Below are 97,753 nucleotides of genomic sequence, written 5' to 3'. Positions count from 1 at the left end.
GGCGCCCGTGCCGGCCGACGCCGGCCCGGGCGCGCCCCCCCCGGCCGCGGGCGCCCCAGCCCCCCGCGCCGCCCGGCCGGGGCCCCCCCCCGGCGCTAACGGGGGGGGCCCGTTCCGCCCGGGGCGCCTCCGGGCCCGCCGCCGTTTCGCGCTACTGCGCCGGGGGCGTGTCGACGGCCGGCGGCGCGGCGGGGAAGAGGATCGGGCTGAGCAGGTACGGCTCCCGGCCCGGCCCCGGCCCGTTCGCCAACCGGGGCTCCAGGACGGCACGCAACTCGCCGCCGAACTCGGCGAGTTCCGCCGGGTCGAGCCAGAACGTGCCCTGCCGGTAGGCCACCCCCTGGGCGGCCGGGTCGGCGTCCTCGCGGTCGAGGTAGGCGTTGAACTCGGCGATCAGGACGGCCATCGCGGCGGCGAAGCCCCGGCGGTGGTCCTTCCGCGTCATCGCGGCGGCCGCGGCGGCGTCCACGACCGGGCGGTCCTCGCGCAGCCGGTAGTGCCGCTCGACGGCGCCGCGCACCCGGCGCTCCTCGGCGACCTCCAGGAAGCCGGCCTCGGCGAGCAGCGCGACGTGCCGGTACACCGTCACCTTCGACACGCCGGACAGCCGCTCGCACAGCTGCGAGGTGGTGAGCACCTGCCCGCCGGCGAGGGCGTGCACCACGCGCAGGCGCACCGGATGGAGGAGGAGGTCTACCGCGTCGAGGTCCATTGCCCTACGATTTCACATCCGCTACCTTTATCAAAGATGAAAACAGTGAGCCCGGGAGACGACCCGGGCGCCGGGACCCAGGGGGGAACCACCATGCGCCGAACGAACGGGCGGGCCATCACCGTCAACGGGCGGTCAATCTACGTCGAGGAGTCCGGCCACGGCACGGACGTCGTGCTCTTCGAATCGGGCCAGGGCCTCGGCCGCGTCTCCTGGGACCCGGTCCTGCCGCTGCTCGCGACCCGCGCCCGGCTGATCGCCTACGACCGGGCCGGTTTCGGCCGCAGCGCCCGCACCGACGCCCCGCTCGACCTCGACGACCTGGCAGCCGACTTGGTCGCCCTCGTCGAGGCCGTCGTCCCCGACCGGTTCGTCCTGGTCGCCCACAGCATGGGCGGCCTGGTCGCCCGCCTCGCCTACCAGCGCCTCGCGCCCCGGCTGCGCGGCATCCTGATGGTCGACACCACACCGGAGACCGCGCCCGCCTTCGACGCCATCGGCCAGATCGCCCGGCGCGTCGACCGCACGCTCGCCATCGGCCAACCCCTGGTCCGCAGCCGCCTGGTGGCCCGCCTACTCAGCGGCACCGCCCGCCGGGTCTTCCCCACCGACACCTACGAGACCATGCTCGCCGAGGACTTCGTCCCGGCTGGCCTCGCCCAGACCCGCCGCGAGTTCCGTGCCGTCGCAGCCGCCGTCCCCCGGCTGCGCGCCGAACCCCCGGCACCCCCCGGATGCCCGACCGTCCTGCTGTCCGCCGACCGCCCCCACCGGGGCGGCGAGCGCACCCACCCCGCCCTCCAGGAACACCAGCGCCGCTGGACCGACACCCTCCCCGACGGCCGCTACGAGACCGTCGACGCCGGCCACTTCATCCAGGGCGAGCGGCCGGACGTGGTCACCGCCCGGATCATCGAACTCCTCGACCGCAGCTGAGCGGTGGGCCACCGGGCGCCGGTCGACCAGCCGCAGAACGTCCGCCCGTCCGCCTGTCCGACCCCATCGCCGACCTCGACCGGTTCAGGCCGGCGGCAGCAGTCCGGGCACCGGTCCGCCGCGCCGGGACAGCCTGCGCAGGAAGGTCAGCACTCCTGGTGTCCCGACCGCCCAGGCGCGGGACTCGGCGGTCGGGTCGCCGCCGGGGAAGACCGGGCGGCCCGCCGGCCCGCCGGCGCGGGTGAGGAGCAGGGCCGCCAGTTGCTCCGCCGCCTGCCAGTGGCGGGGGTCGCCGGTGGCCGTGGCGAGGTCCACGAGGAGGTCGCCGACTCCGGCCAGGCCGCAGCAGCGAACCACCAGGGCGGTGCGCGGGGCGAGCGTCCGGCAGGTGTCGGCCGCGTCGGCGGCCAGGGCGAGGAGAGCGTCGTCGCCGTACTGGATCCCGGCCTGGACGAGGACGGTGCCGAGGCCGGCCAGACCCCGGCACCAGGAGAGGTAGCGGCGGGTGGCCCCCGGCCGCAGGGCGTCCGCGCTGAGGCGGGGGAGGTCGGCGGCGAGTCCGTCGACGATGCGGCGGGCGGTCCGGCGGGAGGCCTCGTCGGGCCGGGCGAGGAGGAAGTGGGCGATGCCCGCGCGGCCGTGCGCGAAGCCCTCGGCGAGGGCGGCGGTACCGGGGTTGGGCTCCTCGCCGGGATCGTCGAGGGGCCGGGCGGTCAGTGCCGTGGCGCACGCGGCGGCCGCCGCGAGGTGCCGGTCGGTGTCCCGGCCGAGGGCGGCGAGCAGCAGGTGGGCGGTGCCGAGCCCGGCCGCCCCGGCGATCTGGTCGGTCCCGGCGGGCTCGTGGCGGCGGACGTACGGCGACTCAAGGCCGAACGGCTCCGTACTGGACGGCTCCGTACTGGGCGGCTCCGTGCCGAGGGTGGCGGCGGCCCGGGCGAGGAACAGGTCCGCGCCCGCCCGGCCCTGGTAGAGCGAGCCGTCGAGGCGGTCGAGCGCCGGGTGGGCGGCCGTCCAGTCGGCCAGGGCGGTGGCGGCGGCCCGGGCGTCGGGGCGGTCCGCGTGCTCCAGCAGTTCGAGGCCGAGGCCGGCGGCGCCGTCGTAGAGCGACAGCAGGGTGCGGGGTTCGCCCGCGCGCGGGTCGGTGGCGACCAGTTCGCGGGCCATCCGCACGCAGGTGCCGACGGTGTGGTCGACGGCCTCGTCGAGCGGGGCCCGGCGCGGCCCGGCCGAGCGCCGTGCCGGGGAGCGGCCGGGCGGCCTCCCCTCCCGCAGGCCGGCGGCGGCCGCCGAGCGCCGGTCCCGGTCCGGGCTCACCAGGCCCGCGACCAGGGCCACCGCTGCATCCGCCGGGTCCGAAGGGACGGGAAAGGCCGCGCGCAGACAGGCCAGGGTGCGGTCGCGGTTGATCGCCGGATCGGGGTCGATCACCACCGGGTCGAGGCCGGTGAGGGCGTGGTGGAGCGTGGTGCCCAGCGCGTAGTAGTCCTCGGTGAGGTCGGCCCCGGTGGCGCCGGGCAGCCCGTAGCCCGCCGTGGCCCCTGGCGGGCGGGCGCCGTCGAGGGCGCTGACGCCGAAGTCGACCAGCGAGCAGCGGCCGGCGGCGTCGAGCACCACGTTCGCGGGTTTCAGGTCGCAGACCACCACGCCGCGCGCGTGCACCGCGTCCAGGATCCGCAGCAGTCCGCGTGCCAGCTCCCACCAGTCGCGCCCGCCGGTGCCCGGCCGCGGGTCGTACGGGCCCGCGGCGAGGACGTCGCGGCGCAGGTCGCGCGGCCCGCACGCGCCGCTGACCAGGTAGTCGTCGGCGCCGTGCCGGAAGTAGTCGACCAGCGCCGGCACCCCGGGCACCCCGGCCAGGGCGGTGAGCACCCGGCGTTCGTGCCGTAGCCGGCCGCGCGCGTCGGTGCCCGCGCCGTCCTCGCCGACGTGGGCGCGGGCCTGTTTGACCACCACCTCGCGCCCGGTGGCGAGTTCGACCGCGCGGTAGACGTGGCCGTTCGGCGAGCGGGTGATCCCGGCGGTGATCCGGTACAGGCCCTCGCCGACCCGGGTCGACGGCCGGGCGGCGGCCGCGACGGGCGTGAACGGGTCGCTCGCCCACGGCGGTTGGCGGTAGCGGGCTTCGGCCAGGCCGGGGAAGACCGACCCGTCCGGGCCGGTCATGCCGTACTCGGCGCCGTCGTCCGTGACCCGGAACAGCCCGTAGCGGTAGTAGACCGGCGCGTCCGGCCGGAGCCGGCGGTCACTCACCACCCGGGGCCCGGCCCAGCCGGCCAGCGCCCGGGCCAACTCCGTTCCCAGCGCGACGAGGTCCGCCTCGTCCGGGTAGACCGTGACGGCCTTGCCCACGGCCGCGGGGCCGCGCAGACCGCTGTTGAGCTCCCGCAGCACGGCCGCGCCCGCCGCGAACTTCGCGTCGCAGGTGCGGCGCAGCAGGATCGGGACCACCGCGTCCAGCAGCTGCGGGAGTCGGCCCTGCCGGGCGGACAGGTGGAGCTTCCAGCCGTGGGCGCGCGCCGGCATCCGCGGGTCCTGGAGGTACCACCAGTGCCCGTCGGTGTGCAGCGGGCGGCGCGGGCCGGGGGCGGCGGCCGCCAGGTCGGCGACCCGGCGGCGCAGTGCCTCGGCGGAGCCGGGGTCGGCTGGTGTGGTCATCGGTCCGCCCTCCCCCGGGCCGCTTCCTCGGTACGGGTCAGCAGTCCACGGCGCAGTCGAAGCGCGTCGGAACGTAGGTGACCCACGGGTCGGCGAGACACGCGACCGGGGCGAGGTCCGCGTCGTGCTCGTCCTCGAAGACGATGGCGTCCTCGTCGATGTCCAGCAGGCCTGCGTCGCGGATCTCGGTCACCACTGCGCTCATGGGTGGTTCCTCCCTTGGGGGTTGGACCTGCTCTCGCGGATCACGCCGGGCGCGCGGGACACCTGGGCACGCTGATCCGACGTGACCCGCGAGAGGGGGCCTGGGCCGGTGTTCCTTGCGGTTGGCGCCTCATGCTAGCCACGCCGCCCGGTCCGCGACAGAGGTACGACACCGCCGACTCGGCCGCTCGGCACCGCGATTCCCGGCGACCGGAACGGACCGTTCAGTCGCTGACCAGGCGGCGGCCGGTGATCTCGTCCGGGCTGATCCGGATCCAGCAGGTCCGGTCGCCGCCGGCCCAGGGGATGGCGCCGGGGAGGCCGGCCAGGTGGTTCAGGGCGGCGGGGTCGTGCACGTGGTGGGCGGTGCCGAGGAGGAGGACGCTCCAGCCCCGGCCGAGGTACTCGTCGATGTGGTCGATCTGGAAGGAGAGCGAGGTGCCCTCGGGCGGGGCACCGCGCTCGGTGGTGCGGTAGGCGACGGTGCGGTCGTCGACGACGTAGTTGACGGGGACGACGACCGGGCCCGGCTGGAGCGGCAGGGCGATGCGGCCTACGCCGTGGGTGCCGATCAGCTCCCAGCACTCGGGTTCGGTGAGGCCGAGCAGCCGCGGGTGCGGGCCGGGGCCGCCCTGGCCGGGCGGGGCGTCGGCGCGGCCTTCGAGCAGTTCGCCGCGGCTGAGGCCGAGTGCGGCGGCGATCCGGACGAAACCGCCGGGGTCGAAGTCCGGTCCGGCCTTGAGCAGGTAGTGGAGGTAGCGGGGGGCCATGGCCGCCTGGTGGGCGAGGTCGTCCTCGCTGAGGCCGAGTTGTTCGCGCCGCTCGGCGATCCGGCCGGCCACGGCGGCGGGTTCGTCCTGGTCGACGGCGTCAGGGGTGTCGTTCACGGTGGTGGCTCCTCGGCTTGCCGGCGGGTGCCCTGGGTCGCGCCCGGGGGCGTGTCCCGGGTCGTGTCCGGGCGGTGACCAGGCCGGATCCATCCAAGCGCCCGGCATGCGCCAAGTCGAGGAACGGCGGGGCGCCGTGCGTGTCGGCGCGCGGCGGGCGGCGGCCGGGTCGGGCGGCGTCCTCACCCCGCGACGGCACGGTCCGGACGGCCGCCGGTCGGCCCCGTTCCCGACGTCGCCGACCGGCCGGGCCGACGGAGCGGACGGCCCGTCAGGATCCCCGGCGCACGCGGCTGTCGATCCCCACTGCCGGGGCGCATACTGTCCTGCGCGGCTCGCACCCGCGCGACAGGGCCCGTTCCGGACCCGGCCCGGGCTGCGCCGCTGCGGGGAAGGTCGGACGAACGTGGCAATAGTCGTTCTCGTCGTCGTGCTGGCGCTGTTCTGGCTGATCACCGGCGTGCGGGTGGTGCAGCAGTACGAGCGCGGTGTGGTGTTCCGCCTCGGCCGGGTGCGCGAGCAGGTCCGCCAGCCGGGCCTCACCCTGCTGGTGCCGGTGGTCGACCGGATGCGCAAGGTCAACGTCCAGGTCGTCACCATGCCGGTGCCCGCCCAGGAGGGCATCACCAAGGACAACGTCTCCGTCAGCGTCGACGCCGTGCTGTACTTCCGCGTCGTCGAGCCGGTCAAGGCCACGGTGGACGTCCAGAACTACTCCTTCGCGATGCTTCAGGTCGCCCAGACCTCGCTGCGCTCGATCATCGGCAAGAGCGAGCTGGACGACCTGCTCTCCGGCCGGGAGAACCTGCACCAGGGGCTGGAGGTCATGCTGGAGAGCCCGGCCACCGGGTGGGGCGTGCACATCGACCGGGTGGAGATCAAGGACGTCAGCCTGCCCGACTCGATGAAGCGCTCGATGGCCCGCCAGGCGGAGGCCGACCGCGAGCGCCGGGCCCGGATCATCACCGCGGACGGCGAGTTCCAGGCCGCCGCCAAGCTCGCCGAGGCCGCTGTCACGATGTCCGAGACCCCGGCGGCGATGCAGCTGCGGCTGCTGCAGACGGTGGTGGAGGTCGCGGCGGAGAAGAACTCGACGCTGGTGCTGCCGTTCCCGGTGGAGCTGCTGCGCTTCTTCGAGGCCTCCGCCGCCCGGGCCGCCGAGGCGGGCTCCGCGCCCGCGCCCGCCGTCCCGGCCCAGGCGCCGTCCGACGCCGACTGACGGCCCGCCCGCACGACCACGGCCGGTCCGGGGCCCACCCCTGACCGGCCGTCAGCCACCGGCCCGACCGCCCGTCACGGACGGACGATCGGCAGCAGCACCTCGTCGACGATCTCCGCCGGGTCGAGCTGCTCCGACGCGCCGCCGCACATCTTGATCCGGTACAGCATCAGCGCCGGGACGACGTCGGTGACCAGCGGGGTGACGGACCCGGGGCGGACCTCGCCCCGGGTGGCACCGCGGGCGAGCACCTCGGCGATCAGCGCGGCGGTGGGCTCCACCACCCGCTCCAGCACGATCGCCAGGAAGGTGTGGGCCCGCTGCCGGTCCAGCTCGCCCATGATGGCCCGCACGGCGGCCCCGGACTCGCTCAGCATCGCCGCGCGCAGCCTGGTCACCACCTCCAGCAGGTCCCCGCGCAGGCCGCCGGTGTCGGGCGGCGGGCCGGCCGGGGGCAGGCAGGCGCGCAGCGCGTCCTTGACCAGTTCCTCCTTCGAGGGCCAGCGCCGGTAGAGCGCGGCCTTGCCGGTCTGCGCGGCGGCGGCGACCCCCTCCATGGTGAGCCGGGCGTAGCCGTCGGCGGTGAGCTGCTGGAGGGCGGCCTCGAAGATGGCGTTCTCCAGCGCCTCGCCGCGCCTGCGGAGCGGGGCGCCCGTCGCCGGTCCGCGCGCGACTGCGGGTTCAGCGGGCATGGCTGCGCACCTTCTTCGGTTCCACCTCTCGACACGCCCGTTCACCGGCTGTCCGTAATGAACGGATGTGTTCCCTATATCCAGGGCCACTGTCGATGTTAGTGAACGAACCCGTCCCGTCCCAATCGTTCGCCCCCCGGCCGTCGCGGACCGCGCGGGCGCCGTCTGACCGGCCTGCCATGGTTCTCCCTCCCCTCGCCCGCGCGACGCGGCCGCCCGCCGGAGCGCGATCGCTTCCGGGCCGCAGGCCGTCGACACGCGGGGCCGCCGTCAGGACACCGTCAGTGACGACGCCCGCGCAGTCAAGGGGGCGTCAGGATCGCCCGCCCCCCGGGGGTCCGCGACCTAGGCTCGGACCCGTCCCCGCCCGGCTGACGCGGGCCCAGCGCCCCGTCACCGACCTCCGGAGCACCCCCAGTCGCCACCCGATCGATCCGCCGTGTCGGACGATACGTCAACGAAGGTGAGGTCCCCGTGGCCGTTCTCGGCGCCTTCCACCGCCGCCACCCCCTCCCCGCCGCGGCGCTCGCCGCACCGGCGCGAGGCCCGGTCGCCGCGGCCCTGTCCGCGATCGTGCGCAGGCTCGCCGACAGCCCCCTGGACAACTCCGTGCTCCAGGCCGTGGGCGCGCCGACCGCCTCCAGCGGCACCGGCGCCGCCCGCCGCACGGTGCGGATGCGGGCCAGTCGGCGGGCCGTCACCGCCCCCGACGGCGCCCGCCGGCTCGAAGCCCGCTGGGGCCCCGGCCGCTGAACCGGGTCCTCTCCGGCGGCCCCGACAGCACGGGGCCATCACGTGCGCACGCGTGCACGCATCGAGCTCACGCCGACCTACGATGGGCACATGAGCACAAGCACCGACCTGGCAGCTGCACACGGCTCGCAGGAGCAGGGGCAGGGGCAGGGGCAGGGGCAGGGACAGGACGGCGGCGAGCGGCTGGACGTCGCCGCGTCCGTCCTCGCCCTGCTCGCGGACCGCACCCGGCTCGCGCTGCTGCACCGGCTCGGCGCGGGCGAGGCCGACGTCACCTCCCTCATCGAGGCGTGCGGGGCCCCGCGCACGTCCGTCAGCCAGCACCTCGCGAAGCTCCGCCTCGCGGGCCTGGTCACCACGCGCAGGGACGGCCGCCGCGTCGTCTACTCGCTGCGCCACGGACACCTTCGGCGCCTGGTCGACGAGGCACTGAACGTCGCCGACCACCAGATCGGCTCCCTGCCGCCGCACGACTGACCCACCCGCTCCCGCCCCCGCAGACCAGGACCAGGAGGACGGCGAGGGCGGCACCATCGTAGCCAATACGTGCACACGTGTGCACGTATTGGCTACGATGGTGCCGCCGCACCACGCCGCCGACCGGGACGGGGCCGATGCTGTCCACACTGCGCAACCGCACCTACCGCCACCTGTTCGCAGCCCAGGTCATCGCCCTGGTGGGCACGGGCCTGGCCACCGTGGCGCTGAGCCTGCTCGCCTACGACATCGCCGGTGCCGACGCCCCGGCCGTCCTCGGCACCGCGCTGGCCGTCAAGATGGTCGCCTACGTGGCCGTCGCACCGGTGGTCGGCGCCCTCGCCGACCGCATTCCGCGCCGAACGCTGCTGGTGGCGATGGACCTCACCCGTGCCGCCGTCGCGCTCGCCCTGCCGTTCGTCGGCCAGGCCTGGCAGATCTACGTCCTGATCCTCCTGCTCCAGGCCGCCTCGGCCGCCTTCACCCCGGCCTTCCAGGCCACCATCCCCGAGGTCCTGCCGGCCGAACGGGACTACACCCAGGCGCTGTCGATGTCCCGCCTGGCCTACGACCTGGAGTCCCTGTTCAGCCCCGCGCTCGCTGCGGGCCTGCTCGCCCTCGTCCCGTACACCTGGCTGTTCACCGGCACCACCGCGGGCTTCCTCGCCTCCGCCACCCTGGTCGTCTCCGTCGCCCTGCCCAAGCCCGCCCCCGTCGAGCGGACCGGCGGCGCCTACGCCAAGGCCGCCTTCGGCGCCCGCCTGTTCTGGGCCACCCCGCGCCTGCGGGCCCTGCTCGCGCTCGACCTCGCGGTCGCCGCCGCCGGGGCGATCGTCTTCGTCGACACCGTCGTCGCGGTCCGCGAGCACTTCCACCGCCCGGCGGGCGCGGTCTCGCTCGCCCTGGGCGCCTACGGAGCCGGCTCCATGCTGACCGCCCTGCTCCTGCCCCGGCTCCTGCGGCGGCTCTCCGACCGCGCCGTCATGCTCCCGGCCGCCTTCGCGCTCCCCGCCGTCCTGGCCGCCGTCGCCGCCGTCACCGCCGCAGCCCCGGGCGGCTGGTCCTGGGGCGCACTGCTGGCGTCCTGGGCCGCGATCGGCGCCGCCTGTTCCGCCGTCCTCACGCCGGGCGGGCGCCTGATCCGCCGCTCCGCCGCCGACGCGGACCTGCCGGCCGCCTTCGCCGCGCAGTTCTCCCTCTCGCACAGCTGCTGGCTGCTCACCTACCCCCTCGCCGGCTGGCTCGCCGCCGGCGCCGGTCTCCCGGTGACGGCCGTCGTCCTCGGTGCCGTCGCTCTGCTCGCCGCCACCGCCGCCACCGCGATCTGGCCCGCCCGCGACCCCGCCAGGCTCGACCACGTCCACGCCGACCTGCCCCCGGGCCACCCCCACCTCACCGACGCCCACCCGGCCGCGGACGGCTGGCTCCACGGCCACGACTACGTCATCGACCAGTACCACCGCCACTGGCCGCAGGGCCTCACCGCGCGGGCCAACTAGCCAGGGCCTGCCCGGCGGGGGCGACGACTCCATCACCCGGGAGGGTCAATCCAGCGGGAATAAATGAAGAGCTGTTCATGTATTCCTGTATGGTCGACGCGTCGCCCCGTCGTGTCCGCGTGGAGGAACACCACAGCCATGTCCGCAACCCTCACCGAGCGCCCAGCCGCCGCAGCCCCGCGCGGCGGCGCCGCTCCCAAGCGCCGTACGCGCGTCTTCGCGCTGACCGAGGCCCGCTGGGCCGCCGCCGCGACCGTCGCCTTCCTGACCGCCCTGCCGCTCCAGCTGACCGGCGCCCCGGCCTGGGCCTGGGGGCCGCTGTACGCGATCGCCTACGTCACCGGCGGCTGGGAGCCCGGCTGGGCCGGCCTCCGGGCGCTGCGCGAGAAGACCCTCGACGTCGACCTGCTGATGATCGTCGCCGCGATCGGCGCGGCCTCGATCGGGCAGGTGATGGACGGCGCGCTGCTGATCGTCATCTTCGCCACCTCCGGCGCGCTGGAGGCGCTGGCCACCGCCCGCACCCAGGACTCGGTGCGCGGCCTGCTCGACCTCGCCCCCACCACCGCCACCCGCCTGCTGGACAACGGCGGCGAGGAGACCGTCGCCACCGAGGACCTGGTGGTCGGCGACACCATCCTGATCCGCCCCGGCGAGCGCGTCGGCGCCGACGGCCGCGTCCTGGACGGCGCGAGCGAGATCGACCAGGCCACCATCACCGGCGAGCCGCTGCCGGCCGCCAAGCAGCAGGGCGACGAGGTCTTCGCCGTCACCCTGAACGGCACCGGCGCCCTGCGCGTGAAGGTCGAGCGCGACGCCTCCGACTCGGTGATCGCCCGGATCGTCGCCATGGTCGAGGAGGCCTCGGAGACCAAGGCCCCCACCCAGCTGTTCATCGAGAGGGTCGAGCAGCGCTACTCCCTGGGCATGGTCTTCGCGACCCTCGCCGTCTTCCTCGTCCCGCTGGCCTTCGGGGCCGCCGTGACCGGCTCGCTGCTGCGGGCGATGACCTTCATGATCGTCGCCTCGCCCTGCGCCGTGGTGCTGGCCACCATGCCGCCGCTGCTGTCCGCGATCGCCAACGCCGGCCGTCACGGCGTCCTGGTCAAGTCCGCCGTCGTGATGGAGCGGCTCGGGCAGGTCGACGCGGTCGCGCTGGACAAGACCGGCACCCTCACCGAGGGCACCCCCCGGATCACCGGCCTGCTCCCCCTCGCCGGCAGCGGCCTGGACGAGGACGAACTGCTGACCCTGGCGGCCGCCGCCGAGCACCCCAGCGAGCACCCGCTGGCCCGCGCGGTGGTCGACGCCGCCCGCCGGCGCGGCCTCGACCTGCCGGTCGCCGAGGGCTTCGCCTCCACCCCCGGCGTCGGGGTGACCGCGACCGTCTCCGGTGCCGTCATCGCGGTCGGCGCCCCCGCCCGGCTCCTCGACGGCGCCGACCACGCGCCCTCCCCCGAGGCGCAGGCCACCGCCGTCGCCGAGGGGCTGGAGCGCGACGGGCGCACCGCCGTCCTGGTCCGGCGCGACGGCGTCCCGGTCGGCGTGCTCGGCGTCGCCGACCGCCTGCGCCCCGACGCCGCCGCCACCGTCACCGCCCTGGCGGCCCTGACCGGCGCCGCGCCGGTGCTGGTGACCGGCGACAACCCGCGCGCCGCCGCCCGCCTCGCCGCCGAGGTCGGCATCACCGACGTCCGCGCCGGGCTGCTCCCCCAGGACAAGGTCGCCGCCGTCCGGGAGCAGGAGAGGGCCGGGCGCAAGGTGCTGGTGATCGGCGACGGCGTCAACGACGCCCCCGCCCTCGCCGCCGCCCACACCGGCATCGCGATGGGCCGGGCGGGCTCCGACCTGGCGCTGGAGACCGCCGACGCGGTCGTCGTCCGCGACGAACTCGCGACCGTCCCCACGGTGATCGCGCTGTCCCGGGCGGCCCGGCGGCTGGTCGTCCAGAACCTGGTGATCGCCTCGGTGTTCATCTCCGGCCTGGTCGTGTGGGACCTGGTCGCCACCCTGCCCCTGCCGCTCGGCGTCCTCGGCCACGAGGGCTCGACCGTCATCGTCGGCCTCAACGGCCTGCGGCTGCTGCGCGAGAGCGCGTGGAAGCGCGCGGGCGCCACCGGGCCGCGGCTGGTTCAGGAGCCGGTGCGGGCCCGGCGCAGCAGGTAGGCGCCGGAGGCGGCGGCGAGCAGGGCCATGCAGGCGGTGAAGACCAGGCCGGCGCGGGCCAGGCCGATCGGCGAGGTGAGCAGGCCGATGCCGATCACCGGGATCGAGATGCCGAAGTAGGCGACCACGAAGAGCGCCGACAGGGCGCCGCCGCGGTGCTCGGCGGGAGCCGCGGCGGCGATCTCGCCGACGGCGCCGCGCAGGCCCATGCCCTGGCCGGCGCCGCCCACCAGGGCGCTGAGCACCAGCAGCGGCAGGGCCGTCCAGGCGAGGGAGCCTGCCATCAGGGCCAGCCCGGCGATGAGCACCAGGCAGCCGATCGGGATCGCCCGGGCGGTGCCCAGCCGGGGCACCACGAGCTGGCCGAGGGTGGAGGCGAAGAAGGCCGTGCAGACGATCAGGCCGACGACGGCCGGGCTGTGGACGCCCAGCCGCTGGGCGAGGAAGGCCGGGCTGACGGAGGTGAAGACGCCCAGCAGGGAGAAGCCCGCGAACGCGGCGAGGCCGGCCGGGACGAACACCCCGCGGACCTCCGGCGGCAGGGACGGCCGGCGCGGCCGGGCGGTGCGCAGCGGGCGGGCGCCGGTGACGGTCTCCGGCAGGAGCCGGGTGACGGTGAAGGAGGCGGCGAGCAGCACCAGGTGCACGGCGAACGGCAGGGTCAGGGGGTGGGGCGTGTACTCGGCGAGCAGTCCCGACAGCACCGGTCCGCAGCCCAGGCCGCCGATGTTGGCGGCGGTCGCGACGAAGCCCGCGCGGGCCTGGTGCCCGGGTGGGGCGAGCTCCAGGACGTACGCGGTGGCGGTGCCGGTGAACAGGCCCGCGGACAGGCCGGACAGCAGGCGGCCCAGGGCCAGCAGCGGGAGGCCGCCTTCGGCCAGGAAGGCGACGGCGCTGCACGCCGCGAGTGCCAGTCCGCAGAGCAGGACGGGCCGGCGTCCGACGGAGTCGGAGACGTTGCCGACGAGCAGCAGGACGCCGATGACGCCGAAGGCGTAGATGGCGAAGACGACCGTCACCATCAGTTCGGAGAAGCCGATCTGCTCCTGGTACAGCCCGTACAGCGGGGTGGGCAGGGTGGTGCCCGCCATGCAGACGGCGAAGCCGGCGGCCGCCCCGAGGTAGCCCGCCCGGCCCATGAAGGACCGCGCAGTCTGATGATCGGTCATTCGTCCACAGTAGGGCGGCCGTCGCCGTCGCAGCCACGGCTCGCGGGGCCGAATAGGCCGATCCGCCCAGGAACCGACGCCCGGCCCCGGCCGCACCCACCCCCGGCGCGGTCGGCCATCGGCTACCGGATCGCGCCGCGGTCCGCGGACAGGCCGTGGGTGGTGCCGCCCCCGGCCCGCACCTGCGTCGGGAGCGCTCCCCAGTAGCGCCGGAACGCGGTGCTGAAGTGCCGGGTGTCCGCATAGCCGCAGGAGCGGGCGACGGCCGCGACGGACAGCGGGCGCAGCGCGGGATCGGCCAGGCGCTGCGCGGCGACGTCCAGCCGTCGGCGGGTCAGGTAGGCGATGATCGTGCACCCCGTCTCCTGCTGGAAGAGCCGTGCTGCGTGGCGCTCGCTCAGGTGGACCTGGGTGGCGACGTCCCGTACCCGTACCGGGCGGTCGAAGTTGTCGTCGAGGTAGCGGGTCATCCGCGCGGCGGCCGCCGCCGCGCGCCCGCCCGGCACGGGCGTCGGGCGCGCGGCGGCCGGCAGGTCGGCGACGACGCGGGCGCAGGTGAGGACCAGCGCGGGGCCGAGGGCGGCCAGCAGGTCGGGGCTGGCCGGCCCCGGAGCCGCAGCCTCTTCGGCGAGTGTCGCCAACAGCCGGGGAAGCGGGGTTCCGGCGGCCGGGGCGACCTGGCGCGGACCGGCCGCGAGGGCGTCGAGCAGGGCGGCGGTCTCCGGGGAGCCGGGCCCGGCGGCCCCGCGCGGACCGCGTTCGGGGACCATCGTCCAGGACCAGAAGACGATGCCGAGCGGGTCGCGGGCGTCGGTGGTGATCTCGTGGACATCTCCGGGGCGGGCCAGGAACAGCTCGCCGGCTCCGACCGGGTGCTCCAGCGCGCCGATCCGGAACGTCCCGCGCCCGGAGTAGGCGTAGCAGAACTCGAAGTAGGAGTGGCTGTGCCAGTAGTTGCGCCATGGCTCGGGCGGGTAGAACCCCCAGTCCACGAACTCGACCCGTCGTCCGGCGAGGGTGGTGCCCAGCCGCACGGAGTTGAGCAGGGGCAGGGCGGCGCCCGCCCGGGCCAGTTCGGTCATCTCGGCTCGCCCGCCCCGTCCGTCCTGCGCGCGGTGGGGTCGACGCCCCGCAGCATCATGCCCTGACCGAGGGACCAGGTGTGATCGTCCGTGGTGGGCCGGTCCGCAGGGTCCCGGAACTGTACCAGCCAGGTGGTGCGGGCCTGGTCGGAGGTGTTCAGCCCCGAGCCGTGCACGGTGAGGTAGCCGAAGAACAGGACGTCGCCGGCCTCCGCGGGGCACGGCCGGGCGTCCTGGAGCCGCCAGGTGTCGGGCGACAGGTGCCAGCTGCCGTCCTCGACGTGCGGCAGCGGGCCCTGCCGGTGGCTGCCGGGGACGGCCCTGATGCAGCCCTTCTCCTCCGGGGCGTCGTCGAAGTGGAAGACCGCGGCCGCGACGGTGTGCCGGGCGTGCGGGAAGAACGGGTGGTCCTGGTGCAGGGGGAAGGGGGAGCCGGTCTCCGGTGGCTTGATGAACATCTTCGTGTGGTGCAACTGGAGGTTGGGCCCGCCGAGCAGTGCGGCCGCGACGTCCGTGAACCTGGGGTCGACCAGCAGCCGGGCGAAGGCCGCCGAGTGGAACTGCGCGTCGTGGGCGTGCTTGAGGGCCGTGCGTCCGGCGGACGCACCCGCGACGGTGCGCGCGCTGGCCCAGGTCGGGTCGGCGTCGGAGTCGAGGCGGGCGGCCAGGGCGTGGCACTCCTCCCGCATCTCCGCCGCCTCCTGTCGGCTGATCAGGTTCTTGACGAGGAGGAAGCCGTTCTCGTGGTAGGCGGCGAGGTCGTCGGGGCCGAGGGGTTCGTTCATGGCCTCGACCGTAGGCGTGGGGACCGGGCCGGGCCGAGGGGCGATACGGACGGCCCGGTGGGTAATCCGGACATCGGCCCGCGCGTTCAGGTCCCTTTCGCCGGGCTGCGGCCGAGCAGGCGGGGGTGCTCCCGAGGCGGGGAGCGCCCCGCCTCGATGTCCGGGCAGCGTCACCTCGATGCCCTGGCACCCCAACTGGCTTGTGGCGCAGACGAATCCGTGCGCGTCCGTCCTCTTGTCAAAGGTTAGTGATGTTTCCTAACTTGATGTCATGTCCGATACCTCACTGCACTCCCGGCGCGACCTCCTGCGCGTGAGCGCGGCGGGCGGTGCCGCCTTCGCCGCGGGCGGCCTCCTGCTGCCCGGCGCCGCCCAGGCCGCCCCCCGCCCGACCGCCCTCGACACCCCGACCGTCCCCGCACCCCGCAGCGACCGGACCGCCGGGTCCGCGCTGCGCCCCTTCGGCCGGCACCTGGCCTTCGGGGCCGACCCCTCCCAACAGGTCGTCGTCTCCTGGCAGGTGCCGGGCGCGGTGACCGCCCCCTTCGTCCGGATCGGCCTCCAGCCCGGCGACTTCGGCTCCCCGATCGCCGCCGAGGTCCGCACCCTGGTCAGCAAGCTGTCCTGGCAGCACCCGGTCGAGGACCAGCCCCTGGTCAAGCCCACCACCGTCACCCAGTACTACCTGCACGCGCAGGTGGACCAGCTGATCCCGGACACCACGTACTACTACGTCGTCGGCCACCAGGGCTACGACCCCGCGGGGCAGCGCGCCCGGCTCGGCGACGTGGCGAGCTTCCGCACCGCGCCCGCCCCCGGGCGCGGCACCGGGTTCACCTTCACGGCCTTCGGCGACCAGGGCGTCGGGTACAACGCGGCCGCCACCGCCAACCTGATCGCCGGCCTCGACCCCGCCTTCCACCTCCACATGGGCGACCTCTCGTACGCCAACAGCGGCGGCAGCGGCAAGACCAGCGACCCCTACGACGCCCGCCTGTGGGACTCCTTCTTCGTGCAGAACGAACCCGTCGCCGCCCGGACCCCGTGGATGATGGCGATCGGCAACCACGAGATGGAGGCCTGGTACGGAGCCGACGGCTACGGGGGCGTCCGCGCCCGGTTCACGATGCCCGACAACGCCTGGGCGCAGTCCACCGGCATCTACTCGTGGCGCTGCCAGAACGTCGGCCTGATCAGCCTCGACGGCAACGACATCTGCTACAACACCGCGGCCAACCTGAACTACACCAAGGGCAAGCAGAAGAAGTGGCTGGAGAGCCGGCTCGCCGCGCTCCGCGCCGACACCACCATCGACTTCGTCGTCGTCTACCTGCACCAGTGCACGTACTCCACCTGCCACGACAACGGGGCCGAACTCGGCGCGCAGCAGGACTGGGCCCCGCTGTTCGACAAGTACCAGGTGGACCTGGTGCTCAGCGGCCACAACCACGTCTACGAGCGGACCGACCCCATCCGCTCCGGCAAGCCCACCCGCAAGGTCGCCTCCGGAGACACCGTCAATCCGCTGAAGGACGGCACGACGTACGTCGTCGCGGGCGGCGGTGGCGGTGGGGTCTACTCCTTCCCCGTCGCCGACACCTACCTCGGGCACGAGACGAAGAACGACTCCCCCGTGCCGATGGTGGTCGCCGATCCGACGGGCCACAACCAGACCGTCAAGGTCACCTGGTCCAGGGTCCGTTACACCGGTTACTGCCTGGTGGCGGTCGACGTGACGCCCGCCGCCGCCGGCAAGCCGGCCCGCATGGCGGTGCGCTCGATCACCGAGGACGGCACCGCTGTGGACCAGTTCACCGTGCAACGCGGCTGACCCGGCCCGCGCCCGCGCCCGGACGGTCTGCTCCCCGCCGACCGGGCCGGGCGCGGCGGCGGGCCGGCGGGGTGCGCGTCAGCGGTCCGTGGTGACGGTGAAGCCCTCCGGGGCGCGCAGGTCGACGGCCCCGGTGTGGTCGGTGGACACCTCGATCGGCAGGCCCGCCACCGTCAGGCCGGTGAACGTCAGCGACTCGTAGCCGGCCGGGAGTTGGGCCCGCACCCGGAGCCGCCGGTTGGGGGCGTCGGCCTCCAGGCCGAGCAGTGCCTGCACCACCTGGACGGAGGCCGCGGCGGCCCAGGCCTGCGGGCGGCAGGAAGCCGGGTAGGGGACGGGGCGGGCGACCTCGGCGCGCGGGTAGCCGCCGAAGAGTTCGGGCAGGCGGTGGTCGAAGGCCGCCGCCGCGCGGACCAGGCCGGCGGCCAGCGGCGCGGCGGCGTCGTGCAGCCCGGCGCGGGCGAGGCCGTGGACGGCGATGGCGCTGTCGTGCGGCCAGACCGAACCGGTGTGGTAGCCGAGCGGGTTGAACCCGGCCGCGGCGGCGTCCAGGGTGCGCAGCCCGAAGCCGCTGTCCATGCCGGGGGCGGTGAGCCGGCCGGCGACCAGGGCGCTCTCCTGCGGGTCGAGCAGGCCGGTGCCGAGCAGGTGGCCCATGTTGGAGGCGACCGAGTCGACCTTGTGCTTGCCGCCGTCGAGGGCGACCACCGGGTACGGGCCGTGCGCGTCCTCGGTCCAGAACCGGTCGCGGAAGCGCAGCCGCAGCTCCTCCGCCCACTGCCGCCAGCGGTCGGCGCCGGGCCGGCCGAAGGCCTCCAGCAGGGCGGCGGAGGCGACGGCGGCCTCGTAGGCGTAGGCCTGGACCTCGCTGAGCGCGATGGGGGCGTCGGCGATCCGGCCGTCGCGGAAGCGGATGCTGTCGGAGGAGTCCTTCCAGCCCTGGTTGGAGAGCCCCTTGCCGGAGCTGTCGACGTACTCCAGGAAGCCGTCGCCGTCCGCGTCGGCGTGGTCGGCCAGCCAGGCGAGGGCGGCCTCGGCGTGCGGCAGCAGGTCCTCGACCTGGTCCTCGGGCATGCCCCAGCGCCAGGCGTCGTGCAGCAGGGTGAGCCACAGCGGGGTGGCGTCGGCCGTGCCGAAGTAGCAGGGCGGCAGGTGGGAGCCGTTGTCGAGGTGCTGCTCGTCGCGGCGGACCTCGTGGAGGATCTTGCCGGGCTGCTCCTCGGTGGCCGGGTCGAGGGCGCGGCCCTGGCGGCGGGCCAGGGTGCGCAGTGTGCCGGCGGCGAGTTCGGTGCCGAGCGGGAGCATCATCCGGGCCGCCCAGAGGGAGTCGCGGCCGAACAGGGTGAGGAACCAGGGGGCCCCGGCGCCGAGGAAGTGGTCGGCGGGCTCCAGCGGGTCGGTGAGCAGGAGGCCGCGCAGGTCGTGGTGGGAGCGGGCGATCCAGTGCGCGAGGTGGTGGTCGCGGCCGGTGATCGCGGGGGTGCGCCACGGGGCGGCGCCGGCGGCCGGGGCGGGGAAGAGGTCACCGTCGCGGTGCTCGGCGGTGCACTCCAGGACAGCCTGCCAGCTCTGGCCGGGGGCGAGTTCGAGGTCGAAGCCCAGGGTGCCGGTGTCGGCGGCGAGGTGGTCGGGCGCCGGCTCGACGGTGAGGGCGGCGCTGAGCGCGCCCTCGCTCCAGCGCAGGCCGTTCGGGCCGGCGGTGGGCGTGAGGGCCCGGGTCGCGCGGCCGGCCTTGACGGAGTCCATCGCGGCGAAGTCGCTCTCCGCGCGCAGGTCCAGGCGCAGGCGGGCGGTGAGGTCGCCCGCGTTGCGGACGGTGTAGCGCTCGACGAGGCGGCCGGGGTGCAGCTCCCGGCGGCGTTCCAGCGTGACGGCCGGGTCGGGGGTGAGCTCGGCGATGCCGCGCAGCACGGTGACGAAGGTGGTGCGCCCGTCCTCGCCGAGCGCGGTGGCGACGGGGGCGTTGGGGACCGCGGCGACGCCGGCCTCCAGGCGGGAGAGGATCCGGCGGTCCCCGTGGTAGAAGCCGTCCGCGCCTTCGCCGATCCGCCCGTCCGGGCGCGAGGCGCAGAAGCTCGGGGCGGCCACGGAGAGCTGGGCGTCGTGCAGGAACGGCTGCAGGGCGATCGCTGACATGGTCTCTTCATCCTCGTTTTGGGGCTTGACAGTTGCTTCCACTCGGGCGCAACCTTTCTGCCATTGGAGCGTTCCAAGACATTAACCCCACTGGTGGGGATGATGGAACCCCGTATTGGAACGCTCCAAGATCTTGTCAATGAAGACAGAACCTAGGATCGCCGTCATGCATGCACACTCATCGCCCCGGCCCAGGACAGGGTCCGCCGCGACCCTCGAAATGGTCGCCGCCCGGGCCGGCGTGGGCCGTCAGACGGTGTCCAACGCGATCAACTCGCCCGAGCTGCTGCGCCCGCAGACGCTGGAGCGGGTCCAGCGCGCGATCGACGAGCTCGGCTACCGCCCGCACCGGGCCGCGCAGGCGCTCAAGACCAGGGCCAGCCGGCTGATCGGCTACGGCATCCGCTCCAGCAGCACCGGCGTCCCGACCCCGGTCCTGGACCAGTTCCTGCACTCGCTCTCCGAGGCCGCCGACCAGGCCGGCTACCGGGTGGTGCTGTTCGCCGTCGCCCCCGGGGACGACGAACTCACCAGCTACCAGCAGCTGCTCGACGAGCACGGCGCGGACGGCTTCGTCCTCAGCGGCACCGACCGCGGCGACCGCCGCCAGGGCTGGCTGCACGAACGCGGCGTCCCGTACGTCGCCTTCGGTCGCACCTGGTCCGGCCGGGACGTCGGCGACTGGGTCGACGTCGACGGCTCCGCCGGGACTTCGGCCGCCGTCCGGCACCTGGCCGGGCTCGGCCACCGCAAGATCGGCTTCCTCGGCTGGCCGAAGGGCTCCGGCGTCGGCGACGACCGCGCCCGCGGCTGGCAGAGCGCGATGCGCGAACTGGGCCTGCCCGCCCGGGGCCGCCGGGCCGAGAGCCCGGACGACCAGGCGAGCGCCACCGAGGCCGCCGAACGGCTGCTCGCGACCGGCGCGACCGCGGTGGTGACCGCCAGCGACACCCTGGCGCTCGGCTGGTACCAGGCGCTGCGCCGCGACGGCCGCACCCCCGGCCCGGACGCGGCCGTCATCGGCTTCGACGACTCGCCGATCGCCCCCCTGCTGTTCCCGTCGCTGTCCAGCCTCGCCCAACCGCTCGACGCGGTCGGCCGCGAGTGCATGCGGCTGCTGCTGGAACGCCTCGGCGACCACCACCGGCCGACCGAACACGTGCTCCTGGAACCGGAGCTGGTCCTGCGCGAAAGCGTCTGACCGCCGCTCCCCCCGAACCATCTCCTCCCACTCCCCCCACCCACCCTCGCAAGGAGATCCCGCATGGCCACCTCCCGCACCCTCGCCGCGGCAGCCGTCTGCGCGGCCGTCACCCTCGGCGCCGTCACCGGCTGCTCCTCCTCCGGCGGCTTCGGCGACTCACCGGCCAAGCAGTCCTCCGGCGGCAACCAGAGCCTGACGGTACTGATCGCCACCTCCGGCGAGTCCGAGACGGCCGCGGTCAAGGCCGCCACGGCCGACTGGGCCAAGAAGACCGGCAACACCGTCACCGTGCAGATCGCCAGCGACATCAACCAGCAGCTCGGCCAGGCCTTCGCCGGCGGCAACCCGCCGGACCTCTTCTACGTCAACTCCGACCAGTTCGCGAACTACGCCAAGGGCGGCTCGCTGTACGCCTACGGCGACCAGATCCCGGACGCCGCCGACTTCTCCGAGCCGCTGCGCAAGGCCTTCAGCTACGACGGCAAGCTCACCTGCCTGCCCAAGGACACCTCCACCCTGGGCCTGGCGATCAACACCACGCTGTGGCAGCAGGCCGGCCTGACCGAGGCCGACTACCCGACCAGCTGGCAGCAGCTCTCCGACGACGCCGCCAAGCTCACCAAGGACGGCGTGACCGGCCTGGTGACCGCCCCCGACTACCAGCGGCTCGGCGCCCTGCTGAAGGAGGCCGGCGGCTGGATCACCAACCCCGAGCAGACCGCGATGACCGCCGACAGCCCGGCCAACAAGCAGGCGCTGGAGTACGTGCAGTCGATGATGAAGGCCGGCTCGGCCAAGTACGTCGCCGAGGTGGACGCCGGCTGGGGCGGCGAGGCGCTCGGCAAGGGCAAGGCCGCGATGACCATCGAGGGCAACTGGCTCAAGGGCGCGATGGCCAAGGACTACCCGAACGTCCAGTACAAGGTGCTCCCGCTGCCCGCCGGCCCGGCCGGCCCCGGCACCCTCGCCTTCAGCAACTGCTGGGGCATCGCCGCCAAGAGCCAGCACCAGGCCGCCGGGGTCGACCTGGTCAAGCACCTCGCCTCCGCCGACCAGCAGCTGGAGTTCGCCCAGGCCTTCGGCGTGATGCCCTCGCGCACCAGCGCGCTGAGCGCCTACGCCCAGAAGTACCCCGAGTCCAAGGCCTGGGTCGACGGCGTCGCCGACGCCCAGGCGCCGGTCACCATCGCCGGGTTCACCAAGGTGCTCACCCAGTTCAACACCGACCTCCAGTCGCTGAAGACGGGCGACCCGGCGGCCATCCTGGCCACCCTCCAGCGCAACGGCGAGCAGGCCATCAAGAATGCCAAGTAACAGCTCCACCGGCACGACACGCCGGCGCAGCCTGCGCGAGGGAGCATGGGGCTGGCTGTTCGCCGGCCCCATGGTCCTGGTCCTCGGCCTCTTCATGGTCCTGCCGATCGGGATGGCCCTGTGGGTCAGCCTGCTGCACTGGGACGGCCAGTCCAACCCGTTCAGCGGCAGCGCGGACTTCATCGGCCTGGACAACTACCGCCGGCTGTTCGCCGAGGACGGGCTGGACCGCACGCTGTTCGCCACCTCCATGCGCAACACGCTGTACTACGTCCTGCTGACGGTGCCGCTGCAGACGGTGCTGGCGCTGCTGCTCGCCATCCTCGTCAACCAGCGGATGCTGCGCGGCCGCGGCGCCCTGCGCACGGTGTTCTACTTCCCGTCCGTCACCAGCTCGATCGCGATCTCGACGGTCTTCCTGTTCCTCTTCCAGGGCAGCGGCGCCGTCAACCGGATGCTGGGCTGGCTCGGGGTCAAGGGGCCGAACTGGTTCGCCGACCCGCGCGGGGTGATCTGGCTGGTGCTCGGCTGGTTCGGCCTGGACCAGCCCGCCCCGGGCACCGGCGGCCCGCTCGGGCTGTCCTGGTCGGAGTGGTTCGCCGGGCCCTCGGTCGCGATGTGCACGCTGATCCTGATGGCGGTGTGGACCACCTCCGGCACCTTCATGCTGATCTTCCTCGCCGCCCTCCAGGACATCCCGCGCGAACTGGAGGAGGCCGCCGCGCTCGACGGCGTCAACCGCCGCCAGCTGCTGCGCCACGTCACCCTGCCCGCGCTGCGGCCCGTCCTGTTCCTGGTGCTGACCCTCGGCCTGATCTCCACCTGGCAGGTCTTCGACCAGGTGTACGTGATGGGCAAGGGCGCGCCCGGCAACACCACCCTCACGCCCGCCTACCTGTCCTACTCGGCCGGCTTCGACAACGCCGACTTCGGGCAGGGCGCCGCCATCGCGTTCGTCCTGCTCGGCCTGATCCTGCTGCTCACCGCCGTCCAGCGGTGGGTCCTGCGGGAGCGGGACGGCAAGCCCCGCCGCAGCCCGAAGGGAGCCCGCCGTGCCGCACGCTGACCGCAAGGCCACCGTGGACAAGCCGATCCTCGGCCGCTTCCCCCGGCCGCTGCGGATCCTCGGGTACGCCGTCCTGCTCGGCTTCGCACTGCTCTACCTGCTGCCGTTCCTGCTGCAACTGGTGAACAGCTTCAAGACCGACCCGGACGCGGCCGCCAACCCGATGTCGGTACTGCCCGACGGCGGCACCCTGGCCTCCTACCGGCGGCTGTTCGGCCTGGCGGAGGGCGTCGAGAACATCCCGTTCCTGCGCTGGCTGGGCAACAGCGTGCTGGTGACCGTCCTGGTGACGGCCGGCCGGGTGCTGTTCGACTCGATGGCGGGCTACGCGCTGGCCCGGATCAGGTTCCCGGGCCGCCGGCTGCTGTTCGCCTTCGTGCTGGCCGTGATGGCGGTGCCGGGCGTGGTGCTGCTGATCCCGAAGTTCCTGGTGCTGAAGAGCTTCGGCATGTTCGACAGCTACAGCGGCATGATCCTGCCGCTGCTGGTCGACGCCGCCGGGATCTTCATCATGAAGCAGTTCTTCGAGTCGGTGCCGCGCGAGATCGAGGAGGCGGCGCGGATCGACGGCGCCGGGACGTTCCGGATCTTCTGGTCCGTCGTCCTGCCGATGTCCCGGCCCTCGCTGATCACGCTCACCGTGCTCTCCTTCCAGGGCTCCTGGAACGAGTTCACGCACTTCCTGGTCTCCACCCAGTCCAGCGAGCACGACACCCTCACCACCGGTCTGGCGCACTTCGTCTCCGGCGGCCTCGGCTCCGGGACGCAGTACCCGCTCAAGCTGGCGGCGGCGCTGGTCTCCACCCTCCCGGTGGCGATCCTGTTCTTCTGCTTCCAGCGCCACTTCGTGCGCGGCGCCAACTCGGGCTCGCTCAAGGAGTGAGCCCGGCCCGGCCCGGCCAGTACACCCCCTCTGCCGAACCTTCCTGTGAACCCTTCTTGGAGAACCACGTGCCCGCCCGTATCGAGGACTACGCGCTGATCGGCGACATGCAGACCGCCGCCCTGGTCGGCAGGGACGGCGCCGTCGACTGGCTGTGCCTGCCCCGCTTCGACTCCCCGGCCGTCTTCGCCGGCCTGCTGGGCACGGACGAGCACGGCTTCTGGCGGATCGCCCCCGGTGACGCCCCGCCCGCCCACCGGCGGCGCTACCGGGGCGACTCGCTCATCCTGGAACAGGAGTGGGACACCGCCGGGGGCACCGTCCGGGTGATCGACTTCATGCCGCCGCGCGGCACGGCGGCCCCGCAGCTGATCCGGATCGTCGAGGGCGTCTCCGGCACCGTCCGGATGCGCTCGGCCCTGCGGATGCGCTTCTCGTACGGGCGCATCGTGCCCTGGGTGCACAAGGTCACGGACGGCACGGGCACCCGCACCGTCGCCGTGGCCGGGCCCGACTCGGTGTGGCTGGACGGCGAGTCCGAGACCTACGGACGCGACCTGACCACCTACGCCGACTTCACCGTCACCGCCGGCGAACGGATCGCCTTCGCCCTGACCTGGCAGGCCTCCCACCTCGGCGCGCCCGACCGGCCGGACGCCGAGCAGGCACTCGCCGCCACCGAGGAGTTCTGGCGCGACTGGGCCGCCCAGTGCACCTACCAGGGCCCCTACCGCGAGGCCGTGATCCGCTCCCTGATCACCCTCAAGGGCCTCACCTACGCCCCCACCGGCGGCATCGTCGCCGCCCCCACCACCTCGCTGCCCGAGGACATCGGCGGCGTCCGCAACTGGGACTACCGCTACACCTGGCTGCGCGACGCCACCATCACGCTCTCCTCGCTGCTGCGCACCGGCTACCGCGACGAGGCCAAGGCCTGGCGCGAGTGGCTGCTGCGCGCCGTCGCCGGCGACCCGGAGAACCTCCAGATCATGTACGGCATCGCCGGCGAACGGGAGCTGGTGGAGACCGAACTCGACTGGCTGCCCGGCTACGAGGGCTCCCGCCCCGTCCGAATCGGCAACGGCGCCGCCGGGCAGCTCCAGCTCGACGTCTACGGCGAGGTCGTCGAGGCCCTGCACCTCGCCCAGCACACCGGCCTGGCCCGCAACGACCACGCCCACCTGCTGCAACTGCGGCTGATCTCCTGGCTGGAGGAGCACTGGCAGGAGCCGGACGAGGGCATCTGGGAGGTCCGCGGCCCGCGCCGGCACTTCGTCCACTCCAAGGTGATGGCCTGGGTCGCCGTCGACCGGACGGTCCAGCTGCTGGAGCAGACCGACTGCGAGGGGCCGCTGGAGCGCTGGCGCGCCCTGCGCGACACCATCCACGAGGACGTCTGCACCCACGGCTACGACCCGGAGCGCAACACCTTCACCCAGTCCTACGGCTCCCAGGAACTCGACGCCTCGCTGCTGCTCATCCCCCAGGTCGGCTTCCTGCCGCCGGACGACAAGCGCGTGATCGGCACCGTCGAGGCGATCCAGCGCGAACTGTCCACCGAGGACGGCTTCGTGCTGCGCTACCCCACGAGCGGCGGGGTGGACGGCCTGCCGGGCGACGAAGGCGCCTTCCTGGCCTGCTCGTTCTGGCTGGCCGACGCCCTCGCGATGATCGGCCGGACGGACGAGGCGCACCAGCTGTTCGACAAGCTGCTGTCCATCCGCAACGACCTCGGGCTCCTGGCGGAGGAGTGGGACCCGCGGCTCAAGCGCCAGGTCGGCAACTTCCCGCAGGCCTTCAGCCACGTCCCGCTGATCGACACCGCGTTGCGCCTCGGCCGGGGCTGAGTACCGGGGCCCGTCCGTGGTGGCGGTCAGCCCGGCTGTCCGGCCCGGCCGCCACCACCGTTCCCGTCCTGCTCCTGCTCCTTTGCCCAGGCGACCGCCCACTCGTCGAGCGGGCGCAGGGCGTGGCCGAGGGCTTCTCCCAGCCGGGTGAGCTGATAGCCGTCGGCCGACGGGGCGACGAGGCCGCCCGACGTGAGGTCACGGAGCCGCTGGTAGAGGACGCTCGACGACAGGCCCTCGCACCGTGCGAGCAGGGCGCGGGCCCCGAGCGGGCCGGCGCGCAGCTCCCAGAGGAGGCGCAGGGCCCAGCGGCGTCCGAACAGGTCCATCGCGGCCATGATCGGCCGGCCGGTCGTCGAGCCGCGGACCGGCTCCCCCGGGCGTGGTGTCGGCATAACTCCCCTTGCGTTTCGTTATTCGAAACATTAACATCCCCCTTGCTGTTTCTGATTCCGAAACATCCGGAACGAGCGCAACGGGAGAGCCCATGCCGCGGATAGCCCCGCTGGAGCCGCCGTACACCGACCAGGCCGCCGCGCGACTCGCGCGCATGACGCCCGAGGGGGCCGCGCCGATCGGCCTGTTCCGCCTGTTCGCCAGGAACCCGCCGATGGCCGACGCCATGCACGGGTGGGGCCGCTACGAGCTGGGCCGGCAGCTGAGCCTGACCATGCGCGAGCGCGAGATCGTCATCGACCGGACGTGCGCGCTGTGCGGCTGCGAGTACGAATGGGGGGTCCACGTGATGACGTTCGCCGAGCGGGTCGACCTCACCCCCGCGCAGACGGCGTCACTGGTCCACGGCGGAGCCGCCGACGCGTGCTGGACGTCCGAACGGGAACGGCTGCTCATCCTCGCCGTCGACGCGCTGCACGCGGACTCCGACATCGACGACGCACTGTGGGCGCGACTCACGCCGGTCTTCGACGACCGCCAGTTGCTCGACCTGCTCCTGCTGTGCGGCTGGTACCACGCCGTCAGCTTCGCCGCGCGGGCCGCGCGGGTGCCGTACGAGCCCGGCGCACCCCGTTTCGCCGACGTCGCCCCGGTGCCCGCCGAGCCCCGCCTCCCCCGAAAATAATCGGCCACCCCCTTGCTGATGATGTGATCAAATGTGTAAGCACTGTGGCGCTTGACGCCACCGGGGAGGGACTGGTCCGACCATGCGGTCAGGCCCCGTTACACAGGAGACGTACCATCAACACCGCCATTCGCCGGGCCGCACGCGGAACCGTTCCCGTCGCCGTCACCGCATCCGTGCTCGCCGCCGGCCTGGCCGCCTGCGGCACCGTCGAGCAGCTGTCCGCCGCGCAGAAGGTATCCAAGGCCTTCACCAAGGTCGGCGAGGGCAAGGCCGCCGGCCTCACGTTCTCCGTGGACGCCACCCCCGAACAGATCACCGCCTTCGGCGCGGCCACCGGCGACAAGGTCGACCCGAAGACCGCCGACGCCGTGTCCGGGCTGAGCTTCTCCGTCGCGATATCCGCCGACAAGCCGCTGAAGGACCTCGACACCTTCAAGAACGCGCAAAGCAACGGTGCCGACAAGGACCTGACGCTCGACAAGTCGGTGCGCCTGTCCTACGTGCTCTCCGACCGGAAGGGCACCGCGCTGCTGGAGTACCGCCAGGTCGACGCCAAGGCGTTCCTGCGGGCCGACGCCAAGGCCCTGGTGAAGCTGCTCGGCGAGGATCCGTCGGAGGTCGACGCCATCAGCAGCGGCATGCCCGCCGAACTGAAGCCGATCAAGGACGTGCTGGCCGGCAAGTGGGTCTCCTTCGACCTGCAGAAGCTCGCCGACGACGCCAAGAAGTTCGACGGCGCCAAGGCCACCCCGAGCGCACAGCCCTCGCTGGACCCGGAGTCCGCCAAGCAGCTGACCAACTCCCTCAAGGACGTGCTGTCTCGCACCGTCACCTTCGAGGACAAGGGCAAGAAGGACGGCGCCGAGCACATCTGGATGAGCGCCCCGGGCCGCCAGCTGGCCGACGAGCTGCTGAAGGCCCTCAAGCCGCTGGCCACCAAGCTCCCCGAGCAGTTCGGGAAGCTCCCCACCTCCGTCCCGAGCACCGTGCGCGAGGACAAGGTCGGCGTCGACCTCTACCTGAAGGACGGCAAGCCCTCCGCCGCCACCTTCGACCTCGCCCAGCTGGAGGCGAAGGCCGGACCGGGCGTCAACTTCCCGGTGAAGCTCGCCTTCAACCAGAACGCCCCGACCGTCGAGGCCCCCGCCGGCGCCACCGCGCTGACCAGCGACGACATCCAGAGCGCGATGATCACCCTCATCGCCTCCGGCGCCACCAGCGGGAACAAGGGCGGCCCCGCCCCGACCACCCCGGCGCTCACCCCCGGCAAGCCCCTGACCCCCGCCCAGTCCGAGGAGTTGAAGGCCCTCGGCCTGCCGCCGGCGCAGCAGGAGGTGTTCAGCAAGCTCGGCATGGGCTACGAGGACATGAAGAGCCTCGCCCAGGAGGGCTGATCCCCGCCCCTCCCCCACGGCGCCCGGCCGGCCGCGACAGCGGCGGGCCGGGCGCCGCTGTTCGACGCCGCAGTCGGCGTCCCGACCGCCCGGATCACCGGCGCGCGAGATGGACGGTCAGGTCGGCCGCGACCTCGACCGTCTCGGGCAGCACCCGCGTGATCGCCTCGAAGGCCTGCCGCCGCTCCGGCGGCGGCAGTTGGAGGTACGCCGAGACGGTCGACAGGTGACCGAGGTAGTACGGGGCGCTCACGCGCAAGCGCCGCCGGATGACGGACTGCCGGACGTCACGGAACAGCCGGGACCGCTCCAACTCCGTGCCCGGCCACTGCAGTTCCTCCTCGGGAGCGGTCCCGTCCGGAGACGGGACGTCGTCGCTCTCCAGGAACGGCGCCCGGGCCGCCCGCACGGCTTCCTCGACGGCCGGGTCGGCCGGCCGGAACGGCCCGCCGAAGTTGGCGAACACGCCGCCCGGCTCCAGCAGCGCGGCCACCCGCGACCACCGGCCCTCCGGGCGCGTCCAGTGCAGGGCCGCCGCCGCGTAGACCAGCCCGTACGTCCCGCCCGGCCGCAGGTCCTCGAACGCGGCCCGGACGGTCCGCACGTTCGGGGGCGCCGCCTTGCGCAGTTCGGCGAGCATGGCCGCGTCGGGCTCCGTCGCCGTGACGTCGACCCCGTGCCCGGCGAACAGCCGGGTCGCCTTGCCGGTGCCCGCACCGATCTCCAGGGCCGTCCGCACCGGCCGGCCCGCGTACGCCGCCACCGTGCCGAAGAGTTCGTCGGGGTACCCCGGCCGGAAACGTTCGTAGGCTTCGGCGATCGCGCCGAAGCTCAGTGCGCGAGCAGACATGCCGAGCATCCTGACACGCCGCGGCGGGCCGCGCCCGGGTTCTCCCCCGCCGCACCGCGCCCGGAGGAGTGGTACGGGTCCGGAATCAGCCGGTTGTCGGTAATGAACGATTGTGTTCCCTACACCTCGGGGATACTGCCGGTGTCAGTGGACGGACCCGCCCCTCACCGTCGTTCGCTCCCGAGCCATTGGGGGACCTGCCATGGTCACCTCGCGCGCCCTGGCCCCGGCGCCGCCCGCACCCGCACGCCGCGGCCAGCACCCGGGGACAGCCCTCACCGTCATCGCGGCCACGCAGCTCATGGTGGTCCTCGACGTCACGATCGTGAACATCGCCCTGCCGCACATCCAGCAGGCGCTGAGGTTCAACACCACCGACCTGTCCTGGGTCGTCAACGCCTACACCCTCACCTTCGGCGGACTCCTGCTGCTGGGCGGGCGGATGGGCGACATCCTCGGGCGCCGACGCGTGTTCGTCGCCGGGGTCCTGATCTTCAGCCTCGCCTCACTGCTCGGCGGCGTCGCGCAGTCCTCCGGCTGGCTGCTGGCCGCGCGCGCACTCCAGGGCCTGGGCGCGGCGATCGCCTCGCCGACCGCGCTCGCCCTGATCGCGACCAACTTCCCGGAGGGCCCGGCCCGCAACCGCGCCTTCGGCGTGTACTCGGCCGTCGCCGGGGCGGGCGGCGCCGTCGGCCTGCTCGCCGGCGGGATCCTGACCTCCTGGCTGTCCTGGCGGTGGGTGCTGTTCGTCAACGTGCCGATCGGCATCGCGATCGCGCTGCTGGCGCCGCTCTACATCAACGAGTCCGAGCGGCACCCCGGACGCTTCGACCTGACCGGCGCGTTCGCCGCCACCGCGGGCATGGTCTCGCTGGTCTTCGGCTTCATCCGGGCCTCCGACCACGGCTGGACCGACTCCGTGACGCTCACCTCGTTCGGCCTCGCCGCGCTGCTGCTGGCGGCCTTCCTGTTCCACGAGCGGCGGGCGCCGCAGCCGATCACCCCGCTGCACCTGTTCCGCGACCGCAACCGCTCCGGCGCCTACGGGCTGCTGCTCTGCGTGGCCGCGACCATGTTCAGCATCTTCTTCTTCATGACCCTGTTCGTGCAGGACGTCCTCGGGCTCAGCCCGCTGCGGGCCGGCTTCGCCTTCCTGCCGATCAGCGCCGCGAGCGTCGTCGCCGCCCAGTTCGCCGCCCGCAACCAGCTGCGGTACGGGCGCAGGCCGTTCCTGGTGGTGGGCTCGCTGCTGGTGGCGGGCGGGGCGTTCTGGGCCACCCGGCTCGACGCCCACAGCGGCTACCTGACCGGGGTCCTCGGCCCGACCCTGCTGTTCGGCCTCGGGATGGGCTCGATCTTCGTCCCGGCCACGCTGACGGTGGTCTCCCGGGTCGCCCCGCACGAGACCGGTGCGGCCACCGGCATGCTCAACACCACCCAGCAGGTGGGCGGCTCGCTGGGGCTGTCGATCCTGGTCACGGTCTACGGCACGGCCAGTCGCAACGAGGCCGGCCGGCAGGTCGGCGCGTTCCTGCGGCAGGCCACCCCGCAGCAGGCGGCCCAGTTCCGGGCCACCGGGAAGCTGCCGGCGCCGTACTCCTCCGAGGTGCTGGTGCACGGCATCTCCAGGGCGTTCGACATGGGCCTGGCCTTCGCCGTGCTCGCGGCGCTGATCGCCCTGTTCGTCATCAGGGCCGACCGGGAGGCGCCGCCCGTCAGCCCTTCGGGGGACGTCACTTGACAGGGCGTCCGGGCATCGCCGACAGTCCATCTTGCAATGGTTTTCATCTTCGATAACCAGACTCCGCGAAAGAGGACACCCATGTCGCTCGACGTCTCCCCCGCCCTCCTCGCCCAGGCCGAGCACGGCCGGGTCAACCAGGCCGACTTCCTCGACACCGTCCGCGCCTCCCTCCCCTACGCCTACCAGGTCGTCGCCGGGCTCAGCACCGAACTCAGCGCCACCGAGGACGAGTTCACCACCGACAACACCACGCCCACCGACGAGGAGCGCGCCCAGCTGCTGCGCGCGCTCGCCAGCAACGCCATCCGCGGCAGCCTGGAGGACCACTTCGGCGTCAAGCTCGCCTTCGTCAACTGCCACCGCGTCGGCGCCTTCCGCCCCGGCACCGAGGACGGCGACGCCTACCGCGAGTTCACCTCGCTGCACAACCAGATCCGCAACCAGAGCCCGGAGCTGCGCAGCTGCTGACCCTCCCGGACGCGCGGCGGGCCCCCGTCGGGGGAGGGGGGCCCGCCGCGCCCCGTACCGGGTCGGTGTTGAGGCGGGATTGCGCCGTGTTGCGCGCGGATGTCCGATCCCGCGCCGATCTTGTGGGGACGCGAGCCGCCTGCGTACGTTCGACGGGCACCGCCCGCCCGGCCCTCCCGGGGCCGCCTCACACCACCCGGAGCCACCCACCATGTCGCCGACCCCACGACCGCTGCGGAAACTCGGCTTCCTGACCATCGGACTGTTCGACGAGGCCGACCCGCGCCGGGGCCACGAGTCCACCCTCGACCTCATCACCCTCGGCGAGCAGCTCGGCTTCGACAGCGCCTGGCTGCGCCACCGCCACCTCCAGTACGGGATCTCCTCCCCCGTCGCCGTCCTCGCCGCCGCCTCCCAGCGCACCAGCCGCATCCACCTCGGCACCGCCGTCACCCCGCTCGGCTGGGAGAACCCGCTGCGCCTCGCCGAGGACCTCGCCACCGTCGACGTCCTGTCCGGCGGCCGCCTCAACCCGGGCTTCAGCGTCGGCCCGCCCACCCACTACGACCGGGTCCGCGGCGCGCTCCACCCCGACACCGGCGAGCACGAGGACTTCGGGACCGGCCGCGCCGAGCGCCTCCTCCGCCTCGTCCGCGGCGAACCCGCCTCCGACTTCGCCGGCACCGAGGGCATCGAGGTGTACTCCCGCCGGGTCCAGCCGCACTCCCCCGGCCTCGCCTCCCGGCTCTGGTACGGCGCCGGCAGCCTGCGCTCCGCCCGCTGGGCCGGCGAGCACGGGCTCAACCTGCTCACCAGCAGCATCGTCAAGACCGAGGGGGAGTCCGAGGACTTCGCCGAGATCCAGCGCACCCAGATCCGCGCCTTCCGCGCCCAGCACCCCGACGGCGAGCGCGCCCGCGTCTCCCAGGGCCTCGTCGTCATCCCCACCGACAGCGCCGGCCCCGAACAGCGCGCCAAGTACCAGGCGTACGCCCTCGCCCGCACCCCCCGCACCCTCGCCCCGCAGGGCCCGGCCCGGATGGTGTTCGCGCCCGACCTGGTCGGCCCGTCCGAGGAGATCGCCGAGCGGCTGCGCGCCCACGCCGGCTACCAGGAGGTCGACGAGGTCGCCTTCGCCCTGCCCTTCACCTTCGACCACCAGGACTACGTGCAGATCCTCACCGACCTCGCCACCCGCCTCGGCCCCGCCCTCGGCTGGCGGCCCTCGACCGGGCGCGGCTGACCCGGCGACCGGTCGGACGGCCGACGTCGGCGCGCCGGGCGGGCACTGGCCAGATGACTAAGCGCTTGCTTAGACTCGGGCGTCCAGTGCAGGCCCGCACGCCCCCAGGAGACGTCATGACCGCGACCAACCGTCAGATCCGCCTCGCCCGTCGGCCGGTCGGGGAGGTGCGGGCGGAGGACTGGGCACACGGGTCGGAGCCGGTGGGGGCGCCCGGGCCGGGGCAGTTCGTGGGGCGGACGCGGTACGTGTCGCTGGACCCGGCGATGCGCGGGTGGCTGGACGACCGGCCGTCCTACCTGCCGCCGGTCGGGCTGGGCGAGGTGATGCGGGCCGGCTCCGTGGTCGAGGTCGTCGAGTCCGACCACCCGAAGTTCCGTGTCGGCGACCACCTGGTCGGCAGCTTCGGCGTCCAGGAGTACGTGGTCTCGGACGGCAAGGGCGCGCTGAAGGTCGACCCCGCGCTCGCGCCGCTGTCGACGTACCTCGGCGCGCTCGGCATGCCCGGGATGACCGCCTACTTCGGGCTGCTGGACGTCGGGGCGCTCAAGGAGGGCGAGACCGTGGTGGTCTCCGGCGCCGCCGGGGCCGTCGGCAGCCTGGTCGGGCAGATCGCCAGGATCAAGGGCTGCCGGGTGGTCGGCATCGCGGGCGGCCCCGAGAAGTGCGCGCTGCTCACCGGGGAACTGGGTTTCGACGCGGCGATCGACTACCGCTCCGAGGACGTCCGCAAGGCGCTGCGCGACCACGCGCCCGACGGCATCGACGTGTACTTCGACAACGTCGGCGGGGACGTCCTGGACGCCGCGCTCACCCGGCTCGCGATGCACGCCCGGGTGGTGCTCTGCGGGGCGATCAGCCAGTACAACAACGAGACCGCCGTGCAGGGCCCGTCCAACTACCTGTCACTGCTGGTGCGGCGGGCCCGGATGGAGGGCTTCGTGGTGTTCGACTACGCGCGCCGCTACCCGGAGGCGGCCCGGGAGCTCGCGGGCTGGATCGCGGACGGCCGGATCAAGGTCAAGGAGCACGTGGTGGAGGGGACGGTGGACGACTTCCCGGCGGTCCTCGGGATGCTCTTCCGCGGGGAGAACACCGGCAAGCTGGTGCTGCGGCTGAGCTGATCCCGGCCCGGTGCGGCGGCGACGGGACGTCCGCCGCCGCACCGGGAGCGCTCAGAGCAGGCGCTTGATCTCGCCGCGTGCCCGGTAGAAGCCGCCCGAGGCGGACTCCCGCACCTCGGCGACCAGGTACCGCGCCCCGGCGACCCGGATGTCCTTCGGGAACTGCACCCGCCGGCCCTGGTCGAAGCCCGCCGACACCACCCGCACCCGCAGCCGGGCGCCGTCCTGCACGCACTCGACCTCGATCCCGCCGCCGGGCAGGCCGCCGGTGCCGACGACCACCGTCTCCAGGGCCGTGCCCGGCCGCACCGCCTCCCAGCCGGCGTCGCGCACCTCGGCGGTGGCCGGCAGGGTGCCGCCCTCGGCCGCCCGGACGGCCTGCTCGCTCGCGTCCAGGCAGGCGAGGGAGCCGTCGGTGGTCACCAGGTAGAGCCGGCCGTCCCGGTACTGCATGCTGTACGCCGAGCCGCAGCCGGTGGCGAGCTTCCACAGCCGGGTGCCGTCGGCGGCGAAGCAGTACACCGAGGAGTGGTTGTCCCCGGCGAAGACGTACTCGCCGTCCGGGGAGGCCGCGCAGGAGAACACGGCGGCGTCGCAGCGGTACGCGGCGACCTCGGAGCCGTCGGACTTGCGCAGCCGGTGCACCCAGCCGCGCCCGGTACCGGCGAACACCTCGTCGGCCTCCTGCCAGCCGAACAGCACCTCGCCCTTCGTCGCGGTGTGCCACAGCTGGTCGCCGCCGCGCGCCGCGTAGCGGGCGACGCCGCGCGAGTGGCCGTGGTAGACGCCGTCCGCGTCGCAGCGCACCATCCAGCCGGAGCGGCCCTCGGCCTTGCGGCGCCACTGGAACTCGTCCTCGTGGTCGACGGTGGTCAGCCCGCCGCGTTCGTCGGCGACGCCGAGGACGCCGTCGTGGATGTCGAGCCAGAAGATGTCCACGTCCTCGGCTATCTCGTACGCCACCCGGGGGACCTTGCCGCCCAGGTCGTACACCTTGCCGTCGTCGCAGCCCGCGTAGATCCACCAGTCGTCGGCGACGATGCACTTGACGCCGTCCGGCAGGCCGAACCGGGCGGTGACCTCGCCGTCGTGGGTGAGGGTGTAGACGTCGCCGCGCTCGTTGCCGACCCAGGCGTGCTCCTCGCCGACGAAGACGCCGAAGGCCGGCGAGCCGGAGCGGAACCGCCACAGCAGCGGCGCCTGGTTCGCCGTCGAACGGGTGCTGACGAGCTGCCGCCTGGTCACCGCCCGGCGCTGGCGCACGCCCTGGACGGCCGGCGCGTAGCCCTTGCGGACCTTCTCGCCGATCTTCTTGGCCGCCGACGCGGCGGCCTTCTCGGCGCTCGGGAAGCTGGTCGACTTGGCCTGCCCCTCCTCGCCGATCCGCCCGTAGCGGACCGTCACCGTACTGCCGGCGAGCCGCACCTCGTAGAACTTGTGCGCGCTCCCCTCCTCCTCGGACAGTTCGAGGTAGGTGACCTGCTCTTCCACGGCGACGGACACGACGAAGTCCCCTTTCGGGTTTTCGGGCAACGGAGACGGGTGGCGAGGCGGGGCCTGTTCGCGGCCCCGCTCACCGACAACACCCAACCTAAGGCGCGGCACTGACAGCACGCCCCACGGGGCCCTCCCGGAACCTCGCCTCCCACTTGTCGCCTCACGAACCATTCTTCCGCCGTACATCTGGTCGTCGCCCGCCGCGCACGGTAGGGATCGGGTGGCGTTGCTAGAACCGCAGCGCCCGAACTTTCTTGTCCGTGTTCAGACCGCCGGGCCACCAGCCCGAGCGGCCGTCAGGAGGAAGCTCATGCGGAGTACCCAGCGAGTCCGGCGCAGAGCGATAGCGGGGGCGTCCACCGCAGCCGTGGTGGGGGCGCTGCTGGCGCTGCCCGGCGGCGTCGCCCAGGCGGCGTCACCCGACGTGGTGATCAGCCAGGTGTACGGCGGGGGCGGCAACTCCGGTGCCCCGTACGCCAACGACTTCATCGAGCTGTACAACCGCGGCACCGCGCCGGTGTCCGTCACCGGCTGGACGGTGCAGTACGCCTCGGCGGGCGGCACGTCCTGGGGCCGGACCACGCTGTCCGGCACCATCGCGCCCGGGCGTTTCCTCCTGGTGCAGGAGGCCACCGGGGCCGGAACGGGCGCGGCGCTGCCGACGCCGGACGCCACCGGGACCCTCAACCTGGCCGCGACCTCCGGCAAGGTCGCGCTGGTCACCAACGGCACCGCGCTGACCTGCGGTTCGGGCTGCGCGACGCAGCCCGGGGTGAAGGACCTGGTCGGCTACGGATCGAGCGCCAGCTCCGCCGAGGGCTCGCCGACCGGCAACCTGTCCAACTCCACCGCCGCCCTGCGCGTCGGCGGCGGCGCCACCGACACCGACAACAACGCGGCGGACTTCACCATCGGCGCCCCGACGCCGCGCAACTCCGCGTCCACCGGCGGCGGCACCACCACCGGCGCCCGGATCCACGACATCCAGGGCGCGGCCCGCACCTCCCCGCTGGCCGGCAGCGCCGTGAGCGCGGTGCCCGGCGTGGTCACCGCCGTCGGGCCCAACGGCTTCTGGTACCAGGACCCGCAGCCCGACAACGACCCCGGCACCAGCGAGGGCGTCTACGTCTACACCGCCGGCGCCCCCACCGTCGCGGTCGGCGACTCCGTCACGGTGAGCGCCACCGTCAGCCAGTACCGCCCCGGCGGCAGCGGCGGCACCACCAACCTGTCGATCACCGAACTCACCGCGCCCAGCGTCACGGTGCTCGCCCACAACGCGCCGCTGCCCGCGCCCACCCTGGTCGGCCCCGGCGGGCGGGTGCCCCCCGCGGCGGTGATCTCCAGCGTCGCCGGCGGGGACGTCGAGACCGCCGGAAACTACCAACCCGCCACCGACGGCCTGGACTTCTGGGCCTCGCTGGAGGGCATGCGGGTCGAGATCGACGACGCGGCCGTGGTCGGCCCCAGCAACAAGTACGGCGACCTCCCCGTCGTGCCCCAGGGCAGCACCACCCGCACCAACCGGGGCGGCATCCTGCTCCAGGCGAACGACGGCAACCCGGAGCGGGTGACCCTGGCGAACACGCTCGCGCCGACCCCGACCGCCAACGTCGGCGACACCCTGACCGGCGCGACCGTCGGCGTGCTCGACTACTCCTTCGGCAACTTCAAGCTCCAGGTCACCGCGACCCCGGCGGTCACCTCCGGCAACCTCGCCGCCGAGGTCACCGCCGCCCCGACGGCCGGCCAGCTCGCCGCCGCCACCTTCAACGTGGAGAACCTCTCCCCCGCCGACCCGCAGAGCAAGTTCGACGGCCTCGCGGCGGGCATCGTCACCAACCTGCGCTCGCCCGACCTCGTCGCCCTGGAGGAGATCCAGGACAACAGCGGCCCCACCGACGACGGCACCACCGCCCCCGACCAGACCCTCGCCAAGCTCACCGCCGCCATCTCGGCGGCCGGCGGCCCGGCCTACTCCTACCGCCAGATCAACCCGGTGGACGGCCAGGACGGCGGCCAGCCCGGCGGCAACATCCGCCAGGTGTTCCTGTTCCGCACCGACCGCGGCCTGAGCTTCACCGACCGCCCCGGCGCCGGCTCCACCACCGCCGACTCGGTCGTCAACAACGGCGGCACGCCCCAACTCGCTTACTCCCCCGGCCGGATCGACCCGACCAACACGGCGTTCAACTCCAGCCGCAAGCCGCTCGCCGGTGAGTTCCGCTGGAACGGCAAGCCGGTCTTCGTGATCGCCAACCACTTCAACTCCAAGGGCGGCGACCAGCCCCTGTTCGGCCGCTACCAGCCGCCCGCGCACCCGTCCGAGACCCAGCGCCACAACCAGGCGACGGTGGTGAAGAACTTCACCGACCAGATCCTGGCGGTGGACCCGAACGCGGCGGTCATCGTGCTCGGCGACCTCAACGACTTCGAGTTCTCGCAGACCGCCGACATCCTCACCGCCGGCGGCTCGCTGACCGACCTGCCGCGCACCCTGCCGCTGCCCGAGCGCTACACCTACGTGTACGAGGGCAACTCCCAGGTGCTGGACCACATCCTCATCTCCGGCGCGCTGGCGGCGAAGCCGTACAGCTACGACATCGTGCACATCAACAGCGAGTTCAGCACCCAGCTGAGCGACCACGACCCGCAGATCGTGCGGATCCCGCTGCCCTGACGCACGACACCGGCGCGGTGCCGTCCTCCCCCGGACGGGGAGGCCGGCACCGCGTTCGCCGTCCAGCCTCCGGCCACGGCGGCCAGCAGGGCGCGCAGGGCCTCGTCGAATCCTGACGGCCGCCCGCCCCAGGAGCCCTGGGGCGGACCGTGGACGGGACCGCGCCTCAGACCGGCCTCAGACCGGCCTCAGGGTCAGCGCGAACTGGGGCAGTGCGAGGAGCAGCACCGCGGTTCCGACCTCGATCCAGCGGTACTTCGCCCGGATGATCGCGCTGGTCCCGGCCAGCGAGGACAACAGCGCCCCCACCGGATCACGGCCCCCGCATTCGAAGGCGCGGCGCAGCCGCTCCACCCCCGCACCCGGCGCGATGTGCCCGAAGTAGGCCGGGCTGGTCGGGGCCTGCCGCTCGCCCTTCCGGTACCGGGGGACGAGGGCGGCCACGAAGCAGGCGACGGCCAGCAGCGCGCTCGCCACCGCGCTCCACCACAGGAACGGCACCGCCCAGGCCCGGGGCCCGGATCCGCCGCCGCCGCCCCCGCCCCCGCCCCCGCCCAGCGGGATGAACACCCCGAGGACCGCGCCGGTGAACGCCAGGAACACGGCGGCCTTGGCGTCGGCCCGGGTGAGCTCCATGCTGTTGGCGGTCACCAGGCGCTCGATCGCCGCCACCGCCGACGGGCTCGGGGCGGCGTCCGGTGCGGCGGTAGAAGCGGCGTCCGGTGCGGTCGGCGCCCGGCCGCCGGGTATGCCGGCGGCGGTCACACCGGGCTCCCGTTCGCCACGCCGCCCGCCCAGCCGTTGGCCTGCGAGCGGATCTTGACGAACTCCGGCCCGGCGCCCTGCGGCCCGGGGCCGGGCACCCGCCGTCCGAGCGCGATGAGGCGGTCGCGCAGCATCCGGGACAGCTCCTGCCGCTCCTGCTCGCTCAACTTGCCCAGCATCAGCGCCAGTTGGTCCTGCCAGGTGGTCTCACCCCGGAGCAGTTCGGCATGGCCGACCGCCCAGTCCAGGACCTCCCGGACCTGGTCCGGATGTCTGGCCAGCCAGAGCGCCGCGAGCGACACCGGGCCCTCCTGAACGGCCCGGCGGCAGAACGCGTACTCGTCCTCGCTCTTGTCCATCCAGTTGTAGGGCACATCGGCCCCGTCCGGTTCCCCGAGCCGCAGTTCGGCGTCGTGCTCCCGGGCGGACACGTCCGTGACGCGGTAGCCGAGGCCGCAGTGCGGCAGGAGGTGGGGCGTCGCGAGGTAGTGCATCAGCTCGGCCTCGGTCAGCCCGTGCCCGGTGGTGGCGAACTGCTCCTTGAGCTGGCGCAGACGCTGTTCGAGGTCCTTGCGGACCGGCAGCCAGCCCCGCACGGTCCGCGCCCGCACGGCGTTCACGGCGTCGTGCACCCACCACAGGACGTGGACGTCCACCGACTTCGTGCCGTACGGGGTCGACAGGCCGACCGCCCTGGTCCCGGACCGCTCGTCCAGCTCGACCAGGTACGCGTCGTCGAATCCGCGCAGGCCCGCCCGGACGGCCACCGGGCCCTCCAGGTCCGGGTCCTCGTCGGCGCGGGCGCGGCGGCGGTGCCCCACCTGGTGGTAGAGCCCGTCCCGGTCCAGCAGGACGAGCGCGCGGTCGCGCCGCCCGGACCAGCGGTGGCGCAGGATCTCCCGCCACGGCGCCTGGGTGGCGCGGGCGTAGACGGGCGGGTCGCTGTCGGCGGTCATCGGGCTCCTCCATCGGCGGGGGCGGGACGGTACGGCCGCGGTTCGCCCCGGCGCCAGGCGTCCAGGGCGTGCTGGGCGATGTGCCGTCCGGCCAGGTCGGGGTTGTCGTCAGCGTCGATCTCGACGAACAGGCGCATTTCACCGAGGCTCATCTCCTGGGCGAGCGCGGTCAGCAGCGTTTCCACGGCGGCGCGCAGCGGTTCGTTCCAGACCGCCGAGGCGCACCAGGAGAGCAGTGCGCTGCGGGTCTCGCCGAAGAGGTCGTCGTCGTTGAGCGAGAGCCGGATGAAGGTGATCACGGTGTCGGTGAACTCGCCGACGGTGATCAACTGGGCCTGGAACCAGGCGCGGTCCCACAGCAGCCGGGGGAAGGTCCGGAGCGCGAGTTCGGCCCCGCGCCCCGGGCGGTCCGTCCAGTCCATCAATTCGCGCAGGACGACCGGCTGGTTACCTGAGGCGAAGAGCTCCCACAACGCCGCGTCGACGGCTGTGGCGACCGCCCTCTCGTCCTCCTCCCGCCCCCGGTAGCACCCCCGCAGCAACGACAGCGCGAGCTCCGGGCGCGACGTCCCGAACTCCTCGCCGCAGGCGTAGGCGACCGTGGACCGCACCTGCCAGCCGACCTCGTGGCTCCAGTTCCTCAGGCGGTACTTGACCTCTCCGGCCAGCACCGGGTCCTGCGCCGCGATGCCCAGCGCGAACGCGGCGGTGCGGCGGCTGCGTTGACGGTCGGACCGGGCCAGCTTGACGATGTCGCGCAGGGCGCGCCGGCCGCCGCCCCAGCCTGCGGCCAGTCCCATCACCCGGCCCAGGGGCGCGGCCAGTTCGGGGTCCGTACCCGGGACGGCGTCCATCCACTCGGTCAGCAGCCCGGACAGCTCGCCGTACTGCCGCCAGACGTGCCGCAGCACCGTCTCGGCCTGGCGGTGCCGGGTGAAGCGCACCGGTTCCACCGTGTAGGTGTAGCGGGAGGTCGCGCGGATCTCGCCGGGCGCGCACTCGGCCCGGACGGTCGCCAGGAGTTCGTCCAGCGACCGCCGGAAGACGAAGCGCGGGTTCGGGCGAGGGGCCTCCCGGCTCACCGCACCGCTCCGGCCGTCGTCACCGCCCGTCGGCAGGACGGCATCGAGACGGCCGTCGGCCAGCTTGAGCAGCCGGTCGGCCTCGTCCCGGACGATCCGGTGGTCGAGTCCTTCGAAGACGCTGGTCGCCAGCAGGAACGCGAGTCCGTCCGGGTCGTCGTGCAGCTTCTTCAACAGGTCGGGAACCTCCTTCTCGGCGAGGAAGCTGAGCCGTCTGCGGAGATCGGAGAGGTCGGGGCCCTCGTCGCCGGCCCTGGCCACCTCGGCGACCAGTTCGGCGACCTGGGCGGGGACCAGTTCCGACGCCAGGAGGTCGTCCAGCCCCGGCCGCAGCCGCTCCAGCAGGTGCCGGCGCCGGTCGGGGTCGGGGACCGCGGCCTTCAGACGGGTTTCGAAGACCGCGCCGGGCGGCGGGGGCACGCAGCGCACCGGGGTGAGGTCCAGGTCGCGGGCGAGGCTGCGGAGCAGGTCCGGGTCGTGCGGCAGCATGACCACCATGCGCGCCTTCGCGTCCGCCAGCAGGCGGCGGAGGTTGGCGACCACCGCCGGGCCGAGCCGGAGGGTGGGCAGCAGGCCGTGCACCAGGTACCCGCGGGCCTCGGTGTCGCGGGGGCGCCAGGTGGACAGGTCCTCGTCGCTGTCGAGCGCGCGCAGCCTCATGCTGTGCCCGCTGTGCCGGGACAGCAGGTTGAGGGCCGCGGTGCGGCGCCCGGTGCCGGGCTCGCCCGCCAGGAACAGCAGGCCGGTGTCCAACTCCTCCAGTGCCGACGGGAACCACTCGGGCTGGGCGAAGCCGGCCCGCGCGTCCAGGATCTCCAGTGCGGAGATCGGGCCTTCGTGCGCCTCCACGTGCGGGCCGCCCGGGGCGGACGTCGCGCCGGTGTTCTCGACGCGCTGACCCCCGTGCACCGCGCCGGTGTTGATGTTGCCGTTCGGCGCGTAGATGACCTGCGGCCCACCGGGGGCCGCCCAGCGGCCGAGCCGGCTGAGGAACTCCCGGTCGGGGTCGGCGAAGTCGTCGGGATCGGCGAAGTCGTCGGCGTCGTCCGGGTCCGGATGTCCGGACGCGGTCTCGTCCCGGTCGGGCGCCGGGTCGCCGGGGCGGTCGCCGGACGGGCCGCCGCCGGATGCGCCGTCGACGGCGGACTGGTCCTCGGCGCTCACCGGCGCCGGTCCTTCTTGTCGCCGTGGAAGGTGTCGCCCTGGTTGCCGTGGACCGTACCGGCCTTGTGGCCCGCCACGTAGTCGCCCCCGAAGGAGTCGCCGCGCACGACGTCGCGCCCGGCGTAGTCGCCGCGCACCTTGGTGACCTGCTGGTCACCCTCCACGTTGGTGACGTGCTGGCTACCGTGCACCGTACCGTTGTTGATGTTTCCGCGGTCGGCCTGGTAGCTCACAGGCCCGCCTCCCGTCCGGCCGCCGTCCGCCTGCCCGGCCGCCGGCTCCGCCGCCGCGGCCTGCGCCCGCTCGTGCTCCGCGACCACGGCGTCGCCCAGGATGCGGCGGTCGTAGAGGTTCCCCGAGGGCGCGGGCACGTACAGCCAGGCCCGCTGGTCGAACCGCTTGCCCTCGACGGTGGCCGGCACCTCGATGAAGTGGTCGGGGTGGCGGCCGGTGAATCCACCCGCCACCGCGTCGTCGTAGCAGCGGTCGGACAGGATGGCGGCGACCTGGGTGATGCTCTCGTTGGAGGCGGCCAGCATGGCCTTCACCGGGCGGGAGTCGAGCAGGCGGTGGGTGTCGTTGCGGGGCGTGCCGTTGCCGTCGAACTCACCGCCGGAGTCGGGCAGCGGACCGATGTGGAGGCTGACCCGCAGCCGGATCCGTACCGTCCCGACCGAGTGCACGTTGAACTCGGTCAGCACCTCCTGGAGGGTGTGCAGCCACGGGTGGATCAGGAACGGCATCCAGGCCGGGTCGAAGCCGAAGACGTAGCCGTCGCCGGTGGAGGCGGGGAACCGGCGTCCGTGCCAGACCTCGGCGAGTCCGGCGCGCTCGAAGGACCACTGGAGGACCTTCGGGACGGCCTGGCTGATCATGCCGTGCTCGATGGCCGGGTAGCCGGTGAAGTCCTTGGCGTCGACGGCCACGATGCCCCGGTACGGCGGCAGTCGGCGGCTCCGGCTGTAGGGCAGGGCGCTGGCCTCGGGCATCGGCTGGTCGGACTGCGACATCTGTGCTCCTTGTGGTTCCCGTGCGGACCGTGTGCCCCAAGCTTCGCGAGCGCGCGCCGTGCGGTGTGCTCGCTCAGTGCGGAAACCCGGTGACGCCCGTCACACGAACTGACGTGTCATCAGTCGCGCGGGCCTCCCTCCGAGCGGGCCGGCGCCGCGTCAGTCACGCGCCCCGCGGGCCGCCCGCCGGAGGGCGGACAGGTCGCCGATGACGATGGACTTCCGCCCGGCGTGAACCTGGTGGGAGCCGAGTTCGGCCAGACCCGCGGTGACGGTGTTCCGGGACACCCCGAGGTGCTGGGCCAGTTCGTCGCGGGTCAGGGCGAGTTCTGTGCGCCGCCCCGGCGGCCCCGCCGGGCCTTCCGGGCCCGCGGAGACGTCGGCCAGGGCGGCCAGGGCGGCCGCCAGCCGGGCCGCGATGTCGCCGCCGCTGCGGGCGAGGTCCGACTCCCGGAGCCTGCCCATGGCGTAGCGGACCATCACCGGGAACAGGTCCCGGTCCGTGACGAACCGCAGGAAAGCGGCCTTGGTGAGGACCGCGACCGTGCAGTCCGAGATCGCCTGGACGCTCGCCGAACGGACGCCGTCGTCCAACACGGCCACCTCGCCGAGCAGTTCGCCGGGGCCGCGGAACGCCAGCAGTCTGACGTCCCCGGCGCGCTCCCGTCGGGTCACCTTCGCCACCCCGCTCAGCAGGGCGAGCACATGCGTTCCGGGCTCCGCCTGGCGCAGCAGGGTGGCGCCGATCGGATGCCGGCGCTCGAAGGCCTCCGCCAGCATGCTCTTCCAGGTCTCTTCACCCATGAGTCGGCACAGGGTCTGGCCCAGGGGGTCCGCCGTTCGGCCGTGATCGTTCATGCGCCGACCTTAGGAGGCGCGACGGCGGGTGCGCAGACGGATCCGGTCTCCCGCCGGGATTTCCCTTGGGCCGTCCGTCCGGGGCCGGCACAGGGGCGTGCCGTAGCACGAACTCGTGTTTCGGAACGGGTAATTGGCGAAGAAACCCTTCGCATGAGCGAATCCGGGGCGGGTTGGCGGCGCGCGCGGGGCGGGGCGAGAAGCCTGGTGGCGGGACGGCGGCCGGCCGGGGCTGAGACTGGTGTGCGAGATGTCCGGCATGTCCGGCACGGCAGGACAAGTCGGCTGTACAGCTGGATTCTTGAACTTCCGTCAGGATTGTCCTGAACTTGGCTATGCTGCATCACCATGCCTCCGGCGCCGGCCGTCGCCCGTCCCCGTACTGTTCCGATCGTTTGAGGATGCCGAGAATGCTTCGAGCTGGATCATCGCCCGCCAGACGGCCGTCCGCGCCCCTGCTCGGGTGGCTGCTGCCCACCGCCGTGATGGCGGCGGCCGTGGCGGCCGCAGCGGCGGTGGTGTCCGCCGGGGTCCGTGCGGAGGTGCTCTGGTGCGGGGCGACGGGCACCGTGCTGGTGGCCGTGGTGGCGGCCGAGTCGGCCCGCCGGGGGCGTGCGCTGGCCGCGTTGCGGGAGCAGCACGCCCGGCAGGTCGGCGAGTTGCAGCGGCGGCTGGCCGGCCAGGAGGCCGAGGCGGTGCGGCTGGCCAAGGAGGAACTGCCGAGGCTGGTGGCCCGGGTCCGCTACGGCGCGTCGATGGACAGCCTGGCCCGGTCGTACCAGGTGCGCGATCCGCTGGCCGCGCCGAAGTTCCGGGGCGCGCTGGAGTCGGTGGTGCGCGGGATCATCGTCGCCGTCGACGACGAGGTGAACCGGCGCGACTCCGCCGAGCGGGCCTTCGTCAACATCGCCCGCCGAGTGCAGGCGATCATCCACCGGCAGGCCAAGGACCTGCGCGAGATGGAGGACCGGCACGGCAACGACCCGGCGGTCTTCGACGACCTGCTGCGCCTGGACCACGGCAACGCGCTGACCGGCCGCCTCGCCGACAGCATCGCCGTCCTGTCCGGCGCCCGCCCCGGCCGCCAGTGGACCAGGCCGGTGGCGCTCTACAGCGTGCTGCGCGGCGGCATGTCACGCATCCTGGAGTACCAGCGGGTGGACCTGCACCCGGTGGCCCAGGTGTCGGTGATCGGACCGGCCGTCGAGCCGCTGATCCACGCCGTCTCCGAACTGCTCGACAACGCCACCCGCTACTCGCCGCCGCACACCCATGTGCACCTGAGCGCCGCCGAGGTGCAGAGCGGCATAGCGATCGAGATCGAGGACGGCGGCCTCGGCCTGACCGACGAGGCCCGGATCCGCGCCGAGCGCAGCCTGCGCGAGGCCCAGGTCTCCAAGGACCTGGACGACCTCACCGAATCGCCCCGGCTGGGCTTCGCGGTGGTCGGCCGGCTGTGCCAGGCGTACGGCTTCCAGATCTCGCTGCGCCGCTCCGCCTACGGCGGCGTCCGGGTCGTGCTGGTGGTGCCGCAGGAGTTGGTCACCACCGCGCCCCCGACCGGGCGGGCGCACGGGATCGGCGCGTTCTCCGGCCCCCGGCCGCTCCCGGCGAACCCCCCGAAGTCGGCCGCTCCGTCGCGGCCGTGGGGGGCGCGGACGGCGACGACCGGCATGACGGGGCCGTCCGTCGGATCGTCCTTCGGGGCTTCCGGTCCGTGGGCGCCGAGCGGGCCCGGCCCGGGGGACGACGAGGTGGTGGTCACCGAGCGCGCCGCGAACGGCCTGCCGCAGCGGCGGCGGCGCCCGCCCACCCCCCGGGCGGGCTACCCCGGATCGGGCCGGACCGCCGGACAGTACGGCAACCCGGCCTCGGGGCCCGCCGCGGGCCCCGCCCCGGGGACGGGAGGGCGTCACGCCAAGGAGCCGGTACAGCCCGGCCTCTGGCTGGAGGCGTTCACCGAGGGGATCAACGGCCATAGGCCGGCCGCGAGTTCGGCCGGTCAGACCAATGAAGAGACGGCAGGGAAAGGCGAGCAGTGATTCCGCACCGCAGCAACATGGACTGGATCCTCAAGGACCTCGCGGACAGCGTGCCGTACATCCGCCACATCGTCGTACTCTCCGGCGACGGCCTCCGGATCGCCCAGCACGGCACCGATCCGGACACCGCCGACCGGCTCGCCGCCGCGTGCGCCGGGCTGCAGAGCCTGGCCGCGGCGGTGGGGCAGGAGTTCCCGCACGGCGACGGCTCGATGCGGCTGGTGGTGATCGAGGTGGACGGCGGCTTCTTCTACCTGATGGCGGCCGCCTCCCGCGCGTACCTCGCGGTGCTCGCCGACGAGGGGGTCGACGCCGGACTGGTGGGCCAGCAGATGCGCGACCTGGTCGCCCGGATCGGCGAGCACCTGGCCACTCCCCCGCGCAACCCCGAGGTGGTCGCGTGAACCGGCCGGAGCGCCGGCCCGGTCCCGGACCCGGTCCCGACCGCGGCAGGGACCGCGACAGGAACCTGGACCGCGACCGCCTGACCCGGCATCGCGGAGCGGGCACATGAACGAGCACAGCGAGGCGGGCACATGACGACGGCCGACCAGGACGGGTGGGACGGCCCCGACCCCGCCCGCCTGTACGTGATCACCCGAGGCCGCAGCGGCCCGGCCGGACCGGGCGTCTTCGACCTGGTCACCCTGATCGTCTCCCGCGCGGAGCCGACGCCCACCATGCAGCCCGAGCACGCGGCCATCCTGCGGCTGTGCCGCTCGCCGCTCTCGGTGGCGGAGGTCTCCGCCTACCTCGAACTGCCCACCAGCGTCGTCACCGTGCTGCTGGCGGACCTGCTCGACGACGGGCGGATCGAGGCCCGCGCCGCCGTCCCCAAGGCGGAACTTCCCGACCGTGCCCTGTTGGAGGCGGTGATCCATGGACTTCAAAGGCTCTGACACGGTGGTCGGACCGGCCGCCTCGGACCTGCTGCCGGACTCCGTCGCGATGGCGGTCAAGGTGGTGATCGTGGGCGGCTTCGGCGTCGGCAAGACGACGCTGGTCGGCTCGGTCAGCGAGATCCGCCCGCTGACCACCGAGGAGACCATGACCCAGGCCGGGGTCGGCGTGGACGACCCCACCGGGGTCGAACGCAAGACCTCCACCACGGTGGCGATGGACTTCGGCCGGATCAGCATCAGCGACCGGCTCGTGCTGTACGTGTTCGGCACCCCCGGGCAGGAGCGGTTCTGGTTCCTCTGGAACGGCCTGTTCGAGGGCGCCCTGGGCGCGGTGGTGCTGGTGGACACCCGCCGGCTGGAGGTCAGCTTCGAGGTGATCGGGCGGCTGGAGGACCGCGGCGTGCCCTTCGTGGTGGCCGTCAACGACTTCCCGGAGGCTCCGGCGCACCCGGTCGACGAGCTGCGGGCCGCCCTCGACCTGCCGCCCGAGGTGCCGATCGTGGCCTGCGACGCGCGCAGCCGCGAGTCCAGCCGGGACACCCTGATGACCCTGATGCGGTACCTGTACGAGCTCGCGGCCCCGACCGCCCGCTGACCGACCGCCCGCTGACCGGCCACCCGTGCGCGCCCGCCCGCGCGCCCCGTCATCCGACCCCCCGAACCCCTCGTCCGCCTCGCCGACGCCACCCGACCCCGGAGAGCCCGTGAGCACCCCGTTCCCCGACGACGCCGCCCCCACCCCGCCGCCCGGCTGCCCGGCCCACGGGCACGCCCTCGAACCGTTCGGCCCCGGCGGCGTCCGGCGCCTGTACGGGCCCGAGGCCGAGGCCGACCCGGCGGGCCTGTACGAGAAGCTGCGCGCCGAACACGGCGAGGTGGCCCCGGTCCTGCTGCACGGGGACCTCCCGGCCTGGCTGATCCTCGGCCACGGCGCGAACATCACCGCGATGCGCTCGCCGTCCCTGTTCTCCCGCGACTCCCGCCTCTGGTCGGCGTTCCGCGACGGCGAAGTCCCGATGGACTCCCCGCTGATGCCGGTGATCGCCTGGCAGCCGCTGTGCGTGTTCGCGGACGGCGAGGAGCACCGGCGGCTGCGCGGCGCCGTGCTGGACGGTCTGAACCGCTTCGACCGGCGCGGCGTGCGCCGCCACGTCCGGCGGTTCACCACCGAGCTGGTCCAGGTGGTCGGGCAGACCGGCCGGGCCGAGCTGGTCACCCAGTTCGCCGAGCACCTGCCGATGCTCGTCATGACCCAGCTGCTCGGCATGCCCGACGAGTACGGACCGCAGCTGGTGAACGCCGCCCGGGATCTCATGAAGGGCACCGAGACGGCCATCGCCAGCAACGAGTACGTGGTGGCGAGCCTGCGCCGGACGATGGCCGCCAAGCGCGAGGACCCTGGCGGCGACCTGGTCACCTGGCTGATGGAGCACCCGGCCGGGCTGACCGACGACGAGGTGATGGAGCATCTGCGGGTGGTGCTGCTCGCCGCGAACGAGACCACCGTCAACCTGATCGCGGACACCCTGAAGATGGTGCTCACCGACCCCCGGTTCCGCGCCCACCTGTCCGGCGGTCAGATGACCCTGGGCGAGGCGCTGGACCAGGTGCTGTGGGACTCCCCGCCGATGTCGCTGGTGGCCGGCCGCTGGGCGACCGTCGACACCGAGCTGGGCGGGCAGCAGATCAGGGCCGGTGACCTGCTGCTGCTCGGACTCGCGGCCGGCAACGTCGACCCGGTCGTCCGACCCGATCTGGCCACCCCGCTGTACGGCAACCGCTCCCACCTCTCCTTCGGCGCCGGCCCGCACGAGTGCCCCGGCCAGGACATCGGGCGCTCCGTCGCCGAGGCCGGGATCGACATCCTGCTGACCCTCCTGCCGGACCTTCGGCTCGCCGTGCCGGAGGAGGAGCTGACCTGGACCTCCGCCTGGATCTCCCGGCACCTGGTGGAGCTGCCGGTGGAGTTCACCCCGCGCGAGATCGAGCCGCACCCCGACTCCAAGCCGGTCGACGCCCCGGACCCGGCGGCCGTCACCGTTCCCGAACCCACGCCGGCGGTAGCGGAGGCGGTGGAGGAGGCGGTGGAGAAGGAGGCGGAGGCACCGGCCGCCGTACGGATCCCGGCGCAACGGCGCGGCTGGTGGCGGACGTTGACCGTCCTGTTCCGGCGCTGACGGCCCGCCTCTGACGACGGTCGGTGCGGGGCCGCTGCAGGCTGAAGGTGTCGACCGGGGTGAGGTCCCCGTGCGGGCCGTCGAAGGTGTAGTACGTCACGCGCATCACCGGCACGGCGGCGGGCATGCGTCGGCCCCGGCGGGGGTCGGGGGCTCCGCCGGGGCCGGGCGCAGGGAGTACGGGCACAGGGCCCGGGGGGTCAGGCGGCGGGGATCAGGGGCACTGCTTCCAGGCGAGGTGGTAGACGGTGTTGATGCTGCCGTCCGTCGAGTCCATGGTCATGAAGCTGGTGGTGCTGTTCGGGTCCGAGCTGCCGGCGCCGACCCGAAGTTCGGTGTTGATGTTGAAGTTGCGCTCCTCGCCGCAGGGGGCGAAGACCAGGGCGGCGACGTCGACGGTGTCGGTCGCCTGCCAGTTGTCGTCCTTGGGGCCGCTGAAGTGGTGGCTCAACTGGGCGGTCGCCGGGTCGCCCTGGAAGTAGTAGCTGGCCTGCTGGGTGCCGGTCGCACCCTTCTCCAGGTGGGCGTAGCCGCGGTAGTCGGCGGAGGCGATCGCGTAGGTGAAGCCCTGGGGGACGTGCACCCGCAGGTTGAGCTGACAGTTCTTCCGGAAGTCGGTCGGCTTCGAGCCGACACCCACCTGGGCGAGGTAGCTGCTGTAGGTCACGGTGAAGGCGGTGTTGTCCGGGGAGACGGCCACGGCGGCCGTACCCGCCGGGCAGCCGGAGCCGTTGACGGTCGCGACGTCGATGACGATCCGATCCGGCGGCGTCGGGAGCGCGCCGGCACCGAGGGCCGGCGAGGCGAACAGGGTTGCGGCGATTCCGGTCGTGGCCAGTACACGGAGCAGCATGGGCTTCCCCTTCGATCGTCCACGGAGCCGGGGCCGGCGCGGTCACGTTCCGAGTGCGGTGACGTTCCGAGCGCCTTGACGTTCCGAGCGCCTTGACGCTTCGAGCGCGGCCCCGAAATTGACATGGCTATGTCACCACATTCGGGGTGCCCGCGTACAGGGGGTGACGCGCCTCCCGGGTGACCTGCGGGCGTGGGTCCGGCGGTCCGTCGACGGGGCCTCGCATAGTCGGATGGCCAGTCACACCTTCCGATCGTGAGACGAGCCGACGATGTTGCTGCCCCACCGCCGGACCGCCACCGCGGCCCTCGCCCTGTTCCTCGCCCTCCCGGGCTGCGGCGCCCCGGACACCGCCCCGCCGCCCGCCGCCACGGCGACCCCCACCGCGACCGGACCGCGACCGTTCACCCTGGTCGCCACCGGGGACGTCCTGCCGCACACCGAGATCATCCAGCAGGCCGAGGAGGACGCCGGCGGGAGCGGATACGACTTCAGCGCCATGCTCGCCGGCATCAGACCCCTGGTCAGCGGCGCCGACCTGGCCATCTGCCACATGGAGACGGTCTACGGCGCCGACGGCGGACCGTACACCGGCTACCCGACCTTCAAGTCCCCGCCGCAGGTCGCCCGGGCCCTCAAGGACGCGGGTTACACCTCCTGCGACACCGCCTCCAACCACACCCTCGACGACGGCCCCGCCGGAATCCGACGCACCCTCGACGCCATGGACGCCGTCGGCCTCGCCCACACCGGCTCCGCCCGGACGGCCGACGAGGCAGGCCGGCCCGCCCTGCTCCGGGCCGGCGGCGCCACCGTCGCCCACCTCGCCTACACCTACGGGACCAATGACATCGCGCTGCCCGAGGGCCGGCCCTGGGCGGTCAACCTGATCGACCGGGACCGGATCCTCGCCGACGCACGCGCCGCCCGGGCGGACGGCGCCGACCTCGTGGTGGTCAGCGTCCACTGGGGCACCGAGTGGCAGGACGCGCCGGACGAGCAGCAGCTCACCCTCGCCCGCGAGTTGGCCGTCGAACCGGCTCCCGGACAGCCCGACATCGACCTGATCCTCGGCACCCACGCCCACATCCCGCAGGCCTACGAGAAGGTCCGCGACACCTGGACGGTCTACGGCCTCGGCGACCAGCTCGCCGGGCACATGTTCACCTACGACGGCGCCGAGGACCCGCGCGGCAACTGGAGTTCCCTCGCCCGTTTCACCGTCACCCCGCCCGCCGCTCCGGGGCTGCGCTGGACGGTGAGCCGCGCCGAGTTCGTCCCGCAGATCACCGACCTCGGCCCGCCCTACCGGGTGCTCGACCTGCGAGAGGCCGTCCACCGCGCCCCCGGCCGCGCCGACTACGCCCGCGCCCTGGAGCACATCCGCTCGGCGGTGCTCAGCCGGGGCGCGGGCGCGGCGGGGCTCACCATGGCACCGTGAAGCCGTGAAGCCATGAAGCCGTAAAGCCGTAGAGCGGTTAATCCGTAGAGCAGTTGAGCGGAGAGGCCGTTACGGCTTGCGGCCCAGCCCCGCGTAGGCCGCCACCTCGTCGTCGCCGAGCACCGGGCCCTCGTCCAGCTCCGGGTGCCAGCGGTTGATCAGCACGACGCCCGGGTCGTCCAGTTCCAGCCCGGCGAAGAAGCGCTCGACGCCCGCGCGGGGGCGCAGGTGGTTCTCGATGCCGGCCTCCGAGTAGCGGCGGGAGCCGATCGCGACCAGGTCGGGAATCGAGTCGGCGGTGCCGGCGGTCAGCGCGAGGAAGCTGCCGGAGGGCAGGGCGTCGACCAGCTCGCGGACCGGCGGGTGCGCGGCCTCGTCGGAGAGGAAGTGCACGATGTTGATCAGCGTCAGCGCGATCGGCCGGTCGAGGTCCAGGGTGGCGGCCACCGCGGGATCGGCGAGGAACCTCTCCGGCTCGCGCAGGTCGCCCTCGACGTAGGCGGTGCGGCCCTCGGGGGTGCTGGTGAGCAGCGCGCGCGAGTGGGCGAGCACGATCGGGTCGTTGTCGACGTACACCACCCGGCAGGACGGGTCGACGGCCTGGACGACCTCGTGCAGGTTGGGCGTGGTGGGGATGCCGGTGCCGACGTCCAGGAACTGGCGGACGCCGTGCACCTCGACCAGCCGGCGGACCATCCGGTGCATCACCGCGCGGGCCGCGACGGTGGCGGTGCGCGAGCCGGGCCACTCCCCCAGGATGCGGTCGCCGACCTCGCGGTCCACCGGGAAGTTGGTCTTGCCGCCGAGCAGGTAGTCGTAGACCCGGGCCGGGTGCGCGCGGTCGGTGCGCAGGTCCACCTGCGGCGCCTCCTCGAACCGGACCCCGGTCAGCCAGCCGTCCGGACCGCTGTTCTCCATGTCTTGCCCTTCCGCACGTTCGTTCCCGTCCCACTCAACCACAGGACATGATCGAACGTCAGCCACTTTGGGACGGTACCCGACCGCCGCGCGCCTTGACCGCGGGAGCCCCCACGGCGGCGGCGAAGGACGGCACCCGCAGGGCGGTGACGAGGCCGAGCGCGGGGCCCAGCGTGCAGAGGGTGACGTAGCCGGGGATCAGGCCGAGGTGGTGGTGGTCGTTCAGCCACTCGGCGAGCAGCGGGAAGGAGCCGCCGAAGACGGCGATGGTGGCCGCGTTGACCACGCCCAGGCCGAGGGCGCGGACCTCCGTCGGGAACAGCAGGCCGGTGAAGACGTTGAGCGTCCCGAGCACCGTCGCCACCAGCATCCCCAGCAGCACGGCGACGAGCTGGAACGGCAGCCAGCCCTGCCGCAGCCCGATCAGCAGCACCGGGACCAGCAGCACCGGCAGCGCGAACCCGGCCCGGGCCACCGGCAGCAGGCCGAACCGGTCGGCGGCGGCGCCGCTGAGCAGCATGGTGGCCAGCACCACCGCGAGCACCACGGTCATGAAGGAGGTCGCCACCTCCCGGTCGACCACCCCGTAGGCGGCGGCGTACTGCGGCAGGTAGACCAGGGCGAAGTAGTAACCGACCGTCCCGCCCAGGGTGTTGAGGAAGACGGTGAGCACCGCCCAGCGGTGCTCGCGCAGCACCCGCAGGAACGGCGGGCGCGCGCCCGTCGACTCCGCCCGGGCGCGACGGAACTCCGCGCTCTCCGGGGCCGCCCGGCGCACCCAGACGGCGGCCAGCCCGAGCAGCGCCGCGACCACGAAGGCCCAGCGCCAACCGCCGTCGGTCACACCGGACTTGCCGAGGGTGTGCAGCAGCAGCGCGAGCACCCCGTAGGAGAGCAGCGAGCCGACGATGATCCCGCCGTAGGAGACCGAGCTGAACGCGAAGCGGTGCCGGGGCGGGGCCGTCTCGGTCACGTACGCGGCGACGCTGGGCGCCTCCCCGCCGAAGGCCAGCCCCTGCACCACCCGCGCGGCGACGGCCAGCACCGCCGCCCAGGCGCCGATCGTCCGCTGGTCCGGCAGCACGGCGATGCCGAGGCTGGCGGCGGCGATCACGGACATGCCGAGGGTCAGGGCGAAGCGCCGCCCCCGGGTGTCGCTGAGCCGCCCGATCAGGTACGAGCCGACCGGCCGGGCGACGAACCCGACCGCGAAGGTCGCGTACGCCCCGAGCAGGCCGCTGACCCCGCCCTTGCCGTGCCCGAAGAGGTCCGCCGCGAAGTACGGGGCGAGGACGGCGTAGATGTTCCAGTCGAAGGACTCGACCACCGAGCCCACCGTGGCGGCGGCCAACTCCCGTCGCCGCCGGCCGGCTTGCGGCTCCTCGCACGGCGGGGTGGTTCCGGTCCGATCTGTCATGGCCTCAGCATGGCACCGATCGGGGTGCCGCGGTATCGGACGCGGCGAGGTCCGCCGCCCCCGGCTGCCCGGCGCCACCGGCCGGGGTGGTGGACGAAGCGGTGGGCCTCGCGGTCCGGTTCGATGGCACGGCGGCGGCGCGGCACTCCCGGGCCCCCGGTTCGTGCCGGGGGCCTGGAGCGTGGACTGCCGGTCAGCAGCCGAAGTTGATGAGGCGGAAGGTCACGTAGTGGTCGCCGGTGTAGTAGTCCTCGCGGGTGCGCTGGCCGGTGACGATCCGGCGGGTGCCGCGGGTCGGCGAGCCGGGCGTCACCACGGTGTACTCGTGGTAGTAGCCGGAGGACTGGGCCGGCAGCACGCGCTCCTTGTTCTGGAACACCACGCCGTCCTGGCTGTACGGGAACGGCCCGCCGGAGGCGATCAGGTTGAGCGTGGTGCGCGCCTGCGACGGCAGGGCGGACAGGCACACCGAGCCGCTCACCGCGGCGTGCGCCTCGGTGGCGACCGCGACGGGCGCGAGGGTCATCAGGGCGACGGTGGCGACGGCGGCGGCGCGGGACTTCCACGCGCGTAGAGTTCGGGTCATGACAACCAGCATGGCGACCGGCCCGGCCCGCCGAAAGCCCTGATCCAACTCTTCATCTCGGGTCAACTCGACGTACTCACAACCGACTTGACCTGGACAGCAGTCGAGCCGAACGGAGCCGAGGCCGGACAGGGCTGCGCGCCACCGGGGCGTTCACCGCCCCGGTGGCGCGTCCGGCGTCTCTACGTCAGCCCCGGGGCAGCGCCAGGGACTGGACGGCCGGCAGCTTGCGCCAGTCGCTGGAGACGATGCTGGCGTGCGCCCGGGCCAACTGCTCGGTGCGGGCGCGGGCCTGGTCCGCCGTCGGGTCGGTGGCGCTGATGGCGGGCGCCACGTTGTGCGCGTCCGTCATGACCAGCAGGTAGTGCGAACGGTCGTACCACGCGGTGTCGACGCCGTTGAGGTACGTGGCGGCGTCGCCGTCGAAGACCACGAACCAGGGCCGGATCCCGGCGTCCGCGCCCGTGTACGCGGCGCGCGGGTCGCCGGCCTTGGCGCCGTGCACGGCGGGGAACAGCTGGGCGTCGCCGATCCGGCCGGCGGCGGCGAGGTCGCGCAGGTGGCGGCCGTACTCGACGTCGGTGTGCAGGGTGTCGAAGGGGTTGCTCTCCTCGACCGTCCCCGGGATCGCGTACAGCAGGACCTTGCCGGCCAGCGCCGCGCGGCTCGGCCAGTTGCCGGCCCGCACCGCCTCGTCGACGCCGGCGTACGAGCCGCCGCCCGGCTTGGCGAGCAGGTCGGCGGGGCGCAGCACGGCCGGGCCCAGGTGCGCGGCGATCAGCGCGTCGAGTTCCGTCGGCCCCATGCCGAGGTTGGCGGAGAAGCCCGCCTTCAGCTCCAGCTTGACCACCAGCGGGCCGGCGCCCGGGTGGGCGCCGAGCCAGACCCGGACGTCGTCGAGGCAGTTCTCCAGGTTCTTGTTGGCGCCGCCGCTGTAGAGCTGCGCCGGGGTGCTGGCGGCGGTGCAGTTGTTGGAGTTGCCGAGCGGGTTGGAGTGGCTGACCTTCCACTCCTTGGTGACGATGTCCGTCCAGATGTCCAGCTCGATCATCCCGGTGCCGGTGTCGAGACCCTGGGCGAGGTACGGGTAGGCGGCCGGGTCGTAGGTGTTGTGCAGGCCGACGGTGGTGGCCGAGCCGAACGGCAGGTCCGCCGGGCCGCTCGCGGCCGCGTCCTGCGCCGCGTCGGCGGTCGCCGGAATCAGGGCCGCGGCGGCGGCGAGCAGGCCGGCCGCCAGGACGGCGGCGGCGGTGCGGCGTACGGTCACAGGTACTGTCCCCCCAGGTGCGGATGTGCCTCCGGCCGCCCCTCCCGGACGGTCGGACGAAGCATCGCCCACCAGGGCGAGCTTCGGGTGAAGAAGACACGACAATAGCGTGACGGCTGTACCGCTTCCGCCCGGGTTAGCGTGGGCCGTCCAGCAGGCGCGGCCCGGTCCGCGTCGGAGCACCGAGCACCGAGCACCGGAGGAACTTCCGTGTCCCTGGTCCGCGTCCACAACTTCTCGATCTCGCTCGACGGCTACGGAACGGGCGAGGGGCAGAGCCTCGACTCGCCGTTCGGCCACGCCGGCGACCGGCTGCACGGCTGGTTCTTCCGGACCCGGACCTTCCGGCGGATGCACGGCCGGGCGGGTGACACCGGCGGTGACACCGGCGTCGACGACGCGATGGCCCGCACCTGGAGCGACGGCATCGGTGCGGAGATCATGGGGCGCAACAAGTTCGGCCCGCAGCGCGGCCCGTGGCAGGACCACGAGTGGAAGGGCTGGTGGGGGCCGGAGCCGGTGTTCCGCACCCCGGTCTTCGTCCTCACCCACCACCCGCGCCCCACGCTGGAGATGGCGGGCGGGACCACCTTCCACTTCCTCGACGCCGCGCCCGAGGAGGCCCTGCGCCAGGCCAAGGCGGCGGCCGACGGGAAGGACGTCCGGATCGGCGGCGGCCCGAGCACCGTCCGGGCCTTCCTGGAGGCGGACCTGATCGACCACCTGCACGTGGTGGTGGTGCCGATCGTCCTCGGCCGCGGCGAGCGGCTCTGGGACGGGCTCGAAGGCCTGGAACAGCGCTTCCGCACCGAGGCGGTGACCAGCCCGAGCGGCGTCACCCACCTCACCTTCACCCGGCGGTAGCCGGAAGACGGTGGCCTCCCCACACCCGCGGGGAGGCCACCGTCACACCCGGACCGTCAGACCTGTCAGACCCGGTCAGACCCGGTCGGCCGCGATCAGGACGTACTGGAAGGAGCCGTCCTTGTAGGAGTTGATGAACGCCTCCTCGATGCCGGTGACCAGCGAGGAGGTGGCGCGCAGCTCCCAGTAGGGCAGGGTGGCGGGAGTCAGGTCGATGACGGCCTGCGGCACCAGACGGTTGTCGGCCATGGCCCGCAGGTACTCCCGGCGGGAGTGGATGTTGCACTCGAAGTGGGCGTTGATCTGCGAGACCCACTTGGACGGCTGCCCGTAGGCGGGGTTCCAGCAGCCGGTGACGGTCACGTACCGGCCGCCGACGGCGAGGATCCGGGAGTGCTCGGCGAACAGGTCGTGCAGGTCGACGTACATGCTGGACTCGTTGTTCCACGAGCCCGCCACCTGGCCGGTCTCGAACGGCATGTCGAGCATGTTGCAGACCTGCGAGCGGACGAAGTCGCCGATGCCCAGCTCGCGGGCCCGGTTGTTGCCGAACTCGGCCTGCTTGGCGGAGAGCGTGACGCCCTGGACCCGGCAGCCGAAGCGCTGGTGGGCCATCACCATCGAGCCGCCGCGGCCGCAGCCGGCGTCCACCAGGGTGGCGTCGGCCGGAACCGCGCCCAGGTGGTCGAGGAGCAGCTCGGCCTGCGCGGACTCCAGGCGGTGCAGCTCGGTGATCACCTTCTTCTCGCGCTCGCTGTCGGCCGGGTCGCCGATGGCGGCCTGGTCGACGTCGCCGATGCCGTAGTGGTGGTGGTAGAGGCCGTCCACGTCGCCGAGGCGAAGGTTGACCGGCCGTGCCTCGTGGTCCCAGTAGCGTGCGATGTCGCCCTGGTAGGGGGTTGCCGGCCCGGGGATGGCGGCGTTGTCGGCGGGGGTGGTGATGTCGTCGGTCAGGGACATGCGTCAGCTCCTAGCGGGTGATCAACGGAAGGGGGATGGCTGCCGGAAACGGTGGTCACCAGAAGTCGGGCAGGGTGTAGCGGAAGGAGTTGGTCTGGTGCCAGAAGTGGTTGCCGTCGACCCACGCGGACACACCGCGCAGGAACCGGACGAGGGTCGGGACGGGGCAGGCCGCGGCCAGCGCGGCCGCCTCGGCCTCGAAGGCGTGCATCAGGTCGTTGTGGACCTCGACCGCCTTGAGGTAGCCGTCCCGGTGCGAGCAGTCCTCGCGTTCGGCGATCACCACGGGCAGGTTCAGGTGCAGTCCGGGGATGGACAGCTCCTTGGTGTACGAGTACAGGTCGTTGACGATGGTGGTCGCGTTGCCGGCCAGGGCGATCACGCGCTGCATGGCGGGCAGCGCGTGCAGTTCGGCGGGCAGCTCGTAGCCGCCGACGGTGTCCGTGATCGTCGGGCAGGGGCGGAAGTTGTTGAACTGGCGCATCGCCAGGTACTCCCACACCTGCGGGACGTGCTCGGTCTCGGCCCACGACGCCTCGGCGAGGTACCCGAGGTGCAGCCGGGCCATGTCGTGCCGGAACCGGTCCGCCTGGGAGGGCGTGGAGGCCCGGGTGAAGTACTCCATCGCGGAGCGGTACGCCCGGCGGGGCGCGTCCTCGTGCAGCGAGGCCTCCCACTCCGGGTGGTACTCCGGGGTGGTGTGCAGCGGGTCGAGCGCGGTGTGCGCCAGCAGCAGGCGCCCGCCGAGGCCGACCGGTGAGCCACCGTGCTCCTCGCAGTAGCAGTCGTCGACCGCGTTCTCGGCGACCATCAGGCGGGCGGCGAGCATCAGGTGGTCGACGCTGGGCGCGTCGGGGTGGCAGGCCACCATGTAGCGGCCGGTCGAGAAGCCGTCGAACTGCTTCTCCCAGTCCGGCGGGTACAGCTCGACCTCGTCCAGCGCCCAGGTCTTGATCCTGAGGCTCAGCTCCTCCACCCGCACCGGGTCGGGCTCGGCCACCGGGTGGTGGTAGAGCCCCGGGATGGCGTCGCCGGGCTTCGGCTTGGCACCGCCCGGCTTGGCACCGCCCGGCGAGGGGCTGTCGGACGCGGGGACGCCGGGCACGGAGGTGTCGAGTGCGGGCGTGCTCGGTGCGGGGAGGCTCTGCGCCAGGTTCAGGCCCGCGGTGCCCAGGCCGCTCGGCCCGCGCAGGATCCGCTCCATCGCCGAGGAGCTCACGACCCCACCGCCGCGGCGGCGGTGCGCTCGAAGGGTGTCCCCGCTCTGGTGCACAGGGGCATGGAGCCTCCTCTGACTCTGATGAAGGATCGCGAGACAGGACGGCTCGTCATCTGGCCGACGGCGCGGGCGGTCTTGGAACGCGCCCCCGTCTCGCTCGGTTCACAACCGTAGGCGCGGGGACCGGTTCGGAAACGCTCCGAACGATCTTCTACACCCGATCAGGTGAACGTGGGCCCGTATGACGTTTGAAACGCCCCCTCCTCATGCATTGGTCCGCCGTGCCCGCCGGCGTAAGGGGGAGAAGAATGGCCACGACCCCGTGACGGAACGGGGCCAGGAAGGACGTACCAGCACATGGAGACCCAGGGCCGCAGCCGCACCGCACTGGTCGAGGACCTCATGGAGCGCTTCCCCGACGTGCCCCGGGAGGCCGTGATCAAGGAGGACCTGCTGCGCGGCGGCATGGCCTTCGACGAGTCCGCCCTCAGCGGCAGCACCGGCGCCGACGGGAGCGGCGAGGTCAAGCCGAAGTCGTACTTCATCTTCTCCTTCGACCACCGCACCCTGCCCGAACTCGGCGCGGCCGCGCTCAACCGCCCGCCGGAGGAGGTCGTGCTCACCGGCGGCCCGTACGGGCTGCGCCGCACCGTGGTGTCGGTGCGCGTCAACCCGGACTCGCCGTACCGGGTCGGCGCCGGGGAGGACGGCACGCTCGGCCTCTACCTCGACGGCGCGCGGATCGCCGACGTGGGCCTGCCCCCGATGCCCGACTACTACCGGCACACCCTGGCCAACGGGAAGTCGGTGATGGAGGTCGCCCCGACCATCCAGTGGGGCTACCTGATCTACCTGACGGTCTTCCGGGTCTGCCAGTACTTCGGCGCCAAGGAGGAGTGCCAGTACTGCGACATCAACCACAACTGGCGCCAGCACAAGGCCGCCGGCCGCCCCTACACCGGGGTCAAGCCGGTCGAGGAGGTGCTGGAGGCGCTGGAGATCATCGACCGCCACGACACCGCCCGCGCCTCCCGGGCCTACACCCTCACCGGTGGCGCCATCACCTCGCAGGTCGGCGGCCGGGACGAGGCCGACTTCTACGGCCAGTACGCCAAGGCCATCGAGGAGCGCTTCCCCGGGCGCTGGATCGGCAAGGTCGTCGCCCAGGCCCTGCCCCGCGAGGACGTCCAGCGCTTCCACGACTACGGCGTGCGGATCTACCACCCCAACTTCGAGGTCTGGGACAAGCGCCTGTTCGAGCTGTACTGCCCCGGCAAGGAGCGCTACGTCGGCCGCGACGAGTGGCACCGGCGCATCCTCGACTCCACCGAGGTGTTCGGCCCGGAGAACGTGATCCCCAACTTCGTCGCCGGGGTCGAGATGGCGCAGCCCTTCGGCTTCACCACCGTCGACGAGGCCATCGCCTCCACCCGGGAGGGCCTGCGCTTCTTCATGTCCCGCGGCGTGGTGCCCCGCTTCACCACCTGGTGCCCCGAACCCACCACTCCGCTCGGCAAGGCCAACCCCCAGGGCGCCCCGCTGGAGTACCACATCCGCCTGCTCCAGGCCTACCGCGCCACCCTGGAGGAGTTCGGCCTCTCCTCCCCGCCCGGCTACGGCCCGGCCGGCCCCGGCAAGGCCGTCTTCTCGGTCAGCTCCTTCATGGACTCGCTGCCCGGCTGAGCCCCTGCGTAGCCCCCGGCCGTCTTGACTGGCCGTCAGGATGACGCCGGGGGGCCGTCGGACCACCGCGAGGAGGAGGCGGACCCCGCCGATCGGCGCGTAGGTGGGGGTACGAACAGCGTGTTAGCTTCCCGCCATGGGACTACGTGGGGCTCGTGGGGTGGCGGCGCGGTCGGCGATCGAGGGGATGCGGGAGCTCTCCGGGGAGGGGTTGACGGCGCCGGAGGTGTTCCGGCGGGCGGACGAACTGCTGCGCCCGGTGCTGGAGTTCGACGCGGTGTGCTGGCACACGGCCGATCCGGCGACCGGCCTGGTGAACTCGGTGCAGAGCGAGGACCTCAGCCTGACGGCGTACGAGCACGCCGTCAGGCTGGAGGTCTGGGAGGACGACCTGGCGACCTTCCCGAAGATCCGGCACAGCGGGGCGCAGGCCGAGACGCTGAGCCGGGCGACCAAGGGGCGCCCGCAGGAGAGCGTGCGGTTCCGGGAGCAGATAGCGCCGGCCGGGTTCGGCGACGAACTGCGGGCGGTGTTCGACGCGACGGGCGGGATGTGGGGGTGCGCGGCGTTCATGCGGGCCCCGGACCGCGGCCCCTACCTGGGGCACCAGCGCGAGCTCGCCGGCGCCGCCGCCCGCCACCTGGGCAACGCGCTGCGGGCGTGCCACATACCGGCCGGCGCGCCGGACCAGGAGGACGCGGGGCCGGCCGTCCTGATGCTCGACCGGCGCAACCGGCTGCGGGCGATGTCCGGCCCGGCCGAGGACCTGCTCGACCGGCTGGCCGACCCCACCCCCACCTCGCTCAGCATCCCGACCTCCGTGGCGATGGCCGCCGAGCACGCCCGCCGGGCGGCGCACGGGCTGGCCGCGCCGCGGACGCCGGTACGGGTCCGCACCCGGGACGACCGCTGGTACCTGCTGCACGGATCGGCGCTGCGCGGCGACGCGGCGGCGGACGAGGTGACGGTGGTGGCCGCACCCGCCTCGCCGGCCGAGGTGATGCCGCTCTACCTGGCCGCCTACGGGCTGACCGCCCGCGAGCAGGAGGTGGCGCTGCTGCTGGTGCGCGGCAGCGACACCCGGGACGTGGCCCGGCTGCTCGCGATGACGCCGTACACCGTGCAGGACCACCTGAAGTCGGTGTTCACCAAGACCGGGGTGGGCAGCCGGCAGGAGCTGATCGCGCGGATCATGCTCGGCGGGGGGCGCTGCTGACCCGGGGCCCCGCGCGCCCCCAGGAATCCGGGATGGCCGGGGGCCCGCCGCGAACGTGAAGATTTCCCCACGGGGGATTCACGTCATATCCATGACATGACGTGAATCGCAGTGCCTTCATCGTCCAGCGGAGGAGCACCCTCATGAACTCGCGCACCAGGCGCACCGCCGTCACCTCAGGAGCCGCCGCACTGGTCGCGGTGACCGGGCTCGGCCTCGGCGCCGCGCCCGCACACGCCGACACCGCACCGCCGACCGCCAGCGCCCGGCCGGGGCTGTCCGGCCCGGCACGACGGGTCCGGGGAGCCAGCCCCGTGGCACGCGTCCAAAAATACCGGGTGGGGTATCCTGACAGGACTGGCCACCCCATCCGGGGGTGCGATGTGAGGAGCAGCGCGATGTGTCGACGAACCACCTGCCGGACGTGCGGCAAGGCAGGCTACGCGGGGTGCGGCATGCACGTCGACCAGGTGCTCGCCGGGGTGCCCGAGTCCGGCCGCTGCGCCTGCGGCCGGACGAAGGGCAAGGGCGGCGGCTTCCTGGCGAGGCTGCTCGGACGCCGCTGAGGGGGCACGGCCGGCCGGACACCCTGCCGTCCCGCGCAAACGGCCCGATAAGATGATTGGCGGTGTGCCGGGAAGTCTGGTCGGCTCGGGGGACGACTGCAGCGCTCGGGCGGCGGCGACCCCGATCGTCGTGATGGGTCGTTTCCGCAGATGCACGCCGTGGGGATCGTTCTGGTTCTGGTGGTTCTGGCCACGAGCGTGGCCACCTTCGCCCGGCGGTTGCGGGTGCCCGCGCCCTCCCTGCTGGTCCTGGTAGGCCTCGCGGTCGCGATGGTCCCGGGTGTGCCCGCGCTGCACGTACCGCCGCAGGCCATCGCCCTGGTGGTGCTCCCGCCCCTGCTCTACTCCTCCGCCGAGGAACTGTCGTTGCGTGATCTGCGCACGGTGTGGCGCCCGGTGACGATCCTCTCCTTCGGCCTGGTCTTCGCCTCCGCCGCCGCCGTGGGCTTCGTCGCCGTCGCCGTCGCCGGGCTCCCGCCCGCGATGGCGTTCGTGCTGGGGGCCGTCCTGTCCAGCACCGACCCGGTGGCCGTCACCGCGCTCGGCCGCCGGCTGGCGCTGCCGGGGCGCGTCCAGGTGCTGGTGCAGGCCGAGAGCCTGTTCAACGACGCCACCTCGCTGGTGCTGTTCAAGGTCGCCGTCGGCGTCGCCGTGGCCGTGGGCGGCACGGTGGACCTGCCGGCGGCGGGCGGCGAGCTCCTGCTGCTCGGCGGGGGCGGCAGCCTGGTCGGCGCCGCCGTGGCCGGCCTGGTGTGGCTGATCCGGCGCCGCACCGCCGACCCCGTCCTGGAGACGGTGATAGCCCTGGTCACCCCGTACGCGGCGTACGTGCTCGCGGAGTCCGCGCACACCTCCGGGGTGACCTCGGTCGTGGTCGCCGGCGTCCTGCTCGGCCGCTCCGGCCACCGCCTCACCGACGCCCGCATCCGGCTCCAGCTGCACGCCGTCTCCGCGGTGATGGTGTTCCTGCTGGAGAGCGTCGTGTTCAGCATCGTCGGCCTGCAACTGCCCGCCCTGGTCCGGGACCTGCCGGCCGGCACCGGCTGGTGGCCGCTCCAGGCGCTCGCGCTGGCGGCCGTGCTGATCGCCGTCCGCGTGCTGTGGACGCTACCGCTGACCCGCGGGGTCAGGCCCGCCCGCGGCCGGCTGTCCTGGCGGGTCGCCGGGGTCGTCACCTGGGCCGGCACCCGGGGCGTCATGCCGCTGGCGGCGGCCCTGTCCATCCCGCTGCTCACCGCGGACGGCGACCGGATCCCCGGGCGCCCGCTCGTCCTGGTGCTGACCACGGCGGTGGTCGTCCTCACCCTGGTCGTGCAGGGCCTGACCCTCGCCGCCGTGGTCCACCGCTCCGGGCTCGCCCTGGAGCCCGAGCACACCGCCCGCGAGGAGGACGACGCCCGCGACGCCCTCAACCGCGCCGCCCTCGACCACGTCGACCACCTCGCCGCCCTGGAGGTCATGCCCGACACCGCGATCGACCGGGTCCGGCGCGGCCTCGCCGCCCGCCTCGACCGCACCCCCGAGACCCCCGACGGCACCACCGCCGACGCCGCCTACCGTCAACTCCGGCACGAGGTCATCACCGTGCAGAACGTCCGGCTGCACCGCCTCTACGAGGAACACCTCATCAGCGACACCACCCTGCGCCGCCTCCAGCGCGACCTCGACCTGGAGCAGGCCGGACTCGGCGGCCGTGACGGGCTCGCGACCCCCGGTCTTCCGCACCCCCGCACCGCAGGTCACACTGTCGCGAGCAGTCCGACGCGGCACCGAACGGGGGCCACGTGGCACAGGGCAGGAAGAAGCAGAAGAGACCACTGAGCGCGGCGGCCGCCGCCGCCCGCCGCAGCCTCCGGGAGTCCCGCGCCGCAGCGCCCGCCTGACGGTCGGGCACCGCTCCTGCCGTACGTCCGCCACGCCGGGCCGGGACGCCCTCTCGACTGCGGCGGGGTCGCGGCCGCATCCTCGATCCGGTGCGCCGTTCCGGCGCCTCCCGCCCGACCCGACCCGAGCGAAGGAGCCCCCATGGACCGCCCGCCGGACCGCCCCCGCCTCGTCCTGGACCCCACCGGCCGCGACCGTGACGCCGAGACCGCCGAACTGTGCGCCCGCGGCCCGGCGACGCCCGTCGACATCCTCGGCGTCGAGGCCTGGGCCGTGGCCGACCCCGTCCTGCTCGAAGAGCTCCTCAAGGACCCCCGGGTCTCCAAGGACGGCCACCAGCACTGGCCGGACTTCGCCGAGGTCGTCCCCACCTGGCCACTGGCCCTGTGGATCACCGTCCGGAACATGTTCAACGCGCACGGCGCCGACCACCGCCGGCTGCGCCGGCTCGTCGGGTCGGCCTTCACGGCCCGTCAGATCGGCGCCCTCGCCGAGCGCATCGAGCAGCTGGCCGACGCGCTGCTCGACGACCTGGCCGCGACGCCGCCCGGTGTGCCGGTCGACCTCCGCGAGCGGCTGGCCTACCCGCTGCCGATCCAGGTGATCAGCCGGCTCCTGGGCCTGCCGGAGGACATCCAGGAGGGGTTCCGGCACATCGTCGACCGGGTCTTCTCCACCACCCTCACGCCCGAGGAGTCCGAGGCCAACGCGGTGGCGTTCTTCACCATGCTCGAAGGGCTGATCGCCGCGAAGCGCCGGCACCCGGGCGACGACATGACGTCCCTGCTGATCGCCGCCCGCGACACCGAGGGCGACGGCGCCGCGCTGACCGAGGAGGAGCTCCGCGACACCCTGTTGCTGGTGGTCTCGGCCGGGTACGAGACGACGGTGAACCTGATCGACAACGGCATCGCGCTGCTGCTCACCCACCCCGAACAGCTCGCCATGGTCCGGGCGGGCCGGGCGCAGTGGAGCGACGTCGTGGAGGAGGCACTGCGCCGCGACGCCCCGCTGGCGCACCTGCCGCTGCGCTTCGCCGTCGAGGACATCCGGCTGTCGGACGAGGTGACGATCCGCCGGGGAGAGGTCATCCTCCCCTCGTACGCGGCCGCCGGGCGCCACCCCTGCCGGTACGGCACCGCCGGCGACGTCTTCGACGTCACCCGGCCCGTGAAGGACCACCTCGCCTTCGGGCACGGCCCGCACTTCTGCCTGGGCGCGCCGCTGGCCCGGATGGAGGCCGGGACGGCGCTGCGCAAGCTCTTCGAGCGCTTCCCGGACCTCTCGCTCGCCCCGGGCGCCGAGCTGGGCCCGGTCGCGTCGCTGATCTCCAACGGCCACCGGTCGCTCCCCGTCCTGCTCACCGGCAGGCGTGCCGACGGCTGAGCGGGGGCCCGCGCGGGCGGGCGGTCCGTCAGGCCGTGCCGGCCTGCGGCACGGTGTAGAGGAACTCCTCGATCCGGTCGATCAGGCCGCCCTCGAACCGGAAGTAGACGACGGTCGGGACCTCCTGGACGACCCCCTCGGCCGACAGCAGGTGGATGACGTGCTGCTGGAGCACCTCGTCCGGCTTCTCGAACTGGCGGAGGACCTCGAACCGCAGCGACTCGACAGTGGCGGCGAAGGCCCTGAAGTGCACGAGCCGCTCGTCGATCGGCTGCTCGTCGTTGCCGTCGTTCTGCCAGACCGTGGCCTTCTCGGTGCACAGCGCCCGGAAGCCGGCGAAGTCGTTCGCCTCCAGCCGCCGCAGACCCGAGATGACCGTCTCGCCGATGCTCTGTGCCATGCCGAACTCCTGTGTCCGTCGGGTCGAATGCGGGGATGGTGTCGCGGTGTCGCGGTGTCGCGGTGGTGCGGTGTCGCGGTGGTGCGGTGTCGCGGTGGTGCGGTCAGTGCGGAAGCAGGCCGAGGTGGCGCAGGTCGGTGACGTACTTGTGGACGAGGGCCGCCGACAGGTGCGGGATGTCCTGGTCGGGGCCGACCTTGGCGGCCCGTACGGCGGACCGGAACCCGGCGGCGGGGATCGCCGAGCCGGGGACGCCTTCCCCGGGCCGCGCGAAGGCGCGCAGCAGGGGCAGCAGCGAGTGCTGGCGCTGCTTCTCCGGCAGGGCGCGCAGCGCGGTGGTGATCCGGGCGAGCCAGTCGTCGTAGTCGTCGATCCGCCGGATCGGGTGGCCGGCCTCGACGAGCCAGTCGACGAAGGTGTCCAGGCAGACGCCGTCGTCGTGCGGGTTCAGCGCGTTGAAGGTCCGGTAGCCCTCGGTGGCCCGCGCGCCCAGCGCGGTGACGGCCTCGGCGGTGAAGTCGACCGGCAGGCCCTCGTAGTGGGCGCGCCCGCCGCCCCGGTAGAAGGAGCCCGGGGCGATGCCGGTGGTGAGCAGGCTGAGCAGCAGGCGGGTGAACACGTCGGGCACGTTCAGCTGCCCCCGGTAGCTGCCGTGCGCGAGGATCATGTCCGACCGCAGGGTGACGACCGGCAGTGCGCACAGGTCGTGGGCCTCGCGGAGCAGCACCTCGCCGGCCCATTTGCTGGTCGCGTACCCGTGCGCGTACCCGTCGTACCCGTGCGCGTCGTCGTGCCCGTACTCGTGACCGTACTCGTGCTCGGATCCGTGCGCGCCGTTGCCGGTGCCCCTGGCGAGGTGGCGCACCGGGCTGGTGACGCGGATGTCGCCGTCCTCGTCCAGGGCCGCGGCCGGGGCGCCGGCCACCACGGCGACGGTGGACACGTAGGTGACGGGCTTGAGCCGGGTGGTGAGCGCCAGCCGGATCAGTTCGGCCGTGCCGACGACGTTGGGCCCGAACAGTTGCTCGTAGGGCAGCACGTGGTTGACCAGGGCGGCCGGGTGGACGATCAGGTCCACGGTGTCGGCCAGCCGCTGCCAGGCGTCCTCGGCCAGGCCGAGCCGCTGCTCGCCGATGTCACCCGCCAGCACCTCCAGCGTTCCGTCGGCCAACTCCCGGTACCGCCTGAGCAGTTCGTCGTCGCCACTGTCGAAGGCGGCCTCCAGCCGCTTCGCCGCGACGGCCGCGTCGGCGCCGCGGACGACGCAGACCAGCCTGCCGCCCGCAGGAGCCAGGCGTTCCAGCCACTCCAGGCACAGGAAGCGGCCGAGGTAGCCGGTGGCCCCGGTGAGCAGGACGGTGCGGACGGCGCCGTCGGGGCGGGGCAGCGTCGGGGCGGCGGCGAGCGTCGCCGCGTCGAGGAACCTGTCCAGCGTGAGGTCGCCGGCGCGGGCCTCGGTGGCGTGCTCGCCGTGGACGGAGGCGACGGTGGGCCGCGCGGCGCCGGAGCGGCGCCGCTCCTCGATGTAACCCGCCACCCGCGCCAGGTCGTTGGCCGGGCTGATCACCACCCCGACCGGGACCTCGACCTGGAAGATCTCCGTCATGAGGGCGGCGAAGGACAGCGCGGACAGCGAGTCCCCGCCCAGATCGGTGAAGTGCGCGTCGGCGCTCGGCTCGGCGCCCGCGCAGCCCAGCAGCGCCTGGGCGGCCCGGCCGACCGTGTCCAGCACCGGCCGGTCCGGCCCGGCCCGGCGCAACTCGCGCAACCGGAGCTCCTGCCCGTCGGCGAGTTCGGCGTAGAGCCGTTCCAGGGCCTCGCCGTAGCGCTCACGGAGCCGGGGGCGCAGCGGTTTGTGGCTGTCGGCGAGCAGGCCGTTCGCGGCGCTGAAGGGTTCGGTCTCGATCAGGACGTCGCGCGGGATCTCGTAGGAGTTGAGCTCGGCCTCCCTGGCGATCCGCTGGAGCGACTCGACGAGCAGCGGTTTGAGCGACTCGGCGTCCCCGCCGGCCCTGGCCAGCGCGTCCGGGGCGGGGACGACCACGGCGAGCGGGTAGGCGCGCTCGCTGTTGCCGTACACGAAGATCTGCCGGATCAGCGGGCTGGCGACGAAGGCGGTCTCCAGGCGGGAGACGGCCACGAACTCGCCCTGGGAGAGCTTCAGGACGTCCTTGGTGCGGCCGACGTAGACCAGCCGGTCCGGTCCGGTCTCGGCCATGATGTCGCCGGTCCGGTAGTAGCCGTCCGCGTCGAAGAGCTCGGCGTTGAGTTCGGGCCGCTTGTAGTAGCCGGGGATGGCGGTGGCGGTCTTGAGCAGCAGTTCCCCGCGCGGGTGCGGCGAGTCGGTCCGGAAGTAGCCGAGTTCCGGGACGTCGACCAGCTTGTAGTCGATGACCGGCGGGCGCTGCACCACCGAGTCGAGCAGCACTCCTCCGGCCTCGGTGGAGCCGTAGCCGGTGTACAGGTGGAAGCCCAGGCAGGACTCGACGAAGGCCGCCACCTCGGCGGAGAGCGGGGCGGTGCCGCAGAAGGCCTTGGTGACGCGCCCGCCCAGGAGGTTCTCCCGCAGGTCGGTCTTGACCGCCGTGTCGACGTCGCCGGGTTCGCCGGAGCGCCGGTCCAGTTCGCTGCGGTACCGCTGGAAGAGCAGGTCGCAGATGCGCGGGACCATGGTCAGCTCGGTGGGGCGGACCAGCGCGATGTCGTCGAGCAGGGTGGACAGGTCGCTCCTGGCGGTGAAGTGGCCGACGCCGCCCCGGGAGAGCGAGCCCATCAGTGCCCAGTGGCCGGCGAGGTGGCTCTGCGGCATGTAGTGGACGCTGACCGGGGGTGTGTCCTCCGCGCCGTAGCTGAAGCCGTTCCACGCGGTGCGGACCAGCCGCTGGGGGTACACCGCCCCCTTCGGGGTCCCGGTGCTGCCGGAGGTGTAGATGAGCAGCGCCAACGGGTCGTCACCCGGGGCGGCGACGAACAGGGGCGCGGGCGGCAGACCGGCGCCGGCGTCGACCACGGCGGCCAGCGGGTCGACGGCCACCGGGCGGCCGGCCCCGGCCAGGCGCCGCCGGGCGGATTCGAAGGCGTCGCGCTGCTCGGCGATGTCGGGGCGGTAGTCGAACACGATCACGCGCCGGATCGAGGGCGCCCCGAGGACGGCTTCGACGGCGGTGTCCAGCCGCTCGATGCTCGCCGCGAGGGCGCGCGGTTCGGTCTCCGCGACGATCGGTGCCAGCTGGGACAGCGGCGCGCTGGACTGCAACGGCACGACCACCACGCCCGAGTGGAGGCACGCGAGGTCGAGCGTGGCGTAGTCGGTGCTGGTGAAGCCCAGGATGCAGAGCCGGTCGCCGGCGCTCAGCGGGTGGTCCGGGTGGTGGTGCCACTCGGTGGCGACGGCGCGTACCCGGGCCCACAGTTCGCGGTAGCTGACGGTCTCGAAGCGGGGCAGCAGGCGCCCGGTCACGGGCTCCCGCGCGCGTTCGCCGAGGGCGGGCCGGTCGCCGTAGCCCTCCATGATGACGGCCATGGCCTCGGCGAGTCCCTTGCCCGGATCACGCACGGCCGCGGTGATCGCCTCCAGTGGTTCGGCCATGCTGAGCCCTCCCGTAGCGTCCGGCTGATGTCCGGCGTGCGGCTGTTGTCCGGCGTGCGGCTGATGTCGATGTCCGGCTGATGTCGATGTCCGGCTGATGTCGACGTGCGAACCGGGGCCGGCCGGAGCGGTCGCCGGCCCGTCGGGCCCGGCGGTCGTTCCGGCCGGCGGGCGTCTCACCAGGCGACCGGCAGCGCGTCCGCTCCGCGGATGAGCCGTTCCGTCCGCCAGGTCACCTGGTCGGCCGGCACGGCGAGGTGCAGGCCGGGCAGGCGGCGCACCAGGGAGTCCAGGACGACGCGCAGTTCCATCCTGGCCAGCGCCGCGCCGAGGCAGTGGTGGATGCCGTGCCCGAAGGTGACGTGCGGGATGTTCCCCCGGTGGAAGTCGATCTCCTCGGGGCGGTCGAACACCTCCGGATCCCGGTTCGCGAGCGAGAACTCGGTGACCACCGCGTCGCCGGCGCGGACGGTCTGCCCGCCCAGTTCCACGTCCTCGGTGGCGATCCGGGTGAAGCCGGCGGTGGCGCTGATCGGGATGATCCGGGAGAGCTCCTCGACCGCGTCGGGGATCAGGCCGGGATCGGCGACGAGCTCGTGCCACAGCTCGGGCCTGGTCAGCAGCGTGTAGACGAAGTTGCCGATCTGGTTGGCGGTGGCCTCCTGGCCGGCGGACAGCAGGCTGACCCCGAGGCTGACCAGCTCCTCCTCGGTGAGCCGGTTCTCCTCGTCCTCCACGGCGACCAGTTCGCCGAGCAGGTCGCTGGTGGGCTCGACGCGGCGCTCGGCGACCAGGCCGCCGAGGTAGTCGTTGAGGTGCCCGCGGTCCCGTGCGGAGCGGGCCGGGTCGGAGAGCATCAGCAGGCCGTCCACCCAGGCGTTGAACCGGTCGCGGTCCTCGACGGGGACGCCGAGCAGTTCGCAGATCATCGTGATCGGCAGCGGCCAGGTCAGCATCTGGGTCAGGTCCGCGGGCGAGCCTTCGGCGATCATGGTGTCGAGCAGTTCGTCGACGATCTGTTGGGCGCGCGGACGCATCGCCTCGACCCGGCGCACGGTGAAGGGGTTGGCGACCCTGCGCCGCAGCCGGCTGTGCTCCGGCGGGTCCATGCTCAGCATCGAGGTGCGGGGCAGGCCGGCCGAGACGATGCGGGGCACGTCCTCGCCGGCCGCGGCGGCCCGGCTGAACCGGGGGTCCGCCAGCACCGTCCTGACGTCGGCGTGGCGGCTGACCAGCCAGGCGTCGCCGCCGTAGGGCAGGCTCACCCGCAGCACCGGCTGCTCGCCGCAGGCCTCGGCCAGCTTCGGGTCCACGTCGAGCTGCTCGGCCGGACCGAACGGATAGGCCCGCGGTCCTTCTTCTGTCGCGGTCATCGTGTCAGTCCTTCCAGTCCTGGCGGGCGGTCACAGGGACGCGCTCTTGCCGCCGTCGATGACGAGGTTGCTGCCGGTGATCCACGAGGCGCGCCGGGAGACCAGGAAGCCGACGGCCTCGGCGATGTCCTCGGTCCGGCCGATCCGCCCGAGCGGGACCTCGTCGGCCCAGTCCCCTTCCGATTCCAGGCCGAGATAGTCGACGATCTTGTCGCGCGCCTCATCCGCCCCAGGAGTCATCACGTTTCCCGGGGAGATCGCGACGACCCGGATTCCGTCCGGCGCCAACTCGACCGCGAGGCCCTTGCTGTAGACCTCCAGCGCGGATTTCGCGGCGGCGTAGTGCAGGATCATCGGGTAGGAGGAAATGGTCGCGATGGAGGAGAGGTGCACGATGGCCCCGCCGCCGGCCGCGCGCATGGTCGGCACGAGTGCGGCATTGAGCCGGACGGCGGCCAGGAAATTGATGTCGACCGTGTACTGCCAGTCGTTCTCGATTTCCAGCGCGGTCTGGAAGGCCCGGCAGCCGCCCGCGTTGTTGACCACGATGTCCACCCCGCCGAGGGAGTCCAGCGCGGCGTCGGCGAACGCCCGCACTCCGGTCTGCGAGCTGAGGTCGGCCTGGATGAACTTGGCCGCGGACGGGGTGTGTTCGGTGGGGTTGCGGGCGGAGGTGACGACGGTGGCGCCGGCGTCGAGCAGGTGCTGCACGATCGCGGCGCCGATGCCCCGGCTGCCGCCGGTGACGACGGCCCGCTTGCCGTCCAAGTCGTGGGAAATCTGCGCGGTAAGGCGACTCTCGCTCACCCTGGGTTCCGCCACCTTTCGTTCCTGGGAAATTCATTTCCGCGGCACTGGTCGGCAAGGGAATCAATTCTCCAGTTGCGACCCAGAAGGCGACGCGGAACCACCTGCACCACTATCCGTGATCTCCCGGACACGGTCAACATGATTGTGTCGATGCGGTGGATCGCCTGAGGCAATGCAGCGCGGACGAGAACACCCGCTGGACGCCGCGATCAACAGGGTCGATAATCGTGCGTTACCTATGTGCGGCCGACCACACCATTTTCCGCACGGCCCGGTGGTGATTCGCCGGAGCGGCGGAGAAGGCGCACACGGAATGTTCACACCATGAGTGCCGAGAACTCGGGAGAAAGCATGTCCAGCTTGGACGAGCCGTTCGTCGTGGGTGATCTGACGGTCCCCAACCGCATCGTGATGGCCCCGATGACCAGGATGCAGTCCCCCGGCGGCGTGCCGGGCGAGGAGGTGGCCGAGTACTACGCCCGCCGGGCGGCCCACCAGGTCGGACTGATCATCACCGAGGGCACCTACGTCGACCGCGCCGCCGCCCGCGCGTACGACCACGTGCCCCACTTCCACGGCGAACAGGCGCTGGCCGGCTGGGCCCGCGTGGTGCGGCGGGTGCACGAGGCCGGCGGCCGGATCATCCCCCAGCTGTGGCACACCGGCGTCGTGCGCACCGGGACGGAGCCGCCCGCCGAAGGGCCGTCCGGGATCGGCCTGGACGGCGCCCCGGCCGGGCGGGCGATGACCCAGCGGGACGTCGACGACACGGTCGCCGCCTTCGCCGAGGCCGCGGCGACCGCGGAGCGGCTCGGGTTCGACGGCGTCGAACTGCACGGCGCGCACGGCTACCTGATCGACGACTTCCTGTGGAGCGGCACCAACCGGCGCACCGACCGCTACGGTGGCGCCCCGGCCTCCCGCGCCCGCTTCGGCGCCGAGATCGTGCGGGCCGTCCGCGCGGCCGTCAGCCCTGGCTTCCCGGTCTTCTTCCGGTTCTCCCAGTGGAAGGTCGGCAACTACGGGGCCCGCATCGCGGAGAGCCCGGCCGAGCTGGAGCAGCTGCTGACCCCGCTGGCCGAGGCCGGGGTCGACGCGTTCCACGGCTCCACCCGGCGCTACTGGCAGCCCGAGTTCGACGGCAGCGACCTCAACCTGTCCGGCTGGGCGCGCAAGCTCACCGGCAAGGCCGCCGTGACGGTCGGCTCGGTCGGCCTGGACCAGCAGTACGGCGAGGGCGAGTTCGCCCAGGGCTACACCAGCCGGGCCGGCGTGACCGGCATCGACGAACTGCTGGCCCGCCTCAAGCGCGACGAGTTCGACCTCGTCGCCGTCGGCCGCACCCTGCTGGCCAACCCGGACTGGGCCGCCAGGGCGCTGCGCGGCGACCTCTCCCGGACCGTCCCGTACGACCCGGCGGTGCTCACCGGCCTGGCCTGACAGCGCCGTTCGGCGAACGGGCGCCCGGAAGCCGGGCCGCGACCGAGGTCGCGGCCCGGCTTCCGGGTTTCGGGGCGGTCCGTGGAACGGACTACCGCAGGCCCAGCTCCTTGCGGATGACCGCGTACCACTCCTCCGTCATGCGCCGCGCGGTGGCCTCGTCGAAGACGTTCGCGTCGTACTTGAGGAAGACCTTGAACCCCTCGCCGTCCCGGTAGGACTCGGCGGACAGGACGTACTCCCCGGCGTAGGGCAGGTCGTCGAACAGCCGCAGGTCCAACTCGCCGGGCGCGGCCGGGGCCGCGTTGGTCAGCAGGTCGGCGCCGTCGAAGTTCTGGAACAGGAAGTTGGTCAGGACCAGCGGTTCGTCGTCCGCGCCCACGGCCCGGGCGATCTCCAGCAGCGGGTAGCCGCCGTGCTCGATGCCGCCGACCACCTTGCGCTGCAGGGACTTCAGCAGCTCGGGGAAGCCGCCGACGCCTGTGCATCGGATCGGCAGGCAGTTCGCGAACTGGCCGACGACGTCCTGGAACCGCTCCTCGTAGCGGGCGGCCGCCGTCATGCCGAGGACCAGGTCGTCCTGCCCGGTCAGCCGGTGCAGGAACCGCACGTACGTCGCGAACAGCACGGTGGCGACGCTGACCCGGTGCTCGCGCGCCGCGTCGGCCAGGGCGGCGGCCAGCGGCGGCGGCAGCTTGACCGTCGCCACGTCCACCCGGGGCATCCGCTTGGGGTCGTACGGCCGGTCGTAGGGCAGCGCGAGCGCCGGTCGATGACCTGCCAGCTCCCGCAGCCAGTAGTCCCGGTGCTGCCGTGCCCGCGGGCCGGCGAGCAGCGCCTCCTCCCAGGCGACGAAGTCGCCGTAGCCGGCGCGGCTCAGGCTCCCCCGGCCCTGGTAGGCCTCCTTGAGCGTGCGGATCAGGACCGCCGTGGACGTGCCGTCCAACAGGATGTGGTGCGCGGTGATCAGCAGCAGGCGCCGCCGCCCGGCGAGGGAGACCAGGTGCGCGCGGACCAGCGGGCCCGTCGCCAGGTCGAACGGGAGGTTCACCAGGTCCCGCAGCCCCGCCAGTTGGGCGGCGCGCTTGGTGGCCGTGAGGTCGACCCGTTCGAAGGACGGCGCCCGGCCCGGGTCGATGTCCATGAACGGCATGCCGTCCCGCTCGCCGAAGACGGCGCTCAGCACCGGGTGGATGCCGCTCTGGGCGCGGATCGCCCGCTCCAGGGCGGCTTCGTCCAGCTCACCGTGGATCTCGAAGAGCAGCGGGAGGTTGTAGGCGGTCGACTCCGGCGAGCGCTGCTGGTCGCGGTACATGGTCAGCTGGCCGCACGAGAGGTTCCACCGCTCGCCCGCCGGACCGGCCTGGGCATCCGCCGTGGCCGTCGCGGCGGCCCCTGCGCCGGCGAAGTGGGCGCACAGGCCGTCGACGGTCTCGACGTCGAAGAGCAGGGTGGCCGGGACGTCGTCACCGAACTCCTCGCGCAGGGCGTTGGTGAGCTGGAGGACCAGGATCGAGTCCAGGCCGTAGTGGGTGAGCGGGGCCGCGGTGTCGATCCGCTCGGCCGGGATGCCGAGCACGGCCGCGGCCTTGTCGAGGATGAGCGCGGACAGGTCGGAGCGCGACGCCGGTGCGGCGGAGGGAGCCGGGGCGGGGCTCACGGCCGCCGGGGCGGGCGCGGGCTCCGGCCTGGGCGTCGGCACCGCAGCAGGCACCGCGGTCGGCACCACGGCAGGCGCCGCGACGGCAGGCGCCGCGACGGCAGGCGCCACGACGGGTGTCGCGGCAGCCGCCGCCGGCGCCGGCCGGGTGACGCCCTTCGGCTTGGTCCCGACCGCCTGCCGGGCCACCCCGTCGCTCTCCGCCGCGATGACCTGCTGCCCCAGCGGCAGCGCCTGCGGCAGCGGAAACACCACCGTCCCGAAGCCCTCCCCCGCCAGCACGTCCCGCCAGTTCTCCGGCGAGAGCGCCGGCGAGCCCGGGATCCGCAGCGAGCGGTCGTCGAACAGCCACCAGCCTTCCAGCAGCCCGAAGGTGACGTGGCTGAACAGGTCGAAGGCCGACAGCTCGTTCAGCAGCAGCCACCCGCCGGCCCGCATCGCGGCCTTGGCGTTGCGCAGGGTGTTGCGGGTGTCCTTGGTCGCGTGCAGCACGTTGGCGGCGATCACCAGGTCGAACCCGCCCTCGCCGACGTCCTGCCCGGCCAGCGGCCGTTCGATGTTGAGCAGTCGGCAGTCCAGGTAGGGCACGCCCGGCCCGTAGGTGGCGCGGGCGTGGTTGAGGAAGGCCTTGGAGAGGTCCGTGTAGACGTACGTCTCGATGCTCTCCTGGTACGGCTTGAGCGCGGCGAACATCCCGGCGCTGGTGCCGCCGGTGCCGGCGCCGATCTCCAGGATCCGCAGCCGCGCGCCCGGTTCGCGGCGCAGCCGCTCCGAGACGACGGCGACGGCGGCGCCGGCCATGGCGCGGTTGAACACGTCCGCGACGTGGTTGTCGCGGTAGCAGCCCTCCACCAGCTCCACCGAACCGCGCGGGAACATGACGTCGGTGGGCCTGGTCCGGCCGGTCACGATGTCCGGCAGCGCCCGGAGCATCGCGGAGGCGAGCCGCAGTTCGGCCTTGCGGTCGGCGTCGGCCGACCAGGACTCGCACTGCCGGTCCCACTGCGCGAGCACGGCCTCCGCGAGCACGCCCGCCGTGGACGAGCCCTCCGTCGGCCCGGCCGACACGGTGGCCCGCCGGGCGTGCTCCAGCCAGTCGGCGTACACCGGCAGGATCGCGGCGTGGTCGACGGTCGCCAGCTGGGCCGCCAGGACCTTCGCCAGCCACGGGTCACGCTCGGTCCGGCGCCACCGCACGACCTCGTCCATCAGGCCGTCCACGCTCTCCGGCGCGAGCAGCAGCTCGCCGCGCACCCGGGAGGGCGTCCGGCCGTGCACGGTGACCTGGGTGGCGCGGTCGAAGTTCGCCAGGGTGTTGTGCTGGTTGGTCTTCACGAAGGCCAGCTGCCGCTGGTCCCCGCCGAGCAGGGCGTCCAGGGCGGCGAGCCCCTCGCGCGGCTCGATCGACACCAGGCCGACCCGGCTCAGCCGCTCCCGGTAGAACTCGGACGTGACGCTCCCGAGGTTGCCCCACCACCCCCAGTTCATGACCCTGACGGGGGTGTCCCAGTGCTGTCCGAGCGCGTGGGCGTAGGCGTCGCTGAAGGTGCAGCCGGCCGCGTAGTTGCCCTGGCCGGCCGCCGTCGTGAAGGACTGCATCGACGACAGCAGCACGGCGAAGTCCAGGTGCTCGCCGTCGAAGACCTCGGCCATCGCCGTCGTGACGTCGACCTTGGCCGCCAGCCCCGCGCGCAGGGTGGCCTCGTCCATCCGGGCGAAGGTGCTGTCCCGCAGGACGAGCGCGGCCTGCACGACCCCGTCGATCCGCGGGTGGCGCTCCTTCACCTCCCCGACGGCCCGGCGCAGCGCGGCCGGGTCCCCGGCGTCGGCACTGAGGTAGCGGACGGTGCCGCGCCCCTGGACGGAGCGGAGCCGTTCCTCGATGGCCGCGTCGGGTGCGCTGCGGCCGATCCAGGTGACGTGCGCGCCGTACTGCCGCACCACGTGCTGGGTCCAGGCGGTGCCCAGGCCGCCGGCGCCGCCGATCACCACGTAGACGCCGCCCTCGCGGTAGACCGGTCGCGCGGGCGTCTCGCACGGCGCCCAGTGCCGGGCCAGCCACTGGCCGGCCCGTCGGACCCAGGCGTCCTCGGGCGAGCGGGCGGGCAGGGCGGTGAGGTCGGCGGGCCAGTCGGGGCCGTCGAGGTCGACGCGCCGGACGGTCCACTGCTCGTACTCGCGCCCCAGGGAGCCGAACAGGCCGTGCAGCCCGGCGTGCGCCGGCTGGACGGGGTCGTCGGCGTGGGTGGCGAGCGCGCGGGTGGTGACCAGCGTGATCCCCAGCGGCCGGGCGTCGTACCCGGCTCCGATCAGCGCCTTGATCAGGCGGAACGCGGCGACGACGCCGTCGTTCTGGGCGGCCGTGTACCCGGCGGCGTCGACGGGGTCGAGCTTGGGCTCGGGCGCCGTCCAGACCAGGTGGTCGACCGGTCCGAGGTCGCGCAGCGCGGCGGTCACCTCCTCGACGGCGGCGGACGGCGGCAGCGGCCAGGTCAGGGCGCCGTCGAGCGGTGCCGGTCCGCCGACGACCAGGACCCGGTCGGTGCGGGCGGGCACGGGCGCGTCGGTCGCGGTGGTCGGGTCCCAGACGGGCGCGTACAGCGCGGGCTCGCTCGGGACGGTGCGGCGCGAGGTGTAGCCGGTCAGCCGCACGCAGACCGCGCCGTCGGTGTCGACCAGGTCGATGTCGAGCTTGTCGAGCGGCCCGGCCGCGCCGCCGCGCACCACGGCCCACATCGCCGGCCGGCACGGGGCGAACAGGTCGAGCCGGTCCAGGGCGAACGGCACGGCGGTGTCCCGCATGCCGGTGAGGTGCGGCGCGACGGCCGCCTGGATCGCCGAGTCCAGCATCGCGGCCGCCAGGGGTCCGGGCTCCGCCGAGTCGGGCAGGACCAGTTCGGCGAGGACGAGGCCGGAGCCGACGTGCGCCTGCCGGATCGCCCGCAGGCTCGGGCCGTGGTCGATGCCCATCGCCACCAGGGCCTCGTGGATCCGCTCGCCGGACACGGTCTCCCGGCAGTCCGCGCGCAGCGCGGCGAGGTCGACCGGTGCCGGGCGCGGGGCGTCGGACGGCGCGATGGCGCCCTCGCAGCACACGGTGGAGCCGGTGCCGATCTCGAACCGGTGCCCGCCCTGCTCGCTCGCGCGCACCTCGATCCGGACGTCGACCGGGGTGTCCGAGACCTCCAGCGGCTGCACCCACGTGACGTTGCGCATCCGCACCCGGGGGGCGCCCAGCGCCTTGCGGGCGAGTTCGAGGTAGGCGACCGCGGGCAGGAGGTGACGGCCCTGCACCACGTGGTCGCGCAGCAGGCCGTCCGTGCGGGTCAGCGTGACGTTGTCGCCGTTTCCGGTGCCGGTGCCGGTGCCGGTGCCGCTGTCGTTGTCGCTGTCGCCGGTCGGGGCCCAGTGGCGGTCGCGGGCGAACGGGTAGGTCGGCAGCGGGATCCGTCGGCCCTCGGCCGGCGCCCGGTCGTCGTCGGGCAGCCGGGCCGGGACGGTGCCGTCCAGCACCTGGATCAGCTCATCGCGGTCGCGGACCACGCAGGCGAAGCGGTGGGCGAAGCGCTCCCGGCCGACGGCCAGGGTGTAGGCGAGGTCGCCGAGGTCGATCAACGCGTGGGCGCGAACGTGGAGCGCCAACCGACGCCGCTGTTCGAGGAGTTGTTCCTCCGTCCGTGCCGAGAGGACCACCTCGTGGTCCGTCCGCGGCGCGGCGGCGGTGCGTGCAGCGGTGCTCGCGGCCGCCGGGGCCTCCTCGATCACCAGGTGCGCGTTGGTGCCGCTGGCACCGAAGGAGCTCACCACCCCGCAGCGCGGCACCCCGGCGGGGCTCTCCCAGTCGTGGGTGCGGGTGCTCAGGTAGAACGGGCTTCCCGCCAGCGGGATCGCCTCGTTGGCGGTCTCGAAGTGCAGCGAGGCGGGGATCTTCCGGTGCTTGATCGCCAGCAGCACCTTCAGCACGCCCGCGATGCCCGCCGCGAACTGGGTGTGGCCGATGTTGGTCTTCAGCGAGCCGACCGCGCAGTACTCCGCCCGGTCGGTGCGGGCGCGGAACGCCCGGTTCAGCGCCTGGAACTCGATCGGGTCGCCGAGCTTGGTGCCGGTGCCGTGCGCCTCGACGAGTCCGATCCGGTCCACGTCGACGCCGAACCGCTCGTACACCTCGCCGAGCAGGCTCTCCTGGGACACCGAACTCGGCGCGGTGATCCCGTTGGTGGCGCCGTCCTGGTTGACTCCGCTGGCCTTGATCACGCCGTGGATGTGGTCGCCGTCGGCCAGCGCGTCCGCGAGCCGCTTGAGCACCACGACCCCGACGCCCTCGCCGGGCACGAAGCCGTCGGCGCGGTGGTCGAAGGTGTGGCAGCGGCCGGTCGGCGACAGCATCCCGGCGCGGCCCGCGAGCCGGTACAGCCGCGGCGTGGACTGGAGGAACACCCCGCCCGCCAGCGCCATCGAGGTCTCGCCGGACCACAGGTCCTTGCACGCCAGGTCGATCGCCACCAGCGAGCTGGAGCACGACGTGTCGACGGCGATCGCCTGGCCCTTGAGGTCGAGGAAGTACGACACCCGGCTCGGGATGACCGAGGTCATGTTGCCCCACAGGGTCTGCGCCGGCGCCTCCGGATCCAGCAGCCCCTGGTAGTCGCCGGCCCACGCCCCGACGTAGACGCCGCAGCGCGCCCGGCCCATCCGGCCCGCGTAGCCGGCGTCCTCCAGCGCCTTCCAGGACTCTTCGAGCAGCAGCCGCTGCTGCGGGTCCATCACCGCGGCCTCGGTGCCGGAGATGTTGAAGAACATCGCGTCGAACTCGTCGATGCGGTCGAGGAAGCCGCCCCGGGTGCAGGCGCTCAGGCCGTCGAGGTCGAACCGGGTCGCCTCGGTGACCAGGTCGTCGCCGTCGGCCAGGTGCGTCCAGAGTTCGTCCAGCGAGTCGGCGCCGGCGAACCGGCCGCTCATGCCGACCACCGCGATCGGTCCGCGCTCCACGTTCCCGGTGCCGCTGTGCGGCTGCCCGGTCGCCAGGGGTCGTACGGGCTGGACGACCGGCGGCGGGGTGTTCTCCCGTGCGTCCGCCGGCTCCGTCGCGCCCTCCGTGTGGACGATGACGCCCCGGTACTCGGCGAGCAGGTGCTCGGCCAGCCGGTCGGCCGTGCTGAAGTCGAAGACCACGCTGGTCGGCAGGTCCAGCGTCAGTGCGCCGTTGAGCTGGTCCACCACGCGGATCGCCAGGATCGAGTCCAGGCCGTAGTCGGCGAACGCCAGCCCGCCCTCGACCTCCTCGACCTCCATGGCCAGCGCGCGGGCGATCTTCTCCCGCACCACGGCGGGCACGATCTCGTCCAATTCCCTGTGCACGACCGGGGGTTGGATGATCGGCGCGGCGACTGGCACGGACTCAACCACGGGCGCGGGCACGGGCTCGGGTACGGCGGCGAGCGCGGGCGCCGGCGTCTGCCGGGTCAGGTCGCCGATCCAGAACCGCTCCTTGGCGAACGGGTACGTCGGCAGCGACACCACCCGGCGCGGCGCGCCCTGGTGCAGGCGCTCCCAGTCCACCTCGGCGCCGGCCGCCCACAGCGCCGCCAGCTTGGCCAGCTTGCCGGCCGCGATCCACTGCCGGACCAGCAGTTCCTGGAGGTCGTCGTCACCGGTGATCTCGGCGAGCAGTCCGCCGGATTCCCCGGCGGTGCCCCGGTGCCCCCGGCCGGCCCGCAGGGCGGCCCTCAGCTCCGCCGTCGACGAGACGGCGACCGCGTAGCGCTCGGCCATCGCCTCCCGCCCGACCTGGAGCGTGAAGGCCAGGTCGGCGAGGGCGGTGTCCGGGTTGCGGTCGAGGAACCCGGCCAGCCGGTCGACGGACGCGGTGAGCTGGTCGGGAGTCCTCGCGGAGAGGACGACGACGTGTGCGGATTGTTCGACGTGTCGGGCTTGTTCGGCGCCGTTGATCGCGCCGTCGGTGGGCTGCACGGAATACTCCTCGACGATCACGTGCGCGTTCGAGCCGCCGGCACCGAAGGAGGACACCGCCGCGATGCGCGGGCCGTCGCAGTGCCACGGGCTCAGTTCGCGCTGGACCCGGAACGGGGTCCGTTCGAAGCTGATGTTCGGGTTGAGCTGTTCGGCGTGCAGGCTCGGTACGAGCTGCCGGTGCTTGAGCTGGAGCAGGACCTTCGTCAGGCCGGCCACCCCGGCCGCGGCCTCCAGGTGGCCGATGCCGGACTTCACCGAGCCGATCGCGCAGAACTGCCGCTCCGCGGTGTCCTGTTCGAAGGCCTTGGTCAGGCCCGTGATCTCGATCGGGTCGCCCAGTTCGGTGCCGGTGCCGTGCGCCTCGACGTAGCCGACCTGCCGGGCGGAGACCCCGGCCTGATCCAGCGCCCGCCGGACGACGTCGGCCTGGGCGACCGGGCTCGGCACGGTGTAGCCGGTGGAACGGCCGCCGTGGTTGACGCTGGAGCCCCGGATCACCGCGAGCACGCGGTCCCCGTCGGCCACCGCGCGGGACAGCGGCTTGAGCAGCACGCACCCGACGCCCTCGCCGGGCACGAACCCGTGGCCGCCGGTGCCGAAGCTGCGGCAGTGCTGGTCGGGCGAGAGCATCCCGGAGCGGCACAGCTCGACGTAGTCCAGCGGGTGCGCGTAGAGGTTCACGCCACCGGCGATCGCCACCTCGCAGGCGCCGCGCCGGAGTTGTTCGCACGCCTCGTGGATCGCGGTCAGCGACGCCGAGCACATGGTGTCGATCGTCAGGCTCGGCCCGCGCAGGTCGAGCAGGTAGGAGGCGCGGGCGCTCAGCGAGGCGAACGACAGGCCGGGCACCACGAGTTCGCCCGAGGGCAGCCGGCCCACCTCGTGCCGGGCGTGGCCGACCTTGGTGACGCCCGCGAACACCCCGACCCCGTGGGCGTGGCGCTCGGCGAGGCGCGCCCTCGTGTACCCGGCGTCCTCCAGCACCTCCCACGCCGCCTGCACGAACAGCCGCTCCTGCGGGTCCATGGCGTAGGCGTCGCGCGGGGCGATGCCGAAGAACCGGGGATCGAACGCGGCGAAGTCGTCCAGGAAGCCGCCCCACTTGCTGTAGCTGCGGCCGGTGGCGACGGCCGTGTTGCGGTCCGGCTCGAAGAAGCCGTCCAGCGGCCAGCGGTCCACCTCGCGGACGCAGTCGCGGCCCGCCGTGAGGTTCTCCCAGAACTCCTCCAGGTCGGCGGCGCCCGGGTAGCGGCCGCTCAGCCCGATCACCGCGATCGGGTCGTCGGGGCCGGGCGCCGGCTGGTCGGGGGCGGCGGTCGGCCGAGTGCTGGTGGCCCGCTGTCCGGCGGCCGCCGCCGGCTGGTCGCCCGCCACCGAACGGTCGGCCGTGACCGCCCGCCGGTGCACCGGTTCCTGCCGGAGGCCGGCGAGTTGACCGGCCGCGGCCCGCAGGGTCGGGTGCTCGTAGAAGATCGTCGAGGAGACCTCGGGGTAGGTCCGCACCAGCTCCCGGTTGAGCTGGATGACCATCACCGAGTCCAGGCCGATGTCGACCAGCGGGCGGTCGGGGTCGACCGCGCCCGGGGCGAGCCCGCTGACCTCGGCGAACAGGGCGAGGAGGTGGCCGAGGACGTTCGGGTCGGCGCCACGGACGGGAGCCGTCGGCACGGGACTCGCGGGCGCGGGAGTCGCCGGCGCGGCGGCCGGGGTGGGCGTTCCGGTCGGCACCCGCGCCGGGTCGCCGTGGTGCACCCACACCTGGTCCGCCCCCGTGTTCCAGGCGTCGACCAGCGCCGTGAGCCCGGCTTCCGTGGGCATCGGCGCCAGCCCTCGGTCCTCCCACAGGTAGGCCCGGGTCCGCTCGCCGACCTGCATGCCGCCGTCCTCCCACAGCGGCCAGGCGATGGACAGGGTGCGCCCGCGGCGCAGCCCCTCGGCGACCCGGGCGTTGCGCACGGCGGCGAACTCGTCGAGGAAGGCGTTGGCGGTCGCGTAGTCGGACTGCCCCGGGTTGCCGGTGATCGCGGCGCCCGAGGAGAAGGTCAGCACGAACTCCAGCGGGCAGTGCCCGGTGGCCCGGTCGAGGTGCACGAGAGCGTCCACCTTGGTCGCGAGGACCTCGTCCCACTGCTCGGCGGTCTTGTCCGCGAGCAGCGAGTCCCGCACCACGCCGGCGGCGTGCACGATGCCGGTGACGGCGCCCGCCTCGGCGACCAGGTGCCGCACCTCCTCCCAGCGGGAGACGTCGGCGCGCACGTACCGCGCGTCGGCGCCGGCCTGCCGCAACTCTGCGAGCAGGCGGTCGATCCGGCCGTCCTGCGGCGAGCGGCCGGCCAGCACGACGGTCGGCCGCCGGACGTCGGCGGCGATGCGCCGGGCCGTCGAGGCGCCGATCCCGCCGGCCCCGCCGGTGATCAGGTAGACGCCGCCGTCCCGCCAGGGCTTGCCGGAGGCCGTACCCGCACCCGTACCCGGGAGTTGGGCCGGGGCCCAGCCGCGCGTGTGCCGGACACCGTCGCGGTGGAGCACCAGGTCGTCGGCGCCGCGGGCGTTCTCCGCGAGGACGGCGGCCAGGTCGGTGCCTTGGGCGCCCTGGACGCCGTCGATGCCGATGACCTGACCGACGATCCGCGGGTTCTCCTTGGTGACGGTCCGCAGCAGGCCCGCGAGAGCGAGGTCCGCCGTGACGACCTGGACGAGCGTGGTGCCGTCCCGGGCGTCGAGGCCGCGGACGGTCTCCAGCAGTTGCCACGACAGGTCGCGGAACCGGCTCTCCGGCCGCTGCTTGGCCGTGTCGAGGCGGATCGCCTCGGGCACGTCCCCGTCGACTCCGCACAGCACGACGACGTGCCGGTCGTACCGGGCGGTCGCGGCGGCGGGCGTCGGCGTCCAGCGGGAGGTCAGCAGGGTCGTGCCGCTCTCCTGCCGGGTGCCGGGGGCCCAGAAGCGGTCCCGGGCGAACGGGTATCCGGGCAGGTGCGCACGCCGGGGCGTGCCGTCGCCGAGCAGTGAACGCCAGTCGACGGCGCCCCCGCCGACCCACCGCCCGATCGGCTCCGGCTCGGCTCCGCGCTCGCCGGTGGCGACGAACGCCCTGAGCGCGTCGACGAGTTCGGCGCGGGACGAGACGACCCAGCCGGCCCGTTCGGCCATCTCCTCGCGGCCGACCTGGAGACTCCACGCGACGGACCGCAGCGACACCTGCTCCGACTCCGGGGACTCCAGGTAGGCGAGCAGGCCCCGGGCCCGGTCGGTCAGTTGCCGGGCGGTGCGGGCCGACAGCGGCACCGCGACCGGCCCGTCGCCGCCCTCCCCGTCCCGGTCGCCGCGCACGTACTCCTCGACGACCACATGGGCGTTGACGCCGCCGAACCCGAAGCTGCTCACCCCGGCACGCCGCGGCGCGGGGCCGCCGGCACCGCTGCGGGGGCGCGGCCAGGCCTCGTTGTCCCGCACGATGTGGAACGGGCCACCGGCCAGTTCGATGTACGGGTTGACCTCCTGGAGGTGCTGAGTCGCGGGCAGCACGCCGTGCTTGAGCGCGAGCAGCACCTTCAGCAGCCCGGCGATGCCCGCGGCCGACTCCAGGTGGCCGATGTTGGTCTTGACCGAGCCGAGGCCGCACGCCCCGTCGTCGCTGCGGCCCAGCCGGCGGAACGCGGTGCGCAGCGCGCGGACCTCCACCGGATCGCCGAGGGCCGTGCCGGTGCCGTGGGTCTCGATGTAGCCGATGGTGTCCGGGTCGAGGTCGCCGACGGCGGCCGTCACCAGTTCGGCCTGGGCGTCGGCGTTCGGTGCGGTCAGCGAGTTGGCCCGGCCGCCGTGGTTGTACGCGCTGCCCCGGATCACCCCGAGGATCGCGTCACCGTCGCGCTCCGCCGCCGCCAGCGACTTGAGCACCACCACCCCGACGCCCTCGCCCCGGACGTAGCCGTTCGCGCCCGCGTCGAAGGTCTTGCAGAGCCCGTCCGGGCTGAGCATGCCCGCGCGGTGCGCGCTGACGAAGGTGTCCGTGCTGAGCAGCACGTTGACCCCGCCCGCGACGGCCAGGTCGCAGGTGCCGGAGCGGATCGCCTCGATCGCGCGGTGCACCGCCACCAGCGAGCTGGAGCAGGCCGTGTCGATCGGTTCGCTCGGGCCGCGCACGTCGAGCAGGTACGAGATGCGGTTGGCCAGGATCGAGTGCGTGGTGCCGGTCGAGGTGAAGGCGTCCGGTCGCACGCCGAGCGTGGCGAGCAGCGTCGCGTAGTCGTTGCCGGTGACGCCGATGAACACGCCCGTGTTGGTCGGCAGGTCGGCGGGCCGGTACGCGCTGTCCTCCAGCGCCTGCCAGACCGTCTCCAGGACGAGGCGGTGCTGCGGGTCCATCAGTTCGGCCTCGCGCGGCAGGATGCGGAAGAAGCCGGCGTCGAAGGCGTCGACGTCGTCCAGGGCTCCGATCCGTTGGGGGAAGTCCTGGGCCTCGATGACCTTGCGCTGCTCGTCGTCGTAGCGGTGCAGCGGGAACGCGGCGACGGAGTCCTTGCCCGCCAGCAGGTTCGCCCAGTACTCGTCCAGGTCGCGGGCGCCCGGGAAGCGCCCGGCCGCGCCGATGACGGCGACCGGCCCGCGCGGGTCGGGCCCGGTGCGAACCGGCTCCGGCTGGGGCTGGGGCTGGGGCTCCGGCTGCGGCTGGGACTGGGGTTCGGCCTTGATCTTGATCTTGACCTCGGCCTCGGCCTCGGCCTTCGCCGTGGCACCGTGCTCGTCGACCAGGTGGGCGCCCAGCGCCTCCAGGGTGCTGACGTCGAAGAACACCGCCGGGCTGACCACGACCCCGAACCGCTCGTGGATCTCCTTCGCGAAGGTCACCAGCGAGATGGAGTCGAAGCCGAACGCGTCCAGTCCGGTGCCGGGGTCGAGCTCCTCCGGCTCGAACTTGAGGATCTCGGCGGCGATGGCGCGCAGGACGTCCACGACACCCGATACCGCCGATACCACCGGTAGATCCTGCTCAGCCGGTATGACCGGCTCCCGCTCCCGCACCGGGCGGGCCTGCGGCGCCGGACGATCGCCCGGCGCCACCCCTGCGGTACCGCGCCGCACCCCGGCCAGCTCCCCGACGACCTCGCCCGCGCCGCCGAGCAGCAGGATCCGGTCGTCGCCGAGGACCACGTGCGTGACCGGCACACCGGCCCGCACCCGGATCTCCCCGATCCGGTTGAGCGCGACCAGGGTCCAGTCCGGCGCCCCGGCACGCTTGGCCTCCCACTGCACGCCCTGGGCGATCGCCGCGAGCACGAACGGCTCGACGGTGACGTTGCGCCGGACGTGGTCCTGCTGGAACGCGGGACTGCCGATGCTCAGCACCGTCCAGCCGTCCGGCGCGCGGAACACGCCCTCGACCGCGCACGAGGCCGGCTTGTAGTCCAGCCCGCCCTCGGCCAGTTCGGCCAGGAACTGCTCCCGGGTGAGGACCTCCCGCAGTCCGGTCGGCTCGACCCGGCCGGACGGCGCCGTGGCCGTCCCCCGCACGGTGAACTCGACCGCCGCCGTCCCGTCCCCGGTCCGGACGGTGCCGTGGCCGTCGGCGAACTCCGTGACGAGCCGCGTGGTCGTGGACCAGTCGATCGGCCGCAGGACGCGCAGGTCGTGGACCGACGCCTCGGCGGCGAACCCGCTGACCTTCGCGGCGGCCAACGCGAGGTCCACCACGAAGGTGGGCACGATGGTCGGAGCCTTGGCCAGCCGGTAGCCGTAGTCGAGCAGGTCGGTGAGGTGGACGTCCAGGGCGTAGCGCAGGCCCCGGACGTCGGATTCGTTGCGCCCCAGGAAGGGGTGCAGCCGCTCGCGCAGTGCCAGCGGGGCCAGGACGGACGGCGCGCCGTCGGTCTGCTCGATCCAGCAGCGCACCTTCTCGAACGGGTAGGCGGGCAGCGACACCCGCCGTGCCGTGGGCAGTCGGTCCCAGTCGACGGTCCTGCCGCCGGCCCAGGTCGTGGCGAGTTCGTGCGCGGGCAGCTCCCGCCGCCCGGCCAGGTAGCCGTCGACGGCCGCCAGCGCGGACTGCTTGTCCCCCGCCACGAACGCCCAGCGGTGCGGCAGTTCGTTCTTTCCGACCCGCAGGGTGTACGCGATGTCGGGGAGGTCGGCCTCCCGCGCCCCGGCGAGGTGGTCGCGGAAGACGGCCAGGTAGCGCCCGAGCGCGGCCTCGTTCATCGCCGAGAACACGAACAGCTGCTCGCCGAAGGGCTCCTGGCGCACCGGCCGTTCGGGGTACTCCTCAAGGATGATGTGCGAGTTCATACCGCCGGCGCCGATCGAGGTGATGCCGGCCCGCCGGGGGTGGGTGATCCGGCGGCCGTCCACCTCGGTGACCATCGGCCGCCAGTCGGCGAGCGTCTGCTGCACCTGGAAGGGCGTGTCGGCGAAGTCGATGTCGGGGTTGAGCTCCGTGCTGTGCAGGGACGGCGCCAGCTTGCCGTGCCGAAGTTGGAGCAGCACCTTGGCCAGGCCGATCATGCCGGCCGCCGCGAGCAGGTGCCCCATGTTCGCCTTGACGGACCCGAGGGCGCAGAACTGGCGGTCCGCGGTGTACTTGCGGAACGCCGACGTCAGGGCGCGGACCTCGATCGGGTCGCCCAGCGCGGTGCCCGACCCGTGCCCCTCGACGTAGCCGATCGTCCTCGGGTCGACACCGGCGTCCTCGATCGCCTTCTGGATCGCGTGCGCCTGCATGCCCGGGTTCGGCACGGTGAAGCCGTTGCGCGTCCCGGCGTTGGACAGGGCGGTGCCCTTGATCACGGCGTACACGTGGTCGCCGTCGCGCTCGGCGTCGACCAGCGGCTTCAGGACGACCGCGCCGACGCCTTCGCCGAGGATGGTGCCGTCCACGCCGTGGCCGAAGCTGCGGATCACGTCGGAGGTGCCGGTGGTGAAGTGCTCCTCCGAGGAGGTGATCAGGTTGTACGGGTGCAGCATCAGGTTGACGCCGCCCGCGACGACCATCCGGCACTCGCCGGCCCGCAGCATCTGCACGGCCTGGTGCACGCACGTCGACGAGGCGGAGCACATGGTGTCCAGGAAGATCGACGGCCCGGTCAGGCCGTAGAAGTAGGACAGCATGTTGGGCAGCGTCCCGGTGTAACTTCCGCTCTGCGGCGCGCCCCTGGTCAGGCTGTTCTGGAAGCCGTACAGGTTGTAGTGGTTGCTCATGGTCCCCACGAGCACGCCGACGTCGCCCTGGTAGCGGCGCTGGATGGTCTGCCGCGAGTAGCCGGCGTCCTCCAGCGCCTCCACGCCCGACTGGAGGAACAGCCGCACCTCCGGGGACATCTGCTCGGCCTCGCGCTTGGAGATGCGGAAGTAGCGGGGGTCGAACTTGTCGAGGTCGCGGAGGAAGGTCCCGGTCCGGATCACGCTCTTGCCGCGGACGGAGCGGTCGCTGTCGTGGATGGCCTCGTGGCCCCAGCGCTCTGCGGGGACCTCCTCGAAGGTGTGCCGGCCGTTCTCCAGCAGCTCCCACAGCTCGTCCATCGTGTCGGCGCCGGGGTAGCGGCCGGACACTCCGATGATCGCGATGTCATGCCGGTCGTCGCGCGCGGGTTCGCGGACCTCGGTGACGGCGGAGGCGGCCGGGGCGGCCGGGGCCTCAGGCTGGACCGCAGGGGCCTCGGGCTGAACGACCGGGGCTTCCAGGGCTTCCAGGCTCTCCACCGCTTCCGGGATTTCCGGGGTTTCCGGGGTTTCGGCAGGACCGGTCTCCCCCAGCAGCGCCTCCAGCTGAGCCCGCCGGGTCTCCACGAAGTGCGCGGCCACCTCGGCGATGTTCAGGTACTCGAAGAAGATCGTCTTGGACAGCGGCCCGAACACCTTCTCCAGTTGGGCGGTCACCCCGAGGATGCTCAGCGAGTCGATGCCGTACTCGATGAGGTTGGTGGTCGACTCGATGTGCTCCGGGGCGTGCCGCAGGACCTCGGCGACGACCCCCCTGAGCAGTTCCTCGGTGCGCCGCAGCAGGTCGCCCTCGCCCGCGCCGCCTGACGGCGCGGCGGTGGCGGACGAGACGGTGGCCGGTGCCACGGGGGCCGGTGCCGCCCGGCGTCGTGCGGCCAGGGTGGCCTTGGCGCCGTAGGCGACGACGAGGTGCGCGGGGGCGTCGGCGAGCAGGGCCCGGCCGAACGCGCGCAGCCCGTCCTCGGTGGGCAGGTCCTCCCAGCCGCGCTCGCGGCGCAGGGAGTCGCGGGTGACCTCGTCCAGCGTCATGCCGCCGTCGGCCCACAGCGGCCAGCTGATCGCGACGGTCCGGCCGCTGCGCTCGCCCGCGTCGACCAGCGTCCGGCGGTGCCGGGCGAAGGCGTCCAGGAAGGCGTTGGCCGCCGAGTAGTCGGACTGCCCCGGGCTGCCGTAGACGCCGGCGACCGAGGAGAAGAGCGCGAAGAACTCCAGGTCGAGGTGGCGGGTGGCGGCGTCGAGGTTGAGCGTGCCGCGGACCTTCGGCGCCGTCACCAGGCGGACGTCGGCGAGGTCCTTGCGCAGCAGGTACTGGTCGCGCAGCACACCGGCCGCGTGCACGACGCCGTCGAGCGACCCGTGCTCGCGCACGATCGTGTCGACCGCGGCGCGCACGCCCGCGGCGTCGGCGACGTCGACCGGCAGGTAGTGCGCGTCGACCCCTTCCGCGCGCAGGGCGTCCACCGGGCCCGCCGGGGAGCGGCCGCTCAGGACGACCGTCGCCCCCGCGCGGCCCAGGTAGCGGGCGAGGTGGCGGCCGATGCCGCCCAGGCCGCCGGTGATCCAGTAGACGCCGCCGGCCCGCAGCGCGGGAACCTGCGGTCCGGCGTCCAGCCGCGTCTCGACGGGCTCCAGCACCTGCCGGGTGCCGTCGGCGGTGTAGCGGACCTCGGTGTCGGCGGAGTCGTCGGCGCACTCCTCCCGCACGATCCGCGCGAGCTGCTCGGCGGAGGCCGCGTCCAGGCCGGCGACCCGGACGACCCGGCCCGAGACGAGCGGGTTCTCCAGGGCGGCGGTGCGGAACAGGCCCGCCAGGGGTGCGTGGAAGTGGGCCGGCACCCGGGCGTCGACCAGGGCCACGAAGCGGTGTCCGGCCTTGGGAGAGGACGCGAGCACCTGCTGGACCTCGGCGAACACCTGCTCGGTCGCGGCGTCGACGCCGTCGGCCGGGCTCGCCCGGGTGATCTCCGGCAGGGTCAGGGTGTGCGCGGTGCGGGTGGCGCCGCCGTCCGCGTCCAGCGGCCGGTCGGTCCACCGGGTGGTCGCCGTGACGACGCGCGGGCCCGCGTCGGTGGTGCGCTGGGCGAGCCCCCGCAGGCTGGCGCTGATCACGCCGTCGCCGTCGCACAGGTCGATGTCGAAGGTGGTGAGCGCCCCGGAGCCCGCGCTGCGGCGCACCCAGGCCCAGGTCTCGGCCGGGCAGGGCCGGTACACCTGGAGTTCGTCGAGGGTGAAGGGCAGGGTCGGGCCGGCGGCCGCGCCCGTCAGGACCACGGAGGTCTGGAAGGCGGCGTCCAGGACGCTCGGCGGCAGCACGCAGCCGTCGGCGCCGGTGGTCCGGATGCGGGCGATCGCCTCGTCGCGGCCCAGCCGGAGCCCGCGCAGCGCGCGCATGGCCGGGCCGTACTCCAGGCCCTGGGCGCGGAAGGCGGCGTAGACCTCGTCGGTGCTGCGGGTGGTGCGGCAGGCGGCGCGCAGGGCGTCCAGGTCCAGCGGTGACGGGTCCGGCAGGGTGACCAGTTCGGCGGTGCCGGTGCTGTGGAGCGTCTCACCCTGCCGGAACTCGAACGCGATCGCGTCCGCGCGCGGCGTCAGCGCGAGGTCGACGTCGACCGGTTCGCCGACGACGATCGGCCGCAGCCACGCGAGGTCGCGCAGCCGGACGGCGCCCTCCCGGGCCGCCGCGCGCTCCACCGCGGCCCTCGCCATCTCCAGGTACGCGACCGCGGGCAGCACCCGCCGGCCGCGGACCAGGTGCGAGGCCAGGAAGGGCTCGGCCCCGGTGAACGTGGAGGTGTAGCGCTGCTGCGCCAGGTCGGAGGTGTTGCGGTGGACGAGCGGGTGCAGGAGCGCGGCGCCGGGCGCCTCGGCGGGCGGCGTGACGTACCAGTGCCGGTCCCGGGCGAACGGGTAGGTCGGCAGCCGCACGCGACGCGCCCCGGGATGCCCGGGCCAGTCGGCGCCGCCCCCGTTCGCCCAGTCCTGCGCCGCCGCGACCGGTTCGGCCCCGGCTCCGGCGGGGTTGCGCACCTCGCCGTCCGCGACGGCCTCCAGCGCGGCCGCGAGCTGTTCCCGGTCCGAGACCAGGAGCACGGTCCTGACCCGCATCGCTTCGCGGCCGACCTGGAGCGTGTGGGCGATGTCGGCCAGCGACTGGCGCGGCCGCAGCGCGGTCTCCGGCGCCAGCAGGTGGTCCCGCAGGCCGCTCGCGAGCACCCGCAGCCGCTCCAGGTTCTTCGCCGACAGCGGGACGGCGTACGGCCCTGCGGGCTCGGTGGCGCGGTCGACCGGCCCGCCGGCGGGCTCCTCCAGCAGGACGTGGGCGTTCGTCCCGCCGAACCCGAACGAGCTGACGCCCGCCCGGCGCGGCACCCCGTCGCCGCCCGGCCACGGCCGGGTGTCGCCGACGATGTAGAACGGGCTGTCGTCCAGGTCGATCAGCTGGTTCCTGGTCCGGAAGTTGACCGTCGCCGGGAGGATCCCGGCGGCCATCGCGCCGATCACCTTGACCACGCCGGCCACGCCCGCGGCCGATTCCAGGTGGCCGATGTTGGTCTTGATGGAGCCGATGCCGGTGCTGTCCGGCCGCGGTGACGTCCCGTGGGCGTCGTGCAGGCTCTGGAAGGCGCGCTTGAGGCCGACGATCTCGATCGGGTCGCCGACCGGCGTACCGGGCCCGTGGGCCTCGATGTAGCTCACCGTCTCGGGCGTCACACCGGCGCGGGTGTAGACGTCCTCGATCAGCGCGGCCTGGGCGACCGGGTTGGTGACGGTCAGCGAGTTGGTCTTGCCGCCGTGGTTGGTGCCGACGCCCTTGATCACCGCGTGCACGGGGTCGCCGTCCGCCAGCGCCCTGGCCAGCGGCTTGAGCAGCAGGACGGCGCCGCCCTCGCCCCGGACGAAGCCGTCCGCGTCCTGGTCGAAGGCGTGCGAGCGGCCGGTGGGCGAGAGCATGCTCGCCTTGCTGAACGCCACGAACAGCTTCGGCGACCAGCACAGGTTCACGCCGCCGGCCAGCGCCAGGTCGCAGTCGCCGTTGTTCAGGGCGGCGACGGCCTCGTAGAGCGAGACCAGGGAGCTGGAGCAGGCGGTGTCGTTGGCGATGCTGGGGCCGTGGAAGTCGAAGTAGTAGGACAGCCGGTTGGCGACGATCGAGTAGGCCGTGCCGGTGGGGAAGTAGGCGTCGGTCGGCACGTCGTCGCGTTCGATCAGCTCGGCGTAGTCGCCGTGGCACAGGCCCATGAAGACGCCCGTGCGGCTGCCCGCGAGCTCGCCCGCCCGGTAGCCCGCGTCCTCGATGGCCTTCCAGGCCAGTTCCAGCGCGAACCGCTGCTGCGGGTCCATCGTCTCCGCCTCGCGCGGGGAGATGTTGAAGAAGGCGGCGTCGAAGCGATCGGCGTCCTCGACGAACCCGGCCCAGACGCTGTACGTCTTCTCCTCGCCGCTGCGCGGATCGCCGAAGTAGCGTTCCTTGGACCAGCGTTCGGCGGGCACCTCGGTGATCAGCGAGCGCCCGGCCGCGAGGTGGTCGAACAGTTCGACCAGGGTGTCGGAGCCGGGGAACCGCAGGGCCAGACCGATGATCGCGATGTCGTCGGTGCTCATCGGCTCTCCCCCACTCGCTGCACGGCACGGCGGTTGTCCACGGTCGTCCGCAGGTTCAGCGCGGCGCCCGACGCTCCGGCCGGCGCCGTACCGCCGTCCCGCACGAACTGCTGGTGGAGCACGGCGGTCGTCAGCAGGTAGAGGAACGTCTGGTCCTCCTTGGTGCTGACCTCCTCCACCGGCGAGGTCATGACCTTGTCGACCAGGCGCCGGGCGAACTTCGCGTCCAGGCAGCCGATCCCGGCCAACTCGCGGTCGGACAGCAGCAGTTCCAGGTAGTCCGGGCGGCTGTCCTTGAAGGCGGCGCTGCCCGGCGCGCGGTAGGGCTGCTTGGGGCGGCTGGTGGTCCACTCCGGGAGCTCGGCGCGGAACGCCTTCTTCAGGATGGCCTTCTCGACCTGGCCGTCGTCGTAGCGCAGGTTCACCGAAGCGGCCGCGCGCACCACCGCGGGGTCGAGGAACGGGCAGCGGTTCTCCACGCTGTGCGCCAGCGCGGCCCGCTCCCCCTGGGTGGACAGCAGGAATCCGGGCAGCAGCGTCTTGTACTCCAGCCACTGCGCCTTGTGCATCGCGGGCATGTCCGGGTAGCCGGGTGTCCCGGCGACGAGGTCGAGCAGGTCGGCGAACGGGTCCATCCGGTCGGCGAGCAGCCGGGCCGCGAACCTCCCGTTCTGGTAGCGCATCTCGTGGGAGAACAGGCCCGGCAGCCGTTCCACCGAGAACTGCTGGTACAGGCCGAGCAGATGGGCCTGGTGGGCGGAGCCGAAGTGCTCCAGCTCCGGGTGCAGGCCGGCCAGCCGGGTGCGGCGCTCGCCGTCGGTCAGCTCGTTCCACCGCGCGCGCAGCAGGGTCTCGCGGAACAGCGAGTAGCCGAGGAACGCCTCGTCGGCGCCCTCGCCGCTGAGGATGGTCTTGATCCCGGCGTCGCGGACGTGCCGGGACAGCAGGAACATCGGCACGAACGAGGTGCGGAAGGTCGGAACCTCCGCGTGGTACACGGCGGCCGGGAAGTGCTCGGTGATGTCCTCGCTGGTGATCGGGACGGCGGTGTGCAGGGTGCCCAGGTGCTCGGCGACCAGGCGTTGGCTGTCGGACTCGTCGAAGGACTTGTCCTGGAATGCCACCGAGAAGGTGCGGACCTCGTACGGGGAGAGCTGGGTGGCCAGCCTCGTCACGATCGAGGAGTCCAGGCCGCCGCTGAGGTAGACGCCGACCTCGACGTCGGAGCGCAGCCGCAGGTCCACGCTGGTGCGCAGGGTCTGCCGGAGCATGTCGATCGCCTCGGCCTCGGTGCCGTCGAAGCCGGGCACGTCGAAGTCGAGGTCCTCGTAGGGGCGCAGCGAGCGGCGGCCCCCGCTGATGGTCAGCACGGAGCCCATCGGCAGCTGGCGCACGCCCCGGAAGGGCGTGCGGTCGGGCAGCGGCGTCCACGCGGCGTAGGTGGTGGCCAGCTCCCTCGGGTCGAACTCGAAGCGGAAGCCGGGGAAGGCGCGGAACGCCTTCATCTCGGACGCGAACAGGAAGTCCCCGCCCGCGTCGGCGTAGAACAGCGGGCGCTTGCCGTAGCGGTCGCGGGCCAGGACCAGGTCACCGGTCGCCGCGTCCCTGATGGCGACCGCGAAGGCGCCGTTGAACCGGGTGAAGCAGTCCGACCCCCACTGGATCCAGGCCTGGAGCACGACCTCGGTGTCGGAGTGGTCGGTGCGGAACGGGCGGCCGAGGCGCTCCAGTTCCGCGCGGAGTTCGATGTGGTTGTAGATCTCGCCGTTGAAGCAGATCCAGTAGCGCCCGGAGGGGTCGGACATGGGTTGCGAGCCACCGGCGAGGTCGACGATGGCCAGCCGCACCGTCCCCATGGCCATGCCGTCATCGAGGTAGTAGCCCGCCTCGTCCGGCCCGCGGTGGTGGATGTTCGACAGCATCGAGGTGATGACCTCGGCGGTGGCACCGGGGTGCAGCGAGGTCGAGAGGAAACCAGCCAGCCCGCACATGATCCGTCCTTCTACTTCGCGGAGATCTTCTTGGTGACGAATTCGTCGATCGCGGTGAGCGAGACGAAGACGTTCACGAGGATGTCCTCCGGGGAGATCTCGACGGAGAACTCGGACTCCAGGAACTTCATCATCCTGACGTAGCCGAACGAGTCGATGACCCCCGCCTTGAACAGGTCGGTGTCCGGGGTGATCACGTCGTCGAACTCGAAGAGGAAACGGTCTTCCAGGTACAACCGGATCGTGTCCGTCGTGGTTGCCATGTGTCAGACTCCAGCCCTGATTTTGAACACCATGTGAGTGAGGGCCAGGCCCCCGATTTCGGTGAATTCCAGCCCGGCGTCGCCGTCGAGCAGCCCGCGGACGCTGTCGGTCCAGCGCACCGGGGCGACCAACTGCTCCGTGAGCATGTGCGTCACCTGTCCCGGCTCGTACGGCCGGCCCGTGACGTTGGAGATGACGGGGGTGTCGGGGTCGGCGAACTCGAACTCCGTCAGGAACTCGGCGAACCGCACCCTGGCCGACTCCATGTACCGGGAGTGGAAGGGCGCGCTCACCTTGAGCCGTACGAAGCGGATCTCCCGGCGCTCCAGGCAGGCATGCGCCGCCTCCAGGACCGGCGGGGTGCCCGCGATGACCACCTGCGAGCCGGTGTTGAGGCCGGCGATGTCGACGCCGTCGACGCCGTCCTCCGCGAGGAGCTCCAGCAGTTGCGCGGGCGGTGTGTTCATGACGGCGGTCATGCCGCCCTCGGAGGCCGCCGCCATCAGCTCGCCGCGCTTGGCGACCAGCCGCAGCCCCGTCTCGAAGGCGAAGGACCCGGCCGCGAGCAGCGCGTTGTACTCGCCGAGGCTGTGCCCCAGGTAGACGTCCGCCTCCCGGTCCCCGCGGTGGACCCGCTCGAAGGTCCGCAGCGCGTTGACGACGAACAGCGCCGGCTGGGTGTACTCCGTGCGGCCCAGCAGGCCGTCCGGATCCTCCGTGCACAAGGAGACCAGGTCGTACCCCAGCACGTCCGAGGCGTACTGGACCAGCCCCGGGTACCGTTCGAAGACCTCTGCCCCCATTCCCTTTTCCTGACTTCCCTGACCAGCGAAGATGACTGCCAGCACGACACTCCCTCAACCCATGACTACCTGCTGACCTGCACTGACCTGCACTGATCTACGCCCGAGCCGCCCCGACCCGCCCCCGGCCCGCCCCGACCGCGACCGCGGATCCGAGTACGTCCAGGAAGGCCCTGCCGCGGCTGCTCATGGCCAGCTCGGGCATCACGGCCGCGCCCAGGGTCGCGGGCGGCAGGTCTCCGACCAGCTCGACCTCGCGGACCCTGCCGCCGTCCAACGTCGTTGCGGTCAGGCCGCGTTGATACATCAAGGCGAACCCGGCACCGGCGGCCACCAGGCCGCGCAGCGTCTCGATGCTCGTCGTCGTCACCACCCGCGGCATGCGGACGCCCGCGCGGGAGAACATCCGCTCGGCGTGGCGGAGCACGCTCGGGACGTTCAGGGCGACCAGCGGCCGGCCGGCCAACTCGTCCAGGGTGAGCGGGCCGGCCAGGCCCGACGGGTCGTCATCCGCCAGCAGGGCGTGCACCGGCAGATCGACCAGCGGGTGGAACCTGGCGTCGCCCGCCAGGAAGTCGTACGTCACCGCCAGTTCGCACCGGCCGTCCCGGAGGAACTCCAGCAACCGGTCGGCGGACGCCTCGTGGAGGTTCAGCTCCAGCGCCCCGTGCCGCTCCCGGGCCAGACGGTGGACCAGCGGCAGCAGGAACGGGGCGATCGGGAAGAAGAACCCGACGTCGAGCCGGCCGGCGGTGTCACCCGCCAGGGCGTCGCCCTGCGCCTTGAGGCTTCTGGCCTGCCCCAGCAACGCGCGCGCCTCCCGCAGCAGATGGCGACCGCTCGGCGTCAGGGAGACCCCACGGGCGTGGTGACGGAGTAACAGCTGAACACCGAGCTGACGTTCCAGCCGCATGATCGCCGACGAGACCGTCGACTGCGAGGCGCACAGCTTCTCCGCCGCCTCCGAGATGTTGCCGATCTCTGCGGAGACGACGAAGTAACGCAATTGAGTGAGACTGAATCCCAAGCGATCGGTCATAGCGCGCGGAATCCTTTTCCCGGAATCTGGCCATGCGGATTTTCGGGGTCGGCGGTGCGACCGCCGGAGAAATTCTGAATTCGGTGACGAACCACGGGCGGTCGGCCCGCGGCGGCTCCGTGAAAGGCGCGCCGGGGCGCGGTGACCGGCCTCGGCACGCAGGGTGAAGGTGGCCCGTGGCGACCGCGGCGGGCCGCCCGTGCGGAGCCGGTCACGCCGGCGCGTTCCGCTTCGGGCCGTTCGAAGTGTTCGGACAGCAGGGCGAGTTCATACCCGCCGCAGTGTCAACTCGATTTTCTCGTCGCACCACCGGGCGATACGGGCCCGGCAAGCTGCCGGTCCGATCTCCTTGACGCCGACGCGCGCAAACGGCTAGACACCAAGCCATTCCGGTCCAGTATTATCTGCCGGAGGTTCCCCAATCCCGGAAGCGTTCCAGGGAACGGGGCGGCGGGGACATGTGTGATGACCATGGTGACACTTTCCTCAGCTCCGTCGGAGACGGGAAGCTATCGGTCGGATTGTCGCAGTCCAGGTTCATGTGACATGAGCAGATCAACTATACAGAGAGCACAAAAGCGGACAAGCCTCCGATGAGCGTGCCCAGGTTGCCCAGCTGGAAGCGGGCCACGTGTCATACGGTAACTGAAAGGTTACCGGTTAACAAGTTGGAGCATGTGCACGAATGGATGAAACTCAGGCGGTATGGCAGCTGTGGGTACAGAGCCGTCCTGACCTCGACCTCTCGTCGATGGAGATCATCGGCGGCCTCCGACACGCCCACGCGATGCTGGAGTTCCTCCTGGAACCGGTGTTCGAAGCGGCGGCCGTCAGCTCCTCGGAGTTCGACGTCCTCTACCACCTCCGCCACTCGACCGAGCCGACGATCGCACGCCGCCTCGCCGCCTCGATGGGGCGGTCGCCGGCCGCGCTGAGCAAGGCGCTGGCCAAGCTGGAACGGCGCGCCCTCGTGGTCCGGACGGTCAACCCCGCGGACCGGCGCGCGGCGCTGGTCTACATCACCGACGCGGGCGCGGCCGCCGTCGACGACGTCATGCCCAAGCGCCTGGCCATCGAGCAGCAGGTCCTCGGGGCCCTCAGCGAGGAACAGAGCGCACAGGTCCGGACCGCCCTGAGATGTCTCTCCGAAGCCGTCGAGGCCCAGGCCCTGCGCGGCCGGCCCGCCGAACCGGAGACCCCCGCCACCGCCCCGGCCTGGACTCCGCCGCGTTCGCCGTCCCGCGAGTCCCCGTCCCGCCCGCCGCGGGCGCCCCGGCGACAGCTCGCCAACGCCAAGCCTCCCCGGAGCGGCTACCCCACGGAGCTGTGAGCGGCGCCGCCACCGGCGACTCGACTCGGTCGACGACACGTGGACTTCGGGCCTCACCACCCCGGCCGGTCAACCGACCCGGGGCGCCAGCGGCAGCGCTCCGGCGATCCAGCGGCCGCGGCGCATGACGGCGACCAGGTCGTAGCCCTCGGAGTCGAGCACGACCAGGTCGGCCCGCTTGCCCGTCTCCAGCGAGCCGATCGAGTCGGCGAGGCCCAGCAGGCGGGCCGGGGTGGCGGACAGCGACTCGACGGCCTGGTTCAGCGTCAGTCCGTCGACGGTGAGCGAGCGCTTGAACGCGACGTCCAGGGTGAGCGTGGAACCCGCGATGGAGCTGCCGTCCGGGAGCATCGCGACGCCGTCCTTGACCTCGACCTGGAGCGGGCCGAGCGGGTAGAGGCCGTCGCCCATGCCGGCCGCGCCCATCGCGTCGGTGATCAGGGCGAC

General features: G+C 73.3%; 65 protein-coding genes and 1 pseudogene. 32 read left to right on the top strand and 34 right to left on the bottom strand.

Features of this window, described 5'->3' with window-relative positions:
• Positions 1 to 151: 151 nt before the first annotated feature.
• Positions 152 to 712, bottom strand: coding sequence for a helix-turn-helix domain-containing protein (locus ACIQVZ_RS30555; RefSeq protein WP_350887780.1), 561 nt, complete (start codon positions 710 to 712; stop codon positions 152 to 154).
• 93 nt (positions 713 to 805) lie between these two features.
• Between ACIQVZ_RS30555 and ACIQVZ_RS30550 the strand changes: the two genes are divergently transcribed.
• Positions 806 to 1,648, top strand: coding sequence for an alpha/beta fold hydrolase (locus ACIQVZ_RS30550; RefSeq protein ID WP_402454326.1), 843 nt, complete (start codon positions 806 to 808; stop codon positions 1,646 to 1,648).
• 84 nt (positions 1,649 to 1,732) lie between these two features.
• Here the strand turns inward: ACIQVZ_RS30550 and lanL are convergent, their stop codons facing one another.
• From lanL to ACIQVZ_RS30535, 3 genes are all read right to left on the bottom strand, one after another.
• Complete coding sequence (lanL, locus tag ACIQVZ_RS30545) at positions 1,733 to 4,303, bottom strand: class IV lanthionine synthetase LanL (protein ID WP_402454323.1); 2,571 nt, start codon at positions 4,301 to 4,303, stop codon at positions 1,733 to 1,735.
• A gap of 37 nt (positions 4,304 to 4,340) precedes the next feature.
• Positions 4,341 to 4,508, bottom strand: a complete 168-nt coding sequence (locus tag ACIQVZ_RS30540) for an SflA family class IV lanthipeptide (RefSeq protein ID WP_167745841.1) — start codon at positions 4,506 to 4,508, stop codon at positions 4,341 to 4,343.
• 223 nt (positions 4,509 to 4,731) lie between these two features.
• The gene (locus ACIQVZ_RS30535; RefSeq protein WP_350887772.1) at positions 4,732 to 5,394 is read right to left on the bottom strand and encodes a pyridoxamine 5'-phosphate oxidase family protein; all 663 of its coding nucleotides are present in this window, start codon (positions 5,392 to 5,394) and stop codon (positions 4,732 to 4,734) included.
• Between the two features lie 406 nt (positions 5,395 to 5,800).
• Between ACIQVZ_RS30535 and ACIQVZ_RS30530 the strand changes: the two genes are divergently transcribed.
• Positions 5,801 to 6,613, top strand: a complete 813-nt coding sequence (locus ACIQVZ_RS30530) for a slipin family protein (protein ID WP_350887769.1) — start codon at positions 5,801 to 5,803, stop codon at positions 6,611 to 6,613.
• Between the two features lie 74 nt (positions 6,614 to 6,687).
• On the opposite strand, the gene ACIQVZ_RS30525 is transcribed toward ACIQVZ_RS30530, so the two are convergent.
• Positions 6,688 to 7,305: a TetR/AcrR family transcriptional regulator C-terminal ligand-binding domain-containing protein gene (locus ACIQVZ_RS30525; RefSeq protein WP_350887767.1), complete on the bottom strand. Its 618-nt coding sequence runs from the start codon at positions 7,303 to 7,305 to the stop codon at positions 6,688 to 6,690.
• A 474-nt stretch (positions 7,306 to 7,779) separates the two neighbouring features.
• Here ACIQVZ_RS30525 and ACIQVZ_RS30520 point away from each other — a divergent pair, with 474 nt between their 5' ends.
• From ACIQVZ_RS30520 to ACIQVZ_RS30505, 4 genes are all read left to right on the top strand, one after another.
• The gene (locus ACIQVZ_RS30520) at positions 7,780 to 8,058 is read left to right on the top strand and encodes a hypothetical protein (protein ID WP_402454319.1); all 279 of its coding nucleotides are present in this window, start codon (positions 7,780 to 7,782) and stop codon (positions 8,056 to 8,058) included.
• A 90-nt stretch (positions 8,059 to 8,148) separates the two neighbouring features.
• Positions 8,149 to 8,535: an ArsR/SmtB family transcription factor gene (locus tag ACIQVZ_RS30515; protein WP_402454318.1), complete on the top strand. Its 387-nt coding sequence runs from the start codon at positions 8,149 to 8,151 to the stop codon at positions 8,533 to 8,535.
• Between the two features lie 137 nt (positions 8,536 to 8,672).
• Complete coding sequence (locus ACIQVZ_RS30510; protein ID WP_402454315.1) at positions 8,673 to 10,034, top strand: MFS transporter; 1,362 nt, start codon at positions 8,673 to 8,675, stop codon at positions 10,032 to 10,034.
• Positions 10,035 to 10,172: 138 nt separating this feature from the next.
• Complete coding sequence (locus ACIQVZ_RS30505) at positions 10,173 to 12,200, top strand: heavy metal translocating P-type ATPase (RefSeq protein WP_402454312.1); 2,028 nt, start codon at positions 10,173 to 10,175, stop codon at positions 12,198 to 12,200.
• Here the strand turns inward: ACIQVZ_RS30505 and ACIQVZ_RS30500 are convergent.
• From ACIQVZ_RS30500 to ACIQVZ_RS30490, 3 genes are all read right to left on the bottom strand, one after another.
• Positions 12,167 to 13,369, bottom strand: a complete 1,203-nt coding sequence (locus tag ACIQVZ_RS30500; RefSeq protein WP_402454311.1) for an MFS transporter — start codon at positions 13,367 to 13,369, stop codon at positions 12,167 to 12,169. The genes ACIQVZ_RS30505 and ACIQVZ_RS30500 overlap by 34 nt on opposite strands.
• Positions 13,370 to 13,491: 122 nt before the next feature.
• The gene (locus tag ACIQVZ_RS30495; RefSeq protein WP_402454309.1) at positions 13,492 to 14,451 is read right to left on the bottom strand and encodes an AraC family transcriptional regulator; all 960 of its coding nucleotides are present in this window, start codon (positions 14,449 to 14,451) and stop codon (positions 13,492 to 13,494) included.
• Positions 14,448 to 15,236, bottom strand: coding sequence for a phytanoyl-CoA dioxygenase family protein (locus tag ACIQVZ_RS30490; protein WP_350884148.1), 789 nt, complete (start codon positions 15,234 to 15,236; stop codon positions 14,448 to 14,450). The genes ACIQVZ_RS30495 and ACIQVZ_RS30490 overlap by 4 nt, the downstream gene beginning before the upstream one ends.
• A gap of 271 nt (positions 15,237 to 15,507) precedes the next feature.
• Here ACIQVZ_RS30490 and ACIQVZ_RS30485 point away from each other — a divergent pair, with 271 nt between their 5' ends.
• Complete coding sequence (locus ACIQVZ_RS30485; protein WP_350884146.1) at positions 15,508 to 17,067, top strand: metallophosphoesterase family protein; 1,560 nt, start codon at positions 15,508 to 15,510, stop codon at positions 17,065 to 17,067.
• A gap of 78 nt (positions 17,068 to 17,145) precedes the next feature.
• On the opposite strand, the gene ACIQVZ_RS30480 is transcribed toward ACIQVZ_RS30485, so the two are convergent.
• Positions 17,146 to 19,203, bottom strand: coding sequence for a glycogen debranching N-terminal domain-containing protein (locus tag ACIQVZ_RS30480; RefSeq protein ID WP_402454307.1), 2,058 nt, complete (start codon positions 19,201 to 19,203; stop codon positions 17,146 to 17,148).
• A gap of 166 nt (positions 19,204 to 19,369) precedes the next feature.
• Between ACIQVZ_RS30480 and ACIQVZ_RS30475 the strand changes: the two genes are divergently transcribed.
• From ACIQVZ_RS30475 to ACIQVZ_RS30455, 5 genes are all read left to right on the top strand, one after another.
• Positions 19,370 to 20,404: a LacI family DNA-binding transcriptional regulator gene (locus tag ACIQVZ_RS30475; RefSeq protein WP_350884142.1), complete on the top strand. Its 1,035-nt coding sequence runs from the start codon at positions 19,370 to 19,372 to the stop codon at positions 20,402 to 20,404.
• Between the two features lie 63 nt (positions 20,405 to 20,467).
• Positions 20,468 to 21,721 (top strand): extracellular solute-binding protein, encoded by a 1,254-nt coding sequence (locus ACIQVZ_RS30470; RefSeq protein WP_402454304.1) that lies wholly within the window; start codon positions 20,468 to 20,470, stop codon positions 21,719 to 21,721.
• The gene (locus ACIQVZ_RS30465) at positions 21,711 to 22,787 is read left to right on the top strand and encodes a sugar ABC transporter permease (protein WP_350884138.1); all 1,077 of its coding nucleotides are present in this window, start codon (positions 21,711 to 21,713) and stop codon (positions 22,785 to 22,787) included. The genes ACIQVZ_RS30470 and ACIQVZ_RS30465 overlap by 11 nt, the downstream gene beginning before the upstream one ends.
• Positions 22,774 to 23,670: a carbohydrate ABC transporter permease gene (locus tag ACIQVZ_RS30460; protein WP_402454301.1), complete on the top strand. Its 897-nt coding sequence runs from the start codon at positions 22,774 to 22,776 to the stop codon at positions 23,668 to 23,670. Before ACIQVZ_RS30465 ends, ACIQVZ_RS30460 begins: the two co-directional genes overlap by 14 nt.
• A 68-nt stretch (positions 23,671 to 23,738) precedes the next feature.
• Positions 23,739 to 25,517 (top strand): glycoside hydrolase family 15 protein, encoded by a 1,779-nt coding sequence (locus ACIQVZ_RS30455; RefSeq protein ID WP_350884134.1) that lies wholly within the window; start codon positions 23,739 to 23,741, stop codon positions 25,515 to 25,517.
• A 26-nt stretch (positions 25,518 to 25,543) separates the two neighbouring features.
• Here ACIQVZ_RS30455 and ACIQVZ_RS30450 read toward each other — a convergent pair whose 3' ends face one another.
• The gene (locus tag ACIQVZ_RS30450) at positions 25,544 to 25,855 is read right to left on the bottom strand and encodes a winged helix-turn-helix transcriptional regulator (protein ID WP_402454330.1); all 312 of its coding nucleotides are present in this window, start codon (positions 25,853 to 25,855) and stop codon (positions 25,544 to 25,546) included.
• A 149-nt stretch (positions 25,856 to 26,004) separates the two neighbouring features.
• On the opposite strand from ACIQVZ_RS30450, the gene ACIQVZ_RS30445 reads away from it, so the two are divergent.
• The gene (locus ACIQVZ_RS30445; protein WP_402454297.1) at positions 26,005 to 26,598 is read left to right on the top strand and encodes a carboxymuconolactone decarboxylase family protein; all 594 of its coding nucleotides are present in this window, start codon (positions 26,005 to 26,007) and stop codon (positions 26,596 to 26,598) included.
• A gap of 176 nt (positions 26,599 to 26,774) precedes the next feature.
• Complete coding sequence (locus ACIQVZ_RS30440) at positions 26,775 to 27,995, top strand: hypothetical protein (RefSeq protein ID WP_402454294.1); 1,221 nt, start codon at positions 26,775 to 26,777, stop codon at positions 27,993 to 27,995.
• A 94-nt stretch (positions 27,996 to 28,089) separates the two neighbouring features.
• Here ACIQVZ_RS30440 and ACIQVZ_RS30435 read toward each other — a convergent pair whose 3' ends face one another.
• Entirely contained in the window at positions 28,090 to 28,845 is a 756-nt protein-coding gene (locus ACIQVZ_RS30435; protein ID WP_402454291.1) for a class I SAM-dependent methyltransferase, read from the bottom strand.
• Positions 28,846 to 29,047: 202 nt separating this feature from the next.
• On the opposite strand from ACIQVZ_RS30435, the gene ACIQVZ_RS30430 reads away from it, so the two are divergent.
• The 4 genes from ACIQVZ_RS30430 (at position 29,048) to ACIQVZ_RS30415 (ending at position 33,424) form a co-directional block, all read left to right on the top strand.
• A complete protein-coding gene (locus ACIQVZ_RS30430; protein ID WP_350884126.1) occupies positions 29,048 to 30,586 on the top strand; it encodes an MFS transporter in 1,539 nt (512 codons plus the stop codon).
• 81 nt (positions 30,587 to 30,667) lie between these two features.
• Entirely contained in the window at positions 30,668 to 31,057 is a 390-nt protein-coding gene (locus ACIQVZ_RS30425) for an SCO5389 family protein (RefSeq protein WP_063345914.1), read from the top strand.
• A gap of 211 nt (positions 31,058 to 31,268) precedes the next feature.
• On the top strand, positions 31,269 to 32,300 hold the full coding sequence (locus ACIQVZ_RS30420; RefSeq protein ID WP_350884123.1) for an LLM class flavin-dependent oxidoreductase: 1,032 nt from the start codon (positions 31,269 to 31,271) through the stop codon (positions 32,298 to 32,300).
• 116 nt (positions 32,301 to 32,416) lie between these two features.
• Positions 32,417 to 33,424: an NADP-dependent oxidoreductase gene (locus ACIQVZ_RS30415; protein ID WP_350884121.1), complete on the top strand. Its 1,008-nt coding sequence runs from the start codon at positions 32,417 to 32,419 to the stop codon at positions 33,422 to 33,424.
• Positions 33,425 to 33,475: 51 nt separating this feature from the next.
• Here ACIQVZ_RS30415 and ACIQVZ_RS30410 read toward each other — a convergent pair whose 3' ends face one another.
• Complete coding sequence (locus ACIQVZ_RS30410) at positions 33,476 to 34,927, bottom strand: WGR domain-containing protein (RefSeq protein WP_350884119.1); 1,452 nt, start codon at positions 34,925 to 34,927, stop codon at positions 33,476 to 33,478.
• 304 nt (positions 34,928 to 35,231) lie between these two features.
• Here ACIQVZ_RS30410 and ACIQVZ_RS30405 point away from each other — a divergent pair, with 304 nt between their 5' ends.
• Entirely contained in the window at positions 35,232 to 37,601 is a 2,370-nt protein-coding gene (locus ACIQVZ_RS30405) for a lamin tail domain-containing protein (protein ID WP_402454288.1), read from the top strand.
• Positions 37,602 to 37,778: 177 nt separating this feature from the next.
• Here ACIQVZ_RS30405 and ACIQVZ_RS30400 read toward each other — a convergent pair whose 3' ends face one another.
• The 5 genes from ACIQVZ_RS30400 to ACIQVZ_RS30380 form a co-directional block, all read right to left on the bottom strand.
• Entirely contained in the window at positions 37,779 to 38,366 is a 588-nt protein-coding gene (locus tag ACIQVZ_RS30400) for a Pycsar system effector family protein (RefSeq protein WP_402454286.1), read from the bottom strand.
• Positions 38,363 to 39,322 (bottom strand): hypothetical protein, encoded by a 960-nt coding sequence (locus ACIQVZ_RS30395; RefSeq protein ID WP_402454284.1) that lies wholly within the window; start codon positions 39,320 to 39,322, stop codon positions 38,363 to 38,365. The genes ACIQVZ_RS30400 and ACIQVZ_RS30395 overlap by 4 nt, the downstream gene beginning before the upstream one ends.
• The gene (locus ACIQVZ_RS30390; RefSeq protein ID WP_402454282.1) at positions 39,319 to 41,568 is read right to left on the bottom strand and encodes a hypothetical protein; all 2,250 of its coding nucleotides are present in this window, start codon (positions 41,566 to 41,568) and stop codon (positions 39,319 to 39,321) included. The genes ACIQVZ_RS30395 and ACIQVZ_RS30390 overlap by 4 nt, the downstream gene beginning before the upstream one ends.
• Entirely contained in the window at positions 41,565 to 42,578 is a 1,014-nt protein-coding gene (locus ACIQVZ_RS30385) for a hypothetical protein (protein WP_402454280.1), read from the bottom strand. The genes ACIQVZ_RS30390 and ACIQVZ_RS30385 overlap by 4 nt, the downstream gene beginning before the upstream one ends.
• Before the next feature lie 159 nt (positions 42,579 to 42,737).
• Positions 42,738 to 43,436: a Crp/Fnr family transcriptional regulator gene (locus tag ACIQVZ_RS30380; protein WP_402454278.1), complete on the bottom strand. Its 699-nt coding sequence runs from the start codon at positions 43,434 to 43,436 to the stop codon at positions 42,738 to 42,740.
• A gap of 410 nt (positions 43,437 to 43,846) precedes the next feature.
• Here ACIQVZ_RS30380 and ACIQVZ_RS30375 point away from each other — a divergent pair, with 410 nt between their 5' ends.
• The 5 genes from ACIQVZ_RS30375 to ACIQVZ_RS30355 all read left to right on the top strand — a co-directional run bounded on the left by ACIQVZ_RS30375 (position 43,847) and on the right by ACIQVZ_RS30355 (position 48,557).
• Positions 43,847 to 45,478, top strand: a complete 1,632-nt coding sequence (locus ACIQVZ_RS30375) for a sensor histidine kinase (protein ID WP_402454277.1) — start codon at positions 43,847 to 43,849, stop codon at positions 45,476 to 45,478.
• Between the two features lie 17 nt (positions 45,479 to 45,495).
• Complete coding sequence (locus ACIQVZ_RS30370; protein WP_208869028.1) at positions 45,496 to 45,882, top strand: roadblock/LC7 domain-containing protein; 387 nt, start codon at positions 45,496 to 45,498, stop codon at positions 45,880 to 45,882.
• A 132-nt stretch (positions 45,883 to 46,014) separates the two neighbouring features.
• A complete protein-coding gene (locus ACIQVZ_RS30365; RefSeq protein WP_063345928.1) occupies positions 46,015 to 46,377 on the top strand; it encodes a DUF742 domain-containing protein in 363 nt (120 codons plus the stop codon).
• Positions 46,358 to 46,975, top strand: coding sequence for an ATP/GTP-binding protein (locus ACIQVZ_RS30360; protein WP_350884103.1), 618 nt, complete (start codon positions 46,358 to 46,360; stop codon positions 46,973 to 46,975). Before ACIQVZ_RS30365 ends, ACIQVZ_RS30360 begins: the two co-directional genes overlap by 20 nt.
• Positions 46,976 to 47,084: 109 nt before the next feature.
• The gene (locus ACIQVZ_RS30355) at positions 47,085 to 48,557 is read left to right on the top strand and encodes a cytochrome P450 (RefSeq protein WP_402454275.1); all 1,473 of its coding nucleotides are present in this window, start codon (positions 47,085 to 47,087) and stop codon (positions 48,555 to 48,557) included.
• A 214-nt stretch (positions 48,558 to 48,771) separates the two neighbouring features.
• Here the strand turns inward: ACIQVZ_RS30355 and ACIQVZ_RS30350 are convergent, their stop codons facing one another.
• Positions 48,772 to 49,410 (bottom strand): DUF4360 domain-containing protein, encoded by a 639-nt coding sequence (locus tag ACIQVZ_RS30350; RefSeq protein ID WP_350884099.1) that lies wholly within the window; start codon positions 49,408 to 49,410, stop codon positions 48,772 to 48,774.
• Positions 49,411 to 49,681: 271 nt separating this feature from the next.
• Between ACIQVZ_RS30350 and ACIQVZ_RS30345 the strand changes: the two genes are divergently transcribed.
• The gene (locus ACIQVZ_RS30345) at positions 49,682 to 50,851 is read left to right on the top strand and encodes a CapA family protein (RefSeq protein ID WP_402454274.1); all 1,170 of its coding nucleotides are present in this window, start codon (positions 49,682 to 49,684) and stop codon (positions 50,849 to 50,851) included.
• 69 nt (positions 50,852 to 50,920) lie between these two features.
• Here the strand turns inward: ACIQVZ_RS30345 and ACIQVZ_RS30340 are convergent, their stop codons facing one another.
• The 4 genes from ACIQVZ_RS30340 to ACIQVZ_RS30325 form a co-directional block, all read right to left on the bottom strand.
• The gene (locus ACIQVZ_RS30340; RefSeq protein WP_350884095.1) at positions 50,921 to 51,769 is read right to left on the bottom strand and encodes an SAM-dependent methyltransferase; all 849 of its coding nucleotides are present in this window, start codon (positions 51,767 to 51,769) and stop codon (positions 50,921 to 50,923) included.
• A 58-nt stretch (positions 51,770 to 51,827) separates the two neighbouring features.
• Positions 51,828 to 53,186 (bottom strand): MFS transporter, encoded by a 1,359-nt coding sequence (locus tag ACIQVZ_RS30335; protein ID WP_350884092.1) that lies wholly within the window; start codon positions 53,184 to 53,186, stop codon positions 51,828 to 51,830.
• Between the two features lie 193 nt (positions 53,187 to 53,379).
• Positions 53,380 to 53,712 (bottom strand): ribonuclease, encoded by a 333-nt coding sequence (locus ACIQVZ_RS30330; protein ID WP_350884154.1) that lies wholly within the window; start codon positions 53,710 to 53,712, stop codon positions 53,380 to 53,382.
• A gap of 247 nt (positions 53,713 to 53,959) precedes the next feature.
• Positions 53,960 to 55,039, bottom strand: coding sequence for a phosphatidylinositol-specific phospholipase C domain-containing protein (locus ACIQVZ_RS30325; protein ID WP_402454272.1), 1,080 nt, complete (start codon positions 55,037 to 55,039; stop codon positions 53,960 to 53,962).
• A 210-nt stretch (positions 55,040 to 55,249) separates the two neighbouring features.
• On the opposite strand from ACIQVZ_RS30325, the gene ACIQVZ_RS30320 reads away from it, so the two are divergent.
• Positions 55,250 to 55,903 (top strand): dihydrofolate reductase family protein, encoded by a 654-nt coding sequence (locus ACIQVZ_RS30320; protein WP_402454270.1) that lies wholly within the window; start codon positions 55,250 to 55,252, stop codon positions 55,901 to 55,903.
• Positions 55,904 to 55,978: 75 nt separating this feature from the next.
• On the opposite strand, the gene ACIQVZ_RS30315 is transcribed toward ACIQVZ_RS30320, so the two are convergent.
• Together ACIQVZ_RS30315 and ACIQVZ_RS30310 are read right to left on the bottom strand one after the other, a co-directional pair.
• On the bottom strand, positions 55,979 to 56,863 hold the full coding sequence (locus ACIQVZ_RS30315) for a geranyl diphosphate 2-C-methyltransferase (RefSeq protein WP_350884086.1): 885 nt from the start codon (positions 56,861 to 56,863) through the stop codon (positions 55,979 to 55,981).
• Positions 56,864 to 56,918: 55 nt separating this feature from the next.
• A pseudogene (locus tag ACIQVZ_RS30310) lies at positions 56,919 to 58,073 on the bottom strand (family 2 encapsulin nanocompartment cargo protein terpene cyclase); the annotation flags it as partial.
• A 366-nt stretch (positions 58,074 to 58,439) separates the two neighbouring features.
• On the opposite strand from ACIQVZ_RS30310, the gene ACIQVZ_RS30305 reads away from it, so the two are divergent.
• The 4 genes from ACIQVZ_RS30305 to ACIQVZ_RS30290 all read left to right on the top strand — a co-directional run bounded on the left by ACIQVZ_RS30305 (position 58,440) and on the right by ACIQVZ_RS30290 (position 64,817).
• Positions 58,440 to 59,765 (top strand): radical SAM protein, encoded by a 1,326-nt coding sequence (locus tag ACIQVZ_RS30305; RefSeq protein ID WP_402454267.1) that lies wholly within the window; start codon positions 58,440 to 58,442, stop codon positions 59,763 to 59,765.
• Between the two features lie 136 nt (positions 59,766 to 59,901).
• Entirely contained in the window at positions 59,902 to 60,981 is a 1,080-nt protein-coding gene (locus ACIQVZ_RS30300) for a helix-turn-helix transcriptional regulator (RefSeq protein WP_402454266.1), read from the top strand.
• 716 nt (positions 60,982 to 61,697) lie between these two features.
• Positions 61,698 to 63,368, top strand: coding sequence for a Na+/H+ antiporter (locus tag ACIQVZ_RS30295; protein WP_402454264.1), 1,671 nt, complete (start codon positions 61,698 to 61,700; stop codon positions 63,366 to 63,368).
• A gap of 204 nt (positions 63,369 to 63,572) precedes the next feature.
• On the top strand, positions 63,573 to 64,817 hold the full coding sequence (locus ACIQVZ_RS30290) for a cytochrome P450 (RefSeq protein ID WP_402454263.1): 1,245 nt from the start codon (positions 63,573 to 63,575) through the stop codon (positions 64,815 to 64,817).
• A gap of 28 nt (positions 64,818 to 64,845) precedes the next feature.
• Here ACIQVZ_RS30290 and ACIQVZ_RS30285 read toward each other — a convergent pair whose 3' ends face one another.
• The 4 genes from ACIQVZ_RS30285 to ACIQVZ_RS30270 form a co-directional block, all read right to left on the bottom strand.
• Positions 64,846 to 65,217 (bottom strand): nuclear transport factor 2 family protein, encoded by a 372-nt coding sequence (locus ACIQVZ_RS30285; RefSeq protein ID WP_402454260.1) that lies wholly within the window; start codon positions 65,215 to 65,217, stop codon positions 64,846 to 64,848.
• Between the two features lie 103 nt (positions 65,218 to 65,320).
• Positions 65,321 to 68,806 carry a carboxylic acid reductase gene (car, locus tag ACIQVZ_RS30280; RefSeq protein WP_402454258.1) on the bottom strand — a complete coding sequence of 1,162 codons (3,486 nt, stop codon included), beginning with the start codon at positions 68,804 to 68,806 and terminating at the stop codon, positions 65,321 to 65,323.
• A gap of 176 nt (positions 68,807 to 68,982) precedes the next feature.
• Positions 68,983 to 70,179 (bottom strand): cytochrome P450, encoded by a 1,197-nt coding sequence (locus ACIQVZ_RS30275; RefSeq protein ID WP_350884072.1) that lies wholly within the window; start codon positions 70,177 to 70,179, stop codon positions 68,983 to 68,985.
• Positions 70,180 to 70,209: 30 nt separating this feature from the next.
• The gene (locus ACIQVZ_RS30270; RefSeq protein WP_402454255.1) at positions 70,210 to 70,986 is read right to left on the bottom strand and encodes an oxidoreductase; all 777 of its coding nucleotides are present in this window, start codon (positions 70,984 to 70,986) and stop codon (positions 70,210 to 70,212) included.
• Positions 70,987 to 71,340: 354 nt separating this feature from the next.
• Between ACIQVZ_RS30270 and ACIQVZ_RS30265 the strand changes: the two genes are divergently transcribed.
• Positions 71,341 to 72,429, top strand: a complete 1,089-nt coding sequence (locus ACIQVZ_RS30265) for an NADH:flavin oxidoreductase (RefSeq protein WP_402454252.1) — start codon at positions 71,341 to 71,343, stop codon at positions 72,427 to 72,429.
• Between the two features lie 91 nt (positions 72,430 to 72,520).
• Here ACIQVZ_RS30265 and ACIQVZ_RS30260 read toward each other — a convergent pair whose 3' ends face one another.
• The 5 genes from ACIQVZ_RS30260 to ACIQVZ_RS30240 are packed head-to-tail and all read right to left on the bottom strand — an operon-like array spanning position 72,521 to position 95,976.
• Positions 72,521 to 91,879, bottom strand: coding sequence for an SDR family NAD(P)-dependent oxidoreductase (locus tag ACIQVZ_RS30260; protein ID WP_402454249.1), 19,359 nt, complete (start codon positions 91,877 to 91,879; stop codon positions 72,521 to 72,523).
• Positions 91,876 to 93,870: an asparagine synthase (glutamine-hydrolyzing) gene (gene asnB, locus ACIQVZ_RS30255; RefSeq protein ID WP_350884064.1), complete on the bottom strand. Its 1,995-nt coding sequence runs from the start codon at positions 93,868 to 93,870 to the stop codon at positions 91,876 to 91,878. The genes ACIQVZ_RS30260 and asnB overlap by 4 nt, the downstream gene beginning before the upstream one ends.
• An 11-nt stretch (positions 93,871 to 93,881) precedes the next feature.
• Entirely contained in the window at positions 93,882 to 94,133 is a 252-nt protein-coding gene (locus ACIQVZ_RS30250; RefSeq protein ID WP_350884062.1) for a phosphopantetheine-binding protein, read from the bottom strand.
• A 3-nt stretch (positions 94,134 to 94,136) separates the two neighbouring features.
• Positions 94,137 to 94,982 carry an ACP S-malonyltransferase gene (locus ACIQVZ_RS30245; RefSeq protein WP_402454245.1) on the bottom strand — a complete coding sequence of 282 codons (846 nt, stop codon included), beginning with the start codon at positions 94,980 to 94,982 and terminating at the stop codon, positions 94,137 to 94,139.
• Between the two features lie 52 nt (positions 94,983 to 95,034).
• On the bottom strand, positions 95,035 to 95,976 hold the full coding sequence (locus ACIQVZ_RS30240; protein ID WP_402454244.1) for a LysR family transcriptional regulator: 942 nt from the start codon (positions 95,974 to 95,976) through the stop codon (positions 95,035 to 95,037).
• A gap of 685 nt (positions 95,977 to 96,661) precedes the next feature.
• Between ACIQVZ_RS30240 and ACIQVZ_RS30235 the strand changes: the two genes are divergently transcribed.
• The gene (locus ACIQVZ_RS30235) at positions 96,662 to 97,306 is read left to right on the top strand and encodes a MarR family winged helix-turn-helix transcriptional regulator (protein ID WP_350884056.1); all 645 of its coding nucleotides are present in this window, start codon (positions 96,662 to 96,664) and stop codon (positions 97,304 to 97,306) included.
• A 69-nt stretch (positions 97,307 to 97,375) separates the two neighbouring features.
• On the opposite strand, the gene ACIQVZ_RS30230 is transcribed toward ACIQVZ_RS30235, so the two are convergent.
• Positions 97,376 to 97,753 (bottom strand): amidohydrolase family protein (locus ACIQVZ_RS30230; protein ID WP_402454242.1); only part of this gene is annotated, 378 nt, incomplete at its 5' end.

It is taken from the genome of Kitasatospora sp. NPDC098663, assembly GCF_044760075.1.
GTDB lineage: Bacteria > Actinomycetota > Actinomycetes > Streptomycetales > Streptomycetaceae > Kitasatospora.
This window is presented reverse-complemented; position numbering and strand designations above follow the sequence as displayed.

What these genes read in the sequence shown, in the direction of transcription:
- ACIQVZ_RS30555 (WP_350887780.1), bottom strand. Translation starts at nt 712, where the DNA reads ATGGACCTCGACGCGGTAGACCTCCTCCTCCATCCGGTGCGCCTGCGC.
- ACIQVZ_RS30550 (WP_402454326.1), top strand. Translation starts at nt 806, where the DNA reads ATGCGCCGAACGAACGGGCGGGCCATCACCGTCAACGGGCGGTCAATC.
- lanL (WP_402454323.1), bottom strand. Translation starts at nt 4,303, where the DNA reads ATGACCACACCAGCCGACCCCGGCTCCGCCGAGGCACTGCGCCGCCGG.
- ACIQVZ_RS30540 (WP_167745841.1), bottom strand. Translation starts at nt 4,508, where the DNA reads ATGAGCGCAGTGGTGACCGAGATCCGCGACGCAGGCCTGCTGGACATC.
- ACIQVZ_RS30525 (WP_350887767.1), bottom strand. Translation starts at nt 7,305, where the DNA reads ATGCCCGCTGAACCCGCAGTCGCGCGCGGACCGGCGACGGGCGCCCCG.
- ACIQVZ_RS30515 (WP_402454318.1), top strand. Translation starts at nt 8,149, where the DNA reads ATGAGCACAAGCACCGACCTGGCAGCTGCACACGGCTCGCAGGAGCAG.
- ACIQVZ_RS30510 (WP_402454315.1), top strand. Translation starts at nt 8,673, where the DNA reads ATGCTGTCCACACTGCGCAACCGCACCTACCGCCACCTGTTCGCAGCC.
- ACIQVZ_RS30505 (WP_402454312.1), top strand. Translation starts at nt 10,173, where the DNA reads ATGTCCGCAACCCTCACCGAGCGCCCAGCCGCCGCAGCCCCGCGCGGC.
- ACIQVZ_RS30500 (WP_402454311.1), bottom strand. Translation starts at nt 13,369, where the DNA reads ATGACCGATCATCAGACTGCGCGGTCCTTCATGGGCCGGGCGGGCTAC.
- ACIQVZ_RS30495 (WP_402454309.1), bottom strand. Translation starts at nt 14,451, where the DNA reads ATGACCGAACTGGCCCGGGCGGGCGCCGCCCTGCCCCTGCTCAACTCC.
- ACIQVZ_RS30490 (WP_350884148.1), bottom strand. Translation starts at nt 15,236, where the DNA reads ATGAACGAACCCCTCGGCCCCGACGACCTCGCCGCCTACCACGAGAAC.
- ACIQVZ_RS30485 (WP_350884146.1), top strand. Translation starts at nt 15,508, where the DNA reads ATGTCCGATACCTCACTGCACTCCCGGCGCGACCTCCTGCGCGTGAGC.
- ACIQVZ_RS30480 (WP_402454307.1), bottom strand. Translation starts at nt 19,203, where the DNA reads ATGTCAGCGATCGCCCTGCAGCCGTTCCTGCACGACGCCCAGCTCTCC.
- ACIQVZ_RS30475 (WP_350884142.1), top strand. Translation starts at nt 19,370, where the DNA reads ATGCATGCACACTCATCGCCCCGGCCCAGGACAGGGTCCGCCGCGACC.
- ACIQVZ_RS30470 (WP_402454304.1), top strand. Translation starts at nt 20,468, where the DNA reads ATGGCCACCTCCCGCACCCTCGCCGCGGCAGCCGTCTGCGCGGCCGTC.
- ACIQVZ_RS30465 (WP_350884138.1), top strand. Translation starts at nt 21,711, where the DNA reads ATGCCAAGTAACAGCTCCACCGGCACGACACGCCGGCGCAGCCTGCGC.
- ACIQVZ_RS30450 (WP_402454330.1), bottom strand. Translation starts at nt 25,855, where the DNA reads ATGGCCGCGATGGACCTGTTCGGACGCCGCTGGGCCCTGCGCCTCCTC.
- ACIQVZ_RS30445 (WP_402454297.1), top strand. Translation starts at nt 26,005, where the DNA reads ATGCCGCGGATAGCCCCGCTGGAGCCGCCGTACACCGACCAGGCCGCC.
- ACIQVZ_RS30435 (WP_402454291.1), bottom strand. Translation starts at nt 28,845, where the DNA reads ATGTCTGCTCGCGCACTGAGCTTCGGCGCGATCGCCGAAGCCTACGAA.
- ACIQVZ_RS30430 (WP_350884126.1), top strand. Translation starts at nt 29,048, where the DNA reads ATGGTCACCTCGCGCGCCCTGGCCCCGGCGCCGCCCGCACCCGCACGC.
- ACIQVZ_RS30425 (WP_063345914.1), top strand. Translation starts at nt 30,668, where the DNA reads ATGTCGCTCGACGTCTCCCCCGCCCTCCTCGCCCAGGCCGAGCACGGC.
- ACIQVZ_RS30420 (WP_350884123.1), top strand. Translation starts at nt 31,269, where the DNA reads ATGTCGCCGACCCCACGACCGCTGCGGAAACTCGGCTTCCTGACCATC.
- ACIQVZ_RS30415 (WP_350884121.1), top strand. Translation starts at nt 32,417, where the DNA reads ATGACCGCGACCAACCGTCAGATCCGCCTCGCCCGTCGGCCGGTCGGG.
- ACIQVZ_RS30405 (WP_402454288.1), top strand. Translation starts at nt 35,232, where the DNA reads ATGCGGAGTACCCAGCGAGTCCGGCGCAGAGCGATAGCGGGGGCGTCC.
- ACIQVZ_RS30395 (WP_402454284.1), bottom strand. Translation starts at nt 39,322, where the DNA reads ATGACCGCCGACAGCGACCCGCCCGTCTACGCCCGCGCCACCCAGGCG.
- ACIQVZ_RS30385 (WP_402454280.1), bottom strand. Translation starts at nt 42,578, where the DNA reads ATGTCGCAGTCCGACCAGCCGATGCCCGAGGCCAGCGCCCTGCCCTAC.
- ACIQVZ_RS30380 (WP_402454278.1), bottom strand. Translation starts at nt 43,436, where the DNA reads ATGAACGATCACGGCCGAACGGCGGACCCCCTGGGCCAGACCCTGTGC.
- ACIQVZ_RS30375 (WP_402454277.1), top strand. Translation starts at nt 43,847, where the DNA reads ATGCTTCGAGCTGGATCATCGCCCGCCAGACGGCCGTCCGCGCCCCTG.
- ACIQVZ_RS30370 (WP_208869028.1), top strand. Translation starts at nt 45,496, where the DNA reads ATGGACTGGATCCTCAAGGACCTCGCGGACAGCGTGCCGTACATCCGC.
- ACIQVZ_RS30365 (WP_063345928.1), top strand. Translation starts at nt 46,015, where the DNA reads ATGACGACGGCCGACCAGGACGGGTGGGACGGCCCCGACCCCGCCCGC.
- ACIQVZ_RS30360 (WP_350884103.1), top strand. Translation starts at nt 46,358, where the DNA reads ATGGACTTCAAAGGCTCTGACACGGTGGTCGGACCGGCCGCCTCGGAC.
- ACIQVZ_RS30350 (WP_350884099.1), bottom strand. Translation starts at nt 49,410, where the DNA reads ATGCTGCTCCGTGTACTGGCCACGACCGGAATCGCCGCAACCCTGTTC.
- ACIQVZ_RS30345 (WP_402454274.1), top strand. Translation starts at nt 49,682, where the DNA reads ATGTTGCTGCCCCACCGCCGGACCGCCACCGCGGCCCTCGCCCTGTTC.
- ACIQVZ_RS30340 (WP_350884095.1), bottom strand. Translation starts at nt 51,769, where the DNA reads ATGGAGAACAGCGGTCCGGACGGCTGGCTGACCGGGGTCCGGTTCGAG.
- ACIQVZ_RS30335 (WP_350884092.1), bottom strand. Translation starts at nt 53,186, where the DNA reads ATGACAGATCGGACCGGAACCACCCCGCCGTGCGAGGAGCCGCAAGCC.
- ACIQVZ_RS30330 (WP_350884154.1), bottom strand. Translation starts at nt 53,712, where the DNA reads ATGACCCTCGCGCCCGTCGCGGTCGCCACCGAGGCGCACGCCGCGGTG.
- ACIQVZ_RS30315 (WP_350884086.1), bottom strand. Translation starts at nt 56,863, where the DNA reads ATGTCCCTGACCGACGACATCACCACCCCCGCCGACAACGCCGCCATC.
- ACIQVZ_RS30305 (WP_402454267.1), top strand. Translation starts at nt 58,440, where the DNA reads ATGGAGACCCAGGGCCGCAGCCGCACCGCACTGGTCGAGGACCTCATG.
- ACIQVZ_RS30300 (WP_402454266.1), top strand. Translation starts at nt 59,902, where the DNA reads ATGGGACTACGTGGGGCTCGTGGGGTGGCGGCGCGGTCGGCGATCGAG.
- ACIQVZ_RS30295 (WP_402454264.1), top strand. Translation starts at nt 61,698, where the DNA reads ATGCACGCCGTGGGGATCGTTCTGGTTCTGGTGGTTCTGGCCACGAGC.
- ACIQVZ_RS30290 (WP_402454263.1), top strand. Translation starts at nt 63,573, where the DNA reads ATGGACCGCCCGCCGGACCGCCCCCGCCTCGTCCTGGACCCCACCGGC.
- ACIQVZ_RS30285 (WP_402454260.1), bottom strand. Translation starts at nt 65,217, where the DNA reads ATGGCACAGAGCATCGGCGAGACGGTCATCTCGGGTCTGCGGCGGCTG.
- car (WP_402454258.1), bottom strand. Translation starts at nt 68,806, where the DNA reads ATGGCCGAACCACTGGAGGCGATCACCGCGGCCGTGCGTGATCCGGGC.
- ACIQVZ_RS30275 (WP_350884072.1), bottom strand. Translation starts at nt 70,179, where the DNA reads ATGACCGCGACAGAAGAAGGACCGCGGGCCTATCCGTTCGGTCCGGCC.
- ACIQVZ_RS30265 (WP_402454252.1), top strand. Translation starts at nt 71,341, where the DNA reads ATGTCCAGCTTGGACGAGCCGTTCGTCGTGGGTGATCTGACGGTCCCC.
- ACIQVZ_RS30260 (WP_402454249.1), bottom strand. Translation starts at nt 91,879, where the DNA reads ATGAGCACCGACGACATCGCGATCATCGGTCTGGCCCTGCGGTTCCCC.
- asnB (WP_350884064.1), bottom strand. Translation starts at nt 93,870, where the DNA reads ATGTGCGGGCTGGCTGGTTTCCTCTCGACCTCGCTGCACCCCGGTGCC.
- ACIQVZ_RS30250 (WP_350884062.1), bottom strand. Translation starts at nt 94,133, where the DNA reads ATGGCAACCACGACGGACACGATCCGGTTGTACCTGGAAGACCGTTTC.
- ACIQVZ_RS30240 (WP_402454244.1), bottom strand. Translation starts at nt 95,976, where the DNA reads ATGACCGATCGCTTGGGATTCAGTCTCACTCAATTGCGTTACTTCGTC.
- ACIQVZ_RS30235 (WP_350884056.1), top strand. Translation starts at nt 96,662, where the DNA reads ATGGATGAAACTCAGGCGGTATGGCAGCTGTGGGTACAGAGCCGTCCT.